At 59.5% G+C, this 114,975-nt stretch carries 100 protein-coding genes (2 of these 100 cut by a window edge); 58 read left to right on the top strand and 42 right to left on the bottom strand.

The annotated features are described in order from the left end of the window. From mnmG to PspR84_RS29300, 19 genes are all read left to right on the top strand, one after another. On the top strand, positions 1–344 hold the 3' end of the coding sequence (mnmG, locus tag PspR84_RS29390) for a tRNA uridine-5-carboxymethylaminomethyl(34) synthesis enzyme MnmG (protein ID WP_016984066.1). 1,555 nt of this gene lie to the left of the window's left edge; the window shows 344 of its 1,899 coding nt (coding positions 1,556–1,899); its start codon lies beyond the left edge, outside the window; it ends in the stop codon at positions 342–344. Then, positions 341–985: a 16S rRNA (guanine(527)-N(7))-methyltransferase RsmG gene (rsmG, locus tag PspR84_RS29385; RefSeq protein ID WP_007911906.1), complete on the top strand. Its 645-nt coding sequence runs from the start codon at positions 341–343 to the stop codon at positions 983–985. Before mnmG ends, rsmG begins: the two co-directional genes overlap by 4 nt. 18 nt (positions 986–1,003) lie before the next feature. Next, positions 1,004–1,801, top strand: coding sequence for a ParA family protein (locus PspR84_RS29380; RefSeq protein ID WP_008084406.1), 798 nt, complete (start codon positions 1,004–1,006; stop codon positions 1,799–1,801). A gap of 9 nt (positions 1,802–1,810) precedes the next feature. Further along, a complete protein-coding gene (locus PspR84_RS29375) occupies positions 1,811–2,683 on the top strand; it encodes a ParB/RepB/Spo0J family partition protein (RefSeq protein ID WP_116028606.1) in 873 nt (290 codons plus the stop codon). Between the two features lie 148 nt (positions 2,684–2,831). Further along, positions 2,832–3,239, top strand: coding sequence for a F0F1 ATP synthase subunit I (locus tag PspR84_RS29370; RefSeq protein ID WP_003229783.1), 408 nt, complete (start codon positions 2,832–2,834; stop codon positions 3,237–3,239). Between the two features lie 16 nt (positions 3,240–3,255). Continuing rightward, positions 3,256–4,125 carry a F0F1 ATP synthase subunit A gene (gene atpB / locus PspR84_RS29365; RefSeq protein WP_007911917.1) on the top strand — a complete coding sequence of 290 codons (870 nt, stop codon included), beginning with the start codon at positions 3,256–3,258 and terminating at the stop codon, positions 4,123–4,125. Between the two features lie 133 nt (positions 4,126–4,258). After that, positions 4,259–4,516, top strand: a complete 258-nt coding sequence (gene atpE / locus PspR84_RS29360) for a F0F1 ATP synthase subunit C (RefSeq protein ID WP_003097235.1) — start codon at positions 4,259–4,261, stop codon at positions 4,514–4,516. Between the two features lie 59 nt (positions 4,517–4,575). After that, complete coding sequence (locus PspR84_RS29355) at positions 4,576–5,046, top strand: F0F1 ATP synthase subunit B (RefSeq protein WP_003229781.1); 471 nt, start codon at positions 4,576–4,578, stop codon at positions 5,044–5,046. A 12-nt stretch (positions 5,047–5,058) separates the two neighbouring features. Then, entirely contained in the window at positions 5,059–5,595 is a 537-nt protein-coding gene (locus tag PspR84_RS29350; protein WP_007911956.1) for a F0F1 ATP synthase subunit delta, read from the top strand. A 21-nt stretch (positions 5,596–5,616) separates the two neighbouring features. Beyond that, positions 5,617–7,161 (top strand): F0F1 ATP synthase subunit alpha, encoded by a 1,545-nt coding sequence (atpA, locus tag PspR84_RS29345; RefSeq protein ID WP_016984064.1) that lies wholly within the window; start codon positions 5,617–5,619, stop codon positions 7,159–7,161. A gap of 50 nt (positions 7,162–7,211) precedes the next feature. Beyond that, positions 7,212–8,072, top strand: coding sequence for a F0F1 ATP synthase subunit gamma (gene atpG, locus PspR84_RS29340; protein WP_007911960.1), 861 nt, complete (start codon positions 7,212–7,214; stop codon positions 8,070–8,072). Between the two features lie 27 nt (positions 8,073–8,099). Further along, entirely contained in the window at positions 8,100–9,479 is a 1,380-nt protein-coding gene (atpD, locus tag PspR84_RS29335; protein WP_016984062.1) for a F0F1 ATP synthase subunit beta, read from the top strand. A gap of 45 nt (positions 9,480–9,524) precedes the next feature. Continuing rightward, positions 9,525–9,950, top strand: a complete 426-nt coding sequence (locus PspR84_RS29330; protein WP_007911962.1) for a F0F1 ATP synthase subunit epsilon — start codon at positions 9,525–9,527, stop codon at positions 9,948–9,950. A 118-nt stretch (positions 9,951–10,068) separates the two neighbouring features. Continuing rightward, the gene (gene glmU, locus PspR84_RS29325) at positions 10,069–11,436 is read left to right on the top strand and encodes a bifunctional UDP-N-acetylglucosamine diphosphorylase/glucosamine-1-phosphate N-acetyltransferase GlmU (RefSeq protein WP_160060026.1); all 1,368 of its coding nucleotides are present in this window, start codon (positions 10,069–10,071) and stop codon (positions 11,434–11,436) included. A gap of 160 nt (positions 11,437–11,596) precedes the next feature. After that, complete coding sequence (locus PspR84_RS29320; RefSeq protein ID WP_160060025.1) at positions 11,597–12,373, top strand: DeoR family transcriptional regulator; 777 nt, start codon at positions 11,597–11,599, stop codon at positions 12,371–12,373. A gap of 2 nt (positions 12,374–12,375) precedes the next feature. Further along, positions 12,376–14,208, top strand: coding sequence for a glutamine--fructose-6-phosphate transaminase (isomerizing) (gene glmS, locus PspR84_RS29315; protein ID WP_160060024.1), 1,833 nt, complete (start codon positions 12,376–12,378; stop codon positions 14,206–14,208). 75 nt (positions 14,209–14,283) lie between these two features. Next, entirely contained in the window at positions 14,284–15,210 is a 927-nt protein-coding gene (locus PspR84_RS29310; RefSeq protein WP_160060023.1) for a LysR family transcriptional regulator, read from the top strand. 105 nt (positions 15,211–15,315) lie between these two features. Then, on the top strand, positions 15,316–15,942 hold the full coding sequence (locus PspR84_RS29305; protein ID WP_160060022.1) for a glutathione S-transferase: 627 nt from the start codon (positions 15,316–15,318) through the stop codon (positions 15,940–15,942). 45 nt (positions 15,943–15,987) lie between these two features. Continuing rightward, on the top strand, positions 15,988–18,018 hold the full coding sequence (locus PspR84_RS29300) for a pyridoxamine 5'-phosphate oxidase family protein (protein ID WP_160060021.1): 2,031 nt from the start codon (positions 15,988–15,990) through the stop codon (positions 18,016–18,018). 132 nt (positions 18,019–18,150) lie between these two features. On the opposite strand, the gene PspR84_RS29295 is transcribed toward PspR84_RS29300, so the two are convergent. Genes PspR84_RS29295 through PspR84_RS29260 form a run of 8 tightly spaced genes read right to left on the bottom strand, consistent with a single transcriptional unit; the run spans position 18,151 to position 27,139 of the window. Then, a complete protein-coding gene (locus PspR84_RS29295) occupies positions 18,151–19,281 on the bottom strand; it encodes a glycosyltransferase family 4 protein (RefSeq protein WP_160060020.1) in 1,131 nt (376 codons plus the stop codon). Next, a complete protein-coding gene (locus PspR84_RS29290; RefSeq protein ID WP_160060019.1) occupies positions 19,282–20,412 on the bottom strand; it encodes a glycosyltransferase family 1 protein in 1,131 nt (376 codons plus the stop codon). Then, on the bottom strand, positions 20,396–21,763 hold the full coding sequence (locus PspR84_RS29285) for a glycosyltransferase family 1 protein (RefSeq protein ID WP_160060018.1): 1,368 nt from the start codon (positions 21,761–21,763) through the stop codon (positions 20,396–20,398). Before PspR84_RS29285 ends, PspR84_RS29290 begins: the two co-directional genes overlap by 17 nt. Then, complete coding sequence (locus PspR84_RS29280; RefSeq protein ID WP_160060017.1) at positions 21,760–23,013, bottom strand: ABC transporter ATP-binding protein; 1,254 nt, start codon at positions 23,011–23,013, stop codon at positions 21,760–21,762. Before PspR84_RS29280 ends, PspR84_RS29285 begins: the two co-directional genes overlap by 4 nt. Beyond that, positions 23,013–23,810, bottom strand: coding sequence for an ABC transporter permease (locus tag PspR84_RS29275; protein ID WP_123454862.1), 798 nt, complete (start codon positions 23,808–23,810; stop codon positions 23,013–23,015). Before PspR84_RS29275 ends, PspR84_RS29280 begins: the two co-directional genes overlap by 1 nt. Further along, on the bottom strand, positions 23,811–25,253 hold the full coding sequence (locus PspR84_RS29270; protein ID WP_160060016.1) for a mannose-1-phosphate guanylyltransferase/mannose-6-phosphate isomerase: 1,443 nt from the start codon (positions 25,251–25,253) through the stop codon (positions 23,811–23,813). It lies immediately after the preceding gene. A 3-nt stretch (positions 25,254–25,256) separates the two neighbouring features. Next, positions 25,257–26,228: a GDP-mannose 4,6-dehydratase gene (gmd, locus tag PspR84_RS29265; protein WP_160060015.1), complete on the bottom strand. Its 972-nt coding sequence runs from the start codon at positions 26,226–26,228 to the stop codon at positions 25,257–25,259. Then, a complete protein-coding gene (locus tag PspR84_RS29260) occupies positions 26,225–27,139 on the bottom strand; it encodes a GDP-mannose 4,6-dehydratase (protein ID WP_160060014.1) in 915 nt (304 codons plus the stop codon). The genes gmd and PspR84_RS29260 overlap by 4 nt, the downstream gene beginning before the upstream one ends. A gap of 427 nt (positions 27,140–27,566) precedes the next feature. Here PspR84_RS29260 and PspR84_RS29255 point away from each other — a divergent pair, with 427 nt between their 5' ends. The 6 genes from PspR84_RS29255 to PspR84_RS29230 all read left to right on the top strand — a co-directional run bounded on the left by PspR84_RS29255 (position 27,567) and on the right by PspR84_RS29230 (position 35,868). Further along, the gene (locus PspR84_RS29255; RefSeq protein WP_238785186.1) at positions 27,567–29,144 is read left to right on the top strand and encodes a glycosyltransferase; all 1,578 of its coding nucleotides are present in this window, start codon (positions 27,567–27,569) and stop codon (positions 29,142–29,144) included. Further along, positions 29,138–30,439 (top strand): glycosyltransferase, encoded by a 1,302-nt coding sequence (locus PspR84_RS29250; RefSeq protein ID WP_160060012.1) that lies wholly within the window; start codon positions 29,138–29,140, stop codon positions 30,437–30,439. The genes PspR84_RS29255 and PspR84_RS29250 overlap by 7 nt, the downstream gene beginning before the upstream one ends. Then, positions 30,436–31,590: an acyltransferase gene (locus PspR84_RS29245; protein ID WP_160060011.1), complete on the top strand. Its 1,155-nt coding sequence runs from the start codon at positions 30,436–30,438 to the stop codon at positions 31,588–31,590. Before PspR84_RS29250 ends, PspR84_RS29245 begins: the two co-directional genes overlap by 4 nt. After that, positions 31,584–32,423, top strand: a complete 840-nt coding sequence (locus PspR84_RS29240) for a class I SAM-dependent methyltransferase (protein ID WP_160060010.1) — start codon at positions 31,584–31,586, stop codon at positions 32,421–32,423. The genes PspR84_RS29245 and PspR84_RS29240 overlap by 7 nt, the downstream gene beginning before the upstream one ends. A 135-nt stretch (positions 32,424–32,558) precedes the next feature. Next, positions 32,559–33,743: a DUF3142 domain-containing protein gene (locus tag PspR84_RS29235; RefSeq protein ID WP_160060009.1), complete on the top strand. Its 1,185-nt coding sequence runs from the start codon at positions 32,559–32,561 to the stop codon at positions 33,741–33,743. Next, positions 33,730–35,868: a hypothetical protein gene (locus PspR84_RS29230; protein WP_160060008.1), complete on the top strand. Its 2,139-nt coding sequence runs from the start codon at positions 33,730–33,732 to the stop codon at positions 35,866–35,868. Before PspR84_RS29235 ends, PspR84_RS29230 begins: the two co-directional genes overlap by 14 nt. Here PspR84_RS29230 and PspR84_RS29225 read toward each other — a convergent pair. Further along, on the bottom strand, positions 35,865–36,494 hold the full coding sequence (locus PspR84_RS29225) for a LysE family translocator (RefSeq protein ID WP_160060007.1): 630 nt from the start codon (positions 36,492–36,494) through the stop codon (positions 35,865–35,867). The genes PspR84_RS29230 and PspR84_RS29225 overlap by 4 nt on opposite strands. Positions 36,495–36,638: 144 nt before the next feature. Here PspR84_RS29225 and PspR84_RS29220 point away from each other — a divergent pair, with 144 nt between their 5' ends. Then, positions 36,639–37,112, top strand: coding sequence for an Lrp/AsnC family transcriptional regulator (locus PspR84_RS29220; RefSeq protein ID WP_160060006.1), 474 nt, complete (start codon positions 36,639–36,641; stop codon positions 37,110–37,112). A 128-nt stretch (positions 37,113–37,240) separates the two neighbouring features. On the opposite strand, the gene lpdA is transcribed toward PspR84_RS29220, so the two are convergent. Further along, the gene (gene lpdA, locus PspR84_RS29215; RefSeq protein WP_160060005.1) at positions 37,241–38,641 is read right to left on the bottom strand and encodes a dihydrolipoyl dehydrogenase; all 1,401 of its coding nucleotides are present in this window, start codon (positions 38,639–38,641) and stop codon (positions 37,241–37,243) included. 211 nt (positions 38,642–38,852) lie between these two features. Between lpdA and PspR84_RS29210 the strand changes: the two genes are divergently transcribed. The 8 genes from PspR84_RS29210 (at position 38,853) to cfaB (ending at position 48,115) form a co-directional block, all read left to right on the top strand. Then, a complete protein-coding gene (locus PspR84_RS29210) occupies positions 38,853–40,814 on the top strand; it encodes a protease modulator HflK (protein WP_160060004.1) in 1,962 nt (653 codons plus the stop codon). Beyond that, positions 40,811–41,839 carry a protease modulator HflC gene (locus PspR84_RS29205; RefSeq protein ID WP_160060003.1) on the top strand — a complete coding sequence of 343 codons (1,029 nt, stop codon included), beginning with the start codon at positions 40,811–40,813 and terminating at the stop codon, positions 41,837–41,839. The genes PspR84_RS29210 and PspR84_RS29205 overlap by 4 nt, the downstream gene beginning before the upstream one ends. Continuing rightward, on the top strand, positions 41,836–42,885 hold the full coding sequence (locus PspR84_RS29200; RefSeq protein WP_160060002.1) for a protease modulator HflK: 1,050 nt from the start codon (positions 41,836–41,838) through the stop codon (positions 42,883–42,885). Before PspR84_RS29205 ends, PspR84_RS29200 begins: the two co-directional genes overlap by 4 nt. Further along, positions 42,882–44,789 (top strand): heavy metal translocating P-type ATPase, encoded by a 1,908-nt coding sequence (locus PspR84_RS29195; protein ID WP_160060001.1) that lies wholly within the window; start codon positions 42,882–42,884, stop codon positions 44,787–44,789. Before PspR84_RS29200 ends, PspR84_RS29195 begins: the two co-directional genes overlap by 4 nt. Positions 44,790–44,900: 111 nt before the next feature. Then, positions 44,901–45,152, top strand: coding sequence for a hypothetical protein (locus PspR84_RS29190; protein ID WP_160060000.1), 252 nt, complete (start codon positions 44,901–44,903; stop codon positions 45,150–45,152). 66 nt (positions 45,153–45,218) lie between these two features. Next, positions 45,219–46,064 (top strand): DUF692 domain-containing protein, encoded by an 846-nt coding sequence (locus tag PspR84_RS29185; protein ID WP_160059999.1) that lies wholly within the window; start codon positions 45,219–45,221, stop codon positions 46,062–46,064. Beyond that, positions 46,055–46,843 (top strand): DNA-binding domain-containing protein, encoded by a 789-nt coding sequence (locus PspR84_RS29180; RefSeq protein ID WP_160059998.1) that lies wholly within the window; start codon positions 46,055–46,057, stop codon positions 46,841–46,843. The genes PspR84_RS29185 and PspR84_RS29180 overlap by 10 nt, the downstream gene beginning before the upstream one ends. An 84-nt stretch (positions 46,844–46,927) precedes the next feature. Beyond that, the gene (cfaB, locus tag PspR84_RS29175; protein WP_160059997.1) at positions 46,928–48,115 is read left to right on the top strand and encodes a C17 cyclopropane fatty acid synthase CfaB; all 1,188 of its coding nucleotides are present in this window, start codon (positions 46,928–46,930) and stop codon (positions 48,113–48,115) included. A 49-nt stretch (positions 48,116–48,164) separates the two neighbouring features. Here the strand turns inward: cfaB and cls are convergent, their stop codons facing one another. Next, entirely contained in the window at positions 48,165–49,604 is a 1,440-nt protein-coding gene (gene cls, locus PspR84_RS29170) for a cardiolipin synthase (RefSeq protein ID WP_160059996.1), read from the bottom strand. A 131-nt stretch (positions 49,605–49,735) separates the two neighbouring features. On the opposite strand from cls, the gene PspR84_RS29165 reads away from it, so the two are divergent. Next, positions 49,736–50,254: a DUF3617 domain-containing protein gene (locus PspR84_RS29165; protein ID WP_095119725.1), complete on the top strand. Its 519-nt coding sequence runs from the start codon at positions 49,736–49,738 to the stop codon at positions 50,252–50,254. 110 nt (positions 50,255–50,364) lie between these two features. Here the strand turns inward: PspR84_RS29165 and PspR84_RS29160 are convergent, their stop codons facing one another. Genes PspR84_RS29160 through folE2 form a run of 6 tightly spaced genes read right to left on the bottom strand, consistent with a single transcriptional unit; the run spans position 50,365 to position 55,571 of the window. After that, the gene (locus PspR84_RS29160; RefSeq protein WP_160059995.1) at positions 50,365–51,696 is read right to left on the bottom strand and encodes a dihydroorotase; all 1,332 of its coding nucleotides are present in this window, start codon (positions 51,694–51,696) and stop codon (positions 50,365–50,367) included. A 3-nt stretch (positions 51,697–51,699) separates the two neighbouring features. Next, a complete protein-coding gene (locus tag PspR84_RS29155; RefSeq protein WP_160059994.1) occupies positions 51,700–52,260 on the bottom strand; it encodes a carbonate dehydratase in 561 nt (186 codons plus the stop codon). Continuing rightward, a complete protein-coding gene (locus tag PspR84_RS29150) occupies positions 52,257–53,132 on the bottom strand; it encodes a metal ABC transporter substrate-binding protein (RefSeq protein ID WP_160059993.1) in 876 nt (291 codons plus the stop codon). Before PspR84_RS29150 ends, PspR84_RS29155 begins: the two co-directional genes overlap by 4 nt. Before the next feature lie 11 nt (positions 53,133–53,143). Further along, a complete protein-coding gene (locus PspR84_RS29145; protein ID WP_160059992.1) occupies positions 53,144–54,010 on the bottom strand; it encodes a metal ABC transporter permease in 867 nt (288 codons plus the stop codon). Continuing rightward, positions 54,010–54,678 (bottom strand): ATP-binding cassette domain-containing protein, encoded by a 669-nt coding sequence (locus PspR84_RS29140; RefSeq protein WP_160059991.1) that lies wholly within the window; start codon positions 54,676–54,678, stop codon positions 54,010–54,012. Before PspR84_RS29140 ends, PspR84_RS29145 begins: the two co-directional genes overlap by 1 nt. Continuing rightward, positions 54,675–55,571 carry a GTP cyclohydrolase FolE2 gene (gene folE2 / locus PspR84_RS29135; RefSeq protein ID WP_160059990.1) on the bottom strand — a complete coding sequence of 299 codons (897 nt, stop codon included), beginning with the start codon at positions 55,569–55,571 and terminating at the stop codon, positions 54,675–54,677. The genes PspR84_RS29140 and folE2 overlap by 4 nt, the downstream gene beginning before the upstream one ends. An 84-nt stretch (positions 55,572–55,655) precedes the next feature. Here folE2 and PspR84_RS29130 point away from each other — a divergent pair, with 84 nt between their 5' ends. Beyond that, entirely contained in the window at positions 55,656–56,858 is a 1,203-nt protein-coding gene (locus PspR84_RS29130; protein ID WP_160059989.1) for an N-acetylmuramoyl-L-alanine amidase, read from the top strand. Here PspR84_RS29130 and PspR84_RS29125 read toward each other — a convergent pair. Continuing rightward, the gene (locus tag PspR84_RS29125) at positions 56,855–57,232 is read right to left on the bottom strand and encodes a glutamine synthetase (RefSeq protein ID WP_160059988.1); all 378 of its coding nucleotides are present in this window, start codon (positions 57,230–57,232) and stop codon (positions 56,855–56,857) included. The two genes, PspR84_RS29130 and PspR84_RS29125, sit on opposite strands and share 4 nt — an antisense overlap. Before the next feature lie 221 nt (positions 57,233–57,453). On the opposite strand from PspR84_RS29125, the gene zigA reads away from it, so the two are divergent. Both zigA and PspR84_RS29115 read left to right on the top strand, forming a co-directional pair. Further along, complete coding sequence (zigA, locus tag PspR84_RS29120) at positions 57,454–58,659, top strand: zinc metallochaperone GTPase ZigA (RefSeq protein WP_160059987.1); 1,206 nt, start codon at positions 57,454–57,456, stop codon at positions 58,657–58,659. Then, on the top strand, positions 58,659–59,303 hold the full coding sequence (locus PspR84_RS29115; protein WP_160059986.1) for a DUF1826 domain-containing protein: 645 nt from the start codon (positions 58,659–58,661) through the stop codon (positions 59,301–59,303). Before zigA ends, PspR84_RS29115 begins: the two co-directional genes overlap by 1 nt. 4 nt (positions 59,304–59,307) lie before the next feature. On the opposite strand, the gene PspR84_RS29110 is transcribed toward PspR84_RS29115, so the two are convergent. Beyond that, positions 59,308–59,664, bottom strand: a complete 357-nt coding sequence (locus tag PspR84_RS29110; RefSeq protein WP_160059985.1) for an NADH:ubiquinone oxidoreductase — start codon at positions 59,662–59,664, stop codon at positions 59,308–59,310. 29 nt (positions 59,665–59,693) lie between these two features. On the opposite strand from PspR84_RS29110, the gene PspR84_RS29105 reads away from it, so the two are divergent. After that, entirely contained in the window at positions 59,694–60,659 is a 966-nt protein-coding gene (locus tag PspR84_RS29105) for a CobW-like GTP-binding protein (RefSeq protein ID WP_160059984.1), read from the top strand. A 78-nt stretch (positions 60,660–60,737) separates the two neighbouring features. Here PspR84_RS29105 and PspR84_RS29100 read toward each other — a convergent pair whose 3' ends face one another. Further along, positions 60,738–61,151 (bottom strand): DUF3301 domain-containing protein, encoded by a 414-nt coding sequence (locus PspR84_RS29100; RefSeq protein WP_026000521.1) that lies wholly within the window; start codon positions 61,149–61,151, stop codon positions 60,738–60,740. A gap of 117 nt (positions 61,152–61,268) precedes the next feature. On the opposite strand from PspR84_RS29100, the gene pdxY reads away from it, so the two are divergent. Beyond that, complete coding sequence (gene pdxY, locus PspR84_RS29095) at positions 61,269–62,141, top strand: pyridoxal kinase PdxY (RefSeq protein ID WP_160059983.1); 873 nt, start codon at positions 61,269–61,271, stop codon at positions 62,139–62,141. A 104-nt stretch (positions 62,142–62,245) separates the two neighbouring features. Here pdxY and PspR84_RS29090 read toward each other — a convergent pair whose 3' ends face one another. Further along, positions 62,246–62,728, bottom strand: a complete 483-nt coding sequence (locus PspR84_RS29090; protein ID WP_097089417.1) for an acyl-CoA thioesterase — start codon at positions 62,726–62,728, stop codon at positions 62,246–62,248. Positions 62,729–63,007: 279 nt separating this feature from the next. Between PspR84_RS29090 and PspR84_RS29085 the strand changes: the two genes are divergently transcribed. After that, positions 63,008–64,771, top strand: a complete 1,764-nt coding sequence (locus tag PspR84_RS29085; protein WP_160059982.1) for a cation:proton antiporter — start codon at positions 63,008–63,010, stop codon at positions 64,769–64,771. A 21-nt stretch (positions 64,772–64,792) separates the two neighbouring features. Here the strand turns inward: PspR84_RS29085 and PspR84_RS29080 are convergent, their stop codons facing one another. The 3 genes from PspR84_RS29080 to uvrD all read right to left on the bottom strand — a co-directional run bounded on the left by PspR84_RS29080 (position 64,793) and on the right by uvrD (position 68,694). Further along, positions 64,793–65,200 (bottom strand): SMI1/KNR4 family protein, encoded by a 408-nt coding sequence (locus PspR84_RS29080; RefSeq protein ID WP_003187120.1) that lies wholly within the window; start codon positions 65,198–65,200, stop codon positions 64,793–64,795. A 137-nt stretch (positions 65,201–65,337) separates the two neighbouring features. Next, positions 65,338–66,213 carry a Tim44 domain-containing protein gene (locus PspR84_RS29075; RefSeq protein WP_160059981.1) on the bottom strand — a complete coding sequence of 292 codons (876 nt, stop codon included), beginning with the start codon at positions 66,211–66,213 and terminating at the stop codon, positions 65,338–65,340. A gap of 297 nt (positions 66,214–66,510) precedes the next feature. Further along, positions 66,511–68,694: a DNA helicase II gene (uvrD, locus tag PspR84_RS29070; RefSeq protein ID WP_003229685.1), complete on the bottom strand. Its 2,184-nt coding sequence runs from the start codon at positions 68,692–68,694 to the stop codon at positions 66,511–66,513. Positions 68,695–68,951: 257 nt separating this feature from the next. Here uvrD and PspR84_RS29065 point away from each other — a divergent pair, with 257 nt between their 5' ends. The 3 genes from PspR84_RS29065 (at position 68,952) to PspR84_RS29055 (ending at position 73,187) form a co-directional block, all read left to right on the top strand. Then, the gene (locus tag PspR84_RS29065) at positions 68,952–71,831 is read left to right on the top strand and encodes a GGDEF domain-containing phosphodiesterase (protein ID WP_160059980.1); all 2,880 of its coding nucleotides are present in this window, start codon (positions 68,952–68,954) and stop codon (positions 71,829–71,831) included. 127 nt (positions 71,832–71,958) lie between these two features. Further along, positions 71,959–72,825 carry a transcriptional regulator HexR gene (gene hexR / locus PspR84_RS29060; protein WP_008078846.1) on the top strand — a complete coding sequence of 289 codons (867 nt, stop codon included), beginning with the start codon at positions 71,959–71,961 and terminating at the stop codon, positions 72,823–72,825. A gap of 158 nt (positions 72,826–72,983) precedes the next feature. Then, complete coding sequence (locus PspR84_RS29055) at positions 72,984–73,187, top strand: hypothetical protein (protein WP_160059979.1); 204 nt, start codon at positions 72,984–72,986, stop codon at positions 73,185–73,187. On the opposite strand, the gene PspR84_RS29050 is transcribed toward PspR84_RS29055, so the two are convergent. Continuing rightward, the gene (locus tag PspR84_RS29050; protein ID WP_077575110.1) at positions 73,129–74,091 is read right to left on the bottom strand and encodes a LysR family transcriptional regulator; all 963 of its coding nucleotides are present in this window, start codon (positions 74,089–74,091) and stop codon (positions 73,129–73,131) included. The two genes, PspR84_RS29055 and PspR84_RS29050, sit on opposite strands and share 59 nt — an antisense overlap. A 190-nt stretch (positions 74,092–74,281) precedes the next feature. On the opposite strand from PspR84_RS29050, the gene PspR84_RS29045 reads away from it, so the two are divergent. Continuing rightward, positions 74,282–75,697, top strand: a complete 1,416-nt coding sequence (locus PspR84_RS29045; protein ID WP_025112637.1) for an acetyl-CoA carboxylase biotin carboxylase subunit — start codon at positions 74,282–74,284, stop codon at positions 75,695–75,697. A 101-nt stretch (positions 75,698–75,798) separates the two neighbouring features. Continuing rightward, positions 75,799–77,607: a sodium-extruding oxaloacetate decarboxylase subunit alpha gene (gene oadA, locus PspR84_RS29040; protein ID WP_160059978.1), complete on the top strand. Its 1,809-nt coding sequence runs from the start codon at positions 75,799–75,801 to the stop codon at positions 77,605–77,607. A gap of 179 nt (positions 77,608–77,786) precedes the next feature. Here the strand turns inward: oadA and PspR84_RS29035 are convergent, their stop codons facing one another. Further along, on the bottom strand, positions 77,787–79,994 hold the full coding sequence (locus PspR84_RS29035) for an autotransporter outer membrane beta-barrel domain-containing protein (protein ID WP_160059977.1): 2,208 nt from the start codon (positions 79,992–79,994) through the stop codon (positions 77,787–77,789). A 200-nt stretch (positions 79,995–80,194) separates the two neighbouring features. Further along, positions 80,195–83,152 (bottom strand): autotransporter outer membrane beta-barrel domain-containing protein, encoded by a 2,958-nt coding sequence (locus PspR84_RS29030; protein WP_160059976.1) that lies wholly within the window; start codon positions 83,150–83,152, stop codon positions 80,195–80,197. A gap of 262 nt (positions 83,153–83,414) precedes the next feature. On the opposite strand from PspR84_RS29030, the gene PspR84_RS29025 reads away from it, so the two are divergent. Next, on the top strand, positions 83,415–83,693 hold the full coding sequence (locus PspR84_RS29025) for a transcriptional regulator (RefSeq protein ID WP_127930287.1): 279 nt from the start codon (positions 83,415–83,417) through the stop codon (positions 83,691–83,693). Positions 83,694–83,725: 32 nt separating this feature from the next. On the opposite strand, the gene PspR84_RS29020 is transcribed toward PspR84_RS29025, so the two are convergent. Both PspR84_RS29020 and PspR84_RS29015 read right to left on the bottom strand, forming a co-directional pair. Further along, positions 83,726–84,562 carry an amino acid ABC transporter permease gene (locus PspR84_RS29020; protein WP_160059975.1) on the bottom strand — a complete coding sequence of 279 codons (837 nt, stop codon included), beginning with the start codon at positions 84,560–84,562 and terminating at the stop codon, positions 83,726–83,728. Then, entirely contained in the window at positions 84,559–85,380 is an 822-nt protein-coding gene (locus tag PspR84_RS29015) for an ABC transporter substrate-binding protein (RefSeq protein WP_160059974.1), read from the bottom strand. Before PspR84_RS29015 ends, PspR84_RS29020 begins: the two co-directional genes overlap by 4 nt. Positions 85,381–85,493: 113 nt before the next feature. Here PspR84_RS29015 and PspR84_RS29010 point away from each other — a divergent pair, with 113 nt between their 5' ends. Further along, positions 85,494–86,393 carry a homocysteine S-methyltransferase family protein gene (locus PspR84_RS29010; protein ID WP_160059973.1) on the top strand — a complete coding sequence of 300 codons (900 nt, stop codon included), beginning with the start codon at positions 85,494–85,496 and terminating at the stop codon, positions 86,391–86,393. Positions 86,394–86,504: 111 nt separating this feature from the next. On the opposite strand, the gene PspR84_RS29005 is transcribed toward PspR84_RS29010, so the two are convergent. From PspR84_RS29005 to PspR84_RS28995, 3 genes are read right to left on the bottom strand one after another with little or no spacing between them, the layout of a single operon-like run. Next, on the bottom strand, positions 86,505–87,176 hold the full coding sequence (locus PspR84_RS29005) for a GNAT family protein (RefSeq protein ID WP_160059972.1): 672 nt from the start codon (positions 87,174–87,176) through the stop codon (positions 86,505–86,507). Positions 87,177–87,188: 12 nt separating this feature from the next. Further along, on the bottom strand, positions 87,189–87,635 hold the full coding sequence (locus tag PspR84_RS29000; protein WP_160059971.1) for a GNAT family N-acetyltransferase: 447 nt from the start codon (positions 87,633–87,635) through the stop codon (positions 87,189–87,191). 10 nt (positions 87,636–87,645) lie between these two features. Next, entirely contained in the window at positions 87,646–88,269 is a 624-nt protein-coding gene (locus PspR84_RS28995; protein ID WP_160059970.1) for an FMN-binding negative transcriptional regulator, read from the bottom strand. 92 nt (positions 88,270–88,361) lie between these two features. Here PspR84_RS28995 and PspR84_RS28990 point away from each other — a divergent pair, with 92 nt between their 5' ends. Continuing rightward, the gene (locus tag PspR84_RS28990) at positions 88,362–89,915 is read left to right on the top strand and encodes a PLP-dependent aminotransferase family protein (RefSeq protein ID WP_160059969.1); all 1,554 of its coding nucleotides are present in this window, start codon (positions 88,362–88,364) and stop codon (positions 89,913–89,915) included. On the opposite strand, the gene PspR84_RS28985 is transcribed toward PspR84_RS28990, so the two are convergent. From PspR84_RS28985 to aspA, 6 genes are all read right to left on the bottom strand, one after another. Next, on the bottom strand, positions 89,872–94,476 hold the full coding sequence (locus PspR84_RS28985) for a DUF6543 domain-containing protein (protein WP_160059968.1): 4,605 nt from the start codon (positions 94,474–94,476) through the stop codon (positions 89,872–89,874). The two genes, PspR84_RS28990 and PspR84_RS28985, sit on opposite strands and share 44 nt — an antisense overlap. 153 nt (positions 94,477–94,629) lie before the next feature. Beyond that, a complete protein-coding gene (locus PspR84_RS28980; protein ID WP_160059967.1) occupies positions 94,630–95,655 on the bottom strand; it encodes a histone deacetylase family protein in 1,026 nt (341 codons plus the stop codon). Positions 95,656–95,782: 127 nt separating this feature from the next. Beyond that, on the bottom strand, positions 95,783–96,775 hold the full coding sequence (locus PspR84_RS28975) for an AraC family transcriptional regulator (RefSeq protein ID WP_160059966.1): 993 nt from the start codon (positions 96,773–96,775) through the stop codon (positions 95,783–95,785). A gap of 246 nt (positions 96,776–97,021) precedes the next feature. Beyond that, positions 97,022–98,026 carry an asparaginase gene (locus PspR84_RS28970; RefSeq protein ID WP_160059965.1) on the bottom strand — a complete coding sequence of 335 codons (1,005 nt, stop codon included), beginning with the start codon at positions 98,024–98,026 and terminating at the stop codon, positions 97,022–97,024. Positions 98,027–98,198: 172 nt separating this feature from the next. Then, positions 98,199–99,647, bottom strand: a complete 1,449-nt coding sequence (locus PspR84_RS28965; RefSeq protein ID WP_160059964.1) for an alanine/glycine:cation symporter family protein — start codon at positions 99,645–99,647, stop codon at positions 98,199–98,201. Positions 99,648–100,132: 485 nt separating this feature from the next. Beyond that, positions 100,133–101,557, bottom strand: coding sequence for an aspartate ammonia-lyase (gene aspA / locus PspR84_RS28960; protein ID WP_122596765.1), 1,425 nt, complete (start codon positions 101,555–101,557; stop codon positions 100,133–100,135). Between the two features lie 180 nt (positions 101,558–101,737). Between aspA and PspR84_RS28955 the strand changes: the two genes are divergently transcribed. The 5 genes from PspR84_RS28955 to PspR84_RS28935 all read left to right on the top strand — a co-directional run bounded on the left by PspR84_RS28955 (position 101,738) and on the right by PspR84_RS28935 (position 105,548). Then, the gene (locus tag PspR84_RS28955; protein WP_102902470.1) at positions 101,738–102,646 is read left to right on the top strand and encodes a LysR substrate-binding domain-containing protein; all 909 of its coding nucleotides are present in this window, start codon (positions 101,738–101,740) and stop codon (positions 102,644–102,646) included. A gap of 331 nt (positions 102,647–102,977) precedes the next feature. Then, positions 102,978–103,469, top strand: coding sequence for a 5-(carboxyamino)imidazole ribonucleotide mutase (gene purE / locus PspR84_RS28950; RefSeq protein WP_007920220.1), 492 nt, complete (start codon positions 102,978–102,980; stop codon positions 103,467–103,469). A gap of 10 nt (positions 103,470–103,479) precedes the next feature. Next, positions 103,480–104,562, top strand: coding sequence for a 5-(carboxyamino)imidazole ribonucleotide synthase (locus PspR84_RS28945; protein ID WP_158958421.1), 1,083 nt, complete (start codon positions 103,480–103,482; stop codon positions 104,560–104,562). Positions 104,563–104,672: 110 nt separating this feature from the next. Continuing rightward, positions 104,673–104,918, top strand: coding sequence for a GlsB/YeaQ/YmgE family stress response membrane protein (locus PspR84_RS28940; protein WP_008030708.1), 246 nt, complete (start codon positions 104,673–104,675; stop codon positions 104,916–104,918). A gap of 93 nt (positions 104,919–105,011) precedes the next feature. Continuing rightward, positions 105,012–105,548 (top strand): DUF3299 domain-containing protein, encoded by a 537-nt coding sequence (locus PspR84_RS28935; RefSeq protein ID WP_007920225.1) that lies wholly within the window; start codon positions 105,012–105,014, stop codon positions 105,546–105,548. Between the two features lie 123 nt (positions 105,549–105,671). Here the strand turns inward: PspR84_RS28935 and PspR84_RS28930 are convergent, their stop codons facing one another. Then, a complete protein-coding gene (locus tag PspR84_RS28930) occupies positions 105,672–106,571 on the bottom strand; it encodes a D-hexose-6-phosphate mutarotase (RefSeq protein WP_160059963.1) in 900 nt (299 codons plus the stop codon). Positions 106,572–106,628: 57 nt separating this feature from the next. Next, the gene (locus PspR84_RS28925) at positions 106,629–107,033 is read right to left on the bottom strand and encodes an acyl-CoA thioesterase (RefSeq protein WP_003229628.1); all 405 of its coding nucleotides are present in this window, start codon (positions 107,031–107,033) and stop codon (positions 106,629–106,631) included. A gap of 376 nt (positions 107,034–107,409) precedes the next feature. On the opposite strand from PspR84_RS28925, the gene PspR84_RS28920 reads away from it, so the two are divergent. Then, positions 107,410–108,708 (top strand): MFS transporter, encoded by a 1,299-nt coding sequence (locus tag PspR84_RS28920; protein ID WP_064389607.1) that lies wholly within the window; start codon positions 107,410–107,412, stop codon positions 108,706–108,708. Between the two features lie 80 nt (positions 108,709–108,788). Here the strand turns inward: PspR84_RS28920 and PspR84_RS28915 are convergent, their stop codons facing one another. Then, on the bottom strand, positions 108,789–109,217 hold the full coding sequence (locus tag PspR84_RS28915) for a type II toxin-antitoxin system VapC family toxin (protein WP_238785185.1): 429 nt from the start codon (positions 109,215–109,217) through the stop codon (positions 108,789–108,791). Next, positions 109,214–110,272: an XRE family transcriptional regulator gene (locus PspR84_RS28910; protein ID WP_160059962.1), complete on the bottom strand. Its 1,059-nt coding sequence runs from the start codon at positions 110,270–110,272 to the stop codon at positions 109,214–109,216. The genes PspR84_RS28915 and PspR84_RS28910 overlap by 4 nt, the downstream gene beginning before the upstream one ends. A 188-nt stretch (positions 110,273–110,460) precedes the next feature. Here PspR84_RS28910 and PspR84_RS28905 point away from each other — a divergent pair, with 188 nt between their 5' ends. The 3 genes from PspR84_RS28905 to pstA form a co-directional block, all read left to right on the top strand. Beyond that, complete coding sequence (locus PspR84_RS28905; protein ID WP_007920246.1) at positions 110,461–111,459, top strand: phosphate ABC transporter substrate-binding protein PstS; 999 nt, start codon at positions 110,461–110,463, stop codon at positions 111,457–111,459. A gap of 422 nt (positions 111,460–111,881) precedes the next feature. Then, positions 111,882–113,915, top strand: coding sequence for an ABC transporter permease subunit (locus PspR84_RS28900; RefSeq protein WP_174244540.1), 2,034 nt, complete (start codon positions 111,882–111,884; stop codon positions 113,913–113,915). 16 nt (positions 113,916–113,931) lie between these two features. After that, a protein-coding gene (gene pstA, locus PspR84_RS28895; protein WP_007920248.1) for a phosphate ABC transporter permease PstA crosses the window boundary here: on the top strand, positions 113,932–114,975 show its 5' portion. The gene runs 627 nt beyond the window's last position; the window shows 1,044 of its 1,671 coding nt (coding positions 1–1,044); the start codon lies at positions 113,932–113,934; the stop codon falls past the right edge of the window.

The following is a 114,975-nucleotide window of genomic DNA, read 5'->3' as shown; positions in this document are numbered from 1 at the left end:
AAATCGACTACGCTGGTCTGGTCGAAGTGACCGGCAACGGCGCCGAAGATCCACAGGTTGCCGAACAGGTGGAAATCAAGACCAAATACGCCGGTTACATCGACCGTCAACAGGACGAAATCGCCCGTCTGCGCGCCAGTGAAGACACGAAACTGCCTGTGGATATCGATTACACCAACATTTCCGGTCTTTCCAAGGAGATCCAGAGCAAGCTCGGCGCGACTCGACCAGAGACGCTGGGCCAGGCTTCGCGGATCCCGGGTGTGACCCCGGCAGCGATTTCGCTGCTGATGATTCATTTGAAAAAACGCGGCGCGGGCCGTCAGTTGGAGCAAAGCGCTTGAGTTCTAAGGTCACTTCGCAACACGCCGAAGAGTTATCCACAGGAGCCCGCGAGCTCGGTGTCAATCTCACTGAAACCCAGCACGAATTGCTGCTGGGTTATCTGGCCCTGTTGATCAAATGGAACCAGGCCTACAACCTGACCGCTGTGCGCGATCCGGACGAAATGGTGTCGAGGCATTTGCTCGATAGTCTCAGCGTGATGTCGTTCATCGAGAACGGTCGTTGGCTCGACGTTGGCAGTGGCGGCGGCATGCCAGGCATCCCGTTGGCGATCCTGTATCCGGATTCGCAAGTGACTTGTCTGGACAGCAACGGCAAGAAAACCCGCTTTCTGACTCAGGTCAAACTCGAACTCAAACTGGATAACCTGCAAGTTATCCACAGCCGTGTCGAAGCCTTCCAGCCTGCACAGCCGTTCAACGGGATTATTTCCCGGGCGTTCAGCAGTATGGAGAACTTCACCAACTGGACTCGCCACCTCGGCGATGCCGATACACGATGGCTGGCAATGAAGGGCGTTCATCCGGCCGATGAGCTGGTAGCATTGCCGGCAGACTTCAAACTCGATAGCGAACACGCCCTGGCCGTACCCGGTTGCCAAGGCCAACGCCATCTGCTGATACTGCGCCGCACGGCATGATTGGGAACACAAGCAAGAATGGCTAAGGTATTCGCGATAGCGAACCAGAAGGGTGGTGTGGGTAAGACCACCACCTGCATCAACCTCGCAGCATCCCTGGTCGCGACCAAGCGCCGGGTGCTGTTGATCGATCTCGATCCACAGGGCAACGCCACCATGGGTAGCGGTGTGGATAAACACGGCCTGGAAAACTCGGTCTACGACCTGCTGATCGGCGAATGCGATCTGGCCCAGGCCATGCACTATTCCGAGCACGGCGGTTACCAACTGCTGCCGGCCAACCGCGATTTGACGGCGGCCGAAGTGGTGCTGCTGGAAATGCAGATGAAGGAAAGCCGTCTGCGCAGCGCGCTGGCGCCGATCCGTGAAAACTACGATTACATTCTGATCGACTGCCCGCCGTCGCTGTCGATGCTCACGCTGAACGCACTGGTCGCCGCTGACGGGGTGATTATCCCCATGCAGTGCGAGTACTTCGCGCTCGAAGGCTTGAGTGACCTTGTGGATAACATCAAGCGCATCGCTGAATTGCTCAACCCGAACCTGAAAGTCGAAGGCCTGCTGCGGACCATGTATGACCCGCGCCTGAGCCTGATGAACGACGTTTCGGCGCAGCTCAAGGAACACTTCGGCGATCAGCTGTACGACACGGTGATCCCGCGCAACATCCGCCTGGCCGAAGCGCCGAGCTACGGCATGCCGGCGCTTGCCTACGACAAGCAATCGCGCGGCGCCCTGGCTTATCTGGCCCTGGCCGGCGAGATGGTTCGTCGTCAGCGCAAAAACTCACGCATCGCCGCCGCTCAGGCAACTTAAGGAATCCCCATGGCCGTCAAGAAACGAGGTCTCGGACGTGGACTGGATGCACTGCTGAGTGGTCCGACCGTCAGCGCGCTGGAAGAACAAGCGGCGCAAGCTGACACCCGCGAACTGCAGCACTTGCCACTGGATCTGCTGCAGCGCGGCAAATACCAGCCGCGCCGCGACATGGATCCTCAGGCGCTGGAAGAACTGGCAGCGTCGATCAAGGCGCAAGGCGTGATGCAGCCGATCGTGGTGCGCCCGATTGGCGGTGGCCGCTTCGAGATCATCGCCGGTGAACGCCGCTGGCGCGCGAGTCAGCAAGCCGGGCAGGAAACCATCCCGGCGATGGTGCGCGACGTACCGGATGAAACCGCGATCGCCATTGCGCTGATCGAGAACATCCAGCGTGAAGATCTCAACCCGATCGAAGAAGCGGTGGCCCTGCAGCGTTTGCAGCAGGAGTTCCAGCTGACGCAGCAACAGGTCGCCGAGGCTGTGGGTAAGTCCCGCGTCACTGTGGCTAACCTGTTGCGGCTTATTGCACTGCCGGAAGTCATCAAGACCATGTTGTCCCACGGCGACCTGGAAATGGGTCATGCCCGTGCTTTGCTCGGTCTGCCGGACAATCAGCAGGTGGAAGGGGCGCGACATGTTGTCGCACGCGGCCTCACCGTGCGCCAAACTGAAGCACTGGTTCGTCAGTGGTTGAGTGGCAAACCGGAGCCTGTGGAAGCGAGCAAACCCGACCCGGATATCGCCCGCCTCGAACAGCGTCTGGCCGAGCGCCTAGGCTCTGCGGTGCAGATTCGCCACGGCAAGAAGGGAAAGGGTCAGTTGGTGATCGGTTACAACTCCCTCGATGAGCTTCAAGGTGTGCTCGCGCACATCCGCTGAAACATTTCCTCATGTAGCGCGCAGTCGGAAATCACTACCTGACAGTTGAATAGGGGCAGAACCGCCCCTATACTCTGCGCGCATTTTGTCGGCACAAATTATGCCAAGTTATTGAATTCTGGCAGCCGACCATTGGAGAGCAAACGTGATGGAAACCCGCAAGCCAAACCGCCTGCCGTTCCATCGCCTGGCGGTTTTTCCGGTGTTAATGGCTCAATTTGTCATTTTGCTCATTGCCGCTTTGGCGCTCTGGCAATGGCACGGAGTCGTTGCCGGATACTCGGGACTTTGCGGGGGCCTGATAGCCTTGCTGCCCAATGTTTATTTCGCTCACAAGGCATTTCGGTTTTCCGGCGCCCGAGCAGCCCAGTCCATCGTCCGGTCATTTTATGCCGGCGAGGCAGGCAAACTGATTTTGACGGCAGTGCTCTTTGCACTGGTGTTTGCAGGTGTGAAGCCACTGGCGCCGATAGCTGTATTCGGCGCGTTCGTGCTGACTCAGTCGGTCAGCTGGTTCGCTCCCCTGCTGATGAGAACAAGACTTTCGAGACCTTAGGGCGTTTGAGGCAACCATGGCAGAAACAACCGCTTCGGGCTATATCCAGCACCACTTGCAGAACCTGACCTTCGGTCAGCTACCTAACGGCGGCTGGGGCTTTGCCCATACCGCAGCAGAAGCCAAAGAAATGGGCTTCTGGGCTTTCCACGTCGATACTCTCGGCTGGTCGGTCGCGTTGGGTCTGATCTTCGTTCTTCTTTTCCGCATGGCGGCAAAGAAAGCGACTTCGGGTCAGCCGGGTGCTTTGCAGAACTTCGTTGAAGTATTGGTCGAATTCGTCGATGGCAGCGTGAAAGACAGCTTCCATGGCCGTAGCCCGGTGATTGCACCGCTGGCACTGACCATCTTCGTCTGGGTGTTCCTGATGAACGCCGTCGACCTGGTACCGGTCGACTGGATTCCTCAGCTGGCCATCCTGATCTCCGGTGACCACCACATCCCGTTCCGCGCCGTGTCGACAACCGACCCGAACGCGACCCTGGGCATGGCGTTCTCGGTTTTCGCACTGATCATTTTCTATAGCATCAAGGTCAAGGGCTTCGGCGGCTTCATCGGCGAACTGACCCTGCACCCGTTCGGCAGCAAGAACATCTTCGTTCAAGCTCTGCTGATCCCGGTGAACTTCCTGCTGGAATTCGTGACCCTGATCGCCAAGCCGATCTCTCTGGCTCTGCGTCTGTTCGGCAACATGTATGCCGGCGAGCTGGTGTTCATTCTGATCGCTGTGATGTTCGGCAGCGGTCTGCTCTGGCTGAGCGGCCTGGGCGTTGTTCTGCAGTGGGCATGGGCTGTGTTCCACATCCTGATCATCACGCTGCAGGCGTTCATCTTCATGATGCTGACCATCGTCTACCTGTCGATGGCGCACGAAGAAAACCATTAAGGCCAGTCTCGACTAGTCTGATGTCCTTCCCGGTCAAACGGGAAGGGGCTCTTCACAGGGCACCTGAAACGATTTGTTTTACCGCTTTAATCTAAAAAACCTAAACCATACGACGTAAAAGTCGGGAGGAAAGATGGAAACTGTAGTTGGTCTAACCGCTATCGCTGTTGCACTGTTGATCGGCCTGGGCGCACTGGGTACCGCAATTGGTTTCGGCCTGCTGGGCGGCAAGTTCCTGGAAGGCGCAGCGCGTCAGCCAGAAATGGTTCCAATGCTGCAAGTTAAAATGTTCATCGTTGCCGGTCTGCTCGACGCCGTAACCATGATCGGTGTTGGTATCGCTCTGTTCTTCACCTTTGCGAACCCGTTCGTTGGTCAGATCGCTGGCTAATTACCCGGATTCTTCCGAGTAATTTGATGTGATGGACAACGTAACTGCGAGGTGTTGGCGTGAACATTAATGCGACCCTGATTGGCCAGTCCGTTGCGTTCCTGATTTTTGTACTGTTCTGCATGAAGTATGTATGGCCTCCGGTCATCGCTGCCCTGCACGAACGTCAAAAGAAGATCGCTGATGGTCTGGACGCTGCCAGCCGTGCAGCTCGCGACCTGGAGTTGGCCCAAGAAAAAGCGGGTCAGCAACTGCGCGAAGCGAAAGCTCAGGCAGCTGAAATCATCGAGCAAGCCAAGAAACGCGGTAACCAGATTGTCGAAGAGGCCGTTGAAAAGGCCCGTGTCGACGCTGACCGTGTGAAGGTTCAGGCTCAAGCCGAGATCGAACAGGAACTGAACAGTGTCAAAGACAAGCTGCGCGCCCAAGTGGGTTTGCTGGCTGTCGGCGGCGCCGAGAAGATCCTGGGTGCCACAATCGATCAAAACGCGCACGCAGAGCTGGTTAACCAACTGGCTGCTGAAATCTAAGCGAGGGCGATCATGGCAGAACTGACCACGTTGGCCCGACCTTACGCTAAGGCGGCCTTCGAGCACGCTCAGGCCCACCAGCAACTGGCCAATTGGTCAGCCATGCTCGGCCTGGCTGCAGCGGTGTCACAAGACGACACCATGCAGCGCGTGCTCAAGGCCCCGCGACTGACGAGCGCAGAAAAGGCCGCCACGTTTATTGACGTGTGCGGCGACAAGTTTGATGCCAAGGCACAGAACTTCATCAATGTCGTTGCCGAAAACGACCGTCTCCCGCTTCTGCCGGAGATTGCCGCTCTTTTCGACCTTTACAAGGCCGAACAAGAGAAGTCGGTAGACGTTGAAGTGACCAGTGCTTTTGCATTGAACCAAGAACAGCAAGACAAACTCGCCAAGGTTCTCAGTGCACGACTCAACCGGGAAGTGCGCCTGCAAGTTGCGGAGGATGCTGCCCTTATAGGTGGTGTCGTTATCCGCGCCGGCGACCTGGTTATCGATGGCTCGATTCGCGGCAAAATCGCGAAACTTGCCGAAGCATTGAAATCTTGAGTTTGAAGGGGCAGCAGAGCAATGCAGCAACTCAATCCTTCCGAAATAAGTGAAATTATCAAGGGCCGCATCGACAAGCTCGATGTGACCTCCCAAGCCCGTAACGAAGGCACTGTCGTCAGCGTATCTGACGGCATCGTGCGGATTCACGGTCTGGCCGACGTAATGTACGGCGAGATGATCGAGTTTCCGGGCGGCGTCTACGGTATGGCCCTCAACCTGGAGCAAGACTCCGTAGGTGCCGTTGTACTGGGCGCTTACCAGTCTCTGGCTGAAGGCATGAGCGCCAAGTGCACCGGCCGCATCCTCGAAGTTCCGGTTGGTAAGGAACTGCTGGGTCGCGTAGTCGACGCACTGGGCAACCCTGTTGACGGCAAAGGTCCACTGGGCAACACCGAGACCGACGCGGTCGAGAAAGTTGCTCCGGGCGTGATCTGGCGTAAGTCGGTAGACCAGCCTGTACAGACTGGCTACAAGGCTGTCGATGCCATGATCCCTGTCGGCCGTGGCCAGCGTGAGCTGATCATCGGTGACCGTCAGATCGGTAAAACCGCTCTGGCGATCGACGCGATCATCAACCAGAAAGACAGCGGCATTTTCTGCGTCTACGTAGCTATTGGTCAGAAACAATCGACCATCGCCAACGTGGTTCGCAAGCTGGAAGAAAACGGCGCCCTGGCCAACACGATCATCGTGGCTGCCAGTGCTTCGGAATCTCCTGCGCTGCAATTCCTGGCACCGTACTCCGGTTGCACCATGGGTGAATTCTTCCGCGACCGCGGTGAAGACGCGCTGATCGTTTATGACGATCTGTCCAAGCAAGCAGTGGCTTACCGCCAGATTTCCCTGCTGCTGCGCCGTCCACCAGGCCGTGAAGCTTACCCAGGCGACGTGTTCTATCTCCACTCCCGTCTGCTGGAGCGCGCATCCCGCGTTTCGGAAGAATACGTAGAGAAGTTCACCAACGGCGCAGTGACCGGCAAAACCGGTTCCCTGACCGCATTGCCGATCATCGAAACCCAGGCTGGCGACGTTTCCGCGTTCGTTCCGACCAACGTGATTTCCATCACCGACGGTCAGATCTTCCTGGAATCGGCCATGTTCAACTCGGGCATCCGCCCTGCAGTGAACGCCGGTGTTTCGGTATCCCGTGTGGGTGGTGCCGCTCAGACCAAGATCATCAAGAAGCTGTCCGGTGGTATCCGTACCGCTCTGGCTCAGTACCGTGAACTGGCGGCATTCGCCCAGTTCGCTTCTGACCTGGACGAAGCGACCCGTAAGCAACTTGAGCATGGTCAGCGCGTTACCGAGCTGATGAAGCAGAAGCAATACGCACCAATGTCGATCGCTGACATGGCGCTGTCGCTGTATGCCGCTGAGCGTGGGTTCCTGACTGACATTGAAATCGCCAAGATCGGCAGCTTCGAACAAGCGCTGATTGCTTTCTTCAACCGCGATCACGCCGATTTGATGGCCAAGATCAACGTTAAAGGTGACTTCAATGACGAAATCGACGCTGGCATGAAAGCCGGTATCGAGAAGTTCAAGGCCACCCAAACCTGGTAAGCCGCAGCGGGAGCCGCGAGGCTCCCGCTTGCTAACCTGATAGGTGTTACATGGCAGGCGCAAAAGAGATTCGCAGTAAGATTGCGAGCATCAAAAGCACGCAAAAGATTACCAGCGCCATGGAAAAAGTGGCGGTCAGCAAAATGCGCAAGGCACAAATGCGCATGGCTGCTAGCCGTCCTTATGCGGAGCGTATCCGCCAGGTTATTGGGCATCTGGCCAACGCCAACCCGGAATACCGCCACCCGTTCATGATCGACCGCGAAATCAAGCGCGTTGGTTATGTTGTGGTGAGCAGTGACCGTGGTCTGTGCGGCGGCTTGAATACCAACCTGTTCAAGGCCCTGGTCAAGGACATGGCGGTAAACCGCGAAAACGGCGTCGAGATTGATCTGTGTGTCGTTGGTAGCAAGGGTGCGGCCTTTTTCCGTAACTTCGGCGGTAACGTCGTTGCAGCTATCAGCCACCTGGGTGAAGAGCCGTCGATCAATGACTTGATCGGCAGCGTCAAGGTGATGCTGGATGCCTACCTGGATGGCCGTATTGATCGCCTGTCCGTGGTGTCCAACAAGTTCATCAACACCATGACGCAACAGCCTACCGTGGAGCAGTTGATTCCACTGGTGGCCACCCCGGATCAGGATCTCAAGCACCACTGGGACTATCTCTACGAACCGGATGCCAAAGAGCTGCTTGACGGCTTGATGGTCCGCTACGTTGAGTCGCAGGTCTACCAGGCGGTGGTCGAGAACAACGCGGCTGAACAAGCTGCGCGGATGATCGCGATGAAGAACGCTACCGACAACGCCGGTGATTTGATCAGCGATTTGCAGCTGATCTACAACAAGGCGCGTCAGGCTGCGATCACCCAAGAGATCTCGGAAATCGTCGGCGGCGCTGCCGCGGTTTAACGGTTCAAATATTCAGAGGATCCAGCTATGAGTAGCGGACGTATCGTTCAAATCATCGGCGCCGTTATCGACGTGGAATTTCCACGCGACAGCGTACCGAGCATCTACAACGCTTTGAAAGTCAAAAGCGATGCCGGCACCACTCTGGAAGTTCAGCAGCAGCTGGGCGACGGCGTGGTTCGTACCATTGCGATGGGTTCCACCGAGGGCTTGAAGCGCGGTCTGGAAGTTACCGACTCTGGCGCAGCCATCTCCGTACCGGTCGGTAAAGCGACCCTGGGCCGGATCATGGACGTCCTCGGTAACCCGATCGACGAAGCTGGCCCGATCGACACCGAAGAGCGTTGGGGCATTCACCGTCCAGCGCCTTCGTTCGCTGAACAGGCAGGCGGCAACGACCTGCTGGAAACCGGCATCAAGGTTATCGACCTGGTTTGCCCGTTTGCCAAAGGCGGTAAAGTCGGTCTGTTCGGTGGTGCCGGTGTAGGCAAAACCGTAAACATGATGGAACTGATCCGTAACATCGCCATCGAGCACAGCGGTTATTCCGTGTTCGCCGGTGTGGGTGAGCGTACTCGTGAGGGTAACGACTTCTACCACGAGATGAAGGACTCCAACGTTCTGGACAAAGTGGCACTGGTTTACGGTCAGATGAACGAGCCGCCGGGTAACCGTCTGCGCGTAGCACTGACCGGCCTGACCATGGCCGAGAAGTTCCGTGACGAAGGTAACGACGTTCTGCTGTTCGTCGACAACATCTATCGTTACACCCTGGCCGGTACTGAAGTATCCGCACTGCTGGGCCGTATGCCTTCGGCAGTAGGTTACCAGCCGACTCTGGCTGAAGAGATGGGCGTTCTGCAAGAACGTATCACTTCGACCAAAGAAGGTTCGATCACTTCGATCCAAGCGGTATACGTACCTGCGGATGACTTGACTGACCCGTCGCCAGCGACCACCTTCGCCCACTTGGACGCCACCGTCGTTCTGTCCCGTGACATCGCCTCCCTGGGTATCTACCCAGCGGTAGATCCACTGGATTCGACTTCGCGTCAGCTGGATCCGAACGTAATCGGTCAGGACCACTACGACACCGCTCGCGGCGTTCAGTACGTTCTGCAACGTTACAAAGAGCTGAAGGACATCATCGCGATCCTGGGTATGGACGAGCTGTCGGAAGCCGACAAGCAGTTGGTAAACCGTGCTCGTAAGATCCAGCGCTTCTTGTCGCAGCCGTTCTTCGTGGCTGAAGTCTTCACCGGTGCTTCGGGTAAATACGTTTCCCTGAAAGACACCATTGCTGGCTTCAAAGGCATCCTCAACGGTGACTACGACCACCTGCCAGAACAAGCGTTCTACATGGTTGGCGGCATCGAAGAAGCGATCGAGAAAGCCAAGAAACTGTAATCCCGGCGCCCGGCAACGGGCGCTAATTTAGGTTGAGGCAATCAGATGGCTATGACAGTCCATTGCGATATCGTCAGCGCGGAAGGGGAAATCTTTTCCGGCCTGGTCGAGATGGTGATTGCGCACGGTGCACTGGGTGATCTTGGTATCGCTCTGGGTCACGCGCCGCTGATCACTAATCTGAAGCCAGGTCCGATCCGCCTGATCAAGCAAGGCGGGGAACCCGAGGTGTTCTACATCTCCGGTGGTTTCCTCGAGGTTCAGCCGAACATGGTCAAAGTGCTTGCCGATACCGTGCAACGTGCCGCCGACCTGGATGAAGCTCAGGCTCAAGCAGCTCTCAAGGCTGCCGAGCATGCTCTGCATGAAAAAGGCGCTGATTTCGACTACAGCGCTGCGTCAGCACGGCTGGCCGAGGCTGCAGCTCAGCTGCGCACCGTCCAGCAGATCCGCAAGAAGTTTGGCGGTTAATCCGTCAGCCGCTTGTTGTGCGATTGATAAAAAAGGGTAGCCTCGGCTACCCTTTTTTCTTTTCCGAATTCCCGAAACCCGGTCGCAGTCGCTGACCACCCAGGATTGGTAGCCAGTCATGTCTCTTGAAATCGTTATCCTCGCGGCCGGTCAAGGCACTCGTATGCGTTCGGCACTGCCGAAAGTGCTGCACCCGATTGCCGGCAACTCCATGCTGGGCCATGTTATCCACAGCGCCCGGCAACTTGAGCCACAACGCATTCATGTGGTGATCGGCCATGGTGCCGATGTGGTGCGTGAACGCCTGGCCGCTGAGGATCTGAATTTCGTCCTGCAAGACAAACAACTCGGCACCGGTCATGCCACTGCCCAAGCGGTGCCGTTCATTACTGCCGACACGGTGTTGATCCTATACGGTGACGTGCCGCTGATCGAAGTCGAAACCCTGCAACGTTTGCTCAAGCATGTCGTGCCCGGGCAGATGGGTTTGCTAACCGTCGAACTGGAAGACCCAACCGGTTACGGCCGCATCGTGCGCGATGCTGACGGCAAAGTAGCCGCCATTGTTGAGCACAAAGATGCCAGCGAAGCCCAGCGCGCCATTACTGAAGGCAACACCGGCATTCTCGCGGTGCCGGCCAATCGTCTGGCCGATTGGATGAGTCGCCTGTCGAACAACAACGCCCAAGGCGAGTATTACCTGACCGACGTGATCGAAATGGCGGTCCGCGATGGTCTGGTGGTGGCCACCGAACAACCACACGACCCGATGGAGGTGCAGGGCGCCAATGATCGCAAGCAGCTGTCCGAGCTGGAGCGTCATTACCAGCTGCGCGCTGGCCGTCGTTTGATGGCGCAAGGCGTGACCCTGCGTGATCCGGCGCGTTTCGATGTGCGTGGAGAAGTCACTGTGGGTCGCGACGTGCTGATCGATATCAACGTGATCCTCGAAGGCAACGTCGTCATCGAAGACGATGTGGTGATCGGCCCGAATTGTGTGATCAAGGACAGCACCCTGCGCAAAGGCGTGGTGATCAAGGCCAACAGTCATATTGAAGGTGCCGTTATGGGCGAGGGCAGCGATGCCGGCCCGTTTGCGCGTCTGCGTCCAGGCACCGTGCTCGAAGCGCGTGCGCATGTGGGTAACTTTGTTGAACTGAAAAACGCCCATATGGGTGAAGGCGCCAAAGCAGGTCACCTGACTTATCTGGGTGATGCCGAAATCGGTGCGCGTACCAATATTGGCGCCGGCACCATCACCTGCAACTACGATGGCGCCAACAAGTGGAAAACCGTGTTGGGTGCTGACGTGTTCGTCGGCTCCAATAACTCGTTAGTCGCGCCTGTGGATATCTCTGCCGGTGCGACCACGGCAGCCGGTTCGACCATTACGCAGAATGTGGATAACGCGCAGTTGGCCGTGGGCCGAGCGCGGCAGAGGAATATCGACGGCTGGAAGCGGCCGGAGAAGATCAAGAAGAGCTGAGTTATCCACAGCGGTTTTTTGAAGATCAAGAGATCGCAGCCTTCGGCAGCTCCTACGGGAATGTTGAAGGCTGCGATTTTTTTTGGGCGACAGCTTGACGATTTAGGGCTGATAGGTTTTGATTGCTTACGTTATCTTTCGAAACGAAACTTAAGCCGCCATGTCGAAACGCAACACGCCGCAACGCCGCCACAACATCCTCGCCTTGCTCAACGAGCAGGGCGAAGTCAGTGTGGATGAACTGGCCAAGCGTTTCGAAACCTCCGAAGTTACGATTCGCAAGGATCTTGCTGCGCTTGAAAGCCATGGCCTGCTGCTGCGCCGCTACGGCGGGGCGATCACAATGCCCCAAGAGTTGGTAGCGGAAACCGCGCAGAGCGTTTCCAAATACAAACAGGCGATTGCCCGTGCAGCGGTGAAACGCATCCGCGAACACGCGCGGATCATCATCGACAGCGGCAGCACCACCGCCGCCATGATCCCGGAGCTTGGCCAACAGCCCGGTCTGGTAGTGATGACCAACTCCCTGTACGTCGCCAATGCCTTGAGCGAACTCGAACACGAACCGGTGCTGCTGATGACCGGCGGCACCTGGGATCCGCATTCGGAATCCTTTCAGGGCCAGGTCGCCGAGCAGGTACTACGCTCTTACGACTTCGACCAATTGTTCATTGGCGCCGACGGTATCGACCTGATGCGCGGCACCACGACCTTCAATGAGCTGCTCGGTTTGAGCCGGGTCATGGCCGAAGTGGCGCGGGAAGTCATCGTCATGGTCGAGGCCGACAAGATCGGTCGCAAGATTCCCAACCTGGAGCTGCCGTGGAGCAGCGTCCATACCCTAATTACCGATGATCGCCTGCCTAGCGAGGCACGCGATCAGATTCAGGCCCGCGGTATCACCGTGATTTGCGCGGCTGTCAGTCAGGAGAAATAAGCATGTGTGGAATTGTCGGCGCAGTTGCTGAACGTAATATCACCGCCATCCTGCTCGAGGGCCTCAAGCGCCTGGAATACCGCGGCTATGACAGCGCCGGTGTCGCGGTCTTCACCAACGATGAAACCCTTGAGCGCATGCGTCGCCCGGGCAAGGTCAGCGAACTCGAAGCAGCGCTGGCTGAACACCCGCTGGTTGGCCGACTCGGCATTGCCCACACCCGTTGGGCCACCCACGGCGCACCCTGTGAACGCAACGCCCACCCGCATTTTTCCGGCGACATCGCGGTGGTGCACAACGGCATCATCGAAAACCACGAAGCCCTGCGCGAACAGCTGAAAGCGCAGGGTTACGTGTTTACTTCGGATACCGATACCGAAGTCATCGCTCACCTGCTCAACCATAAACTCAAGGATCAGCCTGATCTGAGCGTTGCGCTTAAAGCAACGGTCAAGGAACTGCACGGTGCTTACGGTCTGGCCGTGATCAATGCCAAGCAGCCGGATCGTCTGGTCGCCGCGCGCAGTGGCAGCCCGTTGGTGATCGGTCTGGGTCTGGGCGAGAACTTCCTCGCCTCCGACCAGTTGGCGCTGCGTCAGGTCACCGACCGCTTCATGTACCTGGAAGAAGGCGATATCGCCGAAATTCGCCGCGATGACGTGCAAGTCTGGGACATCAACGGCAATGCTGTCGAGCGCCAGACCGTGCAGTACAGCGACGGTGCCGAAGCCGCCGACAAAGGTGAATACCGCCACTACATGCTCAAGGAAATCCACGAGCAACCGGCCGTTGTGCAGCGCACCCTCGAAGGTCGCCTGAGCAACGATCAAGTGTTGGTGCAAGCCTTCGGCCCACAAGCCGCCGAGCTGTTTGCCAAAGTCCGCAACGTGCAGATCGTCGCCTGCGGCACCAGCTATCACGCCGGAATGGTGGCGCGTTACTGGCTCGAAGAACTGGCCGGTATCCCGTGCCAGGTCGAAGTCGCCAGCGAATTCCGCTACCGCAAAGTGGTGGTGCAGCCGGACACCCTGTTCGTGACCATCTCGCAGTCCGGTGAAACCGCCGACACCCTGGCAGCCCTGCGCAACGCCAAAGAGCTGGGTTTCCTCGCCAGCCTGGCGATCTGCAACGTCGGCATCAGCTCGCTGGTGCGCGAGTCCGATCTGACCCTGCTGACTCAGGCCGGCCGCGAAATTGGTGTGGCCTCCACCAAAGCCTTCACCACGCAATTGGTCGGCCTGTTGTTGCTGACGCTGTCGCTGGGTCAAGTGCGCGGCACGTTGGCTGACGGCGTTGAAGCGCGTCTGGTCGAAGAGCTGCGTCGTCTGCCAACCCGTCTTGGCGAAGCGCTGGCCATGGACAGCACCGTGGAGAAGATCGCCGAGCTGTTCGCCGAGAAAAACCACACCCTGTTCCTCGGTCGTGGTGCGCAATTCCCGGTGGCGATGGAAGGTGCCCTGAAACTCAAGGAAATCTCCTACATCCACGCCGAAGCCTACCCGGCCGGCGAGCTGAAGCACGGCCCGCTGGCGCTTGTGGATAACGACATGCCGGTGGTCACTGTGGCGCCGAACAACGAACTGCTGGAAAAGCTCAAGTCCAACCTGCAGGAAGTCCGCGCTCGTGGCGGTGAATTGATCGTGTTCGCCGACGAAAAAGCCGGCATGACCAACGGCGAAGGCACCCACGTGGTGCAGATGCCGCATATCCACGACATCCTCTCGCCGATCCTCTACACGGTTCCGCTGCAGTTGCTGTCGTACTACGTTGCGGTGCTCAAGGGCACGGACGTCGATCAGCCGCGTAATTTGGCGAAGTCGGTGACGGTGGAATAAGTTATCCACAGCTGACATCGGCGCAAAAAAATCGCAGCTTCGGCTGCGATTTTTGTATCTGACTTGAGGGTCTCCATGGATCGCTTCCAGGAAATGCACATCTTCACCATCGTCGCCCAGGAGCAAGGCTTCTCTGCTGCCGCGCGTCGTCTGGGTTTGTCAGCGGCCAGCGTCACGCGGGCGGTGGCGGCGCTGGAGTTGCGCATCGGCACGCAGTTGTTGATCCGCACCACGCGCAGTGTGCATTTGAGCGAAGCGGGGCAGCGTTACCTGGAAGATTGTCGGCGGATTCTCGCCGAGGTGCAGGAGGCAGAGGATTCGGCGGCGGGCAGTCATGCCGAGCCGCGTGGGCAACTGACGGTGACGGCGCCGGTGTTGTTCGGTGATTTGTTTGTGACGCCGGTGATGGCGCGTTATCTCGCGCAGTATCCGGATGTCACGATCAATGCCGTACTGGTTGATCGTATCGTCAACATGGTTGAGGAGGGCATCGATGTCGCGGTGCGCATTGGTGATCTACCGGACAGCAATCAGCATGCGATTCGGGTCGGGGAGGTGCGTCGGGTCATTTGCGGCTCGCCAGACTACTTTGCCAAATATGGCCGGCCGGCTCATCCCCACGCATTGGCGGGCGCGCCAGTGGTGGCGACTTCAGCGATTGGCCAGCAACGCAGTTGGCCGTTTCTCGACGCGGGCGAACCGCTCAGCGTGCGTCCAGAGCCGCGTCTGATCGTGACCGCCAATCAGGCTGCGATTACAGCAGCTTGCACGGGCTTGGGTTTGACCCGGGTGTTGTCCTATCAAGTGGCGAGTCAGGTTGCCGCCGGCACACTGGAAATAGTGCTCGCCGAATTTGAACTGCCGCCGCTGCCGATCCACGTCGTGTATCAGGGCGGGCGCAAGGCGCCAGCGCGGATCCGCAGTTTTGTCGATTTCACGGCAGAGGCTTTGCGCGAACATCCGGCCTTGAAAAATGCTGCGTTATTTCACTCAGTGAAATAATCGATTGCAGTTGCTGGTGATTCTGTTGTTTTCGCGATAAGTGGAAGATGGCCTCCATCGGCGCTCTCATCCCCGCAGTGGCGCCCCTGTTCAACGGAGTCGACCATGCAAGCGATCAAACTCTACAACTTCCCACGTTCCGGCCACGCCCACCGTGTCGAGCTGATGTTGTCCCTGCTGCAACTACCGACCGAGCTGATCTTCGTCGATCTGGCCAAAGGTGAGCACAAGCAGCCGGCCTACCTCGCGATCAACAGTTTCGGCCAAGTGCCGGCCATTGATGACGACGGCGTGGTGCTGGCCGATTCCAACGCGATTCTGGTGTATCTGGCGCAGAAATACGGCCATGGTCGTTGGCTGCCAACCGATCCTGTCGGCGCCGCACGGGTACAGCGCTGGTTGTCGGCCGCCGCAGGACCGATCGCTTTCGGCCCCGCTGCTGCGCGATTGGTCACGGTGTTTGGTGCCCAACTGAATGCAGAAGAGGCGATTACCCGTGCGCACAACCTGCTCAAGGTGATGGACATCGAATTAGGCAAAACCGTGTATCTGGCCGGTGACGAGCCGAGTATTGCCGACGTTTCGGCCTACAGTTACATCGCCCACGCACCGGAAGGCAACGTGTCGCTGGACGACTACGGCAACGTCCGCGCCTGGCTGGCCCGGGTCGAGGCCCTGCCTGGTTTCGTCGGCATGCCGCGCACGGTTGCCGGTCTGCAAACCACCGCCTGATTTTCGCAATCCACACTGTGCCGACGGTGCAGGGGAGAGGTCGTGATGGAACGTTCACCGTGGCACGCTGGCGAGCAACAGTTGCAAGCGAAGGTCGGGGTTGCTGAACGCATGGAAGCCTTCGGGCGTAAGGTGATTCGCACCTGGATGCCTGATCAGCACCGCGAGTTCTATCAGCAACTGCCCTTCATGCTATACGGCGCAGTCGATGCGCAAGGGCGGCCGTGGGCCAGTGTGCTCGAAGGCGCGCCGGGGTTTGCCCATTCGCCGGATCCCGAGCATCTGCATTTCGCCAGCCAGCCTGCTGCCGATGACCCGGCGCAACTGCGTAACGGCGAACCGATCGGTTTGCTTGGCATCGAGTTGCACACCCGCCGGCGCAATCGCCTTAACGGCCATGTCGGCAATCTGAGCGCTCAGGGTTTTGAGGTGAGCGTGGATCAAGCCTTCGGCAACTGCCCGCAATACATTCAACTGCGCCAGTATCAACGTGTGCCGCTGACGGATCCGCAGACGCGCCCGGCTGAATATCTGCACGGCCTAGATGACGCGGCCACTGCGTTGATCACTGGCGCCGATACGTTTTTCGTCGCCAGTTATGTGGATGTCGAGGGCGAGCGCGCGGTGGATGTTTCTCATCGTGGCGGCCAGGCCGGTTTCGTGCGGGTGGAAGGCAATCGTCTGACCATCCCCGACTTCGCCGGCAACCTGCATTTCAACACTCTCGGCAATCTGTTGCTCAATCCCAAGGCCGGCCTGCTGTTCATCGACTTTTCCACAGGTGATCTGCTGCAACTCAGCGGGCGCACCGAGATCCTTCTCGATGACCCGCAGATCGAGGCGTTTCAAGGTGCGGAACGGTTGTGGACATTTGAAGTGGAGAAACTGGTGCGGCGCCCGGCAGCCTTGGCGTTGCGCTGGCGCTTCGACGGCATGTCGCCGACTAGTCTGTTGACCGGCAATTGGGCTGAGGCGGATGCGCGTTTGCAGGCGCAGGCGCTGGGGAACCAGTGGCGGCCGCTGCGGGTGGCGAAAATTGAGGCGGAGAGCCGCAACATCCGCTCGATCTATCTGGAGCCGAACGATGGCGCCGGTTTACCGGTGTTTCTCGCCGGCCAGCATCTACCGCTGCGTTTCACCATTGATGGCGAGGTGCACATCCGCACCTACAGCCTTTCGAGTGCGCCATCAGATGGTTTCTACCGCATCAGCGTGAAGCGCGAAGGACTGATCTCGTCGCACCTGCATGAGCAGATTCGTGTCGGCGATGTACTCGAAGCACGGGCACCGCAAGGGCATTTCACCGTCGCGCCGCAGGAGCAGCGACCGTTGGTGCTGTTGGCCGCCGGTGTGGGCATCACGCCGTTGCTGTCGATGTTGCGTGAGGTGGTTTACCAAGGCTTACGCACTCGGGGGATTCGTCCGACATTGTTGCTGCAGAGTTCACGCAGCCTCGCCGATCAGCCGTTTCGCAGGGAGCTGGATCGTTTGCTCGAAACCGCAGGTGACTCTGTACGAATCCTGCGATTGCTCAGCCAGCCGGAAGCCGATCTGCAAGAGGGCGAGGATTTCGATGTGCGTGGTCGCATCGACGGCACCGTGCTGAGGAACCTGCTGGATGCCGAAGACTTCGACCTGCTCGACTTTGTGCTTTGCGGCCCCGGTGCTTTTACTCAAGGGTTGTACGACACCCTGCGCGAGCTGGAGGTGCGTGACGCACAGATTCATGCGGAAACCTTTGGCCCGTCGACGCTGAAACGTCAGGCCGATCCGGACGCGATCGTCATCGAACAACCGCCCTCAGCGACCACATCGGTCCCGGTGGTGTTCGAGCGCTCGGCGAAAGAGGCGCGCTGGCAGCCCGATGGCGGGAGTTTGCTGGAGCTGGCGGAAAGCCGCGGATTACGGCCGGAGTTCAGTTGCCGCGGTGGTTCGTGCGGTACGTGCAAGACCCGGCTGGTCAGTGGTGCAGTGAATTATCCACAGCCGCCGGCGGATATTCCGGAAGCGGGGCATGTGCTGATTTGCTGTGCCGTTCCGGCGCAAAGCAATCAGCCACTGGTCTTAGACCTGTAACCCGAACCCGTGTAGGAGCTGCCGAAGGCCGCGTTCTTTTGATTTTGATTTTTAAAAACAAGATCAAAAGATCGTCCGATCGCGGCCCGAGCCTTCGGCAGCTCCTACAGGGGATCGGTATTCAACCCACGCTCAGGCGTAGGACAGCGATTTCTCTTCCAGCAATTCCTGATACAGCTCTGTCCATTTGCGGCCCATTTCATCGGCTGTGAATAACTGCCGGTAACGCGCTTCGGCTTTCACCCCCATGGCAGCGGCGCGCACCGGGTCTTCCCAGAGCGTGCGCATCGCCTCGCGAAACGCCTGTGGATGACTGGGCGGGACCACCAGCCCGGTTTCGTTGTGAATATTGATGTAGCTGGTGCCAGTGCCGATCTCGCTGGAAATCATCGGTTTGCCGTACATCGCACCTTCCAGCAGCGAGATGCCGAAAGCTTCCGAGCGCAGGTGTGACGGGAAAACAATCGCGTAGCTCAGTTGCAGCAGCGCGACTTTGTCCTCGTCACCCAAGCGTCCGAGGAAATGAATATTGCGCAGGCCCAGCGCTTGCGCTTGAGCGTGCAGTTCCAGTTCCAATGGCCCGGCACCGACAATGACGACGGGATAATCCACGTCTTTCAGCGCCTCGAGCAGAATGTGCAGGCCCTTGTAGTAACGCATCACCCCGACAAACAGAAAAAACTTATCCCCAACCTGCTGGCGCCAGCGATTCATCCGCTCTGCATCCGCCTGTGGATAACCAGCCTTGTTCAAACCGTAGGGAATTACTCGGGTCTTGTTCTGGAACTGTTGCAGCACATCGCTGGTGTGCAGGTAGTTCGGCGAAGCGGCAACAATGCGGTCGGCGCTGGCGAGGAAGCGGTTCATCAACGGGCGATAGAGTTTGAGCAGGTGCTTCTGGCGAATGATGTCCGAGTGATAAGTCACCACACTCGGTTTATTCATCGCACTGGCGAAATGCACCAGGTCCATGAACGGCCACGGGAAGTGGTAATTGACCACGTCGGCCTCGGCCGCCAGTTCGCGAAACTGTTTGAACACGCTCCAGGAAAAACCCGTGGAGGCGAACTGGATGTCGAGTTTGGCGCGGTGCACTTCGTGCTGGCCCAATTTCACCACGGGCGGTGTCGGGTCAGCACTGAGGGTCAGCACCTGGCCGTCGATACCGTGCTGGGCGCCGCTCTCGCACAGTTGGAAGATCACTTGCTCAATGCCGCCGACCGAGTCAGGCAGGTACGTCTTGAAAAAATGAAGAACTCGCATTCAACCTCCCATGGCCTGGCGGTAGGCACTGGCGGTGGCCTGTGCACAACGCTCCCAGGAAAAAAGCCGTGACTGCTGTAACCCGGCTTCTTGGCATGCCTGCCAATGCGCTTGATCGTCGATCAGTCGGCTCAGCGCATCACGCAGGCCTTCTGCATCGTCAGCTTCAATATAGTTGCCCGCTGCACCGGCGACTTCCGGCATCGCCGAAGAATGCGTGAGCACCACCGGGGTGCCACTGGCCATGGCCTCCAGTACCGGCAGACCAAACCCTTCGTACAGCGATGGAAAAATCAGTGCGCGGGCACCGGCCAGCAATTGCGCGACCTGTTCATCGGGCAGATAGCCGAGCAGGCACACATGCCCGCTGGCCAGCGCCTGACGCAAAGGTTCACTGAACTGCTCGCGCTCCCAGCCGGCCATGCCGACGATCAGCAGCGGATAACGCTGGCGCACGGCTTCGGGTAACAGGGCATGGGCGCGCAGGGCCAGGCCAAGGTTCTTGCGCGGCTCCAGCGTGCCCACGCATAGAAAATATTCCCGCGCCGCCACCGCATGCGCCTTGAGCACCGCATCAATGGTGCTCGCCTCGCGCGGATGAAAGCGCTCGGCGATGCCCAGTGGTGCAACGACGAAACGCTCGGCAGGCAGGCTGAAATAGGCTTGAGCTTCCTCGGCGATGGCTTGCGAGTCGGTGAGAATCACTTGGGCTTGCTGCACACCCACGGCCAATCGACGTTCGATTTCCTTGAGCCGCGCCGGGGGCTGGGTCTCAGGGAAATGCAGGTGGGTCAGGTCATGCAGGGTGATCACGGTCGGGCCGTCGAAGGCCAGCGGCCACAGGCTCGGTTCGTGATAGAGGTCGATACCTTGCGCGCGCCCCTGATCGAAGCGTTTCTGCTCCAGCCAGCGGCGCGCCTGATAAGCCCCGGGAATCTGTCGCAGCAGCGGCGTCAGGCGCGAGTAACCGGGCATGGCCGCTTCCGGCAGCGCCGAGCTCCAGCCCCACCCGTGGAACAAGGTCACGTCAATCTCGGGTTCGCTGCGCAAGGCGTTGACCAGTTCGGCAACGTAATGGCCGATGCCGGTGCGCGGTGCCTGGAGAATGCGTGCGTTAAGCGCTATGCGCATGCTGCCTCGCTGGCGCCGCCGGCGCTTGCAGAACATTACGCACACTGCGTTCGGCCAGTTGCTGACTGGCTTCGCGCCAGCCGATCCACTGCCAATCAGCAACATCGCGGGCGGCAGGGAACTGGCCGCTGCACTGGAAGCCGTTGATCAAGTCGGCAAGGCTTTGCGGATCCTGCAAATCGAAATACGCCATGAACTCGCCTCCGATTTCGCGAAACACCGCAATGTCACTACCCATCGCCGGCAAGCCACGCTGCATGGCTTCCACCAAGGGCAAGCCGAAGCCTTCGACGAACGAAGGAAACACCAGTGCACTGGCGTGGGCGTAGGCGTGTTCAAGGCTGGTGTCACTGAGGTCGTTAAACATGAACAGACGCTGATTCAGCTCTGGATGATTGCGCACCCGGGCGAGGAGGGCATCGCATTTCCAGCCGACCCGCCCGGCGATGCACAGCCGTGCGGTCGAGCCTGTGATCCAGGCGCGTTCGAAGGCATCGAGCAGATACGCATGGTTCTTGCGTGGTTCGATGGTGCTGACCATCAGGTAAACCGGGTCTGTTGTCGTGAACAATTGCTTCAGGCGCGGATCGACCGTCGCATGGTCGGTATGCAGATCCAGTTCGGAACCCAAGTGAAAGAAATCGAACCAGCGCTGGTCGGTTTGTTCGGCACCGATTCTGCGCTGCAATTCTTCACGCACCTGATCGCGCACCGTGGCGGAGATAGCCATGTAGCCGTCGGCCGTGCGGGTGATCCAGTCGAACCACTCGCTGAAAACCTCGACCAGACGCGTGTCGTAAAACTGCGGATGAGTCAGAGGGATCAAGTCGTAGATCACCGCGATCATGCCGACGCCGTCGCGTTTGAGTCGCTCGACGTGGGCGAACAAATCCGAGTGCCAGGATGAATCCAGCAACACCAGTTGATCGCCCGGCCGATGTTGCAGGGGGGAGCAACGTTTGAGCAGTTGCGTGCGGTTGATCTGTCGGATCAGGCGGATCGGCAGGCCGAACGCGCCGAAGATTGTCAGCCGGTAGCCGACATACAAAATCCGTCGCGCCAGTTTCGAGGTGAGTTGCGCATCACGACGCTGATGCCACTGCCAGAAGCGATGAGCGAGGCGCTCCAGGCGTCCTCCGAAGGTTTCCAGCCTGTTGAAAAAAGGCGTATCGAGCGATGCCAGTTGCAGCACGCGGTAGAGTTCGCCATTGAGTACCACCACCGGCATGCACTCCACACCTGCGGCGCTGGCGGGCAGTTGCTTGATGACGTTGCGCACCACACGCTGAATCCCCGAGTTGATGGTCGGGTGTTTGAACACATGGGTGCATTCGACGAGCAAGCGGGTCATGGCAAGCGCTCGACAGGCCGGACTTCGGTGTCGCGCGAGATGGTGGTCTTGGCACCCAGCCATGAGCAGCCGACAAAATCTTCCTGCCGATTGTTGATCACGTGGAACACCAGCCCGTAGTCGCGCCATTCGAAATTGCGATCGAGGTGAGAGTCCAGGCGCGACAGGCTCAGCGATACGGAATAATTGCCTTTGCCCAACCCCATGACGAAAGCGAAGCGATAGGTGAAACGCTCGCCGGCGTGCAGGTCGGTCAGCGCCTTGTCGAGGCGGTGGGTGTTGATGCCGTACATCATCTGGCCCAGACGATCCTTGAGGATAAAACCCAGTACCAGCCGTTCGATGTCCTTGCGCACTTCAACTTTCACTTCGAGCACCACCGCTTGACCGACTTCGGCAGCGTCGATGCTGCGATCGTTTTCATCGAGCAGGCGCACGCCGAGAATCGCTGCTTCGCCGGTACCGGAGACGGTTTGCACTTCGCCGCCGGCGAGCATTTCCTGACGGACGATCTGGCCCTCGCGTTCGGCCATCAGCGCGTTGTAATAATCGAGCACGGGTTCGGGTTTGCCGTACATGGCCATGCGGCCATCCTTGAGCAGAATCGCCGAATCGCAGATCGATTGAATGGCCGAACGGTCGTGGGACACGATCAGCAGCGTGGTGCCGGATTTGCGGAAACTGCGGATGCGTTCGAAGCTTTTGTGCTGGAAGTAGGCGTCGCCCACCGACAGTGCCTCGTCGACGATAAGGATGTCCGGGCGTCGCGCCGTGGCGACGCTGAACGCCAGGCGCATCTGCATGCCGCTGGAGTAAGTGCGTACCGGCTGGTCGATGGCGTCGCCGATCTCGGCGAAATGCTCGATGTCGGGTATCAGTGCCTCGATTTCTTCGAGCTGCATGCCCAGCAACTGGCCGGCCATGATGGCGTTCTGGCGACCGGTGAAATCCGGGTGGAAACCCATGCCCAGCTCCAGCAGCGCGGCCACGCGGCCTTGCAGTTCGATTGTGCCGGTGGTGGGTTGGGTGGTGCCGGTGATCATCTTCAGCAAAGTGCTTTTGCCCGCGCCGTTGGCGCCGACGATGCCCACCGCTTCACCGGGGGCGATTTCGAATTCGACGTCTTGCAGCACCCAGTGCTGGCGGTGGCGGATCGGCGAAAACGGGAGCAGCCACTCGGCCAGTCGGCTCCAGCGGTTAGGGTATTGTTTGTAGGCCTTGCTCAGGCCGGTGACGCGAATATGCCCCATCAGAGTTCATCCACCATTTCGCCGACGCGCTGGCGAAACAGCCGCAGACCGATCAGACAAAACAGCACACCCGTGACGAAGATCGGCAGCAGCGAGCTCCAGACCGGCCACTGACCGTAGAGAAACAGGTTTTGATAACTGCTGAACAGATTGGTCAGCGGGTTGAGTTGCAGCAGGCGCTGTACCCATTCCGGCAGGATCGTGATCGGGTAAACGATCGGCGTCAGCCAAAACCAGAATTGCAGGCAGATGCCGAACAGCTGACCGACATCACGGAAGAACACGTTCAATACGCCGAGGACCATGCCCAGTCCGGCGCAGAACATCATTTGCAGGGCGATCAATGGAATCAGCGCCAACAAGGCCATGCCCGGCCAGCGTCCGGTGATCAGCAGAAAGCCGAGAAACAGGCTGATGATGATCGCGAAGTTGATCCCGGCGTTGCACAGCACTATCACCGGCAGGCAGATGCGCGGGAAGCTGATTTTCTTCAGCAGGTTGGCGTTTTCCAGAAACATGTTCTGGCTGCGCAGGGTAATTTCGGAAAACAGTCCCCACGCCAGCAGCCCGGCGCAGAGGTAGACGCTGTAGGCCATGCTGTCATCCACGCCGGGTAAACGGGCGCGCATGATGTGGGAAAAGATCACGGTGTAAACGACGATCATCGACAGTGGATTGAAGATCGGCCACAGCGCGCCGAACAACGAATTGCGGTACCGGGCTTGAAACTCTCGCTGCACGCTGCCGAGGATGAAACCCCGGTAGCCATGCAACGAGCGGAACAGGGAAAGCAGCATTTAAACCGTCCTGCCGTATTGGTCTTCGAAGCGAACGATGTCGTCCTCTCCCAGGTATTCGCCGCTTTGCACTTCGATGATGACCAGGTCGATCACCCCGGGGTTTTCCAGGCGATGCTTGTGGCCGGCGGCGATGAAGGTCGATTCGTTCTTGGCTACCAGCGTTGTACCGCTGCCATTGTTGGTGACCTTGGCCATGCCTTCGACCACCACCCAGTGTTCGTTGCGGTGATGGTGCATTTGCAGCGACAACTTGCCGCCAGGCTTGACCACGATGCGCTTGATCTTGAAGCGCGGACCTTCTTCGAGAACCGTGTAAGTACCCCACGGGCGGCTGACGGTACGATGCAACCGATAGGCTTCGTGGGATTTGTCCTTGAGTTGCTTGGCCACGCGGCGTACGTCTTGCGCACGGTCGGCATGGGCCACCAACACCGCGTCGGCGGTGTCGACGATGATCAAGTTATCCACACCCACCGTCGCCACCAGACGACCTTCGCTCTGGACGAAGTTGTTGTGGCTGTCGATGAAAATCGCTTCGCCGCTGGCGCGGTTGTTGTCTGCGTCGGCCGGCACCAATGCCGCGACGGCGCCCCACGAACCGATGTCACTCCAGTCGAAGCCTGCGGGCACGACAACGACTTTTTCCGAGCGCTCCATCAGTGCGTAATCGATGGAAATGTCGGTGATTTCCGCGAACAGCGCCGGCGACAGTTCTTGCTGCAGGCAACCGACGGTTTCAATCGGCGCGCTGGCGGCCATGCAGGCGCGAGTCTGCTCGAGCAGTTCGGGCGCGTGCAATTGCAGCTCGGCAATCACCGTGGCGGTGGTGAAGCAGAACATGCCTGAGTTCCACAGGAAGTTGCCGCTCTCCAGATAATGCGTGGCGGTTTGCAGGTCGGGTTTCTCGACGAAACGCTGCACTTTCGCCGCACCTTTGGCATCCAGTGGGGCACCGGTCTCAATGTAGCCGAAGCCGGTTTCCGCCGCCGTCGGGATCACGCCGAAGGTCACCAGATAGCCGTCTTTGGCCAGATTGACCGCGTGCTCGACCGCCGTTTTCAGCGCGTCCTGATTGACGATCAAATGGTCGGCGGGCATCACCACCATGATCGCGTTATCACCATGCAGTGCTTGCAGCGACAACGCGGCAGCAGCAATGGCCGGCGCCGTGTTGCGCCCGGTCGGCTCCAGCAGGAAGTGCCCGCGATGGCGCGACACGTGGGCGGCGCAATAGTGATCCTTGCTCTGGAAGTAGTACTCGCGGTTGGTCACCGTGACGATGTCACCCCAGCCGTCCAGCAATGCGGCGGCACGCTGGTAGGTCTTGCCCAGCAGCGACTGGCCGTCGGGCAGGGTCATGAACGGCTTGGGATGGCCCTCGCGGGACACCGGCCACAAACGGGTGCCGGCACCGCCGGACAGAATCACGGGGATCAGCATGGCCTACTCCTTGGCGACGCGTTTCATGTCCGCATCCATCATCATGCGGATCAAGGTATCCAGGTCGGTTTTCGGCTTCCAGCCCAGCACGCGCTGAGCCTTGGCCGGATTGCCGAGCAGCACTTCGACTTCGGCCGGGCGGAAGAACGCGGGGTCGATCTTCACGTAATCGCGGTAGTTGAGGCCGACGTGATCGAAGGCGATGCGGCACATTTCCCGTACGGTGGTGGTGATGCCGGTGGCGACCACAAAATCGTCAGGCTTGTCTTGTTGCAACATCAGCCACATGGCTTCGACGTAATCACCGGCAAACCCCCAATCACGTTTGGCGTCGATGTTGCCCAAGGCCAGCTCCTGCTGTTTGCCTTGTTTGATGCGTGCGGCGGCGTCGGTGACCTTGCGGGTGACGAACTCGATGCCGCGCAGTGGCGATTCATGGTTGAAGAGAATGCCGCTGCTGGCGTGCAGGTTGAAGCTTTCGCGGTAGTTGACGGTGATCCAGTGGCCGTACAGCTTGGCCACACCGTAAGGGCTGCGGGGGTAGAAGGGTGTGTTTTCGTCCTGCTGCTCAGCCTGGATCAGACCGAACATTTCACTGGTCGAAGCCTGATAGAAGCGGGTGTGCGGGCTGAATTGACGGATCGCCTCGAGCAGATGGGTAACGCCCAGGCCGTCGACGATGCCGGTGGTCACCGGTTGATCCCACGAGGCGGCGACAAAGCTTTGCGCGGCGAGGTTATATACCTCGTCCGGCGCCGACTTGATGACCGCACGCTGCACCGAGCAGGCATCGGCCATGTCGCCATCGAGATAAACGATGTCGGCTTCGACACCCATCTCGCGCAGGCGCCAGCGCGAATCGCTGCTGCGTCGTGCTACCAGGCCATGAACCTTGTAGCCCTTGTCGAGCAACAGTTTGGCCAGATATGCGCCGTCCTGGCCAGTAATCCCTGTGATCAGTGCACTTTTAGTCATTCTTGTTTTACTCGCTTCTCCCAGTCGGACAGGATCGCCCGCAGGGATTGTTGTGTTGTGATTTCAGGCGTCCATCCGGTGATCCGGCTCAGCTTGGTATGACTGCCGCAAACGCGGCGCTGGTCGGCGCGGCGCATGCGTGCCGGATCTTGAACCAGTTGCACTGGCGCTTCGGCCAGATCGGCCAGTTGTTCAATCAGACTGCGGATGCTCTGCTCCCGCCCTGAGCAGATGTTGTAAACCTGTCCCGGTACACCTTTCTCCAGCAGCGCGAAATAGGCCGAAATCACATCGCCGACATCGAGGAAATCCCGCGTTACGTCGATATCGCCGACTTCCAGTTGCGGGGCTTGCAGGCCCTGTTTGATGCGATTGATCTGACGGGCGGCACTGGCGATGACGAAACCTTCTTTCTGTCCTGCGCCGATGTGGTTGAACGGCCGCGCGACGAGCACCGGCCAGTCCTCACTCAAACCCCATTGCAGGCTGAGAAACTCGGCCGAGAGTTTGCTCACCGCATACGGATTGCGCGGGCAGGGCGCTTGTTGTTCGGTGATCGGCAGATCGCTTTCGCTGACCTGGCCGTAAACGTCGCCGGAGCTGACGTACAGGAAGGTGCCCTGAAAACCACGGGCCTTGAGAGCCTGCAACAGATTGAGGGTGCCGAGCAGATTGATGTCGAAGGTCCGTGCCGGGTCGCGGAAGGCTTCGGGGACGAACGTCTGGCCGGCCAGATGAATGACCGCGTCAGGCATTTGCGGCCACAGGTCGACAAGGCTGTCTGGAGCCGTCAGGTCGTAACGTGAAGCTGCAGGCAGCAGTTCCCACGCAGAGTCAGGCGAGGCCAAACGTGACTGAATATGTTGTCCAACGAATCCACTGAGACCCGTGACGAACAGACGCTTTTTCAAACAGCGACCCCTTGGTCTTGGTTTTCGCAGCACTTCCTACAGGCTTTAGAGAAGGGTCTGTCAGACCGGTTGGAAAAAACCGCTAAGACGACAGGCGAAAACGTTGTTGTAGTTATTTGCTGTCAATCTGTGCCAATTGCCGAGCAATTTCAACTGGCCATACCGTGACTGGTCAGTTCTCGTCAGCGTAGCGGATTTATTCTCGCCGGGCGGTTCACGAATACCTGACGGATGTGTTTAGAATGCCCTTCGTCGCCAAATCCCGAGCTTTGATTCGAGAACCGCGACGCAGGGTGAAACCGACCACTAAAACAAGAACGAAGACGTACCCGATGACGAAGGACGAGGGCCTGCCATGCCGACTCGATCCAGCGCACGGCCGTCATAGCATGAAGGTACCGGGATGGCGCCTTCATCGTGGGATGCCATGAATTTCATTCTTTACTCGGACGTCAATGACAGTTCCATCGGCCAGAGTCTCGGCCGTCCGGAATACAGTTATTACTTCGTGCTCAAGGCCTATCGCCCGGTGCTGGAAAGCCTTGGGCGCGTGCACGTGGTCGCGTCCACCGCCGACGTCGATCCGCTGTATCGACAACTGCTCGCCGCTGGCGAAGACAGCCTGTTCCTGTCGTTCACTCCGCCGCAGAAAACCCCGGTCGACCTCGAATGCCCGACGGTGTGTGTGGTGGCCTGGGAGTTCGACTCGATTCCTGACGAACAGTGGGACAACGACCCGCGTCAGGACTGGACGCAGATGCTCGCTCGCCATGGGCGGGTTATCACGCTGTCGAGCCACACCGCTCGAGCCATTCGTCGTGCCATGGGCGAAGACTTCCCTGTGCTGGTATTGCCCACGCCGCTGTGGGAAAACTTCGCGGCGATCCGTCAGCAGACACTGGGTGCGCCAGTCAATCCAGGCACCACGCTGGCGATCAAGGGCTGCATTTTCGATACTCGCACCCTCGGCCTCTGCGCCGATGCACTGATCCCGACACCGATCACGCCGGAAGAAGAAGCCGCGCTGGCGGCCGAAATCGAAGCCGCGCGTCCGCCACCGCTGACCCTCCAACGCCGCTTCGTCATTGCCCGGCATTACCTGCGTCTATGGGTGCTGGATCTGGGACACGAGCAGGCAGAACCGGTGCCACGGGTGAAGTTTCTCTACAACTGGTATTGGGAAGGCATTCGCGATCTGGTGCCAGATACGCTGCACGGCTGGCTCGAACAACGCTTGCCGGCGGTGTGTGGGCCGCTGCCGGTCCCCGTCGTCGAACCGGTGACGCTGAACTTGCCGGACACCACTTCGGTGGTCGAAACCACGGTCGACGGTGTGGTTTATGTCACCGTGTTCAACCCCAGGGATGGCCGCAAGAACTGGCATCAACTGATCACCGCATTCTGTTGGGCGTTTCGCGAAACGTCCGACGCGACGCTTGTGTTGAAGATTACCCAGAACGATCTGGCTTCCTATTACAGCGAGTTGATGACATTGCTTGCGCAACTCACGCCGTTCGCCTGCCGGGTGGTGGTGATGCACGGTTATCTCGACGACACGCAGTACGCCAGGCTGTATCAGGCCGCAAGTTTCTACGTGAACGCCTCGCGCTGTGAAGGCCTGTGCCTGCCGCTCATGGAGTTCATGTCCAGCGGCACACCGGTGATCGCCCCCGATCACACGGCGATGGAAGACTACATCGATGACGCGGTGGCATTCGTGATCAAGTCCAGCGAAGAGCTGACGATCTGGCCGCAGGACACGCGCATCATCTACCGTACTTTGCGCTATCGCCCGGACTGGGGCTCGCTGAAACACGCCTACGAAAACAGCTATCGGATGGCCAAGACCCAGCCACTGGATTATCAGCAGATGTCGGCGGCCGCCATCGAACGCATGCACGATTACTGCGCGTTCGCCCCGGTGCAAAAACGCATGGCGGACTTTTTCGCGCTGGCCTCCGATGCTGCCGATGTCGCGCCCGTGACGGATAACGCCTCATGCTGATCATCATTCATTCGGAAACCAACCAGCACACCATCGCGCAGAACCTCGGGCGTTCGGAGTACAGCTATTACTTCGTGCTCAAGGAGTACCGTCCGGTGCTCGAACGGCTCGGGCGGGTGGTGGAAGTGCTCGATCCGCAAGCCGAGGTCGATGCGCTGTACCTGGAATGCCTGAGCCGTGGCGAGCCGTGTGTATTTCTGTCGTTCTCGCCGCCGCATCGCACCCCGGTGCACCTGGCGTGTCCGACGTTGCCGGTGTTTGCGTGGGAATTCAGCACCATCCCCAACGAGCCGTTTGCCGGTGAACCGCGCAACGACTGGCGCACGGTGCTGGCAGCCTGTGGCGCAGCGATCACCCATTCCAATTACACGGTCAACGCCGTGCGCGAAGCGATGACGGATGACTACCCGATCGTTGCGGTGCCGGCACCGGTGTGGGATCGCTTTGCGGCCCGTGGCGCGCAGTTGCAGGGGCAAACCTCGACGGGGCCGCTGCGCCTGACTATCAAAGGGCTGGTGGCGGACAGTCGCAAGCTCGACTTGAATGCCTTTGGCCCAGCGCATCTGCGCAGTGGTGAGGGCATCGATTTCACTGCGCCGGTCACCGAGCAAGGGCTGTTGCTCGACGGCGTGGTGTACACCTCGGTGTTCAATCCCGGCGACGGGCGCAAGAATTGGGAAGACATGCTCAGCGCCTTCTGTGTCAGTTTCCGCGACGTCGAAGACGCCACGCTGGTCCTCAAACTGACCCATCACGATGCCGAAGAAGCGCTCAGCGACATCCTCCATCACCTGTATAAAAACCAGTCCTACCGTTGCCGTATCGTGTTGATCTACGGCTATCTCGCCGACCCGGATTACGAGCGTCTGGTGCAGGCCACCCGTTATGTAGTCAACACCTCGTATGGCGAAGGCCAGTGCTTGCCGCTGATGGAATTCATGTCCTGCGGCAAACCGGCGGTGGCACCGCGCACCACGGCGATGATCGATTACCTGAGCGCCGACAACGCCTTTCTGATCGAGTCCACGGATGAACTCACCGCCTGGCCGCACGACCCGCGTCGAGCCTTTCGCACCTTGCGTTACGTAACCAACTGGGCGTCGTTGTGTGAAGCCTACAAGGCCAGTTACGACGTGGCGAAAAACCACCCGGCGCGTTACGCACAGATGTCGGCGCAAGCCGTCAGCAGTCTGCAAGGTTTCTGCAGTCAGGCCGTGGCCGAACAACGCTTACAGGTGTTCCTCGCGCAATTGTTCGAACAACGCGCAGTGGCCATGGAAGCCCCTGAAGCATGACCAGCAAACGGATCATGGACATTGAAGTCCTGCGCGCGATTGCCGTGTTGGGCGTGTTGTTCCACCACATGCAGGGCAGCCTGTTCACCGACCCGGTGCCGTTGCTGGAGAAGATTCATGGCTGGGCGCAGCCGTGGTGGGGCGTCGATCTGTTCTTTGCGATCTCCGGTTTTGTCATCGCCCGTAGCCTGATCCCGACGCTGCAAGGCTGTACGACGCGGCAGGAATACTGGCAGGAGACCCGAAATTTCTGGCTGCGCCGGGCGTTTCGCTTGTTGCCGTCGGCCTGGTTGTGGCTGGCGCTGATGCTGCTGGCCTGCGTGTTTCTCAATCGCTCCGGGGCGTTCGGCACGCTGAGCGCCAACTTGCAAGCGACGCTGGCCGGGGTGCTGCAGTACGCGAACTTTCGTTTTGCCGACAGCTTCTTTCATTACGAATACGGCAGCAGTTTCGTATATTGGAGCCTGGCGCTGGAGGAGCAGTTTTATCTGCTGTTCCCGCTGTTGATTCTGCTGTTTCGCCGGCGTCTGGTCTGGGCATTGCTGGCGCTGGTGGCGGTGCAGATTCTGACCGTGCGCACACCGTTGCTGATGGTCGTGCGTACAGACGCGCTGGCCCTCGGCGTGCTGTTGGCGATGTGGAGCGCGCAGCCGGGTTATCAACGCTGGCAGCCGACCTTCCTGCGTCGACCGTGGGCCGGAATTTCGGCGTTGATCGCCATCGGATCACTGTTGAGCTTCATGGCCACTGACCGTTTCACCTTTGCTCCTTACCGCATCGGCTCGATTGCCGTACTCGGCGCCTTGCTTGTGTGGATCGCTTCGTACAACCGCGACTACCTGATGCCTGCCGGTGCTGTGCAGCGTGTGCTGGCGTGGGTCGGCAGTCGCTCCTACGGTATGTACCTGATCCACATTCCGGCCTATCAACTGGTACGTGAACTGATCTTCCGTTTGCAGAGCGCCGGTTTGCCCAGCCCCGCCGGGCATCCGATCGTCACACTGCTGCTGGCGTTCGGCCTGATCGTGCTGCTCAGCGAACTGAATTATCGCCTTATCGAAATGCCGATGCGCAACCGTGGCGCTGCGCTGGTCAAACGCCTCGGCACGTCTCGAACCGCCATCCCATCCTCTGGAGCTACCTCATGCTGAGCCTTTTGAAGAAACTCACGGCGGGCACGCCTGCTCCGGTCGCCGCGCAGCCTGTCGTGGCGGTCGCCGAGAAGACCGATCCGTACATGCTCGGCCTGCACGATGCGATGCTCAGTGGCTGGTTCAACCAGGAAACCGGCGAGCTGTTCAAAGGCTTTCCGGTGACCGCCGCCGACACCTTGCTCGACGTCGGCTGCGGTGATGGCGGCAATGTGCACTTCTGTGGCATGCGTGGGGCGAAGATCATCATTGCCGATATCGACGGAGCGAAGGTCGAAGCGACCCGTCAGCGTCTCAGCGATACGCCAGCGCGGGACATCGAATGCCACGTCACCGACTGCAATCCACTGCCGATTGCCGACGGCACGGCCACGCGTGTGGTCTCGACGGAAGTCATCGAGCACGTCGACGACCCGGCGCAGTTCCTTGCCGAACTGGTACGCGTCGGCAAGCCGGGGGCCCTGTACCTGCTGAGCGTGCCGCACCCAAGCTCCGAAGACCTGCAAAAAGACATCGCCGCGGCCGAGTATTTCCAGAAGCCCAACCACATTCGCATCATCAGCGAAGAACAGTTCAAGGCGATGGTCAGTGAAGCCGGGCTGGAGGTCATCAGCCACAGCCAGTACGGTTTTTACTGGTCGATGTGGATGTTGCTGTTCTGGGAAGCCAAGGTCGACTTCAGCAACCCGGATCATCCGTTGCTCAATCACTGGGCCGACACCTGGCAAGCGGTGCTGGACTCGCCGCGTGGCGCGCAGATCAAACAGGCGCTGGATGCGGTGGTTGCGAAAAGCCAGGTGATCATCGCCCGTAAACCCGCCGCCCCCCTGTAGGAGCTGCGGCACGCTGCGATCTTTTGATCTTGATCCTGAAAAAAGATCAAAAGATCGCAGCCTCGTTTCACTCGACAGCTCCTACAGGGTTTTTGTGTAACCTTGCAGCCTTGTGGTGTCAGGGGGTTGGAAGGTATGCGATTTATTGTGGTTCTGTTCTTGGGCATCTTGCTTGTGGCTTGCAAGCAGCAGGACGCTCCGCCCCTCGACCAACAACTCTACATCTGGCAACGTCAATGGACGCCGGCCCACGAGGCGGCGCTGCGTGACAGTCGCCAGGATTTCTCAACGCTACGCGTCCTCGCACTGCAAGCCTTTCCAAATGCCGGATGGAGCAGCGCGCGAATCGATGCGCCGTTATTGAAAGCCGATGGTCGTCCGTTGATTGCGGTGATTCGTCTCGACGGACAACTCAAGTCGCTGGATCAGGATCAGGTCACCGCGCAGATTCTGCAGGTGCTAGCCGACTGGCAGGCGCAAGGCCTGAGGCTGAGCGGCGTCGAGATCGATCACGACGCCGGTAACGCACGCTTGCCGGCCTACGCTGAATTCCTCAAACATCTGCGCGTGGCATTGCCGACGGACATCCCGCTAAGCATCACCGCGCTGCCAGCCTGGCTCGATAGTTCGCAATTGCCCGTACTCCTGCAAACCGTCGACAGCAGCGTGTTGCAAGTCCACGCCGTCAGTGACCCGCGTCGAGGGCTCTTCGATTCCGATCAGGCGTTGAAGTGGGCCAAGGCCTGGGCGCGAATCACCGATAAACCTTTTTATCTCGCGCTGCCGGCTTACGGCGTGGCGCTGTTACCGGATGACGGCGGGGCGCCAGTGGTGGAAAGCGAAGTGCAACTTGAGCGGAGCGGTGAGCGCCAGGAATTGCTCGCCGATCCGCTGCAATTGAGCCAACTCGGCAAGGCCTTGCGCGAAGACCCGCCGGCGCATCTGGCCGGGTTGATCTGGTTTCGCTTGCCGCTGGCCAATGATCGCCGTGCCTGGAGCCTGACCACCCTGCGCGCAGTCTCCCGTGGTGAGCAACTCGCCAGTCAGCTCGGCGTGGTGTTGAGCGAATACAACGGTCTCTACGACATCAGACTCGACAACCCTGGCAACCTCGACAGTGCCTGGCCCGCACGGATCACGCTGAAAGCGCAAAGCTGTGAAGGCGCTGATGCGCTCGCCGGTTACTCGTTGCAACAAAGCCCGGATCTGCTTACCTTCACCCGCCTGCGCGACGGCCGCATGCCGGCGGGCGGACAACGCGCCATCGGTTGGGCGCGCTGCGCACATATTGATCAAGGAGGTTCGCATGTTGACCCGTAACTGGCCCCGCCATCTGCTCTGCCTGAGCCTCTGCTTTCCGCTGGGTTCGGCGCTGGCCTGCGGGCCGGATTTCCCCATGCGCCTGCTCGACAATCGCGGGCAGACCCTCGCAGATCTGCCTGAGGGCAACTTCAACTTCGAGCTCAGCCGCCTCGGCAAAACCATCGCCGGGCTGAAGAACGTCACCGCGGCGACACACAATCCCAATGATATGTACGGCGAGGAAAACGCGGCGGCCGAGTCTCGGGAAATCGCCGAACAAGCCGGCCTGAGCGCCGAGCAACAAGCGTTGGTCAAACAGCTGCGCGGCCTGACCGATGCGCGTCAGGTCGAGGCGCAGGGTGCCAGTCTGCCAGCGGAAATCCGTTTGTACGTCGCCGGCGCGGTGGCGTTTGCCACGGGCGATCATCAACTCGCCATCGCTTATTTCGACAAGCTGCTGGCGCTGCCGGCGGATCAGCGCGCGTTGCGCAGTACCTGGGCGGCGTATTCTCTCGGGCGTACCTGGTTCGCGATGAGCAGCGAAGCCGCGGATGCGGTCGTGTCGCTAGAGCGATCGCGTGATGCCTTCCGCCAGGCCCGGCAACTGAGCATCGACGGTTTCAGCGATCCGTTGGAGTTGGGTGTTGCCAGTCTCGGTGAAGAGGCGCGGGTGTTGCGCACGGCGGGCGACTGGAACGGCGCCATCGAATTGTATGAAGCACAGAACCTGCACGGCTCGGCCGTGGGTTACACCTCGCTCAAGCAATTGATGAATGAACTGGCGGAGCTGCCCGAGGCCGAACTGGCCGAGCTGCTGCAGCACAAAGCCGTGCAGCAACTGGTCACGGCATCGTTGGTAAGCCGCCAGGGCTGGTCGTTTGGCGATGAGCCGCCGAACGAGAAGAAACTGGTCAAGCTGCTGCAAAACAGCACCCGTGGCAGCCTCGATAATGCTGATCGCCTGGCGGCGATGAGTTATCAACAGGGCGATTACGCCGGAGCCAAGGCTTTTCTCGAGAACGCCGGCGACGGCGGACTGGCGTGGTGGCTACGGGCGAAACTGGCGGTGCGTGACGGCGATAAAAATGCCGCGGCTGCGGCCTATTCGAAAGCCGCGCAAGCTTTCCCGCAGAGCGAAGACTGGGGTTACCGGCGCACACCGGACTGGGCGTATGAAACCGTTCAGCCGAAGTGCCGGGTCGAAGGTGAAAGCGCGATTCTCGCCTTGCAGCGCGGCGAATACCTGCAAGCCTTCGTGCAGTTGTATCGCAGCAACAGTGTCTACTGGTTCGATGCCGCGAGCGTGGCCGAGCGCGTGCTGACGGTCGATGAGCTGAAAAAATACGTCGACGATAACGTCCCGGCTCCGCCCGCGCTGACACAGCAGGAGCGTGACAACTACGTGCCGTTGCCGGTCGCTGCCAGCCTGCGCAATCTGCTCGGCCGGCGTTTGCTGCGTGAGGGGCATTACGCCGATGCGGTCGCTTATTTCGACAATCCCGACCTGCAAAACAAGGCCCGACTCTACGGCGAACAACGGCTGAAGGCCGATGCTTCGTGGTGGCCGACCAAACGTGCGAGTGCGCTGTACAACGCCGCGTGGACAGCTCGCGAGTGGGGCATGGACATTCTCGGTTACGAGATGGCGCCGGACTACGCCACGTTCGGTGGCAACTACAGTCTGGAAAGCACGGAGCTGAAAGTCGGCCCGCTGGTAAGCGAGGCCGAAGTGCAACGTCAGGCCGCCAGCGAAGCGAAACCGGATCAGCGCTATCACTACCGTTTTGTCGCCACTGCGCTAGCCGGGCGCGCCGCAGACAATCTGCCGCACACCAGCCAGGCGTTTGCTGCTGTACTGTGCAACGCCGCCGGCTGGAACAGCAGCCTGGAAGATCAGAGCGCGCTGTATCAGCGCTACATCAAGGAAGGCCCGTTCGTACCGTGGGCGGTGGACTTCGGCAATCAGTGCCCGTACCCGGATTTCGAAAACGCCGACAAGCGTTACGTCACCCAGGTAACCGATGCTGTGCGCTCGTCGCTGCGGCCGTACAAGTGGCCGGTGCAGATCGGTGCGGTTGTGCTGGTCGCGGCCGCTGCGTTGCTGTTCATCAGCCGTCGCCAGCGCAAGGCCCGCAAAGGCTAAGCCTGCTGGACGAACGTCAGGCGCACGGCGAAACCGATCAGCAGGCTGCCGAACAGCCATTGTTGTACACGTTGGGCCGTTGGACTGTGTTGCAGCCAACGACCCAGCGCGGCGCCGGTGAGGGCGTAGGCGCTGTCGAACAGCAGGCCGACGCCGACCAGCAGCATGCCCAGCACGGCGAACTGGCTCAGCACCGCTGCGCCTTCATTGACGATGAATTGCGGTAGCAGCACCGAGCAGAACAGTAACGCCTTGGGATTGAGCAGGTTGGTCAGCAAACCGCGTCTGACGGCTTCGCGCCAACGCCCGTGGGAATCGCCAGGCTCGCCAGTATTCAGGTTCGGCAGCAGATTGCTGCGTAGGCATTGAATGCCGATCCACAACAGATACGCCGCCCCCGCCAGCCGCACTACCTCGAATGTCCACGGCGCAGCCTTGAACAGCGCGGCCAGCCCCAATGCCGCCAGCGCCACGTGACAACCACGGGCAATGCCCAAGCCAATAGCGGTGGCCAGCGCCGCGCCGCGTCCCTGCCGGGCACCAGTTTGCAGCAGCAGGATCATGTCCGGGCCGGGCAATAGATAGACCACCGCCAATGCCAGGAAAAACAGCCAGAAATTCGCCATGTTGCCGCCCTTTCGTTGTCGATTCGGTGCGCCAAGTCTAGAGCCGAAGGGTAGGGCAGGTGCTTGCGTAGTCCGCTTCAAAAACCTTCTTGATTGGCATAATCTGCTGGTTTCCCATTGCACGACTATCGGGGTCTGCCAAAAATGAAAATCGATGCCTTCGATCGCAAGATTCTCGCGGCCCTGCAACGTAACGGGCGCCTGAGCAATGTCGAGCTGGCGGATGAAATCGGCCTGTCGGCCTCGCCGTGCCTGCGCCGGGTGCGGATGCTGGAAGAGGCCGGGGTGATTCGCGGTTATCAGGCCAATCTCGATCGCGATGAAGTCGGGCTGGGACTGACGGTGTTTGTCGGGGTCAAGGTCGAGCGGCACAACGATGCACAGGCCGAGGCGTTTTACACCGCAGTGACGGCGTTGCCGGAAGTGATCTCGGCGTTTCTGGTGTCGGGAGAGTCGGACTTTTTGCTGCAAGTGGTGGTGCCGGATCTGCGTGCGTACGATCGCTTTCTCAGCGGTTGCCTGCTGAAGCTGCCGGGGGTGAGTGACATCCGCAGCAACTTTGCGATTCACACGGTGAAGACGCCGGGGGCGTTGCCTCTCGGACATCTTCCGCTATAGACCGAGTCGCATCCTTCGCGAGCAAGCTCGCTCCCACAGTGACCGCGCTCTTTCAGGCGTATCGCGGTCGAATGTGGGAGCGAGCCTGCTCGCGAAAGCGCTGGGGCAGCCAATAAAAATTCCGAAACCTACATCTGCGTCGCCATCCCTTCGACATTCATCGCCGCCTGGCGCAACGCCTCTGACCGCGTTGGATGCGGATGGCACGTCAACGCAATGTCCTCCGCCGAAGCACTGAACTCCATCGCCACACAAAACTCGCCAATCATTTCACTCACGCTCGGACCGACCAGGTGAACGCCGAGTACTTCATCGGTGCGCTCATCAGCGAGGACTTTGGCGAAACCTTCGGTCTCATGGTTGATCTTCGCCCGGCTGTTGGCGGTGAAGGGAAACTTGCCGACTTTATAGGCACGGCCCTCGGCCTTGAGTTGTTCTTCAGTCTTGCCGACGCTGGCCAGCTCCGGTCTGGTGTAGATCACGTTGGGGATCAAATCGTAATTGACCTCGCCGGCCTTGCCATGGATCTGCTCGACGCAGGCCATCGCTTCGTCTTCAGCCTTGTGCGCGAGCATCGGCCCGGAGGTCACATCGCCGATCACCCAGACTCCGGCGGCTTCGGTGCGGTGCTGTTTGTTGGCGAGCATGCCGCGTTTGTCGGTGCTCAGGCCGACGTTCTCCAGACCGAGGCCCTGGGTGTACGGGCGACGACCGATGGCCACCAGCACGTAATCGGCTTCCAGCAACTCGGCAGTGCCGCCAGCGGCCGGCTCGACGCTGAGTTGCACACTGTTGGCGGAAGCGGTGGCGCTGGTGACTTTCGAACTCAACTTGAACGCGATGCCCTGTTTGCTCAGTGAGCGTTGCAGGGTTTTGCCGGCCTCGCCATCGACGCCCGGGCAGATGCGGTCGAGGTATTCGACCACGGTGACCTGCGCGCCGAGGCGCCGCCACACCGAGCCCAACTCCAGGCCGATCACACCGGCACCGATCACCACCAGGTGTTTGGGCACTTCACTCAGGGAAAGCGCACCGGTCGAATCAAGGATACGTTTGTTGTCGATCTCGACGCCCGGAAGGGGAGTGGGCTCGGAACCGGTGGCGATGATGATGTCCTTGGCGGTCAGTTCGACTTTGCCGCCCTGATCGTCGGTCACCGTGACCTTGCCCGGGCCGTCGATGTGGCCCCAGCCTTTGATCCAGTCAACCTTGTTCTTGCGAAAGAGAAACTCGATGCCTTTGGTCAGGCCGGTCACGCTCTCGTCTTTCTGTTTCATCATTTGCGCGAGGTTCAGCGTCGGTTTGACTTCGATGCCGAGATTGGCGAATTCCGCACCCATCGCCGCCTCGTACAGCTCCGAGGCATGCAACAGGGCTTTGGACGGCATGCAACCGACGTTCAGGCAGGTGCCGCCCAGCGTCGCACGACCTTCCACACACGCGGCCTTGAGGCCCAACTGGCCGGCACGAATCGCCGCGTTATAGCCTCCGGGGCCGCCGCCCAGAATCACCACGTCATAGTTGCTCATGAGCTTGCTCCTGATGGATGAATGCGGATCGCTAAAAGTAGTTCTGAATAAAAATTACGAACGTAATATGTGCGTTTCCAGGCATTTCGGTCAAGGCTTCAGGCAAGCGACAGGTTGGGCATCTTTGAATACGCGTAATTGTGTACGAATATTTCACGCTTTTCGTTATATCGTAACGATATGAACGGCAAGCCAATGATGTTGGGGTGATATGCGAGTTGATCTGGAGGTGGATGGCACGCTGGTGGCCGGGCTGCCGCGTTTTCAGCAGGCGGCCACACAGGGCAGGCGACTGCGGCGCTGGGCTTTTGGTCTTGGCGCATTGGCCGGGGCAGGCTGGGTGTTGGCGTTTTTCGTCGGGCTGTTTGCGCCGCAGTCATTGTGGCTGCCGCTGCTGGTTAATTTGAGCGCGGCGCTGCTGGTGTTGGTCGCCGGGCTGCAATCGGCGTGGTGGGTGACGCAATGGCGCGCGCGAGTGATGAATCCTGTTGTCCTGGCGCCGAATGCCGGTGGGGAGTTCTCTGCGCCGGAAGGTTGGTACGAACGGTTGCTGGATCGCCTCAGTCAGCGTGGCTTGCATATGCTCGGCCAGATCGGCGCAGCGACGCTGTGGTTAGGCGGCTGGGCGTTGTTAGTGGCGCTGAGCATCGAACAGGTGTGGAACCTCGCACTGCCCGCCGCAGCCGTTGGATTGTCCGCCACGGTGGGCGCGGCGTTGGCATTACTCCTAGCGTTCGGCTTGCTGGTGCTTGAGCGACAACTGGCTCAGGAGAATCCTGCGCAATGGCCGGAAGCCGGTTCATTGGCGCAACTGACGCGCGTGGCGATCATCAGTCTGGTGCTCGGCGCGCTGTGTTTGTTGTTTGCTGGCGAGAATGCCGTTTGGCCAGTTCGCGTGTCTGTACTGATGGGTATCCTGCCGGGATTGGTCGCGATCGAGTTGCTATTGCGCGCCGTTCTTTCCGTCTTCAGCCCTCGTCGCGAACAGCTTGAGCCTACGTTGCTGGCGCGCAGTTTTGTTGCCGACATGCTGCGTTGGCCACCCCAGCCTTTACTCGCGTTGCAGCACGAATTGCACAACCGCTTTGGCATCGATCTGCGCCAGATCTGGGCGTTCAGTTATATGCGCCGAGCGTTTCTGCCGGTGCTGGCGCTCGTCGCAGTGGTAGGTTGGTTGCTCACCGGTATCCATGAAATCCCACTACAGGGTCGCGGTATTTATGAGCGTTTCGGCAAACCGGTGCAGGTGTTCGGCCCGGGATTGCACACAGGTTTGCCGTGGCCGTTGGGCCGAGTATTGATCGTCGAAAACGGCGTGGTGCACGAATTGGCCACCAGCGTTGGCGAAAACCCTGCGCCGCTGCAGGCCGATCCCGCCGAAGGCCCTGCGCCGATCACAGCCAACCGCTTGTGGGACGCCAGCCACGTCAACGACAAGTCGCAAGTCATCGCCAGTAGCCGTGGCGCTCAGCAGAGCTTTCAGATCGTCAACATGGACGTACGTTTCGTCTATCGCATTGGCTTGACTGATCAGGCGGCGCTGGCCGCGACCTACAACAGTGCCGATGTGCCGACGCTGATTCGCAGCACGGCGAGCCGGATTCTGGTGCACGACTTTGCCTCGCGCACGCTCGACGGTTTGCTCGGTGAAGACCGGGTCGGGCTGGGCGAGGAGATCGGTCGCGCGGTGCAAAGTGATCTGCAACAACTCAACAGTGGCGTGGAAATTCTCGCCACGGTGGTTGAAGCCATTCACCCGCCGGCCGGTGCCGCCAATGCCTATCACAGCGTGCAAGCCGCGCAGATCGGCGCGCAAGCGTTGATTTCCCGTGAGCGTGGCGCGGCGGCCGAGGCGAGCAATCAGGCGCAATTGCAGGCCAGCCTTGCTCGCGATCAGGCCAGCGCCAATGCCCGCGAAACCAGTGCCACCGCGCAGGCGGCGGATCTGAAATTCACGGCCGAGCAAAAAGCCTACGCCAGTGCCGGTCAGGCTTTCGTGCTCGAGCAATATCTCGGTCAGCTCGGCCAAGGCCTGAGCAAAGCCAAATTGCTGGTACTCGATCATCGTCTCGGTGGCAGCAGCAATGGGCCGACTATCGATCTTCGGACTTTCACGCTGCCGGCTGACCCGACGCCCGCGCGTACCACCGCTCAACCAGGAGTCGCCCATTGAGCCAGTCACACACTCACGAACCGCATGATCACAGCGGCCACGATCACGGCCACGGCGGGCATCATCACCATCACCACGGAGCGCCGGAAGAGGCGGGGCCTTTTCCGTGGCGACGCATGGGGTGTGCCGTGTTGCTGGTGGCGTTCGCCATCGCAGCAGCGAGCCTGGTGCAAGTGCGCTCGGGCGAAGCCACGGTCATCACGCGTTTTGGTAACCCCGCGCGGGTGTTGCTTGATCCGGGTTTGAGTTGGCGCTGGCCGGCGCCATTCGAGGCGGCGATTCCGGTGGATTTACGTTTGCGCACCACCTCTAGCGGCTTGCAGGATGTCGGCACTCGCGACGGTTTACGCATCATCGTCCAGGCCTATGTGGCGTGGCAGGTGCAGGGTGATCCAGACAATGTGCAGCGCTTCATGCGCGCGGTGCAGAACCAGCCAGATGAAGCGGCACGGCAGATCCGCACTTTTGTCGGCTCGGCGCTGGAAACCACGGCCAGCAGCTTCGATCTGGCCAATCTGGTGAACACCGATGCCAGTCAGGTGCATATCGCCGATTTTGAAGCGCAGTTGCGTCAGCAGATCGATCAGCAATTGCTCGCGACCTATGGCGTGCGCGTCGTGCAAGTCGGCATCGAGCGTTTGACCTTGCCGTCTGTAACACTCACCGCCACTGTCGATCGCATGCGCGCCGAGCGTGAAACAATCGCTACCGAACGTACGGCGATCGGCAAACGTGAAGCTGCGCAGATCCGTTCCGCTGCTGAACGCGATGCGCGAATTGTGCAGGCTGATGCGACAGTGAAAGCCGCAGAAATCGAGGCGCAGTCTCGCGTGGAAGCGGCGCAGATTTATGGCCGTGCTTACGCCAGTTCGCCGCAGCTCTACAACTTGCTGCGCTCGCTGGACACCCTTGGCACCATCGTCACCCCGGAAACAAAACTGATCTTGCGCACTGACGCGGCGCCATTCCGCGTGCTGGTCGACGGCCCGCCAACACTCGACAGTAAATCCGGATCGCAACCATGAGTGAAGAAGTTCCACGTGGAACACATTCGCTGAACAGTCCGTGGGTTCAGGCCGGTCGTTTGGCATTTCTCGCCCTGTACGCGGTGACAGTGTTGGCCGCATTGGCTTGGGCGTTGTCCAATGTGCGGCAGATCGATCCGCAGAATCGTGCTGTGGTTTTGCACTTTGGTGCACTGGATCGCGTGCAGAACGCCGGGCTGTTGCTGGCTTGGCCACAGCCGTTCGAACAGGTGGTTTTGTTGCCAGCCGCGGATCGGGTGATCGAGCGGCGGGTGGAAAATCTTCTGCGCAGCGATGAGGCACTCAAGGCTGATCGGGTCGCTTCCTTTGCCACACCACTGAGCGACGCACTGGCCGGATCTGGTTATTTATTGACCGGTGATGCCGGCGTCGTGCAACTGGATGTGCGGGTGTTCTACAAAGTCACCGACCCCTATGACTTCGTGTTGCAGGCTGAGCATGTGCTGCCGGCGCTCGATCGGTTGGTCACTCGCAGTGCCGTGGCACTGACTGCCGCCAGAGATCTGGACACCATTCTGGTCGCTCGTCCGGAATTGATCGGCGCCGACAACCAGGCTGCCGAACGGCGTGAGAGATTGCGCGGTGATCTGGTACAGGGCATCAACAAACGCTTGGCCGAGTTGAAGGCGAGCGGGCAGGGCATCGGGATTGAAGTGGCGCGGGTCGATGTGCAATCGAGTCTGCCCAACCCTGCGGTCAGTGCATTTAACGCGGTATTGACCGCCAGCCAGCAGGCCGACAAAGCCGTGGCCAATGCGCGTACCGACGCCGAGAAACTCACCCAAACCGCCAACGAACAGGCCGACCGCACACTGCAGGTTGCTCACGCGCAGGCTGGTGAACGCTTGGCCAAAGCCTCTGCCGACACTGCCACGGTGTCGAGTCTGGCCAAAAATACAGACCCGCAAATGCTCCTGCGTCTGTACCGCGAGCGTATGCCGAAGATTCTCGGTCAGGCCGGATCGGTCACCACGGTCGACCCGAAAGACGATTCCCGCCTGATCATTCAGGGAGCCAGTAAATGACTGCGACGACCGCTGCACCGAGCCTGTTGTCCTCGGCCGAACAACGCCGCGCCGCACGGCAACTGACTTTGGCGATGCTCGCGCTGGGCCTTCTTGGTCTGGGGCTGATCTGGCGCTGGCTGGTTCCGGAGCAAACCGGGGTCAGCCAGTTGTTGCTCGGTTTCGCCTCTTTGTTGGTCGCCGTGCCGGTGATGCGTTCGGCATGGTACAGCCTGCGTTATCCGAGCCTGCACGGCATCACTGATCAGCTGATTGCCTTGGCCATGCTCGGGGCGTGGGCGACTGGCGATCTGCTGACGGCGGCATTGCTGCCGATCATCATGATCTTCGGTCATGTCCTGGAGGAGCGCAGCGTCATCGGCTCGCAGGAGGCGATTCACGCCCTCGGCCAACTGACCCGCAGCCATGCGCGCAAGGTTCAGGCCGACGGCTCGATCATTGAAGTAGACAACGGCACGCTGAAATCCGGCGACACCGTTGAGGTGCGCGCGGGGGATCGGGTGCCGGCGGATGGTCGGGTTCTGTCTGGTCAGGCCAGTCTCGATACCGCTTCAATTACCGGTGAATCAGTGCCGGTCGAGGCGGGTGTCGGCATGACGGTGTTCGGCGGTGCGATCAACCTCGACGGTTTGTTGCGCATCGAAGTGACCCGCACCGGCGATGAGTCGACCCTCGGTAAAGTCATCGCACTGATGCAGAACGCCGAGCGTTCGAAGCCACCGATCACCCGGTTGCTCGAACGTTACGCCGGTAGCTACATGGTGCTGGTGTTGTTGCTGGCAGCGGTGACCTGGTTTATCACCAACGATGCGCAGGCCATGCTCGCCGTGCTGGTAGCCGCGTGTCCGTGCGCGTTGGTGTTGTCCGCTCCGGCGACGGCGATTGCCGGTGTCGCGGTGGCAGCGCGTCACGGGATTCTGATTCGCAGTTCGGCGTTCCTCGAAGAACTGGCTGATCTGACATCGCTGGTCGTCGACAAGACCGGGACGCTGACTTATGGCACCTTGCGTTTGCAGTCGATCAACAGCCCACAGGCACAGTCGTCTGCGGTCATGGCGCTTGCCGCTAGCCTCGGCGCGGCGAGTAGTCATCCGGTCAGTCGGGCACTCGCAGGGTTGGTCAGTCAGGACCAATATCTAACGCTGAGTGATATTCACGAGCGTCAGGGGCTCGGTGTAGTCGCCATGACCGGGCAGGGCGAAGCGGCGCTCGGTCGGCCAGAATTGTTCGCGCAACTGGGTATTGCCACGACCAAGGTTCCCGATCATGACGGCCCGATCGCCGGTCTGGCGCTGAACGGTGAATTCCTCGCCTGGCTGTTGCTCGCTGACAGCGTCAAACCGGAAGCCCGGTTTTCCCTCAGTGAATTGCGTGAGTTGGGCCTTGGGCGACAACTGTTGCTCACAGGCGATCGACACAGCGTGGCTCAATCGATGGCCAAAGAGGTCGGTTTGCATGAGGTCGAAGCCCAGGCGTTGCCCGAGGACAAACTCAATCGCGTGCTCAGGGAAATCGACAATGGTTTCCGGCCAATGGTGGTCGGTGACGGCATCAATGATTCGCTCGCGCTGAAGGCGGGAGTGGTCGGTGTGGCAATGGGCGCCGGTGGTGCAGACATAGCGTTGGCCTCGGCCGACATCGTTTTGATCGGCAGCGACCTGCGCCGGCTCGGCACCTGCGTGCGCCTCAGCCGCCAATGTCGCCGGACATTGCAGGTCAATGTGATCATCGGTCTGGGCTGGACGCTGGCCATTGTGGTGTTTGCCGCATTCGGCTGGTTGGGTGCAGCAGGGGCGATGATTGCGGCGCTGCTGCATAACCTCAGCACCTTGCTGGTACTCGGAAATGCCGGGCGGTTGCTGCGCTTTCAAGAGCCGCTACTAAAACTCAAGGAAGACCTTTGACATTATTTTTCGATCCGCTGTAACGCCGTCGGGGCGGCTCTCTCTAGTGCTATGTCGGGACTGAACAAACCTTTCAGCCGACACCCCTGACGATTACCGAGGATAAGAAAAATGACCATCAAATCCGCTGCTGCTGGTGCCGCTCTCGCTTTGGCTGCCGCCACAATGTTTGCCGGTGTTGCCACCAACGCAATGGCTGCCGATGCCAACGTGCATTGCTATGGCGTGAACGGCTGCAAAGGCCAGAATGACTGCAAGACCAAAGACCACGCCTGCAAAGGCATGGGTGCCTGTAAAGGCCAGGGCTTCAAGGCAATGACTCAGGCGGCGTGTGAACAGGCCGGTGGCAAGGTCGGCGAATAACTGACCGGCAAGTGTCGCCGCAGTGGATGGTTCCACTGCGGCCACTTTTTATCAGGAGTTCGCCGCATGTCTGTTTCCATTCCCTCCCTGGGCTACGGCCTGGGTTTGCGTAGCGCTTATTACCAGCAGATCCTTGAGCAGTCGCCAAATGTCGACTGGTTCGAAGTGGTCTCGGAAAATTTCATGGTGCAGGGCGGCAAGGCCCTGTATTACCTTGATGCGATCGCCGAGCGTTATCCGTTGGTGATGCACGGTGTATCTCTGTCTATCGGCGGGCCGCATGCCCTCGATCCGGACTATCTCAAACAACTCAAGCAACTGGCCAATCGGGTCCGACCTGCATGGATCTCCGATCATCTGTGCTGGAGCCGTGGCAATGCCCATCAGTTACATGATCTGCTGCCGCTGCCTTACACCGAAGAAAGCCTGGATTACATTGCCGCTCGGGTGATGCAGGTTCAGGATGTTTTGCAGCGTCCGTTGGTTCTGGAGAACGTCTCCAGTTATGTCCGTGCCGCCTCTGATGATTTCACTGAGTGGGAATTTCTCGCTTTGCTTAGCCGCGTGAGCGGGTGCGAATTGCTGCTCGACGTGAACAATGTCTACGTCAGTTCACGCAATCATGGCTTCGATCCGTGGGTCTTTATCAGTAGCCTGCCCGTCGATAAAGTCCGCCAACTGCATCTGGCAGGGCACAGCGATTATGGTGACTACGTGATCGACACCCATGACCATCCGGTGAGCGATCCGGTCTGGGCGCTGTACCAACGCACGCTCGAACATTTCGGCCCGGTGGCCACGTTGCTGGAACGCGACGATCATTTTCCGCCCTTCGACGAATTGCTCGATGAACTGCAAAAGGCCCGTCAGCTGGGGAATAAGGCTCTGGCCGGGAGGCAGCAATGCGCCTGAAAGAGTGGCAACTGGCATTCGAATCCTTTCTGCTCGAAGAAGACACCGGCGCAAATCTGACCCTGAGCAGGAGCCTGATCGGTGGCCCGACACTGGATGTCGAAACGGGCTTGGCGATCTATCACAACGCTTACAAAGCGCGCTTGCTGGAAGTCTTGCGCAATGACTTTCCGACGATCCTGCACTGGATGGGTGATGAAGAATTCGAAGCGCTCGCCATGGCGTACATCCGTCAGTGTCCATCAACGCACTACAGCCTGCGCTGGTTGGGCAGAGGCTTCGAAGGCTTTGTCCGCGAGTATCTGGTGCCGGAGCAGAGTGCGCCGCTGGCCGAGATGATCGCGCTCGAATGGGCTTTCACCCTGGCTTTCGATGCACCTTTTGGTGAACCGCTGACGATTGAAGCCATGGTCGCCCTCGCTCCGGAAGAATGGCCAGAGCTGCGGGTCAGACCGGTGCCGTCCCTGCAGTGGCTGGAGTGCCGCTGCAATAGTCTTTCAATGTGGCGCGCGGTAAAGGAAGAATCGGAATTCCCTGACAGCATGGCGCTCGAAATCCCACAGATCTGCCTGATCTGGCGCAACCAGTTGATCTGCAGTTACCGCAGCCTCGATCCGGCGCAAGCCACGGCCCTCGATGGCTTGCTCAACCAAGGATGGAGTTTCGCCGAACTGTGCGCCGAGTTAGCAGTCACTTATGGTGAGGGCGCGCCACTTCAAGCCGTTACCTGGCTGAAACAGTGGATTCAGGAAGGCTTGTTGGAGCGTCTGCAACGATAGATAAGGCTAATCAAATCGATAGCCTGCTATTTTTCCGGGATGGTCTACCCTCAGATCTGACGTCTGAAACAAGGGGGATTTTCCATGCTCGTGCAACTTCCACCGGCCTTACAGAATCTGCAGCTTCCGCTTCGCCTGCGACTCTGGGATGGCCATGAGTTTAATCTGGGGCCGGCGCCCAGCGTCACCATCGTGGTAAAGGACCCGCAGATGGTCAGCCAGTTCACACACCCAAGCCTGGATGCGCTCGGAGCGGCATTCGTTGAAGGCAAACTTGAACTGGAGGGTTCGATCAGCGAAGTCATCCGGGTCTGCGACGAATTGAGCAACGCTTTGCTCGGCGAAGATGACGACAGTCAGCCAGTACGTTCGGTGCACGACAAGGAAACCGACGCCAAAGCCATTTCCTACCACTATGACCTGTCCAATGCGTTCTACCAGCTTTGGCTGGACAGCGACATGGCGTATTCCTGCGCGTACTTCGAAACGGGCAGCGAAACCCTCGAACAAGCGCAACAAGCCAAATTCCGACATTTATGCCGCAAGCTGCGCTTGCAGCCAGGCGACTACCTGCTGGATGTCGGTTGCGGCTGGGGTGGGTTGGCGCGGTATGCCGCGCGGGAATTCGGCGCAAAAGTCTTTGGCATCACCCTGAGCAAAGAACAGCTGGAATTGGCGCGTGAGCGGGTCAAGGTCGAAGGCCTGGAAGACCAGATCGAACTGCAGTTGCTCGACTACCGCGATTTGCCCCAGGACGGGCGTTTCGACAAAGTGGTCAGTGTCGGCATGTTCGAACATGTCGGTCACGCCAATCTCGCCGAGTACTGCAAAACCCTGTTCGGCGCGGTGAAGGAGGGCGGCCTGGTGATGAACCATGGTATTACCGCCAAACACACTGATGGCCGACCGGTAGGACGCGGTGCCGGGGAGTTTATCGAGAAGTACGTGTTTCCCAACGGTGAGTTGCCGCACCTGGCGATGATTTCGGCCGAGATCAGCGAAGCCGGCCTGGAGATTGTCGACGTCGAAAGTCTGCGCCTGCATTACGCGCGCACGCTGGATCACTGGAGCGAGCGGCTGGAGGACAATCTCGAAGCCGCCGGCAAACTGGTACCGGATCAAGCGCTGCGCATCTGGCGTTTGTACCTGGCCGGCTGCGCCTATGCGTTCGCGCGTGGCTGGATCAATCTGCACCAGATCCTCGCGGTAAAGGCCCACCCGGATGGCAGCCATGAACTGCCGTGGACTCGCGACGACATCTATAACCCTTAACACTGAATAATCCTCTCTCCCTTTGGGAGAGGGTCAGGGTGAGGGGTTTTTAGAGAATCGGCGAAATCAGCCGGGCGATCCGCATGCCGACCTGTTGCAGGCGGTGGATCTCCCGGCTTTCTTCCTTGGCGATTTCATAGGCTTGTTCGAAATCCTCTTTGAGCATGTTTTCCACACTGGCGGCAAAGTCACTGTCGACGGTCAGCAGCATCACTTCGAAATTCAGCCGGAATGAGCGGTTGTCCAGATTGGCGCTGCCGATGGCGCTGATCTCGCTGTCGATCAACACCACTTTCTGATGCAGGAAACCGGGTTCGTAGCGGAATACCCGCACGCCGGCGCGCACGGCTTCAAATGCGTAAAGGCTGGAAGCGGCGTAGACGATGCGGTGATCGGGACGCGACGGCAGTAGCAATCGAACATCGACCCCACGCAACACGGCCAAACGCAATGCAGCGAACACGGCTTCATCAGGGATGAAATACGGGCTGGTGATCCACACTCGCTCGGTCGCCGCGTGAATCGCTTCGACAAAGAACAGCGAGCAGGTTTCGTAGGCATCCGCCGGGCCGCTGGCGAGCAATTGGCAGAGCACGCCGTCATCCGGGTATTCGTCGGGCAGGATCAGCGGCGGCAGGGTACGCGCAGCCCAGAACCAGTCTTCGGCGAAGGATTCCTGCATACACGCGACGACCGGGCCACGTACCTTCACATGGGTATCGCGCCAAGGTGCCAGTGGTGGTTTTTCGCCCATGTATTCATCGCCGACGTTATGTCCACCGACAAAGCCGACCACGCCATCGACCACGACGATCTTGCGGTGGTTACGGAAGTTGACCTGAAAGCGATTGAGCCAGCCGCTGCGTGTGGCGAATGCTTTGACCTCGACGCCGCCATCGCGCAATGCCTGCACATAACTGTGGGGCAGGGCGTGGCTGCCGATGCCGTCGTAGAGCAGGTGAATAGACACGCCTTCGGCGGCTTTCCTCAGTAACAGATCGCGCAGGCGCTGGCCGAGCCGATCATCGTGAATGATGAAAAACTGAATCAGCACCGCTTCTTTCGCTTGATCGATCGCCTGGAAGATCGCGTCGAAAGTGGCCGCACCGTTTATCAACAGTTGCACTTGATTGTTCGCCAGGCACGGCATGCGACCGAGTTTGGGCATGGCGCGTAACGAGGCGTAGGCATTCGAGGCGCGCGCGGTCAGTGCCTCTTCCACCCACGGGCGCCAGTTCAGTTCGGAGATCGCCTGACGCATCTGTTCGTTGGCCTGACGCCGCGCTTTGATATAACCATCGAAGGTACTGCGGCCGAACACCAGGTACGGAACAAGCGTGAGGTAGGGAATGAAGATCAGCGACAATGCCCAAGCGATCGAGCCTTGAGCCGTGCGTACGGTGAGCACCGCGTGGATGGCAGCGATCAAGCCGAGGGTGTGTATCAGGGCGATCAGATAACCGAAAATGTGCGGTCCAAAATAATCCATGGGGCAGCCTTGCTCCGGAAGATTCAATGCTTAACAGACCATGTTCTGTCGCGAATGTCGCTATTTAATTGGTGCATGAACCGAAGCAATCGGCCGACGTCTAACGGCCACTACTGATCAGGAGTTTTTCGATGAACGTTCGTCTGCTGGGTTTGGCGCTGGGCCTGGGTTTGGCATTGCCGGTGGTTGCGCAGGCGCAGATGCTGCAGCCGGGGCTGTGGGAAATGACATCGAGCAACGTCAAGGTCGATGACCAGCCGATGGATGTGCAATCGATCCTCGGCCAGCTGCAAGGTCAGATGACCCCGCAACAACGCGCGGCGCTGGAAAAGAACGGGATCAATATCGGCGGCAAGGGCATTCGTGCCTGTCTGACGCCGCAGCAAGTGGCGACCAACGATATTCCGTTGGCCGACCCGCAATCGGGTTGCAAGCAGCAGATCACCGAGCGCAGCGGCAACCAATGGAAATTCCGCTTCAGTTGCCCGAAAGCGCAGGGCACCGGGGTGGCGACGTTCCTCAGTGATCGTGAGTTCACCACCGTGGCCAACGGCACGTTCAACGCGATCGGGATCAACCAGAAGGGCAGTCTCGAGACTCGCGCGGTTTGGCTGGGCCAGGATTGCGGCGCTGTGAAACCTCGCGCGTAAAACATTCCATGTAGGAGCTGCGGGACGCTGCGATCTTTTGATCTTGATTTTACAAAAGGATCAAAAGATCGCAGCCTCGTTTCACTCGTCAGCTCCTACAGGGGTTTGAATCAACGCATAAACCTCAGCGCCAATCCTCGACACGCCTCATTCACCTGACCCTCCCGCCAGGCAATCTGCCCCGAAACAATCGTCGTATTCACCCGATGCCGAAAGCTGCACCCGGCAAACGGCGTCCATCCGCACTGCGACAGAATCGGTTGCCGATCGACCTCCAGCGTTTGCCGTTCAACCAGCACCAGATCCGCCCAATACCCCTCACGCGAATACCCACGATCCGGAATCGCAAACAGATCCGCGACGCGATGGCTGGTCTTCGCCACCAAGGTCGTGATCGGCAAAATTCCATCCGCCACCAGCTCCATTAACGCGGGCAACGCATGCTGTACCAGCGGTAATCCGGAAGGCGCCTGCGCATAAGCTCGCTGCTTTTCTTCCCAGGTATGTGGCGCATGGTCACTGCCGATCACGTCCAGTAGATTGCTGTTCAGGGCCGCGCGCAACGCATCGCGATCGGCCTGAGTCTTGATCGCCGGGTTGCACTTGATCAAGTTTCCAAGGCTTGAGTAATCGCGATCATCGAACAGCAAATGATGCAGACAGACTTCAGCGGTGATGCGTTTCTGCGCTAGGGGTTTGTCCTCGAACAACGTCAGTTCACGCGCCGTGGTCAGGTGCAAAACATGCAGGCGCGTGCCGTGACGTTGCGCCAGCTCCACCGCCAGTGAAGAGGATCGATAACATGCCTCGGCATCGCGGATAAGCGGGTGAGCGCCGGGCGGTATTCGCTCACCGAACAACTCACGCAGATTGGCCGCGTTGGCGTCGATACTCGGAGTATGTTCGCAGTGGGCCAACAGGATCGTTGGCACTTCCGCGAACAGTCGCTCAAGAATTTGCGGATCATCCATTAGCATGTTGCCGGTGGACGCGCCCATGAACACTTTCACCCCAGCCACTTCGCAGGGATTGAGCGCGGCGACCGTATCGAGGTTGTCGCGGCTCACGCCAAAGTGAAAGCCGTAATTGGCCACCGAACCGAGCGCCGCCCGGCGCTTTTTGTCGGCCAGCGCTGCGAGGGTGAGGGTGGCCGGGTTGGTATTGGGCATGTCCATGAAACTGGTGATACCGCCGGCAACCGCCGCCCGAGATTCGCTATGAATGCTGCCCTTGGCTGGCGCACCGGGCTCACGAAAATGCACTTGGTCGTCAATCATCCCCGGCAGCAACCATTGGCCATTCGCGTCGATTTCCACCTTGGCGTTTTCGCCTTCGATGCTGCGAGCAATCTTGACGATGCGCCCGTTGCTGACCAATAGATCGCCGTCGAACTCGCGTCCTTCATTGACCAGTCTTGCGTTGCGAATCAGCACGCTGCTCATGATTCAGAACTCGTTCTGCAAGGCTTTGTAGCCGCGCACCAGATCGACGTTGGTGCGCGCCACGTCTTCGGAAAACTCCGAGGCACTGACACTCACTGGCGGGAATAACGAGAGGTCGGTGTTCGGGCCGATGCGAGTAGTCGAGGGCACATAAAAGGCGTCCGGCAAATCGCGACCATCGACCACCGAGTTGTGCCGCACCACGCAACCATTGCCGACGATGCAGTTGAACAACACGCTGTTGAAGCCGATGAACACGCGGTTGCCCACGACGCAGGGGCCGTGGACGATCGAGCGGTGGGCAATGGAAGTGAACTCACCAATGGTCACTGCTGCGCCGGATTTGGAATGGATGACTACGCCGTCCTGGATATTCGAATTGGCGCCGATGGTGATCGGCTCCATTGCACCCGAGGCGTCCACTTCGTCGGCGCGGATCACCGCGTAGGGACCGACGAACACGTTCTCGCCGATCACCACTTTGCCGCAGATGATTGCGGTTTTGTCGACGTAGGCTGACTCGGCAATTTGTGGCAAATCACCTGATGGGTTCTTGCGGATCATGGTTGGCTCAGCGCGTTGTAGAGGGTGTCGAGGTTGTATTCGAACAGCCCGGTGAAGGTGCTGGCGGGGCCGCGGGCGGCGAGGGCGTCGGAGTAGAGCGTGCCACCAATGTGCGCGCCGCTTTCGTCGGCGATCTGTTTGAGCAGACGCGCGTCTTTGATGTTTTCCATGAATACTGCTTTGACGTGAGCTTGGCGAATCTGGGTAATCAGCGCAGCGACTTCCGCGGCCGATGGCTCTCGTTCTGTGGACAAGCCTTGCGGTGCCATGAAGTCGATGCCGTACGCCTGGCCGAGATAACCGAAGGCATCGTGGCTGGTGACGATTTTGCGGTTGCCTGGAGGCAGCGCACCGAGTTTGGCTTTGGCTTCGGCGAGCAGGGCGTAGATCTGCTTCAGATAGGTTTTGCTGTTGCGTTCGTAGTCGGCTTTGTTCGCCGGGTCGGCAGCGATCAGTGCCTTGGTGATGTTGGCGACGTACAACTCGGCGTTCGCCAGATTGTGCCAAGCGTGCGGGTCGGGAACGGTTTCGCCGTCCTCATCCAGCGAGCGGGGAATCACCCCGTGACTGGCACTGACCACTGTGGCTTTGGTCTCGGTGCTGGTCACTAGACGATCCAGCCACGGCTCGAAACCCAGGCCGTTCTTGATGATCAATTTCGCGCCAAGCAATGCTTTGGCATCGTCCGGTGTTGGCTCGTAGGTGTGTGCGTCAGCGTCCGGGCCGACCATGTTGGTGATCTGGATATGCTCGCCGCCGACCTGATGCACCATGTCGGCGAGGATGCTGAAGCTGGTGACCACCGGTAATTTTTCCGCCGCCGACAAGGACATCGACAGCATCAGGCTAAGCAACACGAGTAGAGCGCGCATCGGGAAACACCTCATTGGGATGTGAGCAAAGGCGGGCGGCGCAACAAACCGTGAACCGGCCCGAACACCACGGACAGCAGATAACCGACACCGGCGACCAATACGATGGCCGGGCCGCTGGGCAACGAGCAGCAGAACGACAGCAGCAAGCCAAGCCACACCGAGAGGCAACCGATGACGGCCGCGATGGCCATCAGGGTTGGCAGACGGCGGCTCCAGAATCGCGAAGCGGCGGCGGGAAGCATCATCAGTCCAACCACCATCAGAGCGCCGATTGCCTGGAAGCCGATCACCAGGTTGAGTACGACCAGAGTCAGAAAGACGCCGTGGGCGATGGGGCCGAGGCGGCTGACGGTTCTCAGGAACAGCGGGTCGAGGGTGTCGAGCAACAGCGGCTTGTAGATCAGCGCCATGGCGACCAGGCTGAATCCCGAAACCCATAACATGCCGGTGAGGGTCGGGCCGTCGACGGCCAGTGCTGAGCCGAACAGCAGATGCAACAGGTCAAGGCGTTTGCCGGCGATGCCGAGTATCAGTACGCCGCTGGCGAGGGAAATGGGATAGATCGCGGCGAGGCTGGCGTCTTCGCGCAGGCCGGTGCGGCGGGTGATCCAGGCGGCGAGGCCGGCCATGCTCAGGCCGGCCCCGAGACCTCCGAGCGTCAGTGCAGGCAGGCTGAGTCCGGCAAACCAGAAACCCAGTGCGGCGCCGGGAAGTATTCCGTGGGCCACCGCGTCACCGATCAGGCTCATTCGCCGCAGGATCAAAAACACGCCGAGCGGCGCAGTGCTGCACGCCAATACCAAGCCGCCGAGCAGGGCGCGGCGCATGAATAAAAATTCGTTGAACGGCTGCCAGAAATGGGCGACGGCGAGCATCAGGCCACCTGCGTGTGAGGGGTTTGCCGGATCAACTCGTTGCTGGCTCCGAACACGCATTCGTGGTTTTTGATCAGCAAGGTTTGCGGGATGTGCTGGCGTACGGCGGCGAGGTCGTGGCACACGACGACCAGTGTTCGACCTTCGCCATGCCAGGTATGGATGTGCTGCCAAAGCAGTTGTTGGCCGAGCTCATCGAGTGCGGCGTGGGGTTCGTCGAGCAACAACACTGGAGCGTCGGTCAGACTCAGGCGGGCGAGCAGGGCACGTTGCAGTTCTCCACCGGACAGGGCCATGAGTGGACGCTCCCCGAGTCCGCTGAGGTGCCAGTTTTCCAGTGCGTCTTTCAGACGTTGTGCGCGCAATTGTGTTGAAAGCCGTCGGCCCCAGAAACCGGCGCAGATCAGTTCTTCCAGGCTGATGGGGAATTGTCGGTCGAGATGCTGTTGCTGGGGCAGGAATGACAACCCGCTTTGACGTGGAACACTGAGGGCAACGTTGCCTGCCAAAGGTTTTTGCAATCCGGCGATGACTTTCAGCAGGCTGCTCTTGCCGCAGCCATTGGCACCGATGATCGCGGTCAGGCTGCCGCTGTCGAACTCAATACTCAGCGGGCTCGTCAGTGGTTGACCGGGTGCGCCCCAACTCAGCGATTGGCAGCGGATCATGCTTGTTCACGCTGCCAGTGGCTTTCGGCGACGGCGTCGTGGGCGTGCAGGCTTTCGGCGTGAATGACCCGCAGGTTGAATCCGCTGACTCCTGGGGTGCGACGCAATGCCATATTCAGACGGCGCGCGGCATCTTCACAGAACATCAGGTTCTGGCCGTTGGCGAGGGCGAAGGCTTGTTCGTCCGCGCGCTTTACTGCGGTTTGTACAGCGGTGCCAAGGGCCGCCTCGGCGTCATTGATGATCACGCTCAGCGGCAATTCATCGATGAATTCGTCTAGGTGCAGATGCAATTGCGCAATGCTGCGTTGGCTGTGAGGTGTGGCGACGATGCCTTGAGTCGAGCCTAGCCATGCCAAAACGTCTGCGTGCTGAAGACCTTTGTTGGCGAAGTCGTCGATAAATTGTTGCTGGATCAACTGCCGCGCCAACGCCGCTGAGCAAGGGCAAGTCGAAGAGTAGGGCACGTCAATTTTGAGTTCCACGTGGAACATTTGATTTTTCAGGCTTGCCGAAATAGTCGTCGGATAGGATTTCCAGCCGGCCAACGGGCTGATTAGCGCGGGGCGTTTCAGCAGTAAGTCGCAGTGAATATTCACGTACGCACAGTTGGATAACCCCTGGTGGCTTTCTAGAAAGCGCTTGAGTACTTCGTGCAGGAGAGCGGGTGTCAGGCGTTCCTGTTCGAGTATCTCCAGGGCCAAATACAGCCGCGACATATGAATGCCGCGCGCCTCGCCATCATCAAGGCTCACTCCAGCGTCAGCCTTGGCATTCAGGTGTTGGCCTTCCAACAAAACGGGTAATGCGATGCCTTGCATCCCCACCCATTCGAGTGGCAAAGCTTGGCGAGCGGTCTGCGCGGCGATATCCGGGAGTGAAAGCGAATTCATGTTCGGGACCATCATGGTGATTCGATTCAATGTTACATTATAACAATTCAAATCACGATGTCTTTTTCATGAACAGGTTTTCATATGCACAGACGTCAAGTGCTCAATCTGATTTTGGCCAGCGCCGCTTTTGCTTTGCCCTTCAGCGTGTCTGCTACGCAAATTCGTCAGGCACGACTTTGGCGATCTGAGGACAAAGTGCGGTTGGTGTTCGATTTGAGTGGGCCGGTCAGCTACAAGACCTTCACGCTCAGTGCGCCTGAACGACTCATCATTGATGTGAGTGGGGCAAGCTTGGGTGGGGATTTCAGCCACTTGGCGCTGAATGACACGGTGATACGCGCGATCCGATCCGGGCCCTTTGGTCAGGGCGATACGCGAATTGTTCTGGATCTGAGCAGTCCGGTATTACTGAACAGCTTTCTTTTAGCGCCGCAAGACGGACAAAGTCATCGCTTGGTATTGGACTTGGTCAGCGCAAAACTGATTCAAATAGCTCCAAAGGTTCCACGTGAAACACCGCAGATCAGTGCTCATCCGAAGCGCGACATCGTCGTAGTCGTCGATCCGGGACATGGCGGAAAGGATCCCGGCGCGGTCGGCGCCAAGGGCGAACGCGAAAAAGATGTAGTGCTTTCCATCGCGCAGATGCTGGCTAAGCGTCTGAAAAAAGAGAAAGGCTTCGACGTAAAACTGGTACGCAATGACGACTTTTTCGTTCCATTGCGCAAGCGCGTGGCGATCGCCCGTCAGCACAAAGCCGACATTTTTATCTCGGTGCATGCCGATGCAGCGCCGCGTCTGACGGCTTCTGGCGCATCGGTGTATTGCCTTTCTGAGGGGGGCGCAACGTCGGCGACTGCGCGCTTCATGGCGCAGCGAGAGAACGGCGCGGACCTGCTCGGTGCAACGAGTCTGCTCAACTTGAAAGATAAAGACCCGATGCTCGCCGGGGTGATTCTCGACATGTCGATGAATGCAACGATTGCCGCCAGTTTGCAGCTTGGCAGTACGGTGCTGGGCAGCCTTGCCGACATTACGACTCTGCACCAGAAGCGCGTGGAACAGGCTGGATTCGCAGTGTTGAAATCGCCGGACGTACCTTCAATCTTGGTGGAAACCGGCTTTATTTCCAATGCGCGGGACAGCCAGCGATTGGTCACCGCTCGGCATCAGCAAGCCGTGGCGGACGGTTTGTTCAAAGGATTGCAGCGCTACTTTGAAAAGAATCCCCCCGTCGACAGTTACCTGGCCTGGCAGCAGGCGCAGCGAGAGGCTCAGGTTTAACAGCCGGTAATCCGGCTGCAGGTGAATTTCGCGCTGCTACCACCCGAGCTGGAGAAGCGATTGATCGTCGTCCAGCCGACACGTCGTGTGTAGCCCACCCAGGCTTCGCCGTCAGAGGCGATGCCGGTGAAGAACGTCAGTTGGCCGAAACGGCTATTGGTTTGCGCCCAATAACGCTGGCCGGCCTTTTCAAACCCACGCAGATAAAGCGTGTTGCCGACGGTGTTGACGCTATAGGCGTTGCCGTCGGCATCGACGCAGGCCAACAGATTTGCACTGCGTGTGCAGGTCGCAAGCGCCGGCATCTGAGCCGATGCATTGCCGATCATCAACAATCCAAGGCTCAACAACGAGCATTTCAGCGCATTTTTCATTGCGAATTCCGGAGTGGTATCGGCTCAGCTTCCTGCGGTTTATCGCTTAGGACAAGAGGAGGGCTGGTTTATTTACATTGTTATACTATAACATAAAAGATAACCGAGCCTGAGCAGGCCGATTTCAAGCGTTTACGTTCAGCGCAACCCTTCGCATGAAGCACAAAAACGCCAAGCGCCAGCAAAGCGCTAATCGCTTGCCATTAAAAGAGGATTATCCAATGTCAGCCGAGCTGCCCGTTACCGTACTTTCAGGATTTCTTGGTGCTGGAAAAAGTACACTTTTGAATTACGTACTACGTAATCGAAAGGGTTTGCGGGTAGCAGTCATCGTCAATGATATGAGCGAGATCAATATTGATGGCAGCGAAGTTCAGCGTGATGTCAGCTTAAACCGCGCAGAAGAAAAAATAGTCGAAATGAGCAACGGTTGTATCTGCTGTACGTTACGCGAAGACCTGCTGGAAGAGGTCAGTAAGCTCGCCCGTGAGGGCCGCTTCGATTACTTGTTGATCGAATCCACCGGAATCTCCGAACCACTGCCCGTGGCCGAAACCTTTACCTTCCGCGATGAACATGGCCAGAGCCTCTCCGACATCGCGCGTCTCGACACCATGGTCACTGTAGTCGACGGCTTGAATTTCCTGCCGGACTACCACGCGGCAGAGAGTCTCGCCTCCCGTGGCGAGATTCTCGGCGAAGAAGACGAACGCTCGATCACCGATCTGTTGATCGAACAAATCGAATTCGCCGACGTGCTGTTGATCAGCAAGATCGATCTGATCAGCCAGCCCGAGCGTGAGGAATTGATCGCCATCCTCAAACGCCTCAACGCCCAAGCCGAAATCATTCCGATGGTGATGGGCGAAGTGCCGCTGGAGAAGATCCTCAATACCGGTCGTTTCGATTTCGACAGAGCCGCGCAAGCACCGGGCTGGCTGCAGGAATTGCGCGGTGAGCACGTGCCGGAAACCGATGAATACGGCATCGCTTCCACAGCCTACCGCGCACGCCGACCCTTTCACCCGGAGCGCTTCTTCAACTTCATCGACCGTCCGTGGCTGAACGGCAAGTTGCTGCGCTCCAAAGGCTTCTTCTGGCTCGCAAGCAAACCCAGCGACGCCGGCAGCTGGTCGCAGGCCGGCGGTTTGATGCGCCACGGTTTTGCCGGGCGCTGGTGGCGCTTCGTGCCGAAGGAGCAGTGGCCACAAGATCAGGAAAGCACCGCAGCCATCATGGAAAACTGGACGCCAAGCGTTGGCGACTGTCGCCAGGAGTTGGTGTTCATCGGTCAGAACATCGATTTCCTGCAGCTTTCTGCCGAACTCGATGCCTGCCTGCTCACCGATGAAGAAATGGCCCTTGGCGTAGAGGGATGGCGATTGCTGGCGGATCCGTTCGGCTCTTGGCACGAAGAGGCTGCCTGATGCTTGCACTCAAACTGCTGCAAAACCGTACCCGCCATCAACATCAAGGCCCGACGCCGAAAACACTGGCACGGATTCTGGAAGACGACACCAACCTCGCCGTCTGGCAGCGCCAACTGCCTTTGCACATCAGCGAATTTGCCCACTTGCTACTGTCGCTCAACGAGCCTCTGGCGGAGTCGCTGAGTCTGGAGTTGCCAGATGAGGACGCGGAACCTGATCTTGCTGGTCTGGCCTTGGGCTTGCGCGATCTGGAGGGTTACGAAGGCTTTATCGCCGATCTGAAATGGTTAGTCAGCGCCTTTGCCTGCTTGCTCGGTGCGCGGCGCATCGGCCTGCGCCTGCGGGTGCTGGATAAAGCCATGTGCCCGCGCTTCCACGTTGATCATGTGCCAGTGCGGCTGATCACGACCTACGCCGGCGTTGGCAGCCAATGGCTCAAGGAAGGCGCGATGGATCGCAGTCAATTGGGACAGGCCAACGCCGAACCCCAAGCGCAAATACAGCAACTCAAGAGCGGCGACGTCGCCTTACTGAAAGGCGAGAAATGGCACGGCAATGAAGGTTTTGGATTGATTCACCGTTCGCCGCAACCGGCTGCAGGCGAGCGTCGTCTGATACTGACCCTCGACTGGCTCGGTTGACGCCTCAAGGCTTGAGCCAAGAACCCTGGCTCTGGCCCTCGCAATACGGCTTCAGATACGCGGCATCGGTGGCGACGCCGTAATAGTGGATATCCTGGCGATAAGGCATATTGGCGACTTGCGCGTTGCGGCACACGCCAAACGCGCCGCTCGGGCACTGGTCGACGTATTGCACCTCGACTTTTTGCCCGGCCAGGGTTGGCTGGCAGAAGCCGTCGTTGAACAGTTTTTCAGGAATATTGCGGTTCTGCTGACAGACTTTGACGTCGAGCCGCTCGCCCTGACTGTGCACCACGCAGGCCTGAGCCCACGCTTCACTCGACAGCAGCGTCAACAGCAACGACCATCCCATCCAACGCATCTTTGAATCTCCCAAGAAAGCTCCCGGCCATGTTGCAGAACATTCCTACCCATGTCATTGCTGGCCCTTTGGGCGCAGGCAAGACCAGCCTGATTCGCCAGCTCATGGCCCAGCGGCCAGAAGGTGAGCGTTGGGCGGTGCTGATCAACGAGTTCGGCCAGATCGGCCTCGATGCTGCGCTGCTGACCCGCGATGCCGATGGTGTCGCACTCGGCGAAGTGGCCGGGGGCTGCCTGTGCTGTGTCAATGGCGCGCCGTTTCAGATCGGCCTCGGGCGTTTGTTGCGCAAGGCAAAGCCGGATCGATTGTTCATCGAGCCTTCCGGGTTGGGTCATCCGGCGCAATTGATTAAACAGTTGAGTGAGGCGCCGTGGCTGGGTGTACTGGCGGTGCAGCCGTGTGTTCTGGTGCTGGATGCTCAGGCGCTGGAAGCGGGGAAACCGTTGCCGGCAGCGCAACAGGAAGCCTTGGCAACCGCTGGCCTGCTGTTGTTGAACAAGGCTGAAAACCTTGATGACAGGGCCAGGGAAAAAATCGCCAGCCAGTTGCCGGCAGTGCCGTTGATCTGGACTCGAGAGGCGCAATTAAGCCTGAGCGAGCTGCCGGGCCTGACCGCAAAAGCGGTCAATGGTGTGGATAACCTGGCCGTACCCAAGGGATCAGGACAAATACCGGCCGTCTGGACTGATCCGACGCTGGCGATTTGCTTGAGTCAGGCGCAGGAGGGCGGCTGGAGCATTGGTTGGCGTTGGCATCCGGGGCAAACGTTCGACAAGCGGCGCATCGCTGACTGGCTCGCACGCCTCAATTGGCAGCGGGCGAAGCTGGTTATCCACAGCACGGAGGGTTGGGTGTCTGCGAATGCTTTGGATAACGGACAGCTGATTTGGCAGGTCAGTGAGTGGCGAAAGGATTCGCGGATTGAGCTGATCTTCGTCGATCCGCAAAACATTGATGAGCTGCAGCAGGGTTTGTCGGGGTGTCGGGAAAGTTAGATCAAAAGGTCGCAGCCTTCGGCAGCTCCTACATGGGATTCCCTGTAGGAGCTGCCGAAGGCTGCGATCTTTTGATTTTTAAGGCTTCCACTTGGTATGTTCCTGCCGCCACTGGCTCAACTCGATGACTTCGGCGCGCGGCTTGTGTACTTCAACCACCGGTGGCGTGTCGTCGAACGGTGCCGGGTAGGGCGCCAGTTCGATCTGCGCACTGTGCGCGCCAAACTGGGTGATGGTGCCGTTATGGCGGGTTTCACCGGTCACGGTGAATTCAAAGTTGTACACCCGCGCCAGTCGTCGGCGACCGTTGGCGTCCTTGATGAAACCGATCTTCTTCAGGGCAACGTTGCCGTCGAGCAACTCGACCCGCACGTTCAGGCAATGCTGTTTGACCCGCTCCAGCGCGCGTTCGCGCAAGCCGTGGTTGTGCCATAGCCACGCGCCGGCAGCGGCGAACAGTATCAGCACGAAGATGTTTTCCAGGGTCAGCATCAACATCGAACTCCAAAAGATAGCGTCAGCTTAACTGCGTCGCCGGTCTGTCGTACAGGCTGCGTTTCGTCGCATACTGCGCGGCTTGAATTTCAATCGTTTTACGGAATGACCCGAATGAAACGTACGCCTCATCTGCTCGCCATTCAGTCTCACGTGGTGTTCGGCCACGCCGGCAACAGCGCCGCGGTTTTTCCGATGCAGCGGGTCGGGGTCAATGTCTGGCCGCTCAACACCGTGCAGTTTTCCAACCACACCCAGTACGGCCAATGGGCCGGCGAAGTGCTGGCGCCGCAGCAGATTCCCGAGCTGGTCGAAGGCATCGCCGCGATTGGCGAGCTGGGCAACTGCGATGCGGTGCTGTCCGGATACCTCGGCAGCGCGGCGCAGGGCCGGGCGATTCTCAGCGGTGTCGAACGCATCAAGTCGGTCAATCCGAAGGCGCTGTATCTGTGTGACCCGGTGATGGGCCATCCGGAGAAGGGCTGCAGCGTGCCGACCGAAGTCAGCGATTTCCTTCTGGAGGAGGCGGCCGCCGTGGCGGACATCATGTGCCCGAACCAGTTGGAGCTGGACAGTTTTTCCGGGCGCAAGCCGCAGTCGTTGTTCGATTGCCTGGCGATGGCGCGTGCGCTGCTGACGCGCGGGCCGAAAGCGGTGCTGGTCAAACATCTGGATTATCCGGGTAAACCGGTCGATGGCTTTGAAATGCTACTGGTAACGGCCGAAGGCAGCTGGCATCTGCGTCGTCCGCTGCTGGCATTTCCGCGTCAGCCGGTGGGCGTTGGCGATCTGACGTCCGGCCTGTTCCTGGCGCGGGTGCTGTTGGGCGACAGTCTGGTGGCCGCGTTTGAGTTCACGGCGGCGGCGGTGCATGAGGTATTGCTGGAGACTCAGGCGTGCGCCAGTTATGAGTTGCAACTGGTGCGGGCGCAGGATCGGATTGCGCATCCGCGGGTGAAGTTCGAGGCTACTGCGATCAGTTTGTAAGACCGCGTTGAATCCAATCGCGAGCAGGCTCACTCCTACAGGGAAACGAATTCCAATGTAGGAGTGAGCCTGCTCGCGATAGCGATTTCCTAACGCTACAAATCTCAGGCGTCGCCCTTGATCTCCTGATAGCGCTTCTCCAGCTCCTGACGAATCTGCCGGCGCTGCTGCGCCTGCATATAACGACGCTTGTCTTCACTGTTCTGCGGTTGCAGCGGCGGTACGGTGGCCGGCTTGCGCTGGTCATCCACCGCAACCATGGTGAAGAAGCAGCTGTTGGTGTGACGCACCGAACGCTCGCGGATGTTCTCGGTGACGACTTTGATGCCGACTTCCATCGACGTGTTGCCGGTGTAGTTGACCGAGGCGAGGAAAGTCACCAGTTCGCCGACATGAATCGGCTCGCGGAAAATCACCTGGTCCACCGACAGGGTCACCACGTAGCGGCCGGCATAACGGCTCGCGCAGGCATAAGCCACTTCATCGAGGTATTTGAGCAGGGTGCCGCCGTGGACATTGCCAGAGAAGTTGGCCATGTCGGGGGTCATTAGTACCGTCATCGACAGCTGGGCGTTTCCGGGTTCCATAACGTTCTCACGGATCAAGGCTGGTTGCTGGAAGCACCTCTGCGGGTGCCTGGTCGCTTTTCAAAAGCACCGTTATCGGGACGCCGGGCGACTGGCCGCCGTCACGCCGGAATCGATCTGTTTCCATATATTGCACCGCCTTCCAGGCGGAAGTCGCGGTGTTACCCTGCAAAAGCCCGCCTCAAGGGCAATTCCCACACCAAAAGCGGATTTTTACCTAGCTCGCCCAGACTTTTCTGACGTCTGTCAGCGAGCCTCGTCATTCAAGGAGCCCACGCCATGCATGCCATCAGTTTTATTCAGGACCTGGCAGTGATCATGTTGGTCGCAGGTGTGGTGACCGTGTTGTTCCACCGTTTCAAGCAACCGGTGGTGCTCGGCTATATCGTTGCCGGCTTTATCATCGGCCCGCACACGCCACCGTTCGGCCTGATTCATGACGAGGAAACCATCAAGACCCTCGCCGAACTCGGGGTAATTTTCCTGATGTTCTGCCTCGGCCTGGAGTTCAGCCTGCGCAAGCTGTTCAAGGTCGGCGCCACGGCGTTTATTGCGGCGTTCCTCGAAATCGTCCTGATGATCTGGATCGGCTACGAAATCGGCCGCTGGTTTGACTGGAACACCATGGACTCGCTGTTCCTCGGCGCGATTCTGGCGATTTCTTCGACTACCATCATCGTCAAGGCGCTCAACGATCTGAAGATGAAAAACGAGCGCTTTGCGCAGTTGATCTTCGGCGTACTGATTGTTGAAGACATCCTCGGCATCGGCATCATTGCGCTGCTTTCCAGCATTGCGGTCAGCGGCACGGTCAGCTCCGGCGAAGTGTTTTCCACGGTCGGCAAGCTGTCGCTGTTCATGATCGTCGCGCTGGTCATCGGCATTTTGCTGGTACCGCGTCTGCTGGCCTATGTGGCCAAATTCGAAAGCAACGAAATGCTGCTTATCACCGTGCTCGGCCTGTGTTTCGGCTTCTGCCTGTTGGTGGTCAAACTCGAATACAGCATGGTGCTCGGTGCGTTCCTGATCGGCGCGATCATGGCCGAGTCGCGGCAATTGCTGAAGATAGAGCGGCTGATCGAGCCGGTTCGCGATTTGTTCAGCGCGATCTTCTTTGTCGCCATCGGGTTGATGCTCGACCCGCTGATTCTTCTCGAATATGCGTGGCCGATTGCGGTGATCACCGTCGCTGTGGTGCTCGGCAAGATGTTGTCCTGCGGCCTCGGGGCTTTTATCGCCGGCAATGACGGACGCACCTCACTGCGCGTCGGGATGGGGCTGTCACAGATTGGCGAATTTTCCTTCATCATCGCCGCGCTGGGGATGACCTTGCAGGTCACCAGTAACTTCCTTTATCCGGTCGCTGTGGCGGTGTCGGTGATTACGACGCTGCTGACGCCTTATCTGATTCGTGCGGCGGATCCGCTGTCGATCAAGCTGTCCGGCGCTGTGCCCAAGCGTCTGGGGCGTGTGTTGGGCATGTACGGTGAATGGCTGCGCAGTATCCAGCCGCAAGGCGAGGGCGCGATGCTGGCGTCGATTATCCGCAAGATCTTGCTCCAGGTCGGGGTCAATCTGGCGTTGGTGATTGCGATCTTCTTTAGCGGGGCATTCTTTGCTGAACGCCTCTCGGCCTGGCTACAGGACTGGATCAGCGATCCGAGCTGGCAGAAGGCGCTGATCTGGGGCGGGGCGTTGCTGGTGTCGCTGCCGTTCCTGATCGCGGCGTATCGCAAGCTCAAGGCGCTGTCGATGCTGCTGGCGGAGATGGGCGTGAAGCCGGAGATGGCCGGGCGTCACACGCAGCGAGTGCGCCGGGTGATCTCCGAAGTGATCCCGATCCTCTCGCTGCTGGTGATTTTCCTGCTGTTGGCAGCCTTGTCGGCCAGTATCTTGCCGACCAACAAGTTGCTGGTGCTGATCGCCGTAGTCGCGGCCGCCGTGGCGGCGCTGCTCTGGCGCTGGTTCATCCGCGTGCACACGCGGATGCAGGTGGCGCTGCTGGAAACCCTCGACAACCACAAGGAGTCGTCGGGGCATTGACCTGCCGGGGCGGCTGGCCGATCAGCTTTCCAGCCAGACGTCCCGCGCCCAGTGCCACACCGATTCCCAGGTTTCCTCGGCAATCAACTCTTCTTCGGCCTGCCACAACACTACCGTGCCGTCCTCTTCGACACAGTAGTAGTCGTCGCCGTCCTGACAGATTGGAATCAGGCTGCGATCAACCCCGGCATCCCAGGCGTTGGCCGCCACATCCGGCAAGTAGGTGTGGGATTGTGGGTCGGTGACGGTCACCGGCTCAAGGCTGCCGTACACCACATCGCTGACGGTCAGCAAAAACTCTCTGAAGACAAACGGAATGTCGATGAACAGCTGTTCTTCGATTTCGACCAGCAGATCTTCGTCAGGTAACTCCAAAGGAACCGGCACGGGTTCGTTGGCTTCACGCAGTTGTTCGATGATTTCTTCCACGTCCGGGATCCTCTTGCTTGAATGGCGCGGTTTATATGGGCCGGTTTATACAGTAGCTCGCTATAGATGCAACCGCGAAATAGAAAACCCCAGCCGAGGCTGGGGTTTTTATTACGGCAGGTGACGCCTGGAGGGGATCAGCCGTTCTGGCGGATACCGGCCACCAGCCAAGGCTGGTTGTCGCCCTGCGGACGCTCCATGTTCCAGCTTTCGCTGAACACTTCGCCCTGGTCGAAGCGCGAGGTCTTCGACACACCGCTGAAGGTCAGGGTGGCGATGGTCTTGTCGGCACGGTCATCGACGCCATCCAGTTGTACCTGGAGGTTGTCGATGTAGGTCGACTGGAACGCGTCGCCCAGATCTGCACGCTCACGCTTGAGGAACTCGAGCATTTGCGGGGTCACGAACTCGGCGATCTTGTCCATTTCGTTGGCATCCCAGTGCTGCTGCAGCGACTGGAAGTGGCTGCGTGCAGCTTCAAGGAAGTTCTGCTCGTTGAACCAGGCCGGCGCGTTGATCACCGGACGGGCGGCAGCAGGTGCAGCCGAACCACCGAAGATCGAACCCATGGCGGCAGGTTTCTGCTCGAACGCTTCACGCTGCATCGGTGCGCCGGCCGGAGCGAACTGCTCCTGCTGCTTGCGTCGACGCGCGGCGATGAAGCGGAAGATCACGAACGCGATCACGGCCATGATCAGGATGTCGAAGATCTGCATGCCCTGGAAGCCGCCGCCCATGAACATGGACGCCAGCAGGCCACCGGCGGCGATACCGGCCAGAGGGCCGAGCCATTTCGAAGCACCGCCGGCCTTGGCGGCAGCGCCAGCGGCACCTGCAGCACCTGCGGTCGCAGCCGCGCCGCCGACACCTGGAGAAGAAGGAGCCATCTGGCTGGTCTGGTGCGTCGGCGCAGCGCCGGCGCTTTTGCCACCACCAAAGCGCTTGGCGTTGGCGTCGAGGCTCATCGTCAGGCCGATGCACAACGCCATGGCGATGCTAAGAAAACGTTTCATAAAGGGTATTCCCGTTTGTGGAGACACGCGCGCCATGTTGCACAGCTGAAGTGTTACTGGCTAGCGAGAGAGTGTTTCGGGCTTTTGCCTGACAGGTCGCGTTCAGCTTCGCGAGGCAATAAGAACGTGTACTTTTGGCTGTAGGAAAAGGAGATTGGTTCAGCGGGATTTCGCCTCAGAACATCGAACCCTGTGGGAGCAAGCCTGCTCGCGAAAGCCGCACCGCGGTCTATCAGATCAACCGCAGCGATTTCATTCGCGAGCAGGCTCGCTCCCACAAAAACAGCAGAACTGGTGTCAGATCGCTTCCAGCTTGGCGTAACCGAGCATCAGCCACTTGCTGCCTTCGCTGAAGTTCACCTGCACCCGCGCCTGCGCGCCGGCGCCCTCGAAGTTGAGGATCACGCCGTCACCAAAGATCGAATGGCGTACCGCCTGACCGAGGCTGAAACCCGTTTCCGGAATTTCGCTGCCGCTGAACAGGTTGCTGCCGCTCATCGACTGGTTGCCGCCAAATGGTCGGCTAACGCTGTTCGACAGACGCACTTCCTGGATCAGACCTTTCGGCACTTCACGTACGAAACGCGAGACCTTGTTGTAGGTCTCGCTGCCGTACAGGCGTCGGGTTTCAGCATAGGTCATCACCAGATTCTGCATCGCCCGGGTGATACCGACATAGGCCAGACGCCGCTCTTCCTCAAGACGTCCCGGTTCTTCCAGGCTCATCTTGTGCGGGAACAGGCCTTCTTCCATGCCCACGAGGAACACGTAAGGGAATTCCAGGCCTTTGGCGCTGTGCAGGGTCATCAGCTGAATGCTGTCTTCGTGTTCGTCGGCCTGGGTGTCGCCGGCCTCCAGAGAAGCGTGGCCGAGGAATGCCGCCAGTGGCGTCAGCTCTTCGTCTTCTTCGGTGTTCTCGAAGTTGCGCGCGGCGCTGACCAGTTCCTCAAGGTTTTCTACCCGTGCCTGGCCTTTCTCGCCTTTTTCCGCTTCGTGATAAGCGATCAGCCCCGATTGCTCAATGACGGTCTGTGTCATCAAGTGCAGCGGCATTTCCATGCACTTGGCGGCGAGGTTTTCGATCAGTTCGATAAACGCACCCAGCGCACCGGCAGCGCGACCGGTCAGGCCTTTGTTGGCGACCAGTTGGCGCATCGCTTCCCACATCGACACATCGCTGTGGCGCGCGTGATCGCGGATCGCTTCGACGGTTTTTTCGCCGATGCCACGGGCCGGCACGTTGATCACCCGTTCCAGCGCCGCATCGTTGCCGCGACCTTCGAGCAAACGCAGGTAGGCCATGGCGTTCTTGATTTCCGCACGCTCGAAGAAGCGCTGACCACCGTAGATACGGTACGGAATGCGCTCGCGCAGCAGAGCTTCTTCCAAAACGCGCGATTGGGCGTTGGAGCGATAGAGTATCGCGATATCGCTACGGGCCAAGCCGGTTTTCAGCGCGCTTTCGATGGTTTCGACAACGTAGCGTGCTTCGTCGTGTTCGTTGAACGCGGCGTACAGATTGATCGCTTCGCCATCACCGCCGTCGGTCCATAGCTCTTTGCCCAGACGCCCGGTGTTGTTGGCGATCAGGGCGTTGGCGGCCTTGAGGATGCCGGCGGTGGAGCGGTAGTTCTGCTCCAGGCGAATGGTTACCGAGTCCGGGAAGTCGGAAGAATATTGATGAATGTTCTCGATCTTCGCGCCACGCCAGCCGTAAATCGACTGGTCGTCGTCGCCGACCACCATCAGGCTGTCGCCACCCTTGCCGAGCAGGCGCAACCAAGCGTACTGCACGGCGTTGGTGTCCTGGAACTCGTCCACCAAAATATGGCGGAAGCGCTTCTGGTAATGCGCCAGCAGGCCCGGGTGATCGCGCCACAAGTCGAGGGCACGCAAGAGCAATTCGGAGAAATCGATGACGCCGGCACGCTGGCACGCCGCCTCATAGGCTTCGTAGATGCCGCGCATGGTCGCCAGATACAAATCACCGCTGGCCTGAATGTGTTGTGGACGCAGACCTTCGTCTTTCTGACCGTTGATGAACCACTGCGCCTGACGGGCTGGCCAGCGCTGCTCGTCGAGACCGAGCTCGCGGATCACCCGCTTGACCAGCCGTTGCTGGTCGTCGCTGTCGAGAATCTGGAAAGTCTGGCTCAGTCCGGCTTCCTGCCAGTGCGCCCGCAGCAAGCGGTGCGCCAGGCCGTGGAAGGTGCCGACCCACATGCCGGCCGGGTTGATACCCAGCAACTGCTCGATGCGATGACGCATCTCCGCAGCGGCCTTGTTGGTGAAGGTCACCGACAGGATGGAGTGGGGCGAGGCGTTTTCGACCTGGATCAACCAGGCGATACGGTGCACCAGCACTCGGGTTTTACCGGAGCCAGCACCGGCCAGGACCAACTGACGGCCAACGGGGGCTGCTACGGCCTGGCGTTGGGCATCGTTGAGGGAGTTCAGCAGAAGGGAGAGATCATCGCGCATCGGGGCATTCTAGGGTGCGCCGCAGGCCCGGGCAAACCGAGCTTTGCATTAGCCGATGAAACTCCTGTCGATGACGACCGGTCGGTCACTGGCTACAGGCATCGGCCCGCCGCGCTCGAAGGGTTTCGCGGGTGGCAAAGGACGGAAAAGTTTCGCTGAAATTATGATCTGGAGCAGTTTGGCAACGGGATCGGCTTGTGTATGCTCCGTCCACGTTTCGGGCGCACGCCCTCCTTATAAGAACAAGAACGTTGCCCATGACCCTCAGCTCCGAACTGTCGGGCCCCTCCGTGGAACCCCGGGTTATCCGCAAGCACTATGCCGTCGAAATGGCGGTGGAGCGCACGCGTCTTCTGTATCAGGGCTCGTTGTTGCCCACGCTGTTCATGTTGATCAATGGTCTGGTCTGCGCCGGTTTGCTCTGGAGCCCGCAGCGCTACTTCGTGGTCAGCGTCTGGCTGGTGTGGCTGCTGTCGCTGCTGTCGCTGGTGGCGTTGCGGGTGATTCAGGTCGCAGCGTTCGACTCGGCAATCCCTGATCGTCAGGCGCAACCGATCTGGCGGCGGATGTTTCTGCTGGGCTCGACCATGACCGGGTTGACGCTGGCCGGCGCCGGCATCGCCCTGGTGCCCGCCGACAACTTCATGCAACAAGCCTGGGTGTTCGGCCTGATTGGCGCCGCAACCCTGTCGGCCAGTGTCGCCTACGCGGTGAGCCTGCCGGCGTTTCTCTCCTTTACCTTGCCGTGTCTGCTGCCAGCGATTGGCTACCTTTTCTGGGGCGGCGACGAACAGGCGCGCGGTTGGGGCTGGCTCGGGTTGATCCTGCTCGGCTCCCTGAGCGTGGTGGCTTGGCAGGTCAATCGGCTGATTGATCGCGGTTTGCTGCGGCGCTTTCAGAATCAGCACTTGATCGAACACCTGCAACAGACGCAAATGCGCAGCGAGCAGCTCAATCAGGAACTGGCCAGGGAAATCGACCAGCGTCGCTGTGCCGAGGGCAAATTGCGTGAAGCTCAGGTCGAACTCGAAGACCGCGTTGCCCAGCGCAGCCTTGAGCTGGATGCAGCCAATCAGGCCCTGAGCAAAAGTGAGGCGCGGCTGGCGCTGGCGTTGAAAGCCAGTGAGTTGGGTCTGTGGGACTGGAACCTGCAAACCGACGAGGTTCACCACACGCAGATTCAGGAGCTGTTCGGCCTCGCTCCGGAATACGTCACGGCGCTTTTGCGCGACCTCAAACCACGCCTGCATCCCGACGATGTGCCGACGCTGAAATACGCGTTGATCGAGCATTTGAAGGGGCGCACCGAGGACTATCAGATCGAATACCGCGTGCGTCACAGCGATGGCCATTGGGTCTGGATCGAAGACCGTGGCCGCGCGGTAGAACGCAGCGACAGCGGGCGGGTGATCCGCATGGTCGGCACCCGGCGCGACATCAGCGCCAGCAAAAGTCTCGAAGAACAACAGCGACTGGCGGCGACGGTGTTCGAAGCGGCCAGTGAAGGCATCGTGATTCTCGACCCGAACTACGCGCTGATCGCAATCAACCAGGCGTTCAGCCGGGTCACCGGTTACGACATCGAGGACATGCTTGGGCGCAACGTCGTCGAGCTGCCATGCAGCCGCGACGCCCGTCGTCATTACGTGGCGATCCGTCATGCACTGGAGCAGCATGGTAGTTGGCAGGGCGAACTGGTGGAGACGCGCAAGAACGGCGAGTTGTACCCGCAGTGGCTGCAACTGAATGCGGTGCGCGATAGTCGGGGAAATGTCAGTCATATCGTGGGCTTCTTCGCCGATTTGTCGGCGCGGCGTGAATCCGAAGAGCGCATGCGTTATCTGACTCATTACGACGAACTGACCGGTCTGGCCAACCGCTCGCTGTTCCGCGAGCGCTTGCATGAAGCGCATCAGCGTTCGCGTCAGGGTCGACGCAGTCTGGCCTTACTGCACATCAATCTGGATCGCTTCAAATTGCTCAACGACAGCTTGGGCCATGAGATTGCCGACCAGTTGCTGCAGAAAATGGCGCGCCGGCTGGTCAACGCCTTGCCGGAAGCCGACACCATCGCGCGATTGTCCGGTGATGAATTTGCGGTGCTGTTCGATGCCTACGGTAACCTGTCGAGTCTGGCCCGGGTTGCCACGCGATTGTCGTCCAAGCTGCGTTTGCCGCTGACCGTGGAAGGGCATGAATTGGTTGTCAGCGCCTCGATGGGCATCAGCATGCTGCCGGACAATGCCCGGGAGATTTCTGCGCTGGTCAGCCAGTCGAACATGGCCATGCAACACGCCAAGCATCTGGGCGGGAACAACTTCCAGTTCTACACCGATAGCTTGCAGGCCAGCACCCTTGAGCGCTTGCAGCTGGAAAATCAGTTGCGCAAAGCCATTGAGGAAAAGCAGCTGAAGGTGTTCTATCAACCGAAGCTGTGTCTGCAGACCGGACGGCTGAATGCGGCGGAGGCGCTGGTGCGCTGGGATCATCCGATCATGGGTCGAGTGCCGCCGGGGGATTTCATCGGGCTCGCCGAGGAAACCGGTCTGATCGGGCCGATCGGCGAATTCGTCCTGCGTCAGGCCTGTTGGCAGGCCTGCGAGTGGCAGCGTCAGGGGCTGGAGCCGATCCGCGTTTCGGTCAACCTGTCGGTGCATCAATTGCGTCAGGGCAAGCTGGTCAGTCTGGTGCGGCAGGTGCTGGAGGAAACCGGTTTGGCGCCGCACTACCTGGAGCTGGAGCTGACCGAAAGCCAGCTGCTCGATAGCGTCGAACACATCATCGCGACGTTCCAGCAACTGCGTGATCTGGGGGTGAAACTGGCGATCGATGACTTCGGCACCGGCTATTCATCGCTGAGTTATCTCAAGCGTATTCCGGTGGATTACGTGAAGATCGATCAGGCATTCATTCGCGGATTGGGTGAGGGCAGTGAAGATGCGGCGATCACTCGGGCGATCATTGCCATGGCTCACGGACTGTCGCTGAAAGTAGTGGCTGAAGGCGTCGAGCGACAGGATCAGCTGGAGTTTTTACGCGCCGAGCGTTGCGATGAAGTGCAGGGCTATCTGATCAGCCGGCCTGTGGAGGCTGACAGTCTGGCCGGGCTTTTGCGTGAACAGGAAAAACCGTTTTAAGGGCTACATGCACCTCATCGCGCCTGATATGGGGACATCGAGTTACGCATTGAGCAGGCAAAAAGCCAATTCATGTAGTATAACTACAAGCGTGCTACATCCTTGCCCATAAGAAGAGTCCAGCCCCTTGAATCTGCTGCAACACATCGCCCAATCACGTCACCTGTTACGCAAGTCGGAGCTCAAGGTCGCCGACCACGTGCTGCTTGACCCTGCGGCGGTGATGCACAGTTCCATGGCCGACCTGGCCCACAGCGTCGGCATCAGCGAGCCGACCATCGTGCGCTTCTGTCGCGCCATTGGTTGCTCCGGTTTTCAGGATCTCAAACTGAAGTTAGCGCAAAGCCTCGCGGCCGGTGCCAGCTTCGGCCAGTTTGCGATCCATGAAGACGACTCGGTCGCCGACTACAGCCTGAAGATTTTCGACACCACGTTGCACACCTTGATGGAGGTTCGCGAGAAGCTCGATCCGATCGAGTTGCAGCGTGCGGTGACGTTGATGTCGCAGGCGCAGCGTGTTGAGTTCTACGGCTTCGGGGCCTCGGGTGCAGTGGCAGCGGATGCGCAGCACAAGTTCTTCCGTTTGCTGCTGACTGCAGCGGCGTACTCCGATCCGCACATGCAGGCGATGTCGGCGGTGACGTTGAAACCGACCGATGTGGCGATTTGTATTTCCCAGTCCGGGCGCTCCAAGGATTTGCTGATCACCGCCAATCTGGTGCGTGAGAGTGGGGCTTCGCTGATTACTTTGTGCCCGAGTCAGACGCCGTTGGCCGAGTTGTCGACCGTGAATCTGGCGATCGATGTGCATGAAGACACTGAGATCTATACGCCGCTGACCTCGCGCATTGCGCATCTGGTGGTGATTGATGTGTTGGCGATGGGCGTGGCGATGGCGCGCGGGCCGAGTCTGGTTAATCATCTCAAGAGCGTGAAGCGCAGTCTGCGCAGCCTGCGTTTGTCGCCGAAAGCCGCCAAAGCGCTGGATGATTAAGAGCAAAAGATCGCAGCCTTCGGTAGCTCCTACATTTGGAATGCGATCCCTGTAGCTGCCGAAGGCTGCGATCTTTTGCTTTACGACGGTTACTTTCATCAAACCGTCATCCCCCACACCTATCGTGAAACTCCCGTCATCGCCTTGGGAGACTCGAAATGGCTCAGCCCTACGAAGAACGCAACAGCGCCGCGAAAACCCGTCGTCAGCAGGAAGACCAGCGCCGCATGGAATTTCGCCGCGCCATCGAACATCGCTTCGAACTCCGTCAGCTTCAAGCTGAAATCGGCGACTTTCCCGACATCACTCACTGGCAGGCGGCACCCGCAGCTTCCCGTCGAAGCGCTCAACCAGCGCGCTGATCTGCACCCGCTCGCTGCGAATAAACGCCAGGAAGGCGTGTGCCACCGGTGACAAGCGTTTGGCTTTCGCTTGCACCAGACACCAGCTACGGAACAGCGGCAATTCATCGACCGGCAACTCGACGAGGCCGCCGGTCGCCAGCTCCAGGTTCAGGGCGTGGCGCGTCAATAGCGCCAGGCCCAGACCCGCCTGCACACATTCACGTTGTGCTTCGGCCGAGGCCACTTCCTGAGTCTGGGTGAAGTGCACGCGTTTCTCTTTGAAGTATTCTTCGCAGGCCAGTCGCGTACCCGACCCCGGTTCGCGGATCAGCAGCGTGTAAGGCTCCAGGTCCTGCAAACGCAGCGGGCCCATGTGCGCCAACGGATGATCCGGGCGCGCCACGGCAACAATCGGATTGTTGAGGAACGGCAAAAACTCTAGACCCATGTCCTGCGGCACCATCGACATGATCACCAGATCATCGCGGTTATCCGAAAGCCTGCGAATCACCTGGCCACGGTTGACCACGGTCAGTTGCAGATTCACTTCCGGGTGCTGACGCTTGAAAGCGGCGAACAGGTGCGGCACGAAATACTTGGCGCTGGACTCCACCGCCAGTTTCAGCTGACCTTGCAGCGAACCCTGCATGTCCGACAGCTGCATATCGAGGTTTTCCAGGCGCCCGAAAATGTCCCGACTGGCGCGCTGAAGTGCTTCGGCAGCCTCGGTCATGTAGAGTTTTTTGCCGACATAATCGAATAGTGGCTGCCCGATCAGCTCTTCGAGCTGACGAATCTGTAGGCTGACAGCCGGTTGTGTGAGAGACATTTCCTCGGCTGCGCGGCTGTAAGAGCGTAAATCACACACCTCGTTGAAGATCTGCAATTGACGCAATGTCATACGCATCAAGGACTTACGCATTTTTTATACGCTCTGACGGCGGGCTGATGTTTCAACTATAAGTCTTTGCTTATGCCTAACCCAATTTTTATTCATTTTTGTTAATCCCTCATGAGCGCTAGTGTGGACCTGCGACTAAATTGAAACATTTGGTCACGCGTCGACCTGGGTCTAGCAGGTCGTGGTGCCACCGGCTCAAGGGAACCTCCAAGTGATAACAAAGATCCTGATCGCCAACCGTGGTGAGATTGCCGTACGAATCGTGCGAGCCTGCGCCGAAATGGGTATTCGCTCGGTTGCGATTTTTTCCGACGCCGACCGCCATGCCTTGCATGTGAAGCGTGCAGATGAGGCCCACAGCATCGGTGCCGAGCCACTGGCCGGTTACCTGAACCCGCGCAAGCTGGTGAACCTCGCCGTCGAAACCGGTTGCGATGCACTGCACCCCGGTTACGGTTTCCTTTCGGAAAACGCTGAGCTGGCTGATATCTGCGCCGAACGCGGGATCAAATTCATTGGTCCGTCGGCAGAAGTCATCCGCCGCATGGGCGACAAGACTGAAGCGCGCCGCAGCATGATCAAGGCTGGCGTACCGGTCACGCCGGGCACCGAAGGCAACGTGGCCGACATCGAAGAAGCCTTGGCCGAGGGCGACCGCATCGGTTACCCGGTGATGCTCAAAGCCACTTCCGGTGGTGGCGGTCGTGGTATCCGTCGCTGCAACAGCCGCGAAGAACTCGAACAGAATTTCCCTCGGGTGATTTCCGAAGCGACCAAGGCGTTCGGTTCTGCCGAAGTGTTCCTGGAAAAATGCATCGTCAATCCCAAGCACATCGAAGCGCAGATCCTCGGCGACAGCTTCGGCAACGTCGTGCACCTGTTTGAGCGTGATTGCTCGATTCAGCGCCGCAACCAGAAACTCATCGAAATCGCCCCGAGCCCGCAACTGACTCCGGAACAGCGCGCCTACATCGGCGACCTGTCGGTACGTGCGGCCAAGGCTGTCGGTTACGAGAACGCCGGCACCGTGGAGTTTCTGCTCGCCGAGGGCGAGGTGTACTTCATGGAGATGAACACCCGGGTGCAGGTGGAACACACCATCACCGAAGAAATCACCGGGATCGACATCGTCCGCGAGCAGATTCGCATTGCCTCCGGCCTGCCGCTGTCGGTGAAACAGGAAGACATTCAGCACCGGGGTTTCGCGTTGCAGTTCCGCATCAACGCCGAAGACCCGAAGAACAATTTCCTGCCGAGCTTCGGCAAGATCACCCGTTACTACGCCCCCGGTGGTCCGGGCGTGCGCACCGACACAGCGATCTACACCGGCTACACCATTCCGCCGTTCTACGACTCGATGTGCCTGAAGCTGGTGGTCTGGGCACTGACCTGGGAAGAGGCGATGGACCGTGGCCTGCGTGCCCTCGACGACATGCGTCTGCAAGGTGTGAAGACCACCGCCGCGTACTACCAGGAAATCCTGCGCAACCCGGAATTCCGCAGCGGCCAGTTCAATACCAGCTTCGTTGAAAGCCACCCTGAACTGACCAACTACTCGATCAAGCGCAAACCCGAAGAGCTGGCCCTGGCCATCGCCGCCGCCATCGCCGCCCACGCAGGCCTATGAATGAAACAGCTGCGAGCTTTTAGCTGCAAGCGGCAAGTAAAAGCAGATTGGCTTTTTCTTGCAGCTTTTAGCTTGAAGCTTGCCGCTATGAGGAGATACCAATGACTAAGAAGATCTTCGTTACCGATACCATCCTGCGCGACGCTCACCAATCGCTGCTCGCCACCCGCATGCGCACCGAAGACATGCTGCCGATCTGCGACAAGCTCGACAAAGTCGGCTACTGGTCGCTGGAATGCTGGGGCGGCGCGACGTTCGACGCCTGCGTCCGCTTCCTGAAGGAAGATCCGTGGGAGCGTCTGCGCCAACTGCGTGCGGCACTGCCTAACACTCGTCTGCAAATGCTTCTGCGCGGGCAGAATCTGCTCGGCTATCGCCACTACAGCGACGACGTGGTCAAAGCCTTCGTCGCCAAGGCTGCGGTGAATGGCATCGACGTGTTCCGCATCTTCGACGCGATGAACGACGTGCGGAACCTGCGCGTGGCCATCGAAGCGGTGAAAGCGGCCGGCAAACATGCCCAGGGCACCATCGCTTACACCACCAGCCCGGTGCACACCATCGACGCGTTTGTGGCACAAGCCAAGCAAATGGAAGCCATGGGTTGCGACTCGGTGGCGATCAAGGACATGGCCGGTCTGCTGACCCCGTACGCCACCGGCGAACTGGTTCGTGCGTTGAAAGCCGAGCAGTCGCTGCCGGTATTCATCCACTCCCACGACACTGCCGGTCTGGCGACCATGTGCCAGCTCAAGGCGATCGAGAACGGTGCCGACCACATCGACACCGCGATCTCCAGCTTCGCTTCGGGCACCAGCCACCCGGGCACCGAGTCGATGGTCGCCGCGCTCAAGGGCACCGAGTACGACACCGGTCTGAACCTCGAACTGCTGCAAGAGATCGGCCTGTACTTCTACGCCGTGCGCAAGAAGTACCACCAGTTCGAAAGCGAATTCACCGCCGTCGACACCCGTGTGCAAGTTAACCAGGTGCCGGGCGGGATGATCTCCAACCTCGCCAACCAGCTGAAAGAGCAGGGCGCCCTGAACCGCATGGCCGAAGTGCTGGCGGAAATCCCGCGTGTGCGTGAAGACCTCGGCTTCCCGCCGCTGGTGACCCCGACCTCGCAGATTGTCGGCACCCAGGCGTTTTTCAACGTGCTGGCCGGCGAGCGTTACAAGACCATCACCAACGAAGTGAAGCTCTACCTGCAGGGCGGCTACGGCAAAGCGCCGGGCGTAGTGAACGAAAAATTGCGTCGTCAGGCCATCGGCAGCGAAGAAGTCATCGACGTGCGTCCAGCCGATCTGCTCAAGCCGGAAATGACCAAGCTACGTGCCGACATCGGCGCACTGGCCAAGTCCGAAGAAGACGTGCTGACCTTCGCCATGTTCCCGGACATTGGCCGCAAGTTCCTTGAAGAGCGTGCCGCTGGCACCCTGACCCCTGAAGTGCTGCTGCCGATTCCTGAAGCTGGCGGAGTGACAAAAGCGGGCGGCGAAGGCGTTCCGACCGAGTTCGTCATCGATGTCCACGGCGAAACCTACCGCGTCGACATCACCGGTGTTGGCGTCAAGGCAGAGGGCAAGCGTCACTTCTACCTGTCCATCGACGGCATGCCGGAAGAAGTGGTGTTCGAACCGCTCAATGAATTCGTCAGCGGTGGCAGCAGCAAACGCAAGCAGGCGTCGGCACCGGGCCACGTCAGCACCACCATGCCGGGCAACATCGTCGATGTACTGGTCAAGGAGGGCGACACCGTCAAGGCCGGCCAGGCTGTGTTGATCACCGAAGCGATGAAGATGGAAACCGAAGTCCAGGCAGCGATTGCCGGCAAGGTCACTGCGATCCATGTGGCAAAGGGTGATCGGGTCAATCCGGGTGAAATTCTGATCGAGATCGAAGGCTGAGATAACGGCCGCGATCCAACGCTTTAAACCTCGGGGGGGCATGTGCTCCCCTTTTTTTTGCGTTTTTTCATCCTGTAGGAGCTGCCGAAGGCTGCGATCTTTTGATGTTGTTTGGAGTTCATAAAACAAGATCAAAAGATCGCAGCCTTCGGCAGCTCCTACAAAGAATGTTGTGTCAGTCAGAACGCCATGCGCCATTGGCCCATCACGCCGTGGGTGCGGCTGTCAGTGGCCATTTCACCGGTAAGGCCAACGCCGACGGAGTGATTGGCTGACAGCCCAAGATCGAGTCCGGCATCCATCGACAGGCTGTTTCGATCCAGCGCGGCACCGGCAACTTCAAACCGTTTGCCACCCTTGACCAGTTGCTGGCGGGTGTCGCTTTCAATCTCGCCAAAGGTGTGTTTCCAGCCGGCACTGAATCGCGGCGTCAGCGTCATGCCGTTATCCAGTCGAGTGATTTTTGCCGTGCGCAGGCCGAAGGTGCTGCTGAGGTTGTCGCGGGTTTGCCCGAAGACCTTCAGCGCCGCATCCCCACCTTTTTCGCTGTAGCTGTCGCGCTGGTAGCGCTGATAGCCAAGGCTGGCGAACGGTTCGAGCGTCGCGTTGTGCCGGCCAATATTGACCGCCAGTTCGGCAAAGGCTTGCTGGGTGTTGGCGTCATAGTTGCCCTTGAGGCGATCGCTGAACCCGTTGAAGGCCACACGACGTTTGCTGTCGCCGTCATGGCTGGCATAGGTCGCCCCGAGACGCAGTGAGAACGGTCCGTCCTGACGCACTGCGTAGGCACCGAGGTGCCAGCTGTCGAGGTCGCCATCGTATTGCCGGGCATCGAGTCTGGTCTGCGATTTCCCGCCGATCAGGCCGATATGCCATTGCTCATCGAGCCGCCAGTCGGCGCCCATGACCAGACCCTGGGTCGCGTGTTTCAGGGTGCTGTCGAACTCGCGGTCAACCTTGCCGCCATGGCCGAGCGCCTGAATCCACACCCGCCCGGAATCGGCGCCGCCGGCGGCCTGACGCGGTGAGTTGCCGGAACCGTAGGCTGAACCGTACCGGCTATTGAGTTGTTGCATGGCCGAGAGCATGCTCGCGCTCACGGGGGTGATACTGCTCAACGTGGCTTTGGCGAGGTTGGCGTTGCTGCCGGCGGCGAGTTGTTCGATGGCGAGGGGGGCGGTGGTTTTGTCGCTGGTCAGGAGTGCGGCGACTGCCGCGTTTGCAGGTTTTAGTGGCGCAGGAGCGGGCTGTTCGGCGGTCTCGTTAACTTGCGCAATCAGAGGTTCGTCCTGCATTGGCGATGGTGCGGACTCTGCAACGGGAGTCGACGCTGAAGGCGGAACTGGAACTGGAACTGGAACTGGAACTGGAACTGGAACCGGAACCGGAACCGGTGCAGACGCAGTCAATGGCGTTGGCGTCGTTGAAGGCGTAGGCACTGGTGGTTCGACAATGCTGTCGGCAACTGCACGACCATTGTCCGTCGTGGCAACACTCGCAAGCGGTTCACCGTTACGGGCGTAAGTCAGCCCGACAGACTTTTTGTTGTATTGAGGTGTGGCGGTCATGAAAGCGAGGTTGTTAAGGACCTTACCGAATTCACCTTCTATCTTGCCGGCTTCGATGATTTTGTACTGGCGGCTTTGCGGATACTCCCCTGGAACGGCAACGACGTTCAGGGTTGCACCTTCCAGCCTGGCGGTGCCATCGACCTTGATCGTTTGACTGCCACTGGGAGTAACCTCATAAGCCAGTTCGGCGCTTGGCGACAAGCGCAAATCGCCTTTCACGCGCGGGCTGCCTAGCACTCCATTGACGGTGAGCAGGCCGGCGACCTCCAGGTCTCCCACCGCACCTTTACCTGCAAAGCTGCCCCCCCTCTCGACATAGACGTCGCCCATGATGCTACCCAGGTTGGTCAGAGCGGTACCGCTGTTCACCAGCACGCCTTCCTTGAAGTCTCCCCTGGAACTCAACGTCCAGGCTCCTCGAGCGAGAAATAGACCGTTGAAATTACGTGTGTCTTTCAACTCTCCGCCTTCAGCGGCATTCAGAAACAGAACGTTATCCCCCTCGCCTCCATCCAGCAGTCCCGTAAAGCTTGCGCCGTCCGCGAGGGTGATCAGATCGTTTACAGCGGTACCTTTAAAAGTCTTTTCAGGGGTTTCAAAAGCGATGGGCACCGTACTTGGGGCAGTGAGAAATGCCCTGAGTCGTTCGAGCGCCATTTCTTTATGGCTGGTTTCGGACGATTCTGCAGTATCCATTATTGCGGGTGAATCAGCGATTTCAGAGGGTTGCTGAGCGTTGGCGAACGCTACGCAACCCAGAGCCAGCGAAATGGCCAAAGCCAAGTGTTTTGGTTTGAATATGTGTTGAGTGAGCATCGGGTTGAGCCTTTCTTTGGAAGAAGCCCCAACTCTATTGATGCCCCAAAAAATCCGATGTCGGCTGCTTCCCGCACGCTTGCAGGCGACATCGCATCGTTTTGTAGAAAATAACCGCGAGATCCGCAACCAGGATTTTTACTCGGCCGCAGCGGCCCCTTTTCCTACAACCATTCAAGACCCCGCCGGCTGTTCAACCCTCAAAAACTCATTTGCCACTGACCAATCAACCCGTGATTACGGCTGTTGCTGCCGATCTCGCCGCTGTATCCCACACCCAACGTGTGCCGCGCAGAAATCCCCACGTCCAGCCCGGCTTCCAGCACCAGACTGTCACGATCCAGCGAGCTGCCATCGACACTGAACGCCGTGCCCCCAGTCACAAACGCCTGACGCGTCGAGCTGCCGACATCGCCGTAAGTGTGTTTCCAGCCAGCAGCCATGCGCGGCGTCACGCTCATGCCGTTGTCCAGGCTGCTCAAGTGCGCCAGGCGCAGGCCGAAGGTGCTGCTGAAGTTGTCCTGGGTCTGGCTCTCGACTTGCAATGCGGCGGCGCCACCTTTTTCCTGGTAACGGTCGCGGTGGTAGCGCTGATAACCGAGGCTGGCGAACGGCTCGGCGCTGAGGCGGCCACTGCCCATGGCGTAGCCGAGTTCGGCGAAGGCTTGCTGGCTGTCGGCGTCGTAGTCGCCTTTCGGACGGTCGCTGAAACCATTGAAGGCGATGGTGCGTTTGCTTTCACCTTGATGGCCGCTGTACGCCGCTCCCAGACGCAGCGAGATCGGGCCTTTTTGATGCAGCGCGTAGACACCGGCGTGCCAGCTCTCGACGTTGCCGTCGACGCCGGTCGCATCCAGATCGGTTTTCGAATAGCCGCCCAGTACACCCAGGCGCCACGCCGGATTTAGAGCCCAGTCGACGCCCAGCACGCTGCCCTTGGTGCGTTGTTCCAGACCGCTGCTGCCGTGCTCGCCATCGAGCTTGCCGAAGCCGCCGATGCCTTGCAGCCAGAGCCGCCCGCGCGCGTTCGGATCATTCAGATTGCGCGCCTCGGAGGGCACGCCATTGGCCGCCAGCACGGGTGTGTCGCGCTGATCGAGACCGACCATCAGTCCCGGGCTGCCGGCCATTTGCTGCATGGCCGAGAGCATGCTGCTGCCGACTTGACTGCTGGCGCCGAGGGTGGCGCTGGTCAGGTTGGCGTTGCTGGCACCGGCCAGTTGCTCGATTGCCGCGCCGGCGCTGCTTTGACTGGTATTGAGCAAGGCGTTGTACAGCGCACTGTTTTTGCCGATTGAGGCGAGGCTGTTGGCGGCGTTTGTACCGTTGCCGGTCGCGGCGAACGCATTGAAGGCCACGTCATTGCGGGTGTAGGTCAGGTCGACCTGGGTGGGCGTGTAGGCGAGGGTCGGCGTGAGGAACGCATAGTCGCTGGTGACTTTGCCGAAGGTGCCGTTGACCTGCGCCGCTTGCAGCACGGTGTAATGGCTCTGCCATGGATACGTGCCGCTGCCGGTATTCACCGCGAGCGTTGCGCCATTGAGATTGGCGATGCCGCCGACCTGTACCGGCGCGCTGCTGCCATCGGCATTGACGCCGTAGGCGAGAGTGGCTGTGCTGCCCATGTTCAAATCGCGAACGATGGTTGCGCGACCGAGGCTGGTGTCGGTGCGCAATGTGCCGTTGACGTTGAGGCTGCCCACCGAACCGCCACCGGCATACACACCGCCGGCGTCAACGCTCAGGTTACCGGCGATGCTGCCTTGGTTGAGCAGTGTCGCGCCGTTGCGCACTGCGCCGCCATCGCTGAAATCGTCATGGCCGGTCAGCGTCCAGGCACCTTGCTTGACCTCTAGCCATTCGAAGTTGCGACTGGCGCCGAAGCTGCCACCGGCCGCGTCATCCATCACCACTCGGTCATAACCGCTACCGCCGTCGACAACACCGACGAAGCGACTACCATTGCGCAAGGTCAGGCTGTCATTGCCGCCACCCAGGTCCAGCGCCAGGCCATTGCTGCCACTGATCGTACCGCCGTTGATGACGCTGTCGGCGAACTCGCCGACGAATTTCACGCCGAACCCGTTGAGGCCTTGAATGGTGCCGAAGTTCTCCAGAGTGGTAGCCGCCAGCCCCGAACCGCCGCTGCCATCGTCGACCAGAATGGCGCTGTCGGCGCCGCTGATCAGAGCGTCCTTGGCGTTAAGAATGTAGCCGCCACCCAAGGCAATGCCTTCGCTGCCGTTGGCGAACCCGCCCTTGTCCACGCCGCCGGCACCGACGCCCTGAATGGTCCCGTAGTTTTCTATGTGGGCGATCTTGTCGATGTCCACGCCATCGCCGTCACCGTTCGCTTGCAAGCCTGAGTAAGCGCCTGTGATGGTGCCGTGGTTGATCACCGTGCCATCGCCGTCGGAACCGAACCCTGAGCCATTGCGGCCAGTGACCTGCCCGTAGTTGATCAGCGTCGCGCCAAGGTCGGTAGTGATGCCATGGCGGCCGCCGGAAATCACTCCGTAGTTGGTCACGCTGACACCGCTTGCGGAATCGATGTCGATGCCGTCGAACTTCTCGTCGGCATTGTGCGAATCGCCGGTGGAGATCTCGCCGTAGTTGGTAATGGTCGCGTTGGCACCGGTCTTCATGCCGTCGCTGGCGTCGCCGCGAATCAGTCCGCCGGCACGGTTGATAATGGTGGTCTTAACGCCGTCACTGCGCAGCGCATCGAGGTCCAGCCCCTGGCCGGTGGTCGAACGAATGATGCCGCTGTTGTCGATCAACAGGCTGCCGCTGATAAAGTTACTGTCGATGCGCAAAGCGTCGTTGGCGCCGAGAATCTGCCCGCCGCTGCGGTTGTTGATCGTGTAGTTGCGCGCCTGGGTCAGGTCGCCGCTGCTGTCGATGGCCCGGCCGCCGGTGGAAACGATTTTGCCGGCGTTATCGATCACCACACCCGCACCGCTGGTCTTGTCTTTCAGGCTCACGGCCTTGCCGCTGTTGGTGATGCTGCCCGGCGCCGAAATCGTCAACGTGTCGCTACCACCCAGCGTTTGCGCTGCAGTGGTGGCGGTGTCGATCTGCACGGTTTTAGCGTTTGCCGATGTAGCAGCGATCAACAGGGCAATGGCAAGGGACAGACGCTGGGGCGGGAACGGCATGGTCGGACGGCCTTCTTGTTATAAGCGGGGCGTCCTGTATAGCGAAGGGTTTTTACAGAATGATGTCGGTGGTTGATCTGCATTGTTTTGCATCTTCGGCGCTGAAACATATTAATTTCTGCATTTTGTTGCAGTTTTTTTGCCTGCTCCTCTCATTAGGTGCAGTAAGTTTGATTCAAACGCCGAAGCAATCACATCAATGAATCCCCGCGCCATTAATGTTTATTGAGCCTTATGCGGCGCTCGAAGATTGGAGAGGAAAATGGTAATGACAGTTCTCGAACGCATGGCGCTCATCGAAAGCATTCAAGAGGCGCTGGCCGACGGGACATTGGAAATCAGCGAAGCTGTCCGCCGTTTACGAGTGGAGGTGACAGGGCTGCATCAAATCCAATTCGCTAAGATGTGCAAAATTTCGGTCCGCACGTTGATACACATAGAGCACGCTGAGGGTAATCAAACGTTAAGGTCGTTGGACTCAATATTCCGATTGTTCGGGATGAAAATGGGCGTCGTGCGGCTTCGCCGAGAAATCAATTAAAACCCGACGCAGCCCGCAATGTGCCGATCGCCCTAGCTCCGCCGCACGTAAGCCTTGCCGTAATGCCGCTCCATGCGCGCCTGAATCAATTCCAGGCCAATCGACATCAGCCAGTAAATAATCGCCGCCGTCGTCAGCATTTCGATGTAGCGGTAGCTTGAGCGCCCGTATGACTGGGCGAGAAACATCACTTCCCAGACGCCCATCACCGAAATCAGCGACGAGTCCTTGAGCATCGAGATGAACTGGTTGGTGGTGGGCGGGATGATCGTGCGCATGGCTTGCGGCAGGGTGATGCGCCAGAAAATCACTGTCTCGCGCATCCCCAAGGCCAGCGAAGCTTCGCGCTGGCCGTGGTCGACCCCGAGGATGCCGGCGCGGAAGATTTCACTGAGATAGGCGCCGTAGTTCAACGACAGGGCAATGATGCCCGCGACAATGGCGCCAGGCACGATACCCAGTTGCGGCAAGCCCAGGTAGATCAGCAGGATCTGGATAAGCAGTGGCGTGCCGCGAAAGAACGAGGTGTAAAAACTGGCGATGCCGAACGCCACGGCGCTTTTCGACAGACGTGCCAATGCCGTGATGAAGCCCAGCAGGGACGAGGCGACAATCGAGCACATACACAGGAAAAGCGTCAGCGCTGCACCCTGCAAGAAGCCGTTGGGCGCCAGGTGCAGGCCAACCAGATTGGGCAGTTTGTCGAGGATGATCGAGAACTTCAGGTCGAAGCTCAGGAAGAACCCGGCGAACAGGCAGAACAGCGCTGCCCAGGTCAGGTACAGCCGCGTACGAAAACCGAACATCCGTTGCAGGCGAGTTTCAGCCACCGGTTGCGGTGGCTGGGGAGGTGTCGGGAAAGAAGTCATTGGCTGATATCAGCGCCGATCCATTTTTGCGACAGCTTGCTCAGGGTGCCGTCCTGCTTCAGTTGCGCGAAGACTTCACGCACCTTGGCGTCCCATTGCGCGTCACCCTTTTCGATGGCCACCGAGTTCGGCTCCGAGTACAGCGGCGCGCCGGCCAGTTTGAAGCGTTTGTCTTGGTTCAGACGTGGCTGCGCGGTGACGAGGTTGGTGAGGATCGCATCCAGGCGCACGCCGGCGCCCAGGCCCAAATCCTGGAAGGCGACGTTGTCGGTATCGTACGGCGCGATCTGCACGTCTTCGAACGGGTACTGCAACTGCGTGTCTTCGGCGCCTTCAATGACCAGGTTTTTGTTCAGATAACTTTCGTAACTGGACGCGCTGGTGAGGCCGACTTTTTTGCCACTCAGATCCTTGGCATCGTGAATCCGCTCATCCTTGGCGTTGACCACGATCACCGCTGGCGAAGCGTAATACTCGACCGGGAAATCGAACACTTCGGCGCGGGCTTTGCTCGGCGTCATCGAGCAGATGCAGATATCGTAGCGACCGCTCCAGCGGCCGGCGGCAATGACGTCCCAGGACGGCGTTTCCAGTCGTAGCTTGACGCCTAACTTGTCAGCCACAGCCTTGGCGACATCAACGTCGAAGCCATCAAGCTGATTCTGGTCATTGAGAAACGAGAACGGTGGATAGCTTTCCATCAGCACACCGACCAGCTCTTTTTTCTGCTCGATACGATCCAGCGTGGCGCCAGCGAAGGCTTGAGTGGAAGCGGCCAGAATCGTCAGGCCCAGGGCCAGTAGCGGTTTAAATTTCACAGTCGATCCCTGGGTAAAAAAGAGGTTGTTTTTAACGGAATGGTGCGTATTAAATAGTTATAAGAACGACTCTGATAGTGAGTTATTTTCATAAGCATATGAGTGAAAAGCATATGGGCGCAGGCAGCACGATTATTCTCGATGGCGGCATGGGCCGTGAGTTGCAGCGCGCCGGTGCGCCATTTCGTCAGCCCGAGTGGTCGGCGCTGGCGTTGAGCGAGGCGCCGCAAGCGGTTGAGGCGGTGCATGCCGCTTACATCGCCAGTGGCGCCAATGTGATTACCACCAACAGTTATGCCGTGGTGCCGTTCCATATTGGCGAAGCGCGTTTCGCCGCTGAAGGGCAGGCGCTGGCCGCGTTGGCCGGTGAGTTGGCGCGACGCGTGGTGCAGTCCTCGGGAAAATTCGTACGGGTAGCTGGCTCATTGCCGCCGCTGTTTGGCTCTTATCGTCCGGATCTGTTCGAGGCCGCGCGAGTGACCGAGTTGCTGGCGCCCTTGGTCAATGGCCTGGCACCGCACGTTGATCTGTGGCTGGCGGAAACCCAGAGTTCGATCATCGAGGCGCGCGCCATTCGCGCCGGGTTGCCGAAGGATGGCAAACCGTTCTGGTTGTCATTCACCTTGAAGGACGAAGACACCGATGAAGTGCCGCGCCTGCGCTCTGGAGAGCCAGTCGCCGAAGCGGCGGCGGTGGCAGCTGAGTTGGGTGTCGATACGTTGTTGTTCAATTGCAGTCAGCCGGAAGTGATTGGTGGCGCGATTGATGCGGCGCGTGCAACCTTCGAGCGTCTGGGGGTGAAGATAAACATTGGTGCTTACGCCAATGCGTTTCCGCCGCAGCCAAAAGAAGCCACGGCCAATGATGGACTTGATCCGCTGCGCGAGGATCTGGATCCGCCGGGTTATTTGCACTGGGCGATTGACTGGCAGCAGCGCGGTGCGAGCCATTTGGGCGGATGCTGCGGGATCGGGCCGGAACACATTGCGGTGCTGGCGCAAAAGCTAGGCTGAAATAGATCAAAAGATCGCAGCCTGCGGCAGCTCCTACAGGATGAGCGTCAATCCCGTGTAGGAGCTGCCGCAGGCTCGGGCCGCGTTCGGACGATCTTTTGCTTTGACGATTTAACTACGGCATTCGACCAAGCCTTTCACCTGCCCGTCGGGCGTCTGATTTTCATCTGACAGCCACTGCTCGAACCCTGCCGCAATCGCCGGCCACTCGCCATCCAGAATCGAGTACCACGCAGTGTCGCGGTTCTGGCCTTTGACCACCATGTGCTGGCGGAATACGCCTTCGAAGCTGAAACCCAAGCGCTCGGCGGCGTACTTGGAGCGGGCGTTGCCGTTGTTGCATTTCCATTCGAGGCGGCGGTAGCCGAGGTCGAAGGAGTGCTTGGCCAGCAGGTACACCGCTTCGGTGCTTCTCGACGAGCGCTGCATTGGCGCGCCGAAGGTGACGTGGCCGATCTCGATGCGGCCCTGGGCCGGGACGATCGACATCAGGCTGAGGATGCCTTGCACCTGAGCGCTGGCGCGGTCGATGACAGCGAAGAAATACGGGTCGCTGGCGGCCGCGTGGTTGTTCAGCCAAGCGTCGAAAACGCTGCGTTCCGGGAACGGGCCGTAGGGCAAGTAATCCCAGAGTTTCGGGTCGGCGCCGGGGCCTTCGAGGGCGGCGAACAGCTCGTCACCGTGGCGCGCCGGGTCTAGTCTTTCCAAGCGAATGAAACGGCCTTCAAGCAATGTGGCGGTGGGGGCGGGGACGCCTTTCCAGTCAGCGAGTGATGCAGTCATGTACGCGTCTCCTTAAATGGCTTTGCGAAACTGGATGAAGCCCGGGCGTTCGGCGATGCGCTCATAGAGCTGGATCGCGGTGGCGTTGGATTCGTGGGTCAGCCAGTGCACTTTGCCGCAGCCGTCAGCCTTGGCGGTGGCGTAGACGTGTTCGATCAACAGGCGGCCGACGCCGGTGCCACGGGTCTCGGGGATCACCAGCAGGTCTTGAAGGTAGCAGGAGTTTTCGATGCTCCAGTTCGAGCGATGGTAGATGTGATGCACCATGCCCACGGCTTTACCGTCGGCCCAGGCCAATGCCGCGTGGGTCGGTTCGCTTGGGTCGAGAAAACGCTGCCAAGTGCTGTGCGTCACAGCTTCCGGCAGTTCGGTGTTGTAGAACCGCAGGTAGGCCTGCCACAGCGGCAGCCACGCGGCGTGGTCGGCGGCGCTGGCCGGGCGAATGTCGATCTGACTCATGGTGATTTCCTTAGCGCATCAATCGGGCGAGGTTTTGATCGTTGATTTCGGGGCTGGCAGCGAGGCCTTCGCGCACGCCGGCAATGTCTTCGGCGCTGCGGTTCTGGCTGAGCTTGCGCTTGCCTTCGAGACGGTCGATGGGAATGGCGAAACCGACGATGGCCTTGAGCATGCCGTCGATGTAATCGGCGGGCGCATCGGCAACTGACCACGGTTGTGCGCGGCCGGCTTCATGGCGGTCGGTGAGGGTGCTGACGATGTCGAGCAGGCGCCCGCCGTCGCTGAAGGTTTCGGCGTGGCCATAGGCATGCACGGCGATGTAGTTCCAGGTCGGCACGACTTTGCCGTGTTCGGCCTTGCTCGGGTAAAAGCCCGGGCTGACGTAGGCGTCGGCACCGGCAAAAATCAGCATGGCTTCGGCGCCGTCGCGCAGGTCTTTCCATTGTTGATTGGCGCGGGCCAAGTGCCCGTACAGCGTGCCGTAGTCACCTTGTTCGCAATGCAGCAGCACCGGCACATGGCTGGCTTGCAGGCCATTTTCGCCGTGAGTTACCAGAATGGCGAGGCGGGTGGCGAGAATCAGCTCGTGCAGTTGTGTCAGGTCTTCGATGGCAAAGGCGCGTGGCGTGTACATGGACAGATTTTCCTTGGCGAATGCCTGCATCGTAGGCAGGCTATTGGTCTGTTGTAAGATCCATTGATGACCAATTTCATAGGTCCATTGCCATGCCCGATTCGCCAACGTTATCCATGCCCTTCAACCCTGCGGGTATCGAGCTTGATCGCCGCCAGGGTTTGAGTCGGCAGCTCTATCAGGCGTTGCGCCTACGGGTACTGGACGGGCGGCTGGCGAGTGGCACGCGGTTGCCGGCCAGTCGCGATCTGGCGGCGGCGTTGGGGATCTCCCGCAACAGCGTGGTGCGCGCCTACGATCAACTGTATGCCGAAGGCTTTATCGAAGGGCGGGTAGGGGATGGCACCTACGTCGCACAATTGATGCCGGTAGCGAGCCCTGCGAAAAAATTATCCACAAAAGTATCCACAGGGTTTTCAACAGGCTTACCCACAGCCTTATCCACAAATTGGCTGGATTTACCTGTAATTTCATCCAGTAAAGTTATCCACAGCGATAGTTTTTCGCGCATCGAAAAGAACCATTTGGCCCGGCCACCGAGTGGTCCGCCACGAGCATTCAGGGTGGGTGTTCCGGCGTTTGATCTGTTCCCGTTCGAGGTGTGGGCCAAGCTGAATGCGGCTTTCTGGCGAAAACCGGATCTGGAGCAACTGTGTTACGGCGATCCGTCCGGCGACGCGCGTCTGCGCGCCATGATCGCCGCCTATCTGCGCAGTTCACGCGGCATGCAGTGTTCACCTGAGCAAATTGTGATCACCAGCGGCGCACAACAGGGCATTAGCCTTTGTGCACAGTTGCTGGTGGAACCGGGCGATGCTGTGGCGATCGAGAATCCGGGCTACCGCGCGGCTGGTCATGCGTTCGCTGTGGCCGGGGCTCGTTTGCACGGTATTGCCGTGGATGAAGAGGGCATGGATTGCTCAGCGCTGTCGGCCACCGGGGATTGTCGGGTGGCGTATGTCACTCCCTCACATCAGTACCCGACCGGCGTGGTGATGAGCTTGGCGCGACGCCTGGAACTGCTCGCCTGGGCCGAGCGTTGCCAAGGCTGGATCGTCGAGGATGACTACGATGGCGAGTACCGCTACACCGGTGCACCGCTGGCGCCGTTGGCGGCACTCGATCGACAGGGCCGGGTGCTGTATGTCGGCACCTTTGGCAAGGTCGCGTTTCCGGCATTGCGCCTCGGTTATCTGGTGCTGCCCCCGGCGCTGGTCGATGCATTCTCGCAACGCCGGGCCGTGGATGTCCGCCATTCCGAGGTCAGTACCCAAGCGGTGATGGCCGAATTCATGGCCGCCGGGCATTTTCAGCGGCATATCCGGCGCATGCGCCGCGCTGCGCTGAGCCGGCGCAATGCCTTGCTCGACGGCTGGCCAAGCGTGATTGCCGGCGTCGGCGATTTGCCTGCGGTCTCGGCCGGACTGCACTTGACCTTGGCGGTCGACAGCATCGAACGCGAGCGGCAATTGATCGAACAAGCCGCCCGCGCCGACGTGGAGATCAATGGTCTGAGCAGTTACTGGCTGCCGGATTCCACGGCGCCGCTGGATCAGCGTGCCGGACTGGTCCTGGGCTTCGCCGCCGTGCCTGAGCCTGCGATCAACTCGGCGCTGACCCGGTTGCGACAGGCGTGGCAGGTGTGAGAAACAGCGCTCGCGCGGACTTGTCGGAAATGCCGCTGCGATGAATATTGATCAGCGCCTGATTATTCAAAAAGCGTGGTTCGTAGGCACCGCCCATCAACCGTTGTGCAACGGTTTTCATATGGCCCACCGGGAACGGCGTGACCGGTGCTTGCGCGCTGCTGTAATGAAAATGTGCGTAACACAACACCTTGTGGGTATGGGCATCGCCTATAGCGTATTCGTCGAGAAAGTCCCGGGCCTGACCTTTGAGGCGACGCCGAGTCACGGTCTGTGAAATCGTCACTTCGCCCATGTCCTTCAGCCACTGAACCCCGGCCGCCGTCGGTGGTTGTTGTTTGACCATCCGGATCCGGGTGCTGGTGCCTTTTGCATCAAGGGCGTTGGCAGCCTCGTCAAGTTTGTGGCTGAGCGCTTCAGTCGGTCTCTTCAGATCGGCGGTCAGGTTACTGCGGGTCAAGGCTTCGTCGATGGCCGCATTGGCTTCGCGCAACGTGGCGGCATGCCGCTGGTATTGCTCTTCAATCTCGACGGGAATCCGTGGTCCTCGTTTGAGCTGGGCTTCGATACGCCGGTGGAAGGCTGCCAAACCGTCGAGCAGGGCCTGACCTTCACGGATACCGATATTCAAAGTGGGATTGGTCTTGGGTGGCTTGGGTTTGGCGGTGCGCTGCTCGACCCAGACGCCGGGTGACTCCTCCTTGAATGTTGCGATGACCCCCGTCAGGACGGTGCGCACTTCCACCAGATCGTTCTGTCGGCCTTCGAGGCTCTTTTTGCGTTCGCCGACCAGCGTGCCTCTGGATCTGGTTTTGATGATCTGGCGCGCAGATGACGATTTGGCGGCCCGTCTGGATGGGCCGGGCTGCGGCTCCAGCAAGTGACTATAGCGCAGCAGTTCGACCAGCTTCACATCCGTGCGGGCCTTGAACTCGATAACCCGACTGCGCACATGCTCCAGCCGTTCGGTGTTGATCTGGTTGGCGTAGTCGATCAGCAGATCGCCAAAGCGTTGGTCGACAGCGGTAAATTGTTCGGCAACCTTGTTCAAGGCATCCGTGCGTTCGCGCAGCCTGTCCAGGCTTTCGTCGGCGGTCAGGTTCAGCGTGCTCTGGATATTCAGTGCCGCATCCTCGATGAGGACGCCCAGCGCCTGATGGGCGTTGGCGTCAGTCGCCGTGCTCCAGGCCTTGATGCAGATCTCCTGGCCGAGACTGATCTGCAACAGCTTGAGGTCGTCCAGATCGTATTTCGGCAATGCCTTGCGGTAGGTATTGATGACCTTGACCGCTTTTTTCCCCAGCAAGGCCAGTTCTTCAAAACGGCTCTGGGCCGACTCCATTTTTTCAATGATGGCCTGGGTTTGCTCGTTCATTCGCTCGAAGGTCTGAATAAATACCTCGGGGGCGAAACGGCTTTCGTCGGCCAGCATCGCTTGCATGCTTTTGAGGTTTGCCTGGAAATCCGTGGAATGCAGGTCAAGCCATTCCTGCCCGAGAAACAATTGCATCTCCAGTCGCTGGATCATGACGGTGCGGTAATTGATAATGGGTTCTTTGTTATTCAACGCCTTGATCTTTTCGATGCTCGTACCGTACGCCTCGAGCTGTGAGCCGAGCGTATCCAGATACCGCTGACGGGCCTGCGCGCGGGCGGGCGGTAGTGCATCGTTGAGCGCAGTGTGGTCGGCATCACGCTGGACCTGTTTGGCTTTCATCGTCAAATCGAACGCGCTGATCTCGCGAGTCAACTGGCTTGCGTCCATTTCATTGATGTCCTGGACCACTTTGAGGGCGCTGTCGAGCCCGCCGCCGCGCAGACGCAATCGAAGGTCGATCACCCATTGTCCGTTGGCGGTGCGACTCAGCATCGGCCCCTTACGCAACGTTGGCTGACGAGAGTCGACAATCTGCACGTCTGCGTGTTCATTGAGCACGACTTCGAACCAGCGCATGCCCACAGGGGCGAACCATTGTTTCTGGCGGGGGTAGAGGTGCTGATGCGTGCCCTCGCTGGCCGCCTCGCCGAGCCCTCTGGGTTTAGCGATCTGAAAACTGTCGAGCACCTGGGACAGTGCGGTGGGAGATCGTTTCAGTGCGGTAAAGGGATTGATCGACATTTCGTGAAGGCCGGGCAGTGCGCTGCTGGAGACGTCCGCCAACTGCACGGGTTGGGTGACCACGGCAACGGTTTTTACGCTCGGCGCGGGTTCCTGGGTTGTTATCAATTCGTTTCGCGGTGCCTCGCCAACCGCTGCACGATGGGCCAGCACCATGCCCAGCGCCAGAAGAATGTCAGTCAGCGCGCTCCAGGCGATCCTGCCGGATTGTTCATTGGCGACGTCGCTGACCTCTTGCAGGTCGTCCATGATCTGCCAGATCCACGCGGCTGTGCCGACACTGCGTCCGAGGAATGGCAAAGCGGCGTTGAACACCATCCAGCCACCGCTTTTAAGCGAAGCCCAACGCGCTTCCGCATCGGAAACCGATTGCCGATCGGCTTGAGTTATGACGGCCTGGACGTTGCTGTTGTGCAGCGTTGCCAGAACATTCTGCTCAATGGCTGCCTTACCCAGCGCGATGGGGCCGGACATGTCCAGGGCTGTCGTGGGGTTGACCAGCAATTGCGGGATCGTCCATACCGAAGGCAGTCGGCCGGTGAAGACGAACTGGCTGTAGTTGAAGCGCACGTCGTCCGGCAACCAGGCGAGGACCGATTCGCACAACTGGCGAGACTGCTGAATCTCGTAAAGCAGGTTGGCGTGGGAGGGAAACTGCATCAGCACCCTCTCGAACAGTGGGCGATACAGTACGCACGGGCCTTGGTCCGCGTCGCGCGGGCCGATGACAAACATGTTTTCGACGGTGTCCGCTCCTGAGCGGCTGCGATGGGCAACGAACGCCAGCGGGCGAATGACGATTTCTTCGTGATCGACATGACGCTCATCGCCGGTGCTGGACAGCGCCGCAACGACATAGCGGTAACCCTGCTCGGTGATGCCGTCCTTGCCTTGTATTTTGTGTTGTAACGCCAGGAGCGGCAGTTCAATAGGCAACTGGCTGGTGTAGAGCCCTCGCAGTGCCAAGGCTTGCTCTGTGTCTTCGATCAGCAGGTTTTTCAGGTGCGCCGGATAGCTCTCGCCGATATCGACAGTGCGCACCAGTTGTTCCAGATAGCTTGCGGTCATCCAGTCAGGCAACGTGCCGCCATCCTTGTAACGGACGGTTTTATTGCCCAGTGGCTGCCCGGCAAGGTTCTGCAGGGCGAGTTCAATCAGCGACAGCGTCTGGGTCTGGGTATTGCCCGGCAACACAAACGTGCCCCAGACCACCAGACTGGTGATACTGATTTCGATGTCATCAATGCTCACCTCGCCGGCCTTGGGATGATCCTTGAGCATCTCTTGTTTCAAGGCATCGCGGGTAAACGCCTGCAGGCTGATGACTTCGCTCTGGAATGATTTGCCCTTGTTTGTGTGTTGCACCATGGTCAGGTCGAGTAAATGTCGGCTGTAACGGGTCTGATCGGCAGGCGCTGCGTTGTCGAGCCAGGGTGGCAGCATCGGACGCAGGCGTTCGATGTTGGGTTTGAGTCGCGGTGGCGGTTCTCGAGGATCGCCGACCGTTCCGGTGTGCGGGTAGAGCGCGTTCAAGCTTGAGCCTTGGAAAAAATTGATCGCACCGAGGGCGTCGGCTTCCAGAGCAATCAACGTACAGGCCTGATAGTCGAAGAAATTGCCTTGCGGTTCGACCAGTCGCCATTTCAAGCCGGTGCCGGAGGCCTCTTTCCAGTAGCGACGCGGCAGGGCCTTGCCCAGTTCATCCAGGGAGTCGAAGGCCTCGAATCCCTGGATCACCGAGTGGGTCATGATCAGCGTGCGCTCGTCGGCGGTGCCAATCAGAACCGCCGTGTCGAGCAGGGTCAGATGGCTTTGTTCGTCGCCCTCGCCCCGGTCCAGATCAATCAGACAGGCGCGGGTTTTGTATTTGTCGGTGGGCAGGCGCTGATTTTTCTCTGGATGCTGGTAAACCGCAGCGACTATGGCCCGCTGATCGGCATCCCAGTCGGGACTGGCCTCGACGCCCCACAGATTGCGCAGGGCTTGTGACATTTGCTGCCAGCGCGGTTGCCCGGGGTAGGTGAAATCGTCCCAGTAATTGACCTGCTGTTCCTTGTAGGCAATGAACAACAGCGGTGCCAGTTGATTGAGCAGTTTGCCGACGGCGCTGATTTTTACCGGCAGCTGGATGGCTGCGGATTGGTCGGGTTGCAAGGTCAGATAATGTTCGCCGTCGAGGTACGTCACGGTGCTGCCGGAGAGGCCCAGGCGCACGAGTGTGTCGGTCAGCGACTCGATCCGGTGGCGACCGGGGACGACCTCATCCACCTCGATGACCCAGGTCGGTCTCACGACCATGGCCAGCTGTGGGTCGATTTCCAGGTCTGGATACAAGGTCTTGAGCGCCGGGCGCAACGTTTTCGAGGCGACTTCTCGCAGCGAAGGGCCGGTCACCAGTTGGGTCAAGACGTCGACGGCGCTGGGCGATGGGATTTCGGGCATTGGCAACACCTGCACTGATGGGCGCGCGCCGGGATGGCGGCGAATCCGGGCAAGGTAGAGGCAGGCGGCGGGAGGCGTGCGGTAGATAAATATCGCGGGCCAAAAAAGACCCGCACCGGCGGGTCTGGTGTTGTGTGTCTGGCTAAAATTCGTTTATTGCTCGAACCCTTCGAGCACGTTCACCGCATTGATGCCGATTTCTTCCACGGCGTAACCGCCCTCCATGACGAACAGCGTCGGTTTGCCAAGGGCGGCAATGCGCTTGCCCATCGCCAGATAATCCGGGCTGTCGAGTTTGAACTGCGAAATCGGATCGTCCTTGAAGGTGTCGACGCCGAGCGACACGACAATGACGTCGGCGCCGTAGCGATCGATCTCGTCGCAGGCCTGTTCCAGTGCCGCACTCCACACGTCCCATCCGGAGCCGGCGGGCAGCGGGTAATTGAAGTTGAAACCTTCACCGGCACCGTCGCCATGCTCATCGTCGTAGCCGAGGAAAAACGGGAACTCCGCTTCCGGATGACCGTGGATCGAGGTGAACAGCACGTCGCTGCGCTCGTAGAAAATCGACTGGGTACCGTTGCCGTGGTGATAGTCGACGTCGAGGATCGCGACCTTCTGGTGGCCCTGATCGAGGAAGGCCTGCGCGGCGATGGCAGCGTTGTTGAGGTAGCAATAACCGCCCATCAGATCGCTGGCGGCGTGGTGTCCCGGTGGACGGCAAAGGGCGAAGGCAGCGCGCGCGCCACGCTGGATTTCTGCTTGCGCGGTCAGCGCAACTTGCGCCGCGCTGTACGCCGCTTGCCAGGTACCGGCGGTGATCGGCGCACCGCCGTCGAAGCTGTAATAGCCGAGCTGGCCGTGCAGGCTGGACGGTTTGATTGCACGCAGGGTGCGCGCCGGCCAGGTGTAGGGCAGCAAGTCACCGTCAGTATTGAATTCAGTCCAGCGCGCCCACGCACCTTTGAAAAAGTCGAGATAGTCTTGGCCGTGGATGCGGGCGATCGGCTCCAGACCGAAATCCTTCGGTGCCTCGACCGGGCCGAGGTTCTGGTTTTTCACGCGTTGCAGCACATGGTCGGCGCGCGAGGGCATCTCGAAACACGGCTTGAGCTGGCCATCGATGAGTTCGCAGCGGCCATGGTGCAGGTGGTGATCGTCCGAGTAGATCGTCAGCATTTGTTGTTCTCCGCAGGGCTGATTCGGTTGCCCACAGTGTTGCGGCGTGAAGCGAATCGGAGAACGGCAGGAAAGGCCAAAAGGGGATGGATCTGGCCAAAAATCATGACCGCAATTCGCCCCTTCTTCAGGCCCTGAACTGGCTTGGAGCCACACCACTCCAGCGCACAAAGGCATGACGAAAGCTCGCGGTCTCGCTGAAGCCAAGGGTTTCGGCGATGCGATAAATCGGCAACTGGTCCTCACACAACATCTGCTTCGCCCTTTCGAAGCGCAGTTCATCGAGCAGTTCCTGATAGCTGCTGCCCATGTCCTTGAGATGCCGGCGCAAGGTGCGCGGCGAGCACTTCATCTGCTGCGCCAGACCTTCCAGTCCCGGCGCGGCGTTGAGTTGGGCGCTGAGCAATTGGCGGATGCGCCCCAGCCATGCCTGACGCCCGGTGAACTCAAGATTCTGTTTGCGGCAACGTTCGGTCATGGCTTGATGGGTGATGAGATCGGCTAGCGGCAGCGGTTGATCGAGCCAGTGACGGTCGAAGGCAAAGGCGTTGTCCTTGGCGGCGAAGTGCAGCGGGCTGTCGAAGTGCTCGGCGTAACTGTCACGATAGTCCGGCGCGGCGTACTCGAACCGCGTCGCGAGCAAGGGCAGCGGATGCCCGAGCAAGTCATCGCAAATGACTTTCAACGACACCAGGCAGAACTCGGCATTGAACACCGCCATCGACGGACTCTCGCGATAGTCGGCGGCGACGAACCAGACGCGCTCGCCGTCGTCTTCCAGGCTCAGCTCGAAAAGTGTTCCCAACAGCGCCGGATAACGGATCGCCAGACGCAAAGCGTCACCGAAGGTGGCACAGGTCAGCAGGGCGTAACCGAGGATGCCGTAGCAGGAAACATGCATGCGCCGGCCCAGTTCCAGACCGATATCGTGTTTGAGCGCGACCGCATTGGCGCAGACCTGCATCTCCTGATTGGTGGTGATGCGCGTGTCGGCCCGGTGCAAGTCCGCGACACTGATGCCGCTACCGGCGAGCAGCGCCTCGCTCGACAGGCCTTCGGCTTTGAAGGTGTTGAGGATCAGCGAGACGGCATTAAGGGTGGTGAGGTGGGAGTGGAGCATAAGATCTTCCAGCCTTGAGGTGGCTGGAACGCAGCAAGTTGCATGCCGCAGTAGCCCCTCACCCCAGCCCTCTCCCAAAGGGAGAGGGGGCCGATTGGGGGATATTGAAGAGATACGCCGACGTGAAAAAACTGTGCCGAATCCATAATCGACACTTTTTTTCAGGTCGGCGTATAGCGCAAGACACTAAGGTCGGTTCCCTCTCCCTCCGGGAGAGGGCTAGGGTGGGCCATTCCAGAGCCTTGCTCAGAGCAACTCACCACACAAATCCAGTTCGATCAGCTGACGCACTTCAGCGGTTTCCAGCCCTGCACCGAGCAACCCGTGCAACTTGCCAAACGCCGCCTCACGGGTCATGCCGCCACCGGACAACACGCCAACACCGCGCAAGCGACTGCCCGCCTCATACACATCCAGCTCAACGCCACCCTCATGGCATTGCGTCACGGCAACCACCACCACACTGTTATCCCGTGCGCGGCCAAGGCTTGCCAGAAACTCAGGGTTGTCGCTCGGCCCGGTGCCGCTGCCGTAGCACTCCAGCACCAGACCTTGAATGCCGCTGTCGAGCAGACCATCGAGCACTTCGGCACTGATACCCGGGAACAGTGGCAGCACCGCAACCTTGACCAGTTGTTTCGGCTGGTTGTAGTTCAACGATGCTGGAATCGAAGAGGCTTTGACACCGCCGCCCTGACGCTCCAGACGCTTGAACGGATGACGGCCGAAGCTGCGCACTTTCGCGCAACGGGTCGGCGCCAGCAGTTCGCCGTGGAAGTACAGATGCACGCCCGGCGCCAGACCTTGGCCGAGGGCAACCAGCGCACCGCCGAGGTTTTCCCAGGCATCGCTGTCGGTGACACCGGCCGGCAGCATCGAACCGGTGAAGCAAACCCGCGCATGCAGACCGAGCAACTGGAAACTCATCGCCGCCGCGCTATAGGCCAGGGTGTCGGTGCCGTGCAGGATCAGCACGCTGTCGCAGCCTTGCACATCCACGGCATCGACCACCGCTTCACGCAGCTGCTGCCAATAGGCCGGGGTCATGTTGGCGCTGTCGATCAGCGGCGACATCTCGCGAAAGCGCCACTGCGGCACAACGAGTTCAGGCTGGCTGTGCAGGTAGTCGCGCATCCGCGCTTCGAAACCGGACGCTGGTGCCAGACCATTGGCGCTGGCCTGCATGCCGATGGTGCCACCGGTGTAGAGCACCATGACGTGTTGGGCGGCGGGGTAGGTCGACGAATTCATGGGGATTCTCCGAAAGGATGAGGTCCTTGTAGGAGTGAGCCTGCTCGCGATGGCGGTTCATCATTCAACATTGATGTTGGCTGAAAGACCGCTATCGCGAGCAGACTCGCTCCTACAAGTTATTGCACCACAATAACTGACGGGCGCTGGGGATGCGCCCGTCATTCACCTGTCAGCGTTGCGCTGCAGGTACGCCTTGCGGCTCGGCTTCGGTCTTGTCGGCAGCGGCAGACGGATTGGTCGGCCAGGCCTTCAGGTCGAGGTCCAGATCGGCAAATTTGCTCGAGTCGAACACTGGCTGCTTGACGCCGGCGCGGCGCTGCCCGTCGTAGTCGCGCATTACGCGCATGCCGACCTTGAACAGCATGGCCAGAGCCACGAGGTTGACGAAGGCCAGGCAGGTCATGGTGATGTCGGCGAAGGCGAACACGGTCGACAGATCCTGCATCGAACCCCATACCACCAGCGCCAGCACCAGACCGCGGAAAATCATCAGCGCGGCGCGGTTGCGGGTGAGGAACTGCAGGCTGTTTTCGCCCAGATAGTAGTTGTAGAGGATGCAGGTGAAGACGAACAGCGACAGCGCGACGCTGACGAACATGCGACCCCAGTCACCGACCACAGCGGCCAGCGAGTTCTGGGTCAGGACGATGCCGTCACCTTCGAAGCCCGGGGTGTAGAAGCCCGACAGCAGGATCAGCAGCGCGGTGCAGGTGCAGATCACGAAAGTGTCGAGGAACACGCTGAAAGCCTGAACCACGCCCTGCGCGCCCGGGTGCTTCACGGCGGCCACGGCGGCGACGTTCGGCGCACTGCCCAGACCCGCTTCGTTGGCGAACACGCCACGCTTCACGCCCATGACGATGGCGCTGCCGAGCAGACCACCAAAGGCCGGATCGAGGCCGAAGGCGCTCTTGAAGATGGTTTCCAGCATGGCTGGCACATGTTCGATCTGGGTACCGATCACGTACAGGGTTACGCCGATATAGGCGAGGGTCTTGATCGGCACCAGCAGGTCGGACACCGATGCGATGCGCTTGATGCCGCCGATGAAGGTGATGGCCAGCAGCACCGCCAGGACGATGCCGGTGTGTTGTGGGTTGAATTCAAAGGCGTTCTGCAGCGAGTGGGTCACGGTGTAGGACTGCAGGCCAATGAAGGCAAAGCCGTAGGTGACCAGTAGCAGAACGGAGAACACCACCGCCATGCCTTTGAGCTTCAGGCCGTGCTGGATGTAGTAGGCCGGGCCACCACGGTACAGGCCGTCGCCATCGGCGCGCTTGTAGACTTGGGCCAGGGTGCACTCGAAGAAGCTGCTGGACATGCCGACCAGTGCGGTTACCCACATCCAGAACACCGCACCCGGACCACCGAGGGTCACGGCAATGCCGACACCGGCGATGTTGCCTGCACCCACTCGGCCGGCAAGGCTGAGCATCAGAGCCTGGAACGAGCTGAGTTGCCCGGCGCTGCCCTTTAGGCTGTCGCGGAACACCGCGAACATGTGGAAGAAGTGGCGCAATTGAACGAAACGCGAGCGAATCGTGAAGTAGCTACCGAGCCCGACAATGAGCACGATCAGTACTTTCCCTGAGAGGAAGTCGTTAATGACTTCGAGCATGGATTTTTCCTCGCTGTTTATTGTGTAAGCAAATACTGGATGGAAGAAACATCGTGTTACACCGGTGCGCGCACGGCACGACAGGTGAGGCGAAGGTTTCGTCCGGTTCCATTTCGCGGGTTTGTTATTAGTTCGGGTTTCGCATGGGTTATGGCCTCGTTACCGACGACCGCTCACGCGAAGAGGGGCGGCACTATACCGATCAGTGACGCGCCCGTCTGCACGGTAGTGGTGCAAGCGACGAAACGAGGGTGCTGCAAGATCAAAAGATCGCAGCCTTCGGCAGCTCCTACAGGTGTACGTCAATCAATGTAGGAGCTGCCGAAGGCTGCGATCTTGGCGGTATCAAATACACAAAACATTTAACGTCCTGCCCGCGAAGAAGTTAAAAAAAAGGGCTTGGGGACTAAATCCCCAAGCCCTCAAAAGGTGAGAGGTGTCTAGTCCCTCGACCTGGTGAGCGGTGCTACAAGTAACGTGTCGGCTCAGGCTTTGAGCGGAACCAGACGCGGAGCAATCATGTTTTCCGGGCGCAGGATGTCGGCGAGCATGGCTTCGTCGAGCAGACCTTCTTCGCGCACCAGTTCCAGTACGCCGCGGCCGCTTTCAAGGGCGAGGCCGGCGATACGGGTGGCGTTTTTGTAGCCGATGTACGGGTTCAGAGCGGTGACCAGACCGATCGAGTGTTCGACCAGTTCACGGCAGCGTGCTTCGTTGGCGGTGATGCCGACGATGCAGTGCTCGCGCAGCATGTCCATGGCGCGTTGCAGCAGGCGGATCGAATCGAAGATCTTGAAAGCGATCAGTGGCTCCATCACGTTCAGCTGCAGTTGGCCGCCTTCGGCTGCCATGGTCAGCGCCAGGTCGTTACCGATGACCTGGAAAGCAACCTGGTTCACAGCTTCCGGAATTACCGGGTTGACCTTGCCGGGCATGATCGAGCTGCCTGGCTGACGCGCCGGCAGGTTGATTTCGTTGATGCCGGTGCGTGGGCCGCTGGACAGCAGGCGCAGGTCGTTGCAGATCTTCGACAGCTTGACCGCGGTGCGCTTGAGCATGCCGGAGAACAGTACGAAAGCGCCCATGTCGGAAGTCGCTTCGATCAGGTCGGCGGCTGGAACCAGCGGTTGACCGCTGATCAGTGCCAGACGCTGAACAGCCAGCGCTTGATAACGCGGGTCGGCGTTGATGCCGGTACCGATCGCAGTGCCACCGAGGTTCACTTCAGTCAGCAGTTCCGGGGCCAGCGTCTTCAGACGGGCCAGGTCTTCGCCCATGGTGGTGGCGAAGGCACGGAATTCCTGGCCGAGGGTCATCGGCACGGCGTCTTGCAACTGGGTACGGCCCATTTTCAGGACGTGATCGAATTCTTTGCCCTTGGCCGCGAACGCCTGAATCAGGCTGTCGAGGCTGGCCAGCAGGGTGTCGTGACCGAGTAGCAGGCCCAGGCGGATCGCCGTTGGGTAGGCGTCGTTGGTCGACTGCGCCATGTTGACGTCGTCGTTCGGGTGCAGGAACTGGTACTCGCCTTTCTGGTGACCCATTGCTTCGAGCGCAATGTTGGCGATCACTTCGTTGGCGTTCATGTTGGTGGAAGTACCGGCGCCACCTTGAATCATGTCGACCACGAACTCTTCGTGGTAATCACCGCGGATCAATCGGGCACAGGCTTCGCTGATGGCCGCGTGCTTGGCTTCGCTCAGGTGACCCAACTCGCGGTTGGCGTCAGCAGCGGCCTGTTTGACCATTGCCAGGCCGACAACCAGTTTCGGGTAATGCGAAATCGGAACGCCGGAGAGGCGGAAGTTGTTCACCGCTCGCAGGGTCTGGATGCCGTAATACGCTTGAGCCGGTACTTCGAGGGCGCCAAGCAGGTCGTTTTCTGTGCGGAAAGATGCAGCGGAGGACATGATAGAAATCATCTCGATATGGACCCGGTCTGTGCCGGAACGCTGCGAATGCTAGGCTTGTGGGAAATTTTGGGCCAATGCTGTTCAGCACTGCCCTATGCACATTCGGCATAATGCCCGTGTGACGCCGCGTGCGCGGCAGACGTGTGACCTGTTTTGGTGCGTGTCCGGGAGGACGTGATGAATCTGGAAAGCAAATGGCTCGAGGACTTCAGTGCTCTGGCCGCCACCCGTAGCTTCTCGCAGGCCGCTGAGCGACGCTTCGTGACCCAGCCGGCGTTCAGTCGGCGGATCCGCAGTCTGGAGGCTGCACTGGGGCTGACTCTGGTCAATCGCTCGCGCACGCCGGTCGAACTGACGGCAGCGGGGCAGTTGTTTCTGGTGACCGCGCGCACGGTGGTTGAACAGCTCGGTGAAGTGCTGCGCCATTTGCATCATCTGGAAGGCGGGCAGGGCGAAGTGATGCAGGTCGCTGCGGCTCACTCGCTGGCGCTGGGCTTTTTCCCGCGCTGGATCGCGCAGTTGCGTAATGAAGGCTTGAATATCGCCACGCGGTTGGTCGCGACCAACGTTGGCGATGCGGTGCATGCGTTGCGTGAGGGTGGCTGCGATCTGATGCTGGCGTTCTATGACCCGGATGCGGCGATGCAGATGGATCCGGAGATTTTCCCGTCGCTGCATTTGGGCCAGACCGAGATGCTGCCGGTGTGCGCAGCAGATGCTGATGGCAAGCCGTTGTTCGATCTTGAGGGCGAAGCCAGCGTGCCGTTGCTGGCCTACAGCGCCGGGGCTTTCCTCGGCCGTTCCGTAAACGGTTTGCTGCGCCAGCGTCAGTTGCGTTTCACGACGATCTACGAAACCGCCATGGCCGACAGCCTGAAAAGCATGGCGCTGGAAGGCTTGGGCATTGCCTGGGTGCCGCAACTGAGCGTGCGTGCTGAGCTGGCGCGTGGTGAGTTGGTGGTCTGCGGTGGCCCGCAATGGCATGTGCCGCTGGAGATTCGTCTGTACCGTTGCGCCTTGGTGCGTAAAGCCAACGTGCGCCTGCTGTGGCGCAAGCTCGAGGGTGGCGCTGCACAAGCGTCCTGAGCCTACGCGGACCCCTTGTAGGAGTGAGCCTGCTCGCGATAGCGTCAGCACATTCAGCGACGATGTGACTGACACACCGCCATCGCGAGCAGGCTCACTCCTACAGGGGATTTGCGGTGTTCTGTCGCTGACCTTCAGGTCAATAAAACCGGGCATTTGCGGCAGATGACAGATGGTCGCGCGGGGGGCTGTTTATTGCTTTCTTTGCGGTATACTGCGCGGCCTTCGGCCGGCACGTCCGGCCATTTTTCGTACAATCAAGCCACGCAACCTGCGTGGCTTGTTGTTTTATGACGCGCCTGCGGGCGCTCCAGAGAGAAGAGGCGCGACGATGAGTGCACTGGTTGGCGTGATCATGGGCTCCAAGTCCGATTGGTCCACCCTTAGCCACACCGCCGATATGCTGGAAAAGCTCGGCATCCCGTACGAGGTCAAAGTGGTCTCTGCCCACCGTACCCCGGATCTGCTGTTCCAGTACGCCGAAGAGGCTGAAAGCCGCGGCATCGAGGTGATTATCGCCGGTGCCGGTGGCGCAGCCCACTTGCCAGGCATGTGTGCGGCCAAGACCCACCTGCCGGTGCTGGGCGTGCCAGTGCAGTCGGCCATGCTCTCGGGCGTCGACTCGCTGCTGTCGATCGTGCAGATGCCAGCGGGCATTCCGGTCGCCACCCTCGCTATCGGCAAGGCTGGCGCGATCAACGCCGCCCTGCTCTCGGCGAGCATCCTCGGTGCCAAGCATCCACAGTTCCACGCGGTACTGAAAACCTTCCGTGCCGAGCAGACAGACAGCGTCCTGGACAATCCAGACCCACGTATTGCCTGAGGTTGTTGAGATGAAGATCGGTGTAATCGGTGGCGGCCAGTTGGGTCGCATGTTGGCCCTGGCGGGTACCCCGCTGGGCATGAACTTCGCTTTCCTCGACCCTGCGCCGGACGCCTGTGCGGCCGCGCTGGGCGAACACCTGCGGGCCGATTACGGCGATCAGGATCATCTGCGCCAATTGGCCGATGAAGTCGATCTGGTGACCTTCGAATTCGAAAGCGTCCCGGCCGAAACCGTGGCATTCCTCTCGCAATTCGTCCCGGTCTACCCGAGCGCCGAAGCCCTGCGCATCGCTCGCGACCGCTGGTTCGAAAAGAGCATGTTCAAGGACCTGGGCATCCCGACTCCGGCCTTCGCCGACATTCAATCGCAAGCCGATCTGGACGCCGCCGTAGCTTCGATCGGCCTGCCGGCCGTACTGAAAACCCGCACCCTGGGATATGACGGCAAGGGCCAGAAAGTCCTGCGCAAACCGGAAGATGTGGTCGGCACCTTTGCCGAGCTGGGCAGCGTGTCCTGCCTGCTGGAAGGCTTCGTGCCGTTCACCGGTGAAGTCTCGCTGATCGCCGTACGTGCCCGCGATGGTGAAACCAGGTTCTATCCGCTGGTACACAACACCCACGACAGCGGCATCCTCAAGCTGTCGGTGGCCAGCACCGATCACCCGTTGCAGGCGCTGGCCGAAGACTACTCGAGCCGTGTGCTCAAGCAGCTCGACTACGTCGGCGTGATGGCGTTCGAGTTCTTTGAAGTCGACGGTGGCCTCAAGGCCAACGAGATCGCCCCGCGCGTGCACAACTCCGGGCACTGGACCACTGAAGGCGCCGAGTGCAGCCAGTTCGAAAACCACCTGCGCGCCGTTGCCGGCCTGCCGCTGGGTTCGACCGCCAAGGTCGGCGAGAGCGCGATGCTCAACTTCATCGGCGTGGTACCGCCGGTTGAGAAAGTCATCGCCATCGAAGACTGCCATCTGCATCACTACGGCAAGGCCTTCAAGGCCGGGCGCAAGGTCGGCCACGCCAACCTGCGTTGCGCCGACATGGCCACGCTGCAGGCGCAGATCGTCAAGGTCGAAGCGCTGATCGCCGAGTAACGACAGTTTCATGTGGCAGCGGCGGAACCATTCAGGGGCCGCCGTTCTCTCATGGCAGGATGCCAAAGTCTGACTAGGCTTCGCATATCTATCTTTGAGAGGGAAATGCCATGGGAATTATCGGAACCATCTTTATCGGCTTGATCGTCGGCCTACTGGCGCGGTTCCTGAAACCGGGCGATGACAGCATGGGCTGGATCATGACCATCCTGCTCGGTATCGGCGGTTCGCTGGCAGCCACTTACGGCGGCCAGGCTCTGGGCATCTATCAGGCAGGTCAGGGCGCAGGCTTCATCGGCGCACTGGTCGGCGCGGTCGTGTTGCTGGTGATCTACGGCCTGATCAAAAAGAACTGATCCAAAGCGACAAAGCCCTCTCTGCCAACGTGGCCGGGAGGGCTAGAATGCTCGGTGACTCATTGTTCCTTCCTTTCTATACCGAGCACTTTCATGCGCCGTCTTCTGTTGACTCTCCTATTCCTGGGCAGCGGTTTGGCCCACGCCGGCGAACTGCCGGAAACCGACTGGCTCGAACTGATGCCCAAGTCGGACCAGAAGGCCCTAGAGGCCATGCCTGAAATCGACCACAACTCCCCGGAAGCCACCGGCACCTTCACCGAGAAGGGCGGGATGAAGCAGGCCAAAGGTCTGCCGGCGGTGATGTATTCGACCAAAACCGTGGCATCGATGAACGACAAACACATCCGCATCGGTGGTTATCCGGTGCCGCTGGAGTCCGACGCCAAGGGCCGCAGCACGCTGTTCTTCCTTGTGCCGTACCCGGGCGCGTGCATCCACGTGCCGCCACCGCCGCCGAATCAACTGGTGTTGGTGCGTTATCCGAAGGGTTTGAAGCTGGACGACATCTATACGCCGCTGTGGGTGACCGGCACGCTGAAGGTCGAGAAGGTCAGCAATGATCTGGCCGATGCGGCGTATGCGCTGGAGGCGGACAAAGTGCGGGTGGTGCAGGAGTCCGATCTCTAACAGGCGCCACAAACTACTGTAGGAGTGAGCCTGCTCGCGATAGCGTCGTGTCAGCCAATTTAATGGATCTGACGAACCGCTATCGCGAGCAGGCTCACTCCTACATTTGGTTTTGCGGTGCTGTTAGAGCGGTTTGCTGGCGACGCTGACGCCCATGGTATGGCTCGCCCCCGGTGCCAACGTGACGATGTCGTCCATCACATTCGCCGTCTCGATGCACAGCATGCGCTGCCAGCCATCGTTGTCCATGTCGGCCAGCGCTGCCGCGCGATCGCTCCAAGGGTTCCAGATCACCGCCGTGCGTGAACCGGTAGCCGTCAGCACAATGCGCCGTTCCCAGGCCGGATCGACGATGCTCAGTTGTGGTGGAGCGTCGAGATAGATGCGGTCGGTCTCACCGGCAAAATGCAGATCGCCTTGCTGGCTGTTGGTTTTCCAGTCGTCCAGCGTCTCGATGTAACTCAAGCCATCGACACCATCGACATGCACATGGCGCACATCACTGACCGCGAAATACGTATGCAGCGCCTGGCTCAGGCTGACGGTGTCACTGCCACGGTTGTGGCTGGTCAGGCTGAAACTCAGTTGCTCGGACAAGTGCAGAGTCAGGGTCAGATCGACCTGATGCGGCCAGCCCTGCAGGCCACCCTCGGGGTAGGGCAGCTTGAATTCGACCTTGACGCCGTCAGCCTCTGATTCGATACCACCCAACTCCCAATCCATCGCCCGCACCAGACCGTGCGCGGGTGCCGGTTGCTCACCGGTGTACATGGCCTGCACGCTCTGCGGGTTGCGTTCGAACTTGCCGAACCACGGCCAGCACACCGGCACGCCGGCGCGGATACTTTTGCCTGTTTTGAACTCGGCCTTGTCGTTGAGCCAGATGATCGGCGGCTGGCCATCGATCTGATAACTGAGGATGTGCGCGCCTTGCTGGGCCACCAGCACTTCGGCCTGACCGTGGCGGATGCGCCAGCAGTTCAGTTCATCCAGTTTCACCGCTTCAACGTTGGGCGTGTTCATGGGACAGCTCTCGATCAGTAACAAGGACCACTATCGACCGTCAAACGGCCGCCAGGTTTAGCGCGCGCGCGGTGGAACCGAGCGAGTGCGACCGCTGCCGTCGATGGCAACGAAGACGAACACCGCTTCGGTGACTTTACGCCACTCGCTGGACAGCGGGTCGTCGCTCCACACTTCGACCATCATCTGGATCGAGCTGCGGCCGATTTCCAGGGTCTGGGTATAGAAGGACAATTGCGCGCCGACAGCCACTGGCACAAGGAACGCCATGCGATCGATGGCCACGGTGGCGACACGGCCGCCAGCGACACGGCTGGCCATTGCGGTGCCGGCCAAATCCATCTGCGCCACCAGCCAGCCGCCGAAAATATCGCCAAAGCCATTGGTTTCGCGTGGAAGTGCGGTGATTTGCAGGGCCAGGTCGCCTTGCGGGATTGGATCTTCTTGTTCGAGCTCTATCATGCCGAGGGTGCCTCTGACCCGTGACTCTTCGTTGGTATTGCTGGTGGTAGCCGTCTTCGGGAAAAACGATTCAGCACCGAACCTACTACGTTCGTCACGTTTTCCATCAGGCGCCTAAGGAGAAACTCTGCGAAACCGGCTAATCCCGAGCAAAGGCCGGGCCAACGACGTTTTCGCACAGCAACCCCTTACAAACCGGAGCAGGTTGCGAGTATATCGGTCGGTAGACTCCACGACGACCATCCGGTTCTCATTTCGACCGTCAATTACGCGCCTCTATGTGCTTTTTCGAACAATTTGCTATGGTGCCGAACCTGCCCAAGCCACCGCCAGCGTTGTTGTGGCGGCAGATCCGACTATAAGAGAAGCCCTTGCCATGACCACAGCGCCTTCGAGCCTCGCGCAGCCCGAGCAACCCGCACGACCGTTGACCCGCAACGACTACAAGACTCTGTCGCTGTCTGCCCTTGGTGGCGCGCTGGAGTTTTACGATTTCATCATCTTCGTTTTCTTCGCCACCGTGGTCGGCAAGCTGTTCTTCCCGGCCGACATGCCCGAGTGGCTGCGCCTGATGCAGACCTTCGGTATCTTTGCCGCCGGTTACCTCGCACGGCCGCTGGGTGGCATCGTCATGGCGCACTTCGGCGACCTGCTGGGGCGCAAGAAGATGTTCACCCTGAGCATTTTCATGATGGCCGTGCCGACCCTGATCATGGGCCTGCTGCCAACGTATGCGCAGATCGGCATGTGGGCGCCGATTCTTCTTCTATTGATGCGGGTCATTCAAGGTGCGGCGATTGGCGGTGAAGTGCCGGGGGCTTGGGTCTTCGTTTCCGAACACGTTCCGCAAAAGCACATGGGTTATGCCTGTGGCACCCTCACCAGCGGGCTGACAGCCGGCATTCTGCTCGGCTCTTTGGTCGCCACCGCGATCAACAGCATTTATACGCCAGCGGAAGTTTCCGATTACGCCTGGCGGATTCCATTCCTGCTGGGCGGTGTGTTCGGCCTGTTCTCGGTCTACCTGCGCCGTTGGCTGCACGAGACCCCGGTGTTTGCCGAACTGCAGTTGCGCAAAGCCTTGGCTGAAGAAGTGCCGCTGCGTGCGGTGCTGCGTGATCATCGCGGCGCGATTGCGATCTCGATGCTGCTGACCTGGTTGCTCTCCGCTGGCATCGTCGTGGTCATTCTGATGACCCCGACCGTGTTGCAAACGGTCTATCACTTCACGCCGACCGAGTCGCTGCAATCGAACAGTCTGGCGATCGTGTTCCTGAGCATTGGCTGCGTTATCTCCGGCGCGTTGGCGGATCGCTTTGGCGCCGGTCGCGTATTCGTGTTTGGTTGCCTGGGCTTGCTGATCAGCTCCTGGACCTTCTATCACAGCCTCGCCGATCACCCGAACTGGTTGTTCCCGCTGTATGCGCTGACCGGTTTTCTGGTTGGCACAATTGGGGCGGTTCCATACGTGATGGTTAAGGCGTTTCCACCGGTGGTGCGTTTCAGCGGGTTGTCGTTCTCGTATAACGTGGCTTACGCGATTTTTGGTGGCCTGACGCCGATGGTGGTCAGTCTGCTGCTGAAAGAAAGCGCGATGGGCCCTGCCTACTATGTAGCGGTGCTGTGTGCGATGGGGATTTTGGTCGGGGCGTGGCTCTGGAAGAAGGGGCGCTGATCCCAAGATTCTGCTTCTAGGGCTCTCGCCAGCGTGAGAGCCTTGATTCACATTCTGCTGTCGGGAGTCGAGCGCCATGCTCAAGCCATGTGGGCCAAGGCGTTTGCGGCATCCGACTTTTCAATTACTTGATGCTCAACCATCAGATCAAGTAACCAAAGAGCGCCGTGCACCTCCAGTCCATCTCGTTGTGCCTGGCGCCTTAACTTGCCATCTCCGGTCAGCAACGGACGCCCTGTTTCCTGTGCGAGCAGGTAACAAGACACGTCCGCCAGTGAGCTGTTGTTGTGCTCGACTTTCAGCTCAAAGAGTCTGATCACGCCAGATTCATCGAACGATTCGACACTCAGTCCTCGATCAAGCAGTTCCTGGTGGGGAAAGTCTGCAAGCTCATGCATGACAAAGTCGGTGCAGCAAAGTGTGAATGGCAATCGAAACATCTGCTCCAGCAATCCGGCGTTTCTGAAGTCAATCCAGATATTCGTATCACTGATGAAGATCAAACTCATGCATTCTCCAGTGAACCCAGGAAATTGGGGTCCAGTGCGCTAACTGGTTTGCGCAGGAGTTCGGCAGCCCGAGACTTGGTGATCAGCCCTTCTGCCAACGCCCAGAATGCTAGCGACTCAAATCTTTGCGGCGGATTGCAAGGTAGCGGCTCAGGTTCTGATTTGCGCCAGCCGTTGGCGCTGAATTGGATAGTGAGGGATTTATAGCCACTTTCGCTAAGAAGCTTCAGATCTTTCAGGCGTCTTAACGCGGCATACATTGAGATCCCGTATTGACGCTTTGCAATCAGCAGTTCTCGTGGATGAACTCTGGAGCGAGGATGGCTACCGAAGTCGCCGGTGACACTTTTCGCCGGATAAAGAAACGCGCCAGCGAATCGATGGCAACAATTTTCCTGGTCCCTCTCCGGCATATCCTCTGGTAATGCCATGACCCAGTGGCCGAGTTCGTGCGCGGCGGTGAACCTGATTCGTTCACCTGGGCGATCGGCATTCAGTGCAATCAACACGTGTTCGCCGTTACCGGTGGCAGCGCAAGCGCCGTCGAAGTCGTCCGGGCCGTTTAGCATGGCGACTTTTATGCTGTGTTCTTCCAATTGTTCGGTCAGATTGGCGATAGGGTCGCTACCAATTCCCCAGAACTGACGAAGTTGCTCTGCTGCGCGCTCGGCGTCATCGAGACAGGAAACCGGGATCATTTGTGACGGGGTGACGGGAGTGTGGATGTCGGCAGGATCGAAACATTCCTCAAGCGCGATGTAGCGCTCAAGGTGTTCGCGAATTTTTTCTTCCACCTGTGCCTGGCGATATTTCGGCATTCGGGCCAGTTTTCGAAACTCCAGAGGCGCCAGCGCAATTGCATCCGCGCGGAAGAAGTACTCAGGGCTGACCTGAAGCGCTTTGGCCAGTTGTAGCAGACGAGTTGAATTGGGAGTGCTCAACCCCTTCTCATATTTGCTCAAGGCTTGTTTGGTTATGTCGCCAAGCTCCATCGCCAAAGCCTCTAGACTGAGGCCTTTTTGCAGGCGCGCGCGGCGAATTCGGTCGTTTATCATGGGGCCCTCTCGTGGTTGACAAGACTATCTTTTGATAGTGATTTGTCAACCCGGGAAGAGCTTCACTTTTTTAACACGGCTCCCATGCTGGCCTTTCATCCAATTGTCATATTTCAGCCATAGAGTGTTCACACGGCCTGCTGATACTTGGCCCCGACTTAACACACCCTATCTGCTAGGAGTAAGGCATGAAACTGAAGCGTTTGATGGCGGCAATGACTTTTGTCGCTGCTGGCGTTGCGACTGCCAACGCGGTTGCCGCTGTTGACCCTGCTATCCCGAGCTACACCAAGACCACTGGTGTGTCGGGCAACCTGTCCAGCGTCGGCTCCGATACCCTGGCCAACCTCATGACCCTCTGGGCTGAGAACTACAAAAAAGAATACCCGAACGTCAACATCCAGATTCAGGCCGCTGGCTCCGCCACTGCGCCACCTGCTTTGACTGAAGGCACCTCCAACTTGGGCCCGATGAGCCGCAAGATGAAGGACACCGAACTGGCGGCCTTCGAGCAGAAGTACGGCTACAAGCCAACCGCTATCCCGGTTGCCGTGGATGCCCTGGCTGTGTTCGTGCACAAGGACAACCCGATCCAGCACCTGACCATGGAACAGGTTGATGCGATCTTCTCGTCGACCCGTCTGTGCGGCGCCAAAGCCGACGTGAAAACCTGGGGCGAACTGGGTGTGACCGGCGACCTGGCCAACAAACCAGTACAACTGTTCGGCCGTAACTCGGTATCCGGCACCTACGGCTACTTCAAAGAAGAAGCCCTGTGCAAAGGCGACTACAAACCAAACGTTAACGAACAACCTGGTTCGGCGTCGGTTGTGCAGTCGATCAGCTCCTCGCTGAACGGCATCGGTTACTCCGGCATCGGTTACAAGACCGCCAGCGTGAAGACCGTTCCTCTGGCCAAGAAAGGCAGCACCGACTTCATCGAAGACACCGAAGAAAACGCCCTGAACGGCAAATACCCGCTGTCGCGTTTCCTCTACGTTTACGTCAACAAAGCCCCGAACAAGCCTCTGGCTCCGCTGGAAGCTGAGTTCGTGAAACTGGTGCTGTCGAAACAGGGCCAGGAAGTGGTAGTGAAAGACGGCTACATCCCACTGCCAGCCAAGGTTGCTGCAAAAGCACTGGCTGACCTGGGTCTGCAGGAAGGCGGCGCTGTCGCAAAGAAGTAACAAATTGAGTCCGGGGTGAACCCCGCCGGACTCAGGTGAAAGGCCGGATCTGCGCGCAGACCGGCCTTTTCCACACCTCAAATTTTTGATCCTCTGCCAGTCCCGCTGGCGGTGGATTTGCTGCGTCACTGCATTGTCATCTTTCTGTCATACAGGATCGCTAGGGTGAGCGCATGAATGATCTGGCCAATTCCCAAATGACTACTAATCCTCCCAAGCGCATTGATTTCAATACGCCTGAGCTGCAACGCAAGCGCCGCATTCGCGCGCTCAAGGATCGCTTCACTCGCTGGTACGTCCTCGTTGGCGGTCTCGCGGTGCTGGCAGCCATCACCCTGATCTTCTTTTTCCTCGCCTACGTGGTTGCGCCGCTATTCCAGGGTGCCGACCTGACCGCGAAAGACTCGATCACCCCGGCCTGGATGCAGGACGCCGGCAAGCCGCTGATGATTTCGCTCGAAGAGCAGAATCAGGTGGCCATGCGTGTTTCCGACAAGGGCCAGGCATTGTTCTTTGATATCGACAGTGGCGCTGAGCTGAAGCGCGTCGATCTGCCGGTGCCTGCCGGCGCCACCGTGACCTCGATTGGTGAAGACCAGCCAGGCCATCCGCTGGTGGCCGTGGGCCTGTCCAACGGTCAGGCGCTGGTGTTCCGTCACACCTATAAAGTCAGCTACCCCGATGGCAAGAAAACCATCAGCCCGGCCATCGAGTATCCGTATGGCGAGGCACCGATCGCGCTGAACGAAGCCGGCGGTGCGCTGGAGCATGTCAGCCTGAATGCCACCGACACGACGCTGATGCTGGTCGGTTCGACCGGTTCGCAACTCAACGTGCTGTCGCTGACCAGCGAAGAAAACATGATGACCGGTGAAGTCACCAACGAGCAGAAGCGTATCGATCTGCCGCAGATGACTGAGCCGGTGAAAAACATCTTCGTCGACCCGCGCCAGCAATGGCTGTACGTGGTCAACGGTCGCGCTCAGGCCGATGTGTTCAGCCTGCGCGACAAGAGCCTCAACGGTCGCTACAAACTGCTGGAAAACGCTGACGCTGAAGTCACCGCGACCACGCAACTGGTCGGTGGTATCTCGCTGATTGTCGGCGACTCCAAGGGTGGTCTGGCCCAATGGTTTATGGCCCGTGATACCGACGGTGAGCTGCGCCTGAAACAGATTCGTACCTTCCAGATGGGCACCACGCCGATCGTTGAAATCACCGCCGAAGAGCGCCGCAAAGGCTTCCTCGCGCTGGATGCCAGCGGCAAGCTCGGCGTGTTCCACAGCACCGCGCACCGCACCTTGCTGGTCGATCAGGTGGTTGAAGGCCAAGGCCTGTTCGGTCTGTCGCCACGCGCCAACCGCGTGATCGTCGAAGCCGGCGGCAAGCTGCAACCGTTGCTGCTCGACAACCCGCACCCGGAAGTCTCGTGGAGCGCGCTGTGGAGCAAGGTCTGGTACGAGAACTACGACGAGCCTAAATACGTCTGGCAATCGACTGCAGCCAACACCGATTTCGAACCGAAACTGAGCCTGTCGCCACTGACCTTCGGCACGCTGAAAGCCGCGTTCTACGCGATGCTGCTGGCCGCGCCGCTGGCCGTTGCTGCTGCAATCTACACCGCGTACTTCATGGCCCCGGGCATGCGCCGCAAGGTCAAACCGGTGATCGAGCTGATGGAAGCGATGCCGACGGTGATCCTCGGTTTCTTCGCCGGTCTGTTCCTCGCGCCATATGTCGAAGGGCATCTGCCGGGCATCTTCAGCCTGCTGATGTTGTTGCCGATCGGCATCCTGGTCGCCGGTTTCACCTTCAGTCGTCTGCCTGAATCGATCCGCCTGAAAGTCCCGGATGGCTGGGAAAGTGCGCTGCTGATTCCGGTGATTCTGTTCGTGGGCTGGCTGTCGCTGTACATGAGCCCGTTCATGGAGAACTGGTTCTTCGGCGGTGACATGCGCATGTGGATCTCCCACGACCTCGGCATCACCTACGACCAGCGCAACGCTCTGGTGGTCGGTCTGGCCATGGGTTTTGCGGTGATCCCGAACATCTACTCGATTGCTGAAGACGCCGTGTTCAGCGTGCCACGCGGCCTGACCCTCGGTTCGCTGGCCCTCGGTGCCACGCCGTGGCAGACCATGACCCGTGTCGTCATCCTGACCGCCAGCCCGGGGATCTTCTCGGCGCTGATGATCGGCATGGGCCGTGCGGTCGGCGAAACCATGATCGTGCTGATGGCCACCGGTAACACCCCGGTCATGGAAATGAACCTGTTCGAAGGCCTGCGCACCCTGGCCGCCAACGTCGCGGTGGAAATGCCCGAGTCGGAAGTCGGCGGCAGCCACTACCGCGTGCTGTTCCTCTCGGCGCTGGTGTTGCTGTTGTTCACCTTCGTCATGAACACCCTGGCAGAACTGATTCGTCAGCGTCTGCGCAAGAAATACTCGTCGCTTTAAGCAAAGGTAGAAGTCTGTGAAACAGAACTCCCTGAAAGGATGGTTCAAGAGCGGCGCCCCGGGCGTCTGGATCAGCGGTGGCGCGGTGTCCATCGCGGTCATCATGACCATTGGCCTGTTGGCGGTGATTGCCGTGCGCGGTCTCGGTCACTTCTGGCCGGCGGACCTGGTCCACGCCCATTACGACGTACCGGGCCAGGCCAATCACCTGGTCATCGGTGAAGTGGTACAGAAAGAAGAAGTGCCTCGCGCCCGTCTGAAGAGCGCCGGTTTGCCGGTGCCCGATGAAGGCCCGGAATTCATGACCCGCGAGCTGATCAAGGTCGGCAACCGTGATCTGAACGGTAACGACTTCACCTGGATCGTCGGCGAGTGGCTGACCAACCAGACCACGCCGCCAGAACTGATGGCGATCGAGCGTCGCGAGTGGGGCAATTTCTACGGCTACCTGGTCAACGTCAAACAGGATGGCAAAGTCATCGCCGAGGGTGAGGCTGCGTGGCCTGAGTTGCAGGCGCGAATCAACCGTGTGAACGGTCTGGCGGCACAACTGAAGTCGCTGGAAAAGACTGACATCGGTGCGATCAACGCAGGTCTGGAGCGCATCCGTCTGCACGGTCGCAAACTGGAACTGGAAGGCAAGCTCGACGCCACCGCGCAAGCGGACATGGAGTCCGAGCGTGCCGAGCTGAATGCGCGTTATCAGGACATCGAAGCGCGCCTGGCCGATCTGCATGCGCAGTTCAACCGCGATGCCTTGACCGCTCGTGATGCCAACGGCAAAGAGATCGAAATCGGTCTGGGCAAAGTGGTTCACGCCTACCAGCCGAACGCGATGAGCACCTTCACCAAGGTCGGCTTCTACTTCAGCAAGATCTGGGAATTCCTGTCGGACGACCCGCGTGAAGCGAACACCGAAGGCGGGATTTTCCCGGCGATCTTCGGCACCGTGATGATGACGTTGATCATGGCGATGATCGTCACCCCGTTCGGCGTGCTGGCGGCGGTGTACCTGCGGGAATACGCCAAGCAGAACACCCTGACGCGGATCATCCGTATC

Origin of the sequence: Pseudomonas sp. R84 (assembly GCF_009834515.1) — a bacterium.
In the GTDB taxonomy this organism is placed as follows: Bacteria; Pseudomonadota; Gammaproteobacteria; order Pseudomonadales; family Pseudomonadaceae; genus Aquipseudomonas.
The sequence above is the reverse complement of the archived record's forward strand: the minus strand, read 5'-3'. Positions and strand labels throughout refer to the sequence as shown.

Excerpts from the sequence above, each read along its gene's own strand:
- cfaB (WP_160059997.1), top strand. The coding sequence starts at position 46,928 with ATGCTCGTGCAACTTCCACCGGCCTTACAGAATCTGCAGCTTCCGCTT.
- PspR84_RS29250 (WP_160060012.1), top strand. The coding sequence starts at position 29,138 with ATGCTGATCATCATTCATTCGGAAACCAACCAGCACACCATCGCGCAG.
- PspR84_RS29115 (WP_160059986.1), top strand. The coding sequence starts at position 58,659 with ATGCTTGCACTCAAACTGCTGCAAAACCGTACCCGCCATCAACATCAA.
- PspR84_RS29225 (WP_160060007.1), bottom strand. The coding sequence starts at position 36,494 with ATGGCGAATTTCTGGCTGTTTTTCCTGGCATTGGCGGTGGTCTATCTA.
- PspR84_RS29300 (WP_160060021.1), top strand. The coding sequence starts at position 15,988 with ATGGAACGTTCACCGTGGCACGCTGGCGAGCAACAGTTGCAAGCGAAG.
- PspR84_RS29140 (WP_160059991.1), bottom strand. The coding sequence starts at position 54,678 with ATGATCCGCTGCCAATCGCTGAGTTGGGGCGCACCCGGTCAACCACTG.
- PspR84_RS29180 (WP_160059998.1), top strand. The coding sequence starts at position 46,055 with ATGCGCCTGAAAGAGTGGCAACTGGCATTCGAATCCTTTCTGCTCGAA.
- PspR84_RS28915 (WP_238785185.1), bottom strand. The coding sequence starts at position 109,217 with ATGAGTTTGATCTTCATCAGTGATACGAATATCTGGATTGACTTCAGA.
- PspR84_RS29085 (WP_160059982.1), top strand. The coding sequence starts at position 63,008 with ATGCATGCCATCAGTTTTATTCAGGACCTGGCAGTGATCATGTTGGTC.
- PspR84_RS28955 (WP_102902470.1), top strand. The coding sequence starts at position 101,738 with ATGAATCTGGAAAGCAAATGGCTCGAGGACTTCAGTGCTCTGGCCGCC.
- atpB (WP_007911917.1), top strand. The coding sequence starts at position 3,256 with ATGGCAGAAACAACCGCTTCGGGCTATATCCAGCACCACTTGCAGAAC.
- PspR84_RS29090 (WP_097089417.1), bottom strand. The coding sequence starts at position 62,728 with ATGGAACCCGGAAACGCCCAGCTGTCGATGACGGTACTAATGACCCCC.
- PspR84_RS29035 (WP_160059977.1), bottom strand. The coding sequence starts at position 79,994 with ATGCTCACTCAACACATATTCAAACCAAAACACTTGGCTTTGGCCATT.
- atpA (WP_016984064.1), top strand. The coding sequence starts at position 5,617 with ATGCAGCAACTCAATCCTTCCGAAATAAGTGAAATTATCAAGGGCCGC.
- PspR84_RS29165 (WP_095119725.1), top strand. The coding sequence starts at position 49,736 with ATGAACGTTCGTCTGCTGGGTTTGGCGCTGGGCCTGGGTTTGGCATTG.
- PspR84_RS28940 (WP_008030708.1), top strand. The coding sequence starts at position 104,673 with ATGGGAATTATCGGAACCATCTTTATCGGCTTGATCGTCGGCCTACTG.
- aspA (WP_122596765.1), bottom strand. The coding sequence starts at position 101,557 with ATGTCCTCCGCTGCATCTTTCCGCACAGAAAACGACCTGCTTGGCGCC.
- PspR84_RS29005 (WP_160059972.1), bottom strand. The coding sequence starts at position 87,176 with ATGACTGCATCACTCGCTGACTGGAAAGGCGTCCCCGCCCCCACCGCC.
- PspR84_RS29280 (WP_160060017.1), bottom strand. The coding sequence starts at position 23,013 with ATGGGGCATATTCGCGTCACCGGCCTGAGCAAGGCCTACAAACAATAC.
- PspR84_RS29155 (WP_160059994.1), bottom strand. The coding sequence starts at position 52,260 with ATGATCCGCAAGAACCCATCAGGTGATTTGCCACAAATTGCCGAGTCA.
- gmd (WP_160060015.1), bottom strand. The coding sequence starts at position 26,228 with ATGACTAAAAGTGCACTGATCACAGGGATTACTGGCCAGGACGGCGCA.
- PspR84_RS29020 (WP_160059975.1), bottom strand. The coding sequence starts at position 84,562 with ATGACTTCTTTCCCGACACCTCCCCAGCCACCGCAACCGGTGGCTGAA.
- PspR84_RS28945 (WP_158958421.1), top strand. The coding sequence starts at position 103,480 with ATGAAGATCGGTGTAATCGGTGGCGGCCAGTTGGGTCGCATGTTGGCC.
- PspR84_RS29110 (WP_160059985.1), bottom strand. The coding sequence starts at position 59,664 with ATGCGTTGGATGGGATGGTCGTTGCTGTTGACGCTGCTGTCGAGTGAA.
- PspR84_RS29270 (WP_160060016.1), bottom strand. The coding sequence starts at position 25,253 with ATGCTGATCCCCGTGATTCTGTCCGGCGGTGCCGGCACCCGTTTGTGG.
- PspR84_RS28995 (WP_160059970.1), bottom strand. The coding sequence starts at position 88,269 with ATGTACACGCCACGCGCCTTTGCCATCGAAGACCTGACACAACTGCAC.
- PspR84_RS29185 (WP_160059999.1), top strand. The coding sequence starts at position 45,219 with ATGTCTGTTTCCATTCCCTCCCTGGGCTACGGCCTGGGTTTGCGTAGC.
- PspR84_RS29295 (WP_160060020.1), bottom strand. The coding sequence starts at position 19,281 with ATGCGAGTTCTTCATTTTTTCAAGACGTACCTGCCTGACTCGGTCGGC.
- PspR84_RS29290 (WP_160060019.1), bottom strand. The coding sequence starts at position 20,412 with ATGCGCATAGCGCTTAACGCACGCATTCTCCAGGCACCGCGCACCGGC.
- PspR84_RS29150 (WP_160059993.1), bottom strand. The coding sequence starts at position 53,132 with ATGCGCGCTCTACTCGTGTTGCTTAGCCTGATGCTGTCGATGTCCTTG.
- PspR84_RS29210 (WP_160060004.1), top strand. The coding sequence starts at position 38,853 with ATGCGAGTTGATCTGGAGGTGGATGGCACGCTGGTGGCCGGGCTGCCG.
- uvrD (WP_003229685.1), bottom strand. The coding sequence starts at position 68,694 with ATGCGCGATGATCTCTCCCTTCTGCTGAACTCCCTCAACGATGCCCAA.
- PspR84_RS29255 (WP_238785186.1), top strand. The coding sequence starts at position 27,567 with ATGAATTTCATTCTTTACTCGGACGTCAATGACAGTTCCATCGGCCAG.
- PspR84_RS28910 (WP_160059962.1), bottom strand. The coding sequence starts at position 110,272 with ATGATAAACGACCGAATTCGCCGCGCGCGCCTGCAAAAAGGCCTCAGT.
- PspR84_RS29310 (WP_160060023.1), top strand. The coding sequence starts at position 14,284 with ATGGATCGCTTCCAGGAAATGCACATCTTCACCATCGTCGCCCAGGAG.
- PspR84_RS28900 (WP_174244540.1), top strand. The coding sequence starts at position 111,882 with ATGCAGGACGCCGGCAAGCCGCTGATGATTTCGCTCGAAGAGCAGAAT.
- PspR84_RS28980 (WP_160059967.1), bottom strand. The coding sequence starts at position 95,655 with ATGCTGACGATCTACTCGGACGATCACCACCTGCACCATGGCCGCTGC.
- PspR84_RS29055 (WP_160059979.1), top strand. The coding sequence starts at position 72,984 with ATGGCTCAGCCCTACGAAGAACGCAACAGCGCCGCGAAAACCCGTCGT.
- PspR84_RS29100 (WP_026000521.1), bottom strand. The coding sequence starts at position 61,151 with ATGCTGACCCTGGAAAACATCTTCGTGCTGATACTGTTCGCCGCTGCC.
- PspR84_RS28965 (WP_160059964.1), bottom strand. The coding sequence starts at position 99,647 with ATGCTCGAAGTCATTAACGACTTCCTCTCAGGGAAAGTACTGATCGTG.
- PspR84_RS28935 (WP_007920225.1), top strand. The coding sequence starts at position 105,012 with ATGCGCCGTCTTCTGTTGACTCTCCTATTCCTGGGCAGCGGTTTGGCC.
- PspR84_RS29145 (WP_160059992.1), bottom strand. The coding sequence starts at position 54,010 with ATGCTCGCCGTCGCCCATTTCTGGCAGCCGTTCAACGAATTTTTATTC.
- PspR84_RS29105 (WP_160059984.1), top strand. The coding sequence starts at position 59,694 with ATGTTGCAGAACATTCCTACCCATGTCATTGCTGGCCCTTTGGGCGCA.
- atpE (WP_003097235.1), top strand. The coding sequence starts at position 4,259 with ATGGAAACTGTAGTTGGTCTAACCGCTATCGCTGTTGCACTGTTGATC.
- PspR84_RS29010 (WP_160059973.1), top strand. The coding sequence starts at position 85,494 with ATGGGCGCAGGCAGCACGATTATTCTCGATGGCGGCATGGGCCGTGAG.
- PspR84_RS29275 (WP_123454862.1), bottom strand. The coding sequence starts at position 23,810 with ATGCTGCTTTCCCTGTTCCGCTCGTTGCATGGCTACCGGGGTTTCATC.
- PspR84_RS29235 (WP_160060009.1), top strand. The coding sequence starts at position 32,559 with ATGCGATTTATTGTGGTTCTGTTCTTGGGCATCTTGCTTGTGGCTTGC.
- PspR84_RS29330 (WP_007911962.1), top strand. The coding sequence starts at position 9,525 with ATGGCTATGACAGTCCATTGCGATATCGTCAGCGCGGAAGGGGAAATC.
- PspR84_RS29305 (WP_160060022.1), top strand. The coding sequence starts at position 15,316 with ATGCAAGCGATCAAACTCTACAACTTCCCACGTTCCGGCCACGCCCAC.
- PspR84_RS29160 (WP_160059995.1), bottom strand. The coding sequence starts at position 51,696 with ATGAGCAGCGTGCTGATTCGCAACGCAAGACTGGTCAATGAAGGACGC.
- PspR84_RS28905 (WP_007920246.1), top strand. The coding sequence starts at position 110,461 with ATGAAACTGAAGCGTTTGATGGCGGCAATGACTTTTGTCGCTGCTGGC.
- PspR84_RS29065 (WP_160059980.1), top strand. The coding sequence starts at position 68,952 with ATGACCCTCAGCTCCGAACTGTCGGGCCCCTCCGTGGAACCCCGGGTT.
- PspR84_RS29380 (WP_008084406.1), top strand. The coding sequence starts at position 1,004 with ATGGCTAAGGTATTCGCGATAGCGAACCAGAAGGGTGGTGTGGGTAAG.
- PspR84_RS29240 (WP_160060010.1), top strand. The coding sequence starts at position 31,584 with ATGCTGAGCCTTTTGAAGAAACTCACGGCGGGCACGCCTGCTCCGGTC.
- zigA (WP_160059987.1), top strand. The coding sequence starts at position 57,454 with ATGTCAGCCGAGCTGCCCGTTACCGTACTTTCAGGATTTCTTGGTGCT.
- purE (WP_007920220.1), top strand. The coding sequence starts at position 102,978 with ATGAGTGCACTGGTTGGCGTGATCATGGGCTCCAAGTCCGATTGGTCC.
- PspR84_RS29130 (WP_160059989.1), top strand. The coding sequence starts at position 55,656 with ATGCACAGACGTCAAGTGCTCAATCTGATTTTGGCCAGCGCCGCTTTT.
- PspR84_RS28930 (WP_160059963.1), bottom strand. The coding sequence starts at position 106,571 with ATGAACACGCCCAACGTTGAAGCGGTGAAACTGGATGAACTGAACTGC.
- PspR84_RS28990 (WP_160059969.1), top strand. The coding sequence starts at position 88,362 with ATGCCCGATTCGCCAACGTTATCCATGCCCTTCAACCCTGCGGGTATC.
- PspR84_RS28975 (WP_160059966.1), bottom strand. The coding sequence starts at position 96,775 with ATGCTCCACTCCCACCTCACCACCCTTAATGCCGTCTCGCTGATCCTC.
- PspR84_RS29125 (WP_160059988.1), bottom strand. The coding sequence starts at position 57,232 with ATGAAAAATGCGCTGAAATGCTCGTTGTTGAGCCTTGGATTGTTGATG.
- PspR84_RS29190 (WP_160060000.1), top strand. The coding sequence starts at position 44,901 with ATGACCATCAAATCCGCTGCTGCTGGTGCCGCTCTCGCTTTGGCTGCC.
- PspR84_RS28970 (WP_160059965.1), bottom strand. The coding sequence starts at position 98,026 with ATGAATTCGTCGACCTACCCCGCCGCCCAACACGTCATGGTGCTCTAC.
- glmU (WP_160060026.1), top strand. The coding sequence starts at position 10,069 with ATGTCTCTTGAAATCGTTATCCTCGCGGCCGGTCAAGGCACTCGTATG.
- pdxY (WP_160059983.1), top strand. The coding sequence starts at position 61,269 with ATGAAACGTACGCCTCATCTGCTCGCCATTCAGTCTCACGTGGTGTTC.
- PspR84_RS29375 (WP_116028606.1), top strand. The coding sequence starts at position 1,811 with ATGGCCGTCAAGAAACGAGGTCTCGGACGTGGACTGGATGCACTGCTG.
- PspR84_RS28925 (WP_003229628.1), bottom strand. The coding sequence starts at position 107,033 with ATGATAGAGCTCGAACAAGAAGATCCAATCCCGCAAGGCGACCTGGCC.
- lpdA (WP_160060005.1), bottom strand. The coding sequence starts at position 38,641 with ATGAGCAACTATGACGTGGTGATTCTGGGCGGCGGCCCCGGAGGCTAT.
- PspR84_RS29000 (WP_160059971.1), bottom strand. The coding sequence starts at position 87,635 with ATGAGTCAGATCGACATTCGCCCGGCCAGCGCCGCCGACCACGCCGCG.
- atpG (WP_007911960.1), top strand. The coding sequence starts at position 7,212 with ATGGCAGGCGCAAAAGAGATTCGCAGTAAGATTGCGAGCATCAAAAGC.
- cls (WP_160059996.1), bottom strand. The coding sequence starts at position 49,604 with ATGGATTATTTTGGACCGCACATTTTCGGTTATCTGATCGCCCTGATA.
- PspR84_RS29230 (WP_160060008.1), top strand. The coding sequence starts at position 33,730 with ATGTTGACCCGTAACTGGCCCCGCCATCTGCTCTGCCTGAGCCTCTGC.
- PspR84_RS29370 (WP_003229783.1), top strand. The coding sequence starts at position 2,832 with ATGGAAACCCGCAAGCCAAACCGCCTGCCGTTCCATCGCCTGGCGGTT.
- PspR84_RS29320 (WP_160060025.1), top strand. The coding sequence starts at position 11,597 with ATGTCGAAACGCAACACGCCGCAACGCCGCCACAACATCCTCGCCTTG.
- oadA (WP_160059978.1), top strand. The coding sequence starts at position 75,799 with ATGACTAAGAAGATCTTCGTTACCGATACCATCCTGCGCGACGCTCAC.
- PspR84_RS29350 (WP_007911956.1), top strand. The coding sequence starts at position 5,059 with ATGGCAGAACTGACCACGTTGGCCCGACCTTACGCTAAGGCGGCCTTC.
- PspR84_RS29050 (WP_077575110.1), bottom strand. The coding sequence starts at position 74,091 with ATGCGTAAGTCCTTGATGCGTATGACATTGCGTCAATTGCAGATCTTC.
- PspR84_RS28985 (WP_160059968.1), bottom strand. The coding sequence starts at position 94,476 with ATGCCCGAAATCCCATCGCCCAGCGCCGTCGACGTCTTGACCCAACTG.
- PspR84_RS29195 (WP_160060001.1), top strand. The coding sequence starts at position 42,882 with ATGACTGCGACGACCGCTGCACCGAGCCTGTTGTCCTCGGCCGAACAA.
- PspR84_RS29030 (WP_160059976.1), bottom strand. The coding sequence starts at position 83,152 with ATGCCGTTCCCGCCCCAGCGTCTGTCCCTTGCCATTGCCCTGTTGATC.
- PspR84_RS28920 (WP_064389607.1), top strand. The coding sequence starts at position 107,410 with ATGACCACAGCGCCTTCGAGCCTCGCGCAGCCCGAGCAACCCGCACGA.
- PspR84_RS29200 (WP_160060002.1), top strand. The coding sequence starts at position 41,836 with ATGAGTGAAGAAGTTCCACGTGGAACACATTCGCTGAACAGTCCGTGG.
- glmS (WP_160060024.1), top strand. The coding sequence starts at position 12,376 with ATGTGTGGAATTGTCGGCGCAGTTGCTGAACGTAATATCACCGCCATC.
- PspR84_RS29075 (WP_160059981.1), bottom strand. The coding sequence starts at position 66,213 with ATGAAACGTTTTCTTAGCATCGCCATGGCGTTGTGCATCGGCCTGACG.
- PspR84_RS29025 (WP_127930287.1), top strand. The coding sequence starts at position 83,415 with ATGGTAATGACAGTTCTCGAACGCATGGCGCTCATCGAAAGCATTCAA.
- folE2 (WP_160059990.1), bottom strand. The coding sequence starts at position 55,571 with ATGAATTCGCTTTCACTCCCGGATATCGCCGCGCAGACCGCTCGCCAA.
- PspR84_RS29245 (WP_160060011.1), top strand. The coding sequence starts at position 30,436 with ATGACCAGCAAACGGATCATGGACATTGAAGTCCTGCGCGCGATTGCC.
- atpD (WP_016984062.1), top strand. The coding sequence starts at position 8,100 with ATGAGTAGCGGACGTATCGTTCAAATCATCGGCGCCGTTATCGACGTG.
- PspR84_RS29220 (WP_160060006.1), top strand. The coding sequence starts at position 36,639 with ATGAAAATCGATGCCTTCGATCGCAAGATTCTCGCGGCCCTGCAACGT.
- PspR84_RS29285 (WP_160060018.1), bottom strand. The coding sequence starts at position 21,763 with ATGACCCGCTTGCTCGTCGAATGCACCCATGTGTTCAAACACCCGACC.